The sequence below is a fragment of the Sphingopyxis sp. genome, from assembly GCF_965227415.1.
Lineage (GTDB): Bacteria > Pseudomonadota > Alphaproteobacteria > Sphingomonadales > Sphingomonadaceae > Sphingopyxis.
Genome location: NZ_OZ245749.1, coordinates 57,672 through 173,014 on the forward strand (window position 1 = coordinate 57,672; position 115,343 = coordinate 173,014).

Genomic DNA, 115,343 nt, shown 5'->3' on the forward strand with positions numbered 1-115,343 from the left:
TTTTCGACCACGCCGTCGCCCGCGACCAGAACGACGAGCGACTGGCTTGCCGACAGCGGCACGAACGCGACCTGCTTCAGCACGCGCTCGTGCTTGGGGACAAGGACGAGCCCGGCGCACGCCGACAGCCCCGACAGCGCCGAGGTCGCCTGCGCGAGCGCGCTTTCGATCGGGCCGCCTTCGACGAGGCTCGCCTCGATCTGCGCGCGGTCTTCGGCGCTGGGTTCGGCGACCTGCATCATCCCGTCGACGAACAGCCGCAGGCCCTGTTCGGTCGGCAGCCGGCCCGCGCTGGTGTGCGGGCTGGCGAGCAGGCCATATTCTTCCAGATCCTGCATCACGTTGCGGATCGACGCGGGCGACAGGTTGAGCGCCGCGAGCTTCGACAGCGTGCGCGACCCGACCGGCTGCCCGGTTTCGAGATACGCGTCGACGACCATGCGGAACACGTCGCGCGCGCGCGTGGTCAGTTCGGTGATCGGCGGAGTGGTCATGCGAAGGATTTAGGGATGGCGAGGGGTTGGGGCAAGCTTCCTCCAAATCGTCATCCCCGCGAAGGCGGGGATGACGGAAAGGGGGTGCAATAGACCGATCTTCTGCTTAGCCTCCGCAACCGGGGGAGAATGCCATGACCACACGCCCGCTTACCCAGGATGATCCGCTCGACGATTTCACGCATCGCCGCATCAACCTGCTCGGCCACGACCGGCTCGTCTATACGATGGGCAGCGGCCCCGCGGTGGTCGTGATGACCGAAATGCCCGGGATCAGCCCGCATGTCGCGCGTTTCGCGCGCTGGGTCCGCGATGCCGGTTTCACTGTCTATATGCCGCACATCTTCGGCAAGGACGGCGCCGTTCCGCGCATGCCCGGCGCGTTGTTCACGATCCTCGGCGGCTGCATCAGCCGTCAGTTCCGCGCGTTTCAGGCGAACGAAAGCTCGCCCGCGACGCAATGGCTGCGCGCGCTTGCGGCGCTCGCGCACCAGGAATGCGGCGGCAAGGGCGTCGGCGCGATCGGCATGTGCTTCACCGGCAATTTCGCGCTGTCGATGATGCTGGAGCCATCGGTGCTGGCACCGGTGCTGTCGCAGCCGTCGCTGCCGCTGAACGATGCGGCAGGGATGCACATTCACCCCGACGAGCTGGCCGCGGTGAAGGCGCGGATGGAGGCCGAGGACCTGACCGTCCTGGCCTATCGTTTCGAGGGCGACAAATATTGCCAGGCCGCGCGTTTCGCGGCTTATCAGGATGCGCTCGGCGACCGCTTCATCGGCCGCGTCCTCGCCGACGAGCATGCCAATCCCGACAGCCCGATGAAGAACCCGCACAGCGTCGTTACGATCCACCTGATCGATCGGGCCGGCCAGCCGACCGTGCAGGCGCGCGACGAAATCCTCGATTTCTTCCGTATGCGCTTGAGCGGCTGAAGGCGTCGGCCTAAGGGCGGCGCATTCATTATCGAAAGGAAACTCATGCGACCCTCCGGCCGCGCGCCCGACCAGATGCGCTCTATCGCGATCGAAACCGCCTTCACCATCCATGCCGAGGGCAGCGTCCTGGTCAGCTTTGGCAACACGAAGGTGCTGGTGACCGCCAGCGTCGAAGAGAAGGTGCCGCCGTTCCTGCGCGGCAAGGGGCAGGGCTGGGTGACCGCCGAATATGGCATGTTGCCCCGCGCGACGCACACGCGCGGCAGCCGCGAAGCGGCGAAGGGCAAGCAGTCGGGGCGCACGCAGGAAATCCAGCGGCTGATCGGCCGCAGCTTGCGGGCGGTCGTCGACATGAAGAAGCTGGGCGAGCGCCAGATCGTGATCGATTGCGACGTGATCCAGGCCGACGGCGGCACGCGCACTGCTTCGATCTCGGGCGCGTGGGTCGCGCTGCGCCTCGCGGTCGATGGACTGATCGCCTCGGGCGCGATCACCGAAGATCCGATCGAGGACAAGGTCGGCGCGATTTCGTGCGGCATCTACAAGGGCACGCCGGTGCTCGACCTCGACTATGACGAGGATTCGGTTGCCGAGGCCGACGGCAATTTCGTCCTGACCGGCCGCGGCCAGATCGTCGAAGTGCAGGCGAGCGCCGAGGGCGCGACCTATGACGAGGAAGGCCTGCTGCGCCTGCTGCGCCTCGCGCGCATCGGTTGCACCGAGATTTTCGCGGCGCAGGACAAGGCGACGGGGCGGTAAACTCCTTCGTCACGCCGGACCTGATCCGGCATCCATCCGGCCTCGCCGCAATGGACCCCGGATCAAGTCAGGGGTGACGAATAAAGGGAAAGATTCATCGCATGACCCGCAAACTGCAACCCGGCAAACTCGTCATCGCGAGCCACAATGCGGGCAAGGTGCGCGAAATCCGCGCCTTGCTCGAACCGTTCGGGATCGAACCGGTGTCGGCGGGCGATCTTGGCCTGCCCGAGCCTGAAGAGACGGGGACGACCTTCGCCGAGAATGCGCTGCTGAAGGCGCATGCGAGCGCGTCGGCCGCAGGACTGCCGGCGCTCGCCGACGACAGCGGCCTCGAAGTCGCGGCGCTCGGCGGGCGTCCCGGCGTCTACACCGCGGACTGGGCCGAGCGGCAGTCGTTTGAGGGCGCCCCGGGCCGCGACTGGTATATGGCGATGGGCAAGGTCGAAGGCCTGCTTGCCGAACAGGGGCCCGATGTCGACCGCAGCGCGCGCTTCGTCTGCACGCTCGCTCTGGCGTGGCCCGACGGCCATGCCGAGCTGTTCGAAGGTTTCGCCGACGGCAGCCTGACCTGGCCGCCGCGCGGGTTGCTGGGGTTCGGTTATGATCCAGTCTTCGTTCCGGCTGGTAAGCCGCTGACGTTTGCGGAAATCGACCCGGCGGAGAAGCATGCGATCAGCCACCGTGCCGATGCGTTCGCGAAGCTTGTGGCCGAAGTGTTCTGATATCTTCGTCACCCTGACTGATCGGGGCTCCATGGATTCCGGCTTTCGCCGGAATGACGAATGAGAGTAGAGGCGCCTGATGGCCGAACCGCTCGCCCTCTATGTCCATTGGCCGTTTTGCGTCAGCAAATGCCCCTATTGCGACTTCAACAGCCATGTGCGCGAGAGCGTCGATCAGGCGGTATGGCGCGAGGCGCTGGTCGCTGACTTGCGGTACGAGGCTGCGCTTTTGCCGGGCCGCCGCGTCGGGTCGATCTTTTTCGGCGGCGGCACGCCCAGCCTGATGCCGCCCGCGACCGTCGCGGCGGTGATTGCTGCTGCGGAAGCCGCATGGGGCCTGACCGGCGATGTCGAGATCACGCTGGAGGCGAACCCCAATTCGGTCGAGGTCGCGAATTTCGGCGATCTCGCCGCTGCGGGGGTCAATCGCGTGTCGATAGGCGTCCAGAGCTTTGATTCCGAAGTGCTTGAATTTCTTGGGCGCGCGCACAGCGAGGATGAGGCGCGGCGCGCGATCGCGACGGCGCAGGAACATTTCGCGCGGGTGAGTTTCGACCTGATCTATGCGCGCCCCGGCCAGTCGATGGCGGACTGGGAAGCCGAACTCGGCGATGCGCTCGCGTTCGGCACCGACCATCTTTCGCTCTACCAGCTGACCATCGAGCCCGGGACGCGCTTTGCGACACTCGCTGCGAAGGGCGAGCTGACGATCCCCGATGGAGATACTGCCGCTGACCTGTTCGATGCGACGCAGGCGATGACGCGCTCGGCTGGTTTGCCGCGCTATGAGGTGTCGAACCATGCGCGCATGGGGCAGGAAAGCCGCCACAATCTCGCTTACTGGCGCTATGCCGATTATGCCGGCGTCGGACCCGGCGCGCATGGCCGACGGCTCGGTCAGGCGACCGAGCGGCACAAGAAGCCCGAGAATTTCGTTTCGGCGGTGACACGTAACGGTCATGGGTTGAAGGTCGAAAGCGACCTGCCACCCGCGGAGCGCGCGACCGAGGCGATGCTGATGGGACTGCGGCTGACCGAAGGCATCGATCTGGCGCGGATCGAGGCGCGCAGCGGCCTGGCGCGTGAGGCCTTCGTCGATGCGGGGGCGGCGGCGCGGCTCGCGGGGCAGGGGCTGATGCGACAGGACGGCGACCGGCTGGCGGTGACCGACGACGGCATCCTTCTGCTCGACTCGATCCTTTCCGAGGTGGTGCGGACGGGCTAGATTGTCCCAAAGCCTTTCGCCCCGAGCTCGTCGAAGGGCCGTTCTTCCTTCTCGAGGCTGGAAGAAGAATGGGGCTTCGACAAGATCAGCCCGAATGGAATTGATGTTGGCTGACGGATTGATCCGCGACTGGGACGCTCATCTGGCGCACGAAAAGCGCCGGTCGGAGCATACGCGCCGCGCCTATATCGCGACGGCAGGGCGGTTCTGCGCCTTTCTGTCGCATCATCGCGGCGGCGCGGTCGATCCGCCGATGCTCCGGTCGCTGACCCCGAACGATTTGCGCTCCTATCTCGCCGACCGCCGCGCCGAGGGGCTCGGCAACGCTTCGGCGGCGCGCGAACTGTCGGCGCTGCGCGGCTTTCTGCGCTTTGTCGGCGGCTCGAACGCCAGCGTCCCGCAGATGCGCGGCCCGCGCGTCAAGAAGGGCCTGCCGCGCCCCGTCGCGCCTGCCGAGGCGCTTCAGCTTGCGCACGATGTCGAGGACAATGCGCGACAGGGTTGGGTGGGCGCGCGCGATTTTGCGCTGCTGCTGCTGCTCTATGGCGCAGGCTTGCGTATCGGCGAAGCGCTGGGCCTGACCGGCGCGGCGCTGCCGCTGGGTGAGACGTTGCGCGTCACGGGGAAGCGCAACAAGACGCGCATCGTCCCGATCCTGCCTGCCGTTGCGTCGGCGGTGTCCCGCTATGTCGAAGCCTGTCCCTGGCCGATCGCCAAGGAGACGCCGCTGTTCCTGGGCGCGCGCGGTGGGCCGCTCGCGCCCGGCGTGATCCGCGCGAGTGTGCGCTCGGCGCGGCGCGCGCTGGGTCTGCCCGAACGGACCACGCCGCACGCACTGCGGCACAGTTTTGCGACGCATCTGCTCGCAGGGGGCGCGGATCTTCGAAGCTTGCAGGAACTGCTCGGTCACGCGAGCCTCGCCTCGACGCAAGTCTATACCGCCGTCGATGCCGCGCATCTCCTCGACATCTATCGCAGCGCGCACCCGCGCGCTTGATTCCCGTCGTCTCGGCCTTCGCGGCGATGACGGGAGCGATTAGTCGCCCTTCGGCTTCCAGGTGAAAACCCGCCACAGATAGATCAGCACCAGCGATCCGACCGCGACCAGCGCCACCGGACCCACGAACGCGTCGAGGTTCGCGAAATTCCCGCCGAACCAGTGTCCCGCGCCCGCGAGCGCCGCGATCCAGATCGTCGACCCTGCTGCGGTCCATAGCAGGAACTTCGCCTGGTTCATCTTCACCATGCCGGCAGGCAGCGACACCATCGTCCGCGCCACCGGCATGAAGCGCGCGGCGAAAACAATCGCGGGGCCATATTTCAGGAAAAAGGCGTGCAGCCGTTCGACCTCGGTCCAATCCATCGTCAGCCAGCGGCCGTGGCGATCGATGAAGGGACGCAGGCGCTCATAGCCGATCCAGCGCCCGATCGCGTACCAGACCCAGTTTCCCGCCGTGGTTCCGGCGACGGCGACGGCGACCAGGGTCCAGAAATCGAACCGGCCCTTGGCAACGGCGATCCCGCCGAGCCCCATGATCACCTCGGACGGGATCGGCGGAAAGACATTCTCGAGGAACATCAGCACGAAGATGCCGACATAGCCCCAGCTCTGGATCAGATCGAGAATGAAGTCGGTCATAGGACAGGCAACGCCGGGTCGGGGCAAACCGATCCCAATCCGTCATTGCTTCGCTCCGCTCGCAAGGACGAAGAGGCGTTGATCAACCGATCCGTCGCAATATCGCGTCCCAGATCATGCCCGCCGTATCGCTGTTGTTGAAACGGTCGATCGCGACGATCCCGGTGGGCGAGGTGACGTTGATTTCGGTCAGCCATTCGCCGCCGATCACGTCGATCCCGACGAACAGCAGCCCGCGTTCTTTCAGCCGCGGGCCCAGGACGTCACAGATTTCCTTTTCGCGCGGGGTCAGCTCGGCTGCCTCGGCGTAGCCGCCGACCGCCAGGTTCGATCGGAATTCGCCTTCGCCCGGTTTGCGGTTGATCGCGCCCGCGACCTCGCCGTCGACAAGGACGATGCGCTTGTCGCCCTTGGCAACGCTCGGCAGGAACTGTTGCACCATGAACGGTTCGGGCCACACCTGTCCGAACAATTCGACCAGCGCGCCCAGATTGGCGCCGTCGGCGTCGACGCGGAACACGGCCTTGCCGCCGTTGCCGTGCAGCGGCTTGACCACGACCGCTCCATAGCGGGCCTGGAAATCCTTCACCGCGTCGAGGTCGCGCGTGACCATCGTCGGCGGCATATATTCGGGGAAATCGAGCACGAACACTTTCTCGGGCGCATTGCGGACCGAGACCGGGTCGTTGACGACCAGCGTTTGCCCCGCGAGCCGTTCGAGCAGCCAGGTGCCGGTCAGGTAGCCAAGGTCGAACGGCGGGTCCTGCCGCATCAGGATGACGTCGATGTCGCGGCCGAGGTCGAGCATCACCTGATCGCCGAATGTGTAATGATCGCCGGCCTCGCGCTGGGCGTTGACGATACGGTGCGCCTTGGTGGTCAGGCGTCCCGCCTCCCACGTCAGTCCGCGCACGTCGTAATGATAAATCTCGTATCCGCGTTCCAGCGCCTTCAGGATCAGGTAGAAACTGCTGTCGCCGTTGATGTTGATGCCATCCATCGGGTCCATTTGCACGGCTGCGCGCAGGGTCATATTCTTCTCCTTTGGCGCCGTCACGGCTGCCAGACGTGGACCAGATGGCGAGGCAATCGCTTCGGCGCAAGCAGCATCACGTCGATGCGGATATCGTCGGTCGGCCGCGCGAAGCGGGGAATCAGCATTTCCGCGGCGGCCGCGACGCGGCGCAGGCGATAGGCGTCGATCGCCAGATCGAGGTCCTCGGCGCGGTCGCGCCACTTCACCTCGATAAAGGCAAGGGTCTTCCCGCGCCGCGCAACCAGGTCGACTTCGCCCGCGGTTACCCGCATCCGCTCGCCCAGGATGCGCCAGCCATGGAGCCGCAGCCACCAGGCCGCGCGCCGCTCGGCCTTGCGTCCGCGCGCTTCGGCGGCGGCGCGCTTCAACCGGGATCTTTCAGCGTCAGGGCGCGCGCGTAAATCTCGTGCCGGTCGAGCCCATATTGCTTGGCGACGGCCTTCGCGGCCTGCGCGACCGGCCTGTCGGCCATCGCGGCGACGAGCGCCGCGTCGAGCGTCGCGTCGTCGGCCTCCTCGGGCGCGGCCTCGCCCGGCGGGCCGACGACAATCACGATCTCGCCCTTGGGCGGCGCATCGGCGTAGCGCGCGGCGAGCTCGCTCAACGTCCCCGTCACGCATTGCTCGTAAAGCTTGCTGATCTCGCGCGCGACCGCTGCCTCGCGATTGCCGAGCCCCTCGGCCAACGCGCCGAGCGCCGCTGCCAGTCGCGGCCCGCTTTCATAAAAGACCAGCGTGGCGCGCAGGCCCGCAAACTCGGCCAGCGTATCGGCGCGCGCCTTTGCCTTCGACGGCAGGAAACCCGCGAACAGGAAGCGGTCGCTCGGCAGCCCCGACAGCGTGATCGCGGCGATCGCGGCGCACGGGCCGGGCAGGGTGGTGACATGCCGCCCCGCGGCGCGGGCGTCGCGCACCAGCTTGTAGCCGGGGTCCGAAATCAGCGGCGTTCCCGCGTCCGACACCAGCACGACAACTTCCCCCGCCATGCGCGCAACCAGCATGGCGCGGGTGCGTTCGTCGCTATGGTCATGATAGGGGGTCATCGGAACGCGCAAACCCAGGTGTGACAACAGCTTCGCGGTCACGCGCGTATCCTCTGCGGCGATGACGTCGGCGGACGCAAGTGTCGTCGCAGCGCGCGCGCTGATGTCACCGAGGTTGCCGATAGGCGTCGCGACGATATAGAGTCCGGGTAAGGGAGAATTTGTGATGGTCGAATCCGGCATGGCGCTGAAAATGGCAGAAACTGCCGCCGAGCGCCAAGTGAATGCGTCGCCGCGGCGTCGAATCTTGCGTGGTATGGCGACGCTGGCGCTGGGCGGGTTGCTCGCGGCGTGCCAGATGGTGCCCAAAGCCAACGGCCCCGCGACCCCGCCACCCCCCGAAACGGCCGTCGACAATGTCGGGCCAGGCCTGCCGACCGACACCGATCGCCACCGCGTCGCGCTGCTCGTGCCGCAGACAGGCCCCAACGCCGACGTCGGAATGGCGATCGCCAACGCGACCACGCTGGCGCTGCTTGATTCGCGGACCGAAAAGGTCCGCATCACCACCTATGACACGGCGCTCGGTGCCGCGGCCGCCGCACGCCAGGCCGTCGCCGACGGCAACAAGCTGATCCTCGGCCCGCTGCTCAGCGAAGACGTCGCTGCGGTCGCGCCGGTCGCGCGCGAAGCAAAGGTGCCGGTGCTCAGCTTCTCGAACGACAGCAGCGTCGCGGGCAACGGCGTTTTCATCATGGGCTTCGTGCCCGGCCAGTCGGTCGAGCGCGTCGTCGCCTTTGCCCGCGCCAAGGGGCATCAACGGTTCGGCGCGCTTGTGCCCAAGACCGTTTATGGCGACCGTTCGGTCGCGGCCTTCCGCTCGGCGGTGACGGCTGCGGGCGGGACGCTGGTCGCCGTCGAAACCTATGATCGCAGCGCGACCGCGCTTCAGGGCGCGGCGCGCCGCCTCGCCAATGCCGGCGCGATGGATGCGGTACTGATCGCCGATTCGGGCGGCAATGCCGTTCGCGCCGTGCCGGTGATCAAGGGCACCGGCAGCAAGCAGATTCTGGGCACCGAATTGTGGAACACCGACGCGACGCTCGGCGCCAATCCCGCGATGCGCGGATCGTGGTTCGCCAGCGTGTCCGACGGCCTCTATGGCCAGCTTGCCACCAAATATCGCACGCGCTTCGGCAAGGCGCCGTACCGGCTTGCCAGCCTCGGCTATGATTCGGTGTTGCTGACGGTGCGCATCGCGCGCGACTGGAAGCCGGGAACCGTCTTTCCGGCGGCGCGCCTGCTGGCCGAGGACGGCTTTGGCGGCATCGACGGCATCTTCCGCTTCAACAACCGCGGCATCGCCATGCGTGCGCTCGAGGTCAGCGAAGTGGGGGCGGGCGGCTTTCGCGTGATCGACCCCGCGCCGACCAAATGGTGACCGGACCCGTGGCCTGACCGCCACAGTCGGGCGAAAAGCGTCATCTTTGTGCCACGGGTAGCCTTTACGACGCGCCCGCGTTCACTATATGAGCATGGCGTGCGCGAATTGCGTCGATTCCGCGCGCCTATACGCAACGACCAGGAGATACAGCTATACCACCGCCCACAATTCGCCGCCCGATGGCGCCTATGCCGCCCAAGAACGGCCCGCGATATAATGAATTCATCGCCTCCCCCAAAGTCCGCGTCATCGACGAGGAAGGCGAAAATCTGGGCGTAATGCTGACTGCTGAAGCGATCGAGCAGGCCGCATCGGTCGGCCTCGATCTGGTCGAAGTGTCTCCGAACGCCGATCCGCCGGTGTGCAAATTCCTCGACGTGGGCAAGTTCAAATACGAAGCCCAGAAAAAGGCGAACCTCGCTCGCAAGAGCCAGAAGACGCAGGAAATCAAAGAGATCAAGATGCGTCCGAATATCGACGATCATGATTTCGACGTGAAGATGCGCAAGGTGTTCGACTTCCTGGGCGAAGGCGACAAGGTCAAGATGACCATGCGCTTCCGCGGCCGCGAAATGAGCCACACGCAGCTTGGCCTCAACGTCCTTCAGCGCGTTGCCGAGCTGACCTCGGAAATTGCGAAGGTCGAAGCGCATCCGCGCACCGAAGGCCGCCAGATGCTGATGGTGATCGCGCCGAAATAGGCTTTTCCGGCGTTCAGCCGATACGGAAATTAAGGGCGGTCGTTCCGGCGGGACGGCCGCCCGCTTCGTATCGGCGCTCGACCATATGGACATGGCCGTCCGCCGCGATCGCGACGAGGGTCGAGGCGCGCGTTCCGTAGACATCGCCAAGCAGGAACAGCGCCGGATCGCTTTCGGCGGTCAGCGTATCGAGCAGGCCTTCGGGATCGGCGCCGGTTTCGGCAACCGCGGCCAGCGCAGCGCGCAGGCGTTCGGCGCGCGGGCACGGCTGATCGACCGGCTCGTTCGCGAGCGCATGGACGCCGGGTTGCAGCAAGGCGATCAGCGGCTGCGGCCGATTGGTCAGCAGCCGCGCGCCGGCATCGACCGCAAACAGGTTGAACGCATTGAACCTGTCGAGATCGGTCTCGGCCGGATCGGCGAAACGCCCGTCGCCGCGCAGCATGTCCACCACCAGCGCGCCGCGCGATTCCTTCGCCGGATCAGGCATCGCGCCGCGGACGTTGGTCACGACGACGACGCGCCCACTCGGTTGATGGACGCCCAGCCAGGTGCCGCCCGCCTGCAAGTCGCGCCCCGCGACAAGGCCGCTGCCGTCGTCCCACGCGGCAAGCGGAGCCGCAGGCCGCGCGTGGAACTCGTCGCGGTTCCCGATCAGAATCAGCGGCCAGTCGGGGTGGATCTGGCGGGCGAGAGCGACGACACACATGGCAGCGCATATCGCGACCCGGTCGCCGCTTGCCAAGCCCCTTGACTTCGGCGCTTGATTGAACAATCAATCAAGAAAGCTGGAGGCCGCATGAACGCCACCGACACGCGCAACCGCATCCTGATGACGGCGATGGAGCTCTTTTGGGAAAAGGGGTATCTGTCGACCTCGGTCTCCGACATCTTGTCGCGCAGCCAGGTCCATTCGGGCAGCCTCTATCATTTCTTTCCCGGCAAGCAGGACGTCCTGGTCGGCGTGCTCGAACTTTATTGCGACGGGATCGAAGAGATGCTGCTCGCGCCGAACTGGGAGGGCGTCGATGACCCGATCGAGCGTATCTTTGCGCTGCTCGCCGGCTACCGCACGCATCTGATCGTCACCGACTGCACCTATGGTTGCCCGATCGGCAGCCTCGCGCTCGAAATCCACGAGCCCGATCCGCAAGTGCGCGATCTGATGGCGGCAAACTTCAGCAACTGGTCCGCGGCGATCGTGGGCTGTTTCGATGCCGCCGCCGATCGCTTGCCAAAGCGCGCCGACCGCCAGGCGCTTGGCGAGTTTGTGCTGACGGTGATGGAGGGCGCGGTAATGCAGGCGCGGACCTATCGTGACATCGGCTATTTCGATCGCAATATCGCTGTATTACGTGACTATATCACGTCATTGCTGAGCACCGCAAAAACTGGTAGTTTCGCCTGATCTTTCTGGAGGGGGAGTGAATATGACCGAAGTGCGCAAAACGCCGTGGCACCTGTGGGTGGTCGGAGTGGTATCGCTTTTGTGGAACGCCGTCGGCGCGTTCGACTACACCATGACCAAGCTTCAGAATGCCGATTATCTGGCCGCCTTCACGCCCGAGCAGCAGGCCTGGTTCGCCAGCTTTCCGATCTGGGCGAACATCGGCTGGGCGCTCGGCGTGTGGGGCTCGCTGCTCGGATCGGCCCTCCTGCTGGCGCGCAGCCGCCACGCCGTGACGGCCTTCCTGATCTCGATCGTCGGCCTGGCGATCAGCTGTATCTACCAGTTCGGCATGCACTACGCCGATCTGACGCGGATGTTCGGAAGCTTCCCGCTGATTTTTACCGGGCTCATCTGGGCCATCCTGATCGCGCTGTTTCTCTATGCGCGCCGGCAGGCGGCCACCGGCGTCCTGCGCTGATGGAAAGGGGCGCCCCCGGGCGCCCCTCGGTCCTCACCGCGCACGGATGAAGGCGCGGATATCCTGCGACAATTTGTGGCGGTCTTCGTCGCGGATATACATCATGTGCCCCGCGCCATAATATTTATACGCGATGCGGTCCTGCGGAATGCCCGTTCGCGACAGCGCATATTCGGCGGCGAAAAAGGGCGTCGCGAAATCATAATAGCCCTGGCCGACGAACACGCGCAGCCCCGAATTCTCGCGCAGCGCTTGCCCGATGTACGGCGCGACGTTCAGATAAGCGTTGGTATCGCGCCCGCCGATCCGCCAGTCCCATTGCCCGCCGATGCCGCTGATCGACTGATATTCGCGGTCGGTCTTGAAACCCAGCGTGTCGCGGCTCCAGCTGTTGATCGCGGCGGTATAGCTCGCGTCGATGCCATAGAAGCTCGGGTCATTGTCGGGCTCTTCGCCCGCGCTGTCATAATCCTTGCCGGTATAGCGGCTGTCGAGGCGGCCGACGGTCAGCCCGCGGTCGCGGAGCAATTCCTTGTAGAACCGCGACGGCGTCACGCGCAGATCGGCGTTTTCGAGATAGGTTTCGGACAGGCCGGTGAAGCGCGCCAGATCGCGGCGGATCGCGGCGCGTTCCTCGCCCTGCAACTTCTGTCCCTTGAGCAACGCCGACGCATAGGGACCGATCGCCCATTGCCGCGCTTCCTCGGCAAAGGCTTCGGGCGACGCCGCGGTCGCCTTGCCATGATAGAGCGCGGTCGTCGCCATCGACGGCAGGTTGGTGATATAGCTCAGCTCGTTGCCCGGCGTGTCGGCCCCCGCGGCGAAATCGAGAACGGTCGAGATCAGGATGATGCCGTTCAGCCCGACGTCGTTATAGGTGTCGTTCATCAGCTCGTTCGCGACCGCGGCCGATCGCGTCGTGCCATAGCTTTCGCCGCCCAGAAACTTGGGGCTGTTCCAGCGGCCATTGTCGTTGAGCCAGAGCCGGATCACTTGTGCGACCAGCTTGGCGTCCTGCGTTACCCCGTAATAATCCTTGGGGTCGGCCTTGCCGATCAGGTGCGAAAAGCCCGTGCCCGGCGGATCGATGAACACGACGTCGGTGACGTCGAGCAGCGCGTCGGGATTGTCGACGAGCGGATAGGGCGGCGCGCCGTCATCGACGCCGGTGCCGGGGATCGCGACGCGCTTCGGCCCGAACGCCCCCATCATCAGCCACACGGTGCCCGACCCCGGACCGCCATTGAACAGGAAGGTGATCGGCCGGTTCGGGTCGCGCGGTTCCTTGACATAGGCGGTCGTGACCACCGCGACTTCGGGCACGCCATCCTTGTTCTTGATGATCGTCTCGCCGATCGTCGCGGCATAGCCGATCTTCTGTCCGCCAAAGGTGCCGGAGAGCCGGGTGGTATGAACCTGCGGCGTGATGTCCTCGGCCTTCTCGGCCTTCGCCTTGTCGGCGGCATCCTCGGCATAGGCGACCGACGGTATGGCGACGGCAAGCGCCAGCGCGATCAGCGACAGACCCGATTTCATGTCATTCTCCCCGGTTGCGGGGTGAACCCTAAGCAGCAGCGGGGGAGGCGGCAAGGGTGCTCGTCGGTCTCAGTAGGGCTTTGGTCGAAGCGTCGGTCAGGCGGCCGCGTAGATCGCGGGCCGGTAACGCGGCGGAGGGATGTCGAAACCCTTTTCGCGCGCTACTTCCAGCCAGCCATCGATAGCGTCCTGGACGTTCGCGATCGCTGCTTCGCGGGTATCGCCGTGCGCCGAGCAGGGGCGCAGATCGGGGACATCTGCAATCCAGCAGTTGTCCTCCACGGACCAGAACAGGTTGATATGGTAGTGTGGTTCGTTCACTCGCCGAGTTTTAGCCCATATTGCTCGACCAGTTCAAGCAATTCACGGACCTGATAGCGTTTGGCGTCCTTGCCATCGGGTTGAACGGGAAAGGGTCGCGGAATAGCTGAGTGTACGTACAGGCGGTGACTGCCGTTGGTCCTTACATGCTCGAAGCCCAATGCGTTTAGCAATGCTTCAAAATCCCGAAAGCTAATCGAGCGGTTCGCTGACTGAAGCAGTTGGACATAGAGCTTGGCAGGCTTGACCATCAGGGTTCAACTCGACCGAACGGTGCAAACTTTGTCATGGATCCGTCCGCCATCATTTCCGAAACTCGTCCAAGCGAAGCCATTCACTATCCGTCGGGCGCTTGGCGTACCAGAAGTTCCAACCGTTTACCTTTGTTCCTGAAATCGCTCCCGCAGCTTCGGATGGGCTCTGTCGCTTTACCCCATGGCGATCGATCCACACCTCGTTTTTGATTTCGGCGTGAAAAGTTGATCCCTTGTAGGTCGCGCGAAATTTAGTGCCCTCGGGAAAGAACACGTTGCCTATCCAGGATCCAGGCCCGGCGGGCGAGATTCCATCCTTAAGAACTGCCAAGATAGTGAATGGTTTTGGTAAAACCTGATCTTTCTGATCGGCTGTACCCGTAGAAATGTCCGCTAGGGTGAGGATTCTGCGAAGAACATGGGAATGAGTATCCGCCTCGGACCGCCAAAGCAGCGTCAAAGCCTTATAAACATCAAAATCGACATCGATCTGCACAATCTATCCTTTCTCAATAATCTACCGGAGAAAAAATAGATGCCAAGGATTGACTACCGCCCCCACTTCGTCTTGCTCGACTTCCCGAACCGCCCCTTGCGGGTGCCTGGCTTGCCTTCATTCGAACGGCCGACGCGCGGCGCGACCTGCTCGCCTGCCGGCAGGCCCAGCTCGTCGGCCTCCAGCTTGCGGATTTCGTCGCGGAGCCGCCCGGCTTCCTCGAACTCCAGGTCTGCGGCGGCGTCGCGCATCCTCTTTTCCAGATCCTGGATATAGGCGCGGAGATTGTGCCCGACCATGTGCGCCGGCTTGTCCTCGCCGATGTCGATCGTCACCTGATCCTTCGACGCGACATGCGCGATGATGTCGCCGATATTGCGCTTGATCGTCGTCGGGGTGATGCCGTGCTCGACATTATACTCGGTCTGCTTTTCGCGGCGGCGGTCGGTTTCGCGCATCGCGCGTTCCATGCTGCCGGTGATGCGGTCCGCGTAGAGAATGACGCGCCCGTCGACGTTGCGCGCCGCGCGGCCGATCGTCTGGACCAGGCTGGTTTCGCTGCGCAGAAACCCTTCCTTGTCGGCATCGAGGATCGCGACCAGCCCGCATTCGGGAATGTCGAGCCCTTCGCGCAGCAGGTTGATCCCGACGAGCACGTCGAACACGCCGAGCCGCAGGTCGCGGATGATCTCGATGCGCTCCAGCGTTTCGACGTCGGAGTGCATGTACCGAACCTTCAGCCCCGCTTCGTGGAGGAATTCGGTCAGATCCTCGGCCATTCGTTTGGTCAGCGTCGTCACCAGCGTGCGATAGCCCGCCGCAGCGGTCTTTTTCGCTTCGGCGATCAGGTCGTCGACCTGTTCCTCGACCGGCTTGATCTCGACCGGCGGGTCGATCAGTCCGGTGGGGCGGATCACCTGTTCGGCAAAGACGCCCTGCGTGCGGTCCATCTCCCACGTTCCCGGCGTCGCCGAGACGCTGACCGTCTGCGGGCGCATCAGGTCCCATTCGGCAAAGCGCAGCGGCCGGTTGTCGATACAGCTCGGCAAGCGAAAGCCATATTCGGCGAGCGTGATCTTGCGGCGATGATCGCCCTTCGACATCGCGCCGATCTGCGGAATCGTCTGGTGGCTTTCATCGACGAACAACAGGGCATTGTCGGGCAGATATTCGAACAGGGTGGGGGGCGGCTCGCCGGGCAGGCGGCCGGTCAGAAAGCGGCTGTAATTCTCGATCCCCGCGCAGCTGCCCGTCGCGGCGATCATTTCGAGGTCGAAATTGGTGCGCTGTTCCAGCCGCTGCGCTTCGAGCAGGCGGCCCTCGGCTTCGAGTTCCTTCAGCCGCTCGGCCAGTTCATGCTTGATCGCCTCCGACGCCTGTTTCAGCGTCGGCCCCGGGGTCACATAGTGGCTGTTCGCATAGACGCGGACATAGTTGAGGTTCGCGATCTTCTTGCCGGTCAGCGGGTCGAATTCGGTGATCTCTTCGATCTCGTCGCCGAAGAAACTGATGCGCCACGCCATATCCTCATAGTGCGAGGGGAATATTTCCAGGCTGTCGCCGCGAACGCGGAAATTGCCGCGAGCAAATGCCTGGTCGTTGCGTTTGTACTGGAGCGCGACGAGCTTGCGGATGATCTCGCGATTGTCGGCGACCTGGCCTTTCTTGAGGTCGAAGATCATCGCCGAATAGGTCTCGACCGACCCGATGCCATACAGGCACGACACCGATGCGACGATGATCACATCGTCGCGTTCGAGCAGCGCGCGCGTCGCCGAATGGCGCATGCGGTCGATCGCCTCGTTTACCGAGCTTTCCTTCTCGATATAGGTGTCCGACCGCGGCACATAGGCCTCGGGCTGGTAATAGTCGTAATAGCTGACGAAATATTCGACCGCATTGTTGGGGAAGAAGCTCTTGAATTCGCCATAGAGCTGCGCCGCGAGAATCTTGTTCGGGGCGAGGATCAGGGCAGGGCGCTGCAACTCGTCGATGACCTTCGCCATGGTGAAGGTCTTGCCCGATCCGGTGACGCCGAGCAGCACCTGGTCGCGCTCGCCATCGAGCGCCGTCGTGACCAGTTCCTTGATCGCGGTCGGCTGGTCGCCGGCTGGCTCATACTCGCTAACCAGTTCAAATCGTTTGCCGCCTTCGACCTTTTCGGGGCGCGAAGGTCTATGCGGAACATAGGCCTCGCTGGTGTCGATTTCGTCGAGCGATGTGCGAATCTGGATTGCCATTGGTGCCAATATGGTATCGATGGGGTGGGCGCACAATCGCAATGAATCACAAGAATATATCGGCAGTGAGTCACAGGAGACAGGGCATGAAAAACTTTATCGCAATCGCCGCGCTGGGCGTCGCCTTGGCGACCGCGGGCTGTAGCAAGGCCGAAAACGCCGGCGGCACCGTCAAGCGCGAAGCCGGCAACTGGAAAACCGACGTCAAGCTGGTGAAATTCGAAGTCCCCGGCATGCCGCCCGAAATGAAGGACGGCATGGCGAAGATGATGGAAGGCGCCAGCGGCATGGACCAGTGCTTCACGCAGGAGCAGGTCGACAAGGAAGATATCGCGTCCGAACTCGCCAAGGGTCCGGGTAACGGCGGCGAATGCACATGGACCAAAAAAGAAGTCAGCGGCGGCAAGATCGACGTCGCCGGCACCTGCAAGGCGAACGGCCAAACGGTCGACATGGCGATGGCCGGCACGATGGAAGCCAAGAAAACCGACGTGACGATCACGACCAAGGGCAAGATGCCGACCGGTCAGGGCGACATGGAAATGGTGCTGCAGATGACCAGCACCCACACCGGCCCCTGCAAGGAAGGCGCGGCGACGACCAAGAGCTGAGGCTCGCATCGCTGGGTAATCGGAAAGGGCGTCGGTGCAAACCGGCGCCCTTTCTTTTTGAGGGAGGAAGAGGATGCTCGGTTATATCACGATGGGAACCGACGATCTGGATCGTGCGCGCGAATTTTATTCGAACCTGCTCGGGACGATCGGTGCCAGCGAATTGATGCGTATGTCGGACACCGAAGCGAACGGCTTCACTCTGTACGGCCTCGGCTGGGGGCAACCCGGAATCGCAGTGACGCGGCCCTATGACGGCCAGCCGACCGATCGCGGCAACGGCCATATGGCGGCGATCGTCGTCGATGAACGCGCCAAGGTCGATGCGCTCCACGCCAAGGCCGTCGAACTCGGCGGCAGCTGCGAAGGCGCGCCGGGCGTGCGTGGTGACGAAGGCGAACAGGCATTTTACGCCAGCTATTTCCGCGATCCCGACGGCAACAAGCTGTGCGCCTTCCGCATCGGGCCGGCGTAAGTCGAAGTTGGGGGGCGCGCGAGAGACAGCGGACTTGCCGGACAGGGTGTAGGTGGGGCTACAATCCTGTCCGGCGAAGTCACTGTTTATGAGGGCGGCAGATGGATCGAAGTGTGCCAGGGACCAGCTCGCACCCTTCGGTCTGTCGACCTCAATCGTCCAACCCGGGCATATGCCCAACCCGGACCACGACCGCACAAGGCAGGTCGCGACGGTGGGACTTTCCCACGCTGTTCGGAAAGAGGACAGTTACATGGGGTCACGTCGCGGGGTGTAGCAGAACGGACACCCTTTCTTAACCAATGACCCCTGATTTTCAGGCGATTTTGCGCAGAGATGCCATTTTGTGATAAGGTCGCGGTCGCCTGTTACCGTTACTTGGTCGTAATATCGGTGGCCGTGCCCGTCGATTGGCGTATCTACCGCCCCGCCACGTCAGAGGGCATTAGAGGGTTGCATGGACCGCATTAGAGTGAGCGACACATCGGACACCGGCGAAACCGACCGGATTATTGCGGACGAGTTCGCACGACTCTTGGCGTCGCCGATGTTCACGCGCTCGCCGGTGTTGTCGCGGTTGCTGCAATTTCTGGTCGAACATCGCCTGCGCGGCGGCCGCAGTGCGCCCAAGGCCTATGCGATCGCGACCGAGGCGCTTGGCCGCAACGCCGATTTCGATCCCGCGGTCGACAGCTATCCGCGGGTCATGGTCGGACGGCTCAGGACATTGCTCGACCGCTATTATGCCGAAACCGCGTGGGTGCACCGGCTGCGCGTCCCGCAGGGCAGTTACGAGATCGTCGTCCAGCATCGCACGTCGCCGCCGGGGCGATCGGCGCCGGAGGCCGACGGCGATTCCGACGCCGATCCCGCCGAAGCGGCCGCGTCCGGAGAGGTGACGTCATCGCGTCACGTCGCGCTGGTGTCGCCGGCGAAAAAGCCGCGAACGCGATATTGGGTAACGGCGCTGTTGCTGGTCGCGCTGCTTGTTGCCGGCGGTTGGTGGCTCGCCAACAACCGCGAGCGCTTTTTCGGCAAGGCGCCCGTCGCGATCCCGCTTCTGGAAGTCAGCGCGCCGCTGGCAGGCGAAACGGCGCCCTCGCGCGCGCTCGCTCGCGGGCTCGATGGCCGCTTGCGCGACGGGCTGCGGCGTTTCGATCTGGTCGATCTGCGCAGCGCGCGGGCGCCCGCCAACAGCCCCGTGGCCGATCGCGCCGACTATCGCCTCGACGTGTCGATCGTGCGGCAGCTGGAGGGGGAGGTTGCCGAAGTCACGCTCGTGCTCAATCGCGTCGCCGACCAGCGCACCATCTGGTCGCAGCAGTTTCACCTCGAAGGCAAAGAGATGCCGGGCTTCGAGGCGGTCGATACGGCGATCGCGCAGATCGCCGGCGACTATGGCGTCATCGTTCGCGACCAGATCCAGCGCCAGCCCGACAATTTCGCGCCCGGCTTCGCCTGTCTCGCGCAGTTCAACCGGATGCGGCAGATGCGCAACGTGACCAACGCGCGCCAGATCGACGCGTGCTTGCGCGCGACGCTCGATCGCGATCCGAACGATCCCGTCGCGCTGAACGCCTTGTCGTTGCTGCGGTTCGGCGACTGGCAGCCGCTGCGCGGTACGCCGGGCGGCGTTGCCGCTTTTGCCGAGGCGCGCTCGCTTGCCGAACGCGCTTATGAGGATGGGTCGGAAACCGCGGCGGGACAGTTCGCCATGGCGCGCGCCAATTTCTACACCGGCAATTGCGCTGGCGGCGTCGCGATGGGCGACGCGGCGGCGCGGCTTAACCCCTATGACGCCGATATCGCGGGCTTCCTCGGCCTCTTCAAGCTCGCGTGCAACCAGCGCGAGGAAGGCACCGCGCTGTTGCAGCGCTCGCTCGATCTGGATTCGTCCTATCCGGGCGTCCCTGCCGTGACGCTGGCGTTCATCCGGTCGCAGGGCGGCGATCAGGATATGGCGATGGCAATTCTCGACCGCGTCCCGTCGGCGAGCGCCCGCGAACCGCAATTCCTGATGGTTCGGGCGATCGTGCTCGCGCGGCAGGGCAAAGTGGCCGAAGCCAGAGCGCTTTGGCAGCGGCTCGTCGCCTATACGAAGCAGCCCCCGGGCGCGCCGCCCGAAATGGTGCTGCGCCAGTTCATCATCACCCCAGCGGTGATCCAGCGGTCGTCCGCGGCGCTCCGCGAATCGGGTGTGGTTCCCGCGGCCTCGGCCCCGTCACGGGCACCCTGACGTCGCGAGTCCCTTGACGGGCTCGGCAACGACGGCGAGGTTCGCGCGATGGCACCTGGCTTTGCTCTTTTCCTGTTCACTTCGATAGCGCCGCCACCCGCGGCCGTCGCCGTGCATTTCGACCGCGACGGTCAGGTCGAGACGCGCGTGGTGGAGGGGCTCGCCGACCCCGGGAACGGCCGCGCGTTGACGCCCGACGATCCGGTGCGCGTCGCGTCGGTGTCGAAACTCGTCGTCGCGCTCGGCGTGATGCGGCTGGTCGAGGCGGGCACGCTCGACCTCGATCGCGACGTTTCGGACTATCTCGGCTGGACGTTGCGTCATCCCGCTTATCCCGACCGGCCCGTCACGCTGGCGCAATTGCTCGGCCATCGTTCGGGCCTGACCGACAATATCGATTATGCGCTGCCGCTGGATTCCGATCTCGAGGTCGAGCTGGCCCGGCGTGCGGCATGGGACGACGCCCGTCCGCCAGGCGGCGATTTCGCTTATGCCAATCTGAATCTCCCCGTCGTCGCTGCCGTGGTCGAGGGCGCGACCGGCGAGCGGTTCGATCAGGCGATGACGCGCCTCGTGTTCCGCCCGCTCGGCCTTGATGCCTGCTTCAACTGGCCGACGTGCAGCGACGCCGCGGTCGCCCGCGCCGTCGTTCTCCGCGATGCCGGCGGAGCGGTGGTACGCGACGATCTGCGCGGCAAGCGCCCCGACTGCCCGGTGGTCCCGGCGTCCGACGGCAGCTGCGATCTGCCGCGCTATCGTCTCGCGCATCATGGCGCGGGTTTCAGCCCGCAAGGCGGCTTGCGCATCTCGGCGAACGGCCTCGCGCGGATCGGCATCATGCTGCTTCGCCGCGGCGAGGCTTTCCTGAAGCCCGAAAGCCTCGCGCGGCTCGAGGCAATGGCCCCCGTCCATCCGACCAGCGGCGAGGGGACCGGCGGCTTTTTCTGTGAATATGGCGTCGCGATGCACAGCACGGGCGGTCCGGCGCTTGCCGACGCGGCGTGCCGCGACGACCTTTTCGGTGACGGTCGGCTGCGGCTCGGCCATTCGGGCGATGCCTATGGTTTGCGATCGGGATTATGGTTCGATCTTGAAGCAGGCGATGGCATTGCCTATTTCACTACCCAGGTGCCGGAGGGGCAGAAAGGGATACGGTCGGCCTATAGCAGTGCAGAGGAAGCTTTGGTCGACGCGGCGCACCGCCGATCGACCGATGCCAGCCCTCTTGCCAGCCCTGCCGCCGCGCACTAGGGCAATTTTCAACATTCACGACATAGTCAGAAAAAAGGAACTGTGCATGAGCGATTCGGCCGAAAAGGTTAAAAAGATCGTCGTCGAACACCTGGGCGTCGAAGCCGACAAGGTCACTGAAGAAGCAAGCTTCATCGACGATCTGGGCGCGGACAGCCTCGACATCGTCGAACTGGTGATGGCGTTCGAAGAAGAATTCGGTGTCGAGATTCCCGACGACGCGGCGGAAAAGATCGCCACCGTCAAGGACGCGATCGACTATATCGAAGCGAACAAGGGCTAATCGGCCCAGGTCCGGCATAGCCGGACGCGGCGGCGACGCCGCCCACGCGTTTCCGGCTTCCCGGTCCAGGGCTTATGCGCTGTGACCGGGAAGCTTTTTTCTTGGGACGCGTAGGTACAGACGATACGGTCGCCTGCGGGGGCAGGGCCGACGAAAGGAATGACTATGCGCCGGGTTGTGGTGACGGGTTTGGGTTTGGTGACGCCGCTGGGCGCCGATGTGGAAACCACCTGGAAAAATCTGATCGCCGGCAAATCGGGCGCGGGTCCGATCACCCATTTCGACGCCTCGGACCAGAAATGCACGATCGCGTGCGAGGTCAAGGGTCCCGACCATGAATATGGCTTCGATCCCGGCAAGCGCGTCGATCACAAGGTCCAGCGCCAGGTCGATCCCTTCATCATCTTCGGCATCGACGCCGCGGGTCAGGCGCTCGAAGACGCCGGCCTGACCGACCTGACCGAAGAGCAGAAGGTTCGTGCCGGCTGCTCGATCGGTTCGGGCATCGGCGGCCTGCCGGGCATTGAAAGCGAAAGCCTGCTGCTCGCTGAAAAAGGCCCTGGCCGCGTCAGCCCGCATTTCGTCCATGGCCGCCTGATCAACCTGATCTCGGGCCAGGTCAGCATCAAATATGGCCTCAAAGGTCCGAACCACGCCGTGGTCACCGCTTGCTCGACCGGCGCGCATTCGATCGGCGATGCGGCGCGGATGATCAAGGACGACGACGCCGACATCATGCTTGCGGGCGGCGCCGAGGCGACGATCTGCCCGATCGGCATCGCCGGCTTCGCACAGGCGCGCGCGCTCAATATGACCTATAACGACCGTCCCGAACAGGCGAGCCGTCCGTATGACAAGGACCGCGACGGCTTTGTGATGGGCGAGGGCGCGGGTGTGGTGGTGCTCGAGGAATATGAGCATGCCAAGGCGCGCGGCGCCAAAATCTATGCCGAAGTCGTCGGCTACGGCCTGTCGGGCGACGCCTATCACGTCACCGCGCCCGATCCCGAAATGGACGGGGCGTTCCGCTCGATGCAGGCGGCGCTCAAAAAGGCCGGCATGACCCCCAACGACATCGACTATATCAATGCGCACGGCACATCGACGATGGCCGACACGATCGAGCTTGGCGCAGTGAAACGCCTGTTCGGCGACGCGATGGACCATGTCTCGATGAGCTCGACGAAGTCGGCGATCGGCCATTTGCTCGGCGGCGCCGGTGCCGTCGAGACGATCTTCTGCATCCTTGCGATCCGCGACCAGATCGTCCCGCCGACGCTCAACCTCGACAATCCCGACGAAGGCACCGAAGGCGTCGACCTTGTCCCGAAGGTCGCGAAAAAGCGCAAGGTCCGCGCGGCGCTCAACAACAGCTTCGGCTTCGGCGGTACCAACGCCAGCCTGATCATCAAAGCGGTCGAGACCTGATTTTTCGTCGGCCCCGCGAGCGCGGGGATCCAGCGGCGGCTTTGAGGCCTATCCGGACGACGGCGGAATTCGCGCCTTCGCGGGAAAGACGGGAGTAGGAAGTTCGTGTTCCGCTGGCTGACGATCGCAATCCTGGCGCTTGCGCTCACCGCTTGCTCGGGCGGCGCGCCGCGCGACACTGTCGTCGTCATCCCGCCGGGTTCGAGCATCGCCAAAGCGGGCGAAATCCTCGAAAAGGCGGGGGCTGTCTCGTCGGCGTCGAGCTTTCGCAACCATGCGCGCTTCTTTGGCGGCGACGATCCGATCAAGCCCGGCGAATATGAAATCGAAAAGGGGATGGGCGCTGGTGCCATCCTGGGTCTGTTGCAATCGGGCAAGACGATCCAGCGTCTCGTGATGATTCCGCAGGGGATGCCATCGATCATGGTCTGGGACCGGTTGATGGCCGAGCCGCGGTTGAAGGGGGACATCCCCGTACCGGCCGAGGGCAGCATCCTGCCCGACAGCTATGCCTTCACGACCGGCGAGACGCGCGCTGCAGTGGTGAAGCGCATGCAGGCGGCGATGACCGGAGCATTCGACGAACTATGGGCGAAGCGCAGCCCGCGCACTGCGGCCAAGGACCGCAACGAGGCGATCACGCTTGCCTCGATCGTCGAAAAGGAAACCGGCGTGGCTGCCGAGCGGCGAACCGTCGCGGGCGTCTACACCAACCGTCTGGCGGTCGGCATGAAGCTTCAGGCCGACCCGACGATCATTTATCCGATCACGAAAGGCAAGCCGCTCGGCCGCCGCATCCTGCGCTCCGAAATCCTCGCGGTGAACGACTATAACACCTACAGCATGATCGGCCTGCCCAAGGGGCCGATCGCCAACCCCGGCAAGGCATCGATCGCCGCGGTGCTCGATCCCGAAGCGAACGACTATCTGTTTTTCGTCGCCAAGGGCGACGGCGGCCATGCGTTCGCGCGGACCCTGTCCGAACATAATGCCAATGTGCAGAAATGGTACCAGCTGAGGCGTGACCGGGGCGAGATAGAATAGGCCCCGCGCGGGCGACGAGGAGAGGTGAGATGACGGCCAAACTCTTCCTGCACGGTGTGCCCGACAGCCCCGCGATCTGGCGACCGCTGCTCGCGGCGCTCGCCCTCGGCGACACGCCGGTCGCGGTTCCGGCGCTGCCGGGCTTTACCGGCCCGCTCCCGGCCGGCTTTCCCGCCACCAAGGAAGCCTATGCCGACTGGGCCATCGCGCAGGCCGAGGCGCTGTTCGCCGTCTACGGCCCGATCGATATCGTCGGGCACGACTGGGGCGCGCTGATCGCGCAGCGCGCGGCGATGCTGCGTCCCGACCTGTTCCGCAGCTGGGCCGTCTCGAATGCCGTGATCGATCCCGACTATCGTGGCCACCGCATCGCGCGCATCTGGAACACGCCGATCCTCGGCGAAATCTTCATGGCGCTCAGCAAGCCGGCGGCGCTCGCCAAAGGACTGGCCGAACAAGGCATGCCCGTCGACATTGCCGAAGAAGAAGCCGCGCAATGGGCGAGCAAGGACAAGCGACGCGCGATCCTGAAACTCTATCGCTCGGCCAGGGGGCTCAGCTTCGAGCATGACTGGGCGCGCGACATCGGCAAGCTGCCCGCAAACGGCGCCTTGATCTGGGGCGAGGGCGATCCTTATGTCGAACTCTCGGTCGCGCAGCGCTTCGCCAAGCGCACCGCGACTCCGCTCACGGTGATCGAGGGGGCGGGGCATTGGGCCATCGCCGAGCGTCCCGCCGAGGTTGCGGCCGCGCTCCATGGCTTCTGGAATGCGCTCTAAGCGACGGAATTTGCGGAGTCATCGCCAGGGGCGATCATAGTGACCCATTTAATCGATTGGATTGCATAACCGATGTGGCGCAGGGACTCAGGCAACGAGACAGGGTGTCCCATGGACGGCGGCGAGCTCCCCGCAACCGCGCCGTCCTTCCCCTATCGCGCATGGTGACCCGGGCCTTCCCCCCTCCCTCCCGGGCCGCTGGCGCCGCGCCCATCATTCTCACTGGAACGATGGGTGCGGCAGACCAGCGCTTTTTCGATGCGCTGCGCGCCGCGCATTATCCGCCCGAACGCAATTATCTGGCGGCGCATATCACGCTTTTCCATCAGCTCCCGCCGTCGTGCCTCGGCGAACTCGAACGGCTGGTCGCGGCGATCGCAAAGGACACGCCAGCCCCGGACGCGGCGCTGCGCGAGGTCTATTCGCTCGGCCGCGGCGTCGCCTTCCGCATCGACAGCCCCGAACTGCTGGCGATCCGTGCGCGCATCGCCGATCATTTTCACGGCCTCCTGAGCGCGCAGGACCAGGGGACGCCGCGCCTCCACATCACGGTTCAGAACAAGGTGACGGGGCCGGAGTCGCGCGCGCTTGCCAACGAGCTGGCGCAAAGCTTTCAACCGCGGCCCTTGGCGATCACCGGACTCGCCGCGCATCATTATCTCGGCGGCCCATGGGAACCGGCCTTCACACGCCCGTTTCGCGCGCTTCGCCGATGAGGGCGCGGCCGTTGATATGGGAAAGTTTTGGTAGCGGAGGAGGGACTCGAACCCCCGACACGCGGATTATGATTCCGCTGCTCTAACCAGCTGAGCTACTCCGCCCCGAAAGGCCGCCGCGTGGGCGAGCCGCGCCTATAGGCAGGCTCTTGGGCGCGGTCAATATCCCACAATTGGCTAGCGCAAGATCGCCTGATAGCGGGCGTCGAGGTTGATCGCCTGTTGCTCGTCGGCCGCCGCGCGCTTGGGGTCGCCATATTTTCGCAGCAACACGCTGCGGTTGTAATAGGCGCGCGCCGACTTGGGCGCATAGCGCACCGCGGCGTCGAGATCGGCGATCGCGCGCTCGCTGTCGCCTTGGCGGTCATAGGCAAGGCCGCGGTTGAGATAGGCGGCCGACAGCCCCGGCGCGGCGGCGATCGCGGCGTCGAAGGCGTCGATCGCGCCATCCATATCGCCGTCCCACGCCTGTTTCAGACCGGCCGAAAGATGTGCGTCGGCCTGATCGCGAACGGCCTTTGCGGCCTTGTCGGCCAGCGTCTTGCACCGCGACAGCGTCCGGCTCGGATCGGCGACGGTGCAGGCGTTCCAGTCGCCGCGGCCCAAAGGCTTGCTCTTCGACAGGCGCGTCCCGGTAACGACGACGTCGCTCCCGCTGTCACGGACATTTTCGGAGGAGACGACCGACACGGCGACCGGCGTATCTTGCAGCGCTTCTTTCCGCATCTGTCCCTGCACCACGATCGGCGCCGATTGTTCGGCGCGCATGGCCGGAGGCGGCGGCGGCGGCGGCGGTGCGGGCGGCGATGCGTACCCCGCATCCAGGCGCTTGGCCTCCGGCGCAGCCGTGGCCGGAGCGGCGGGCGCGCGATCGGAACCCGCCACCGCGATTTGGGCCGGCGCCGTCGTGGTCGCGGCGCCGATCGCCGGTGCCTGGGGCGCCTCGTCCAAGGGGCGCGGCGCTTTTTCTGCCGCGCTGTCCGCAACCTGCCCCTTTGTCGGCGGTGGCAGCGGGACCGGACCCGTTCGCCACGCCAGCGGCAGGCCGACCGCGACGACCAGCGCCGCGGCTGCGAACAGGCCGGCTTGCGGGCGCTGCATCTGTTTCCACCATGGCGTGGTCGCGGGCCGCGGTGCGCGCGCAGGCAGCGCCTTGCCGTCGAAGCGCGCCATCGCTTCGCCGATCGCCGCCTCGCGGCGTTTCGGCGCGGGGGGTGGCGGGTCGGGCAGCAACGCCCTGATGTCGTCGTCGCCGATCATCGCCGCTTCCCGTGGGCCCGAAGAGGTCCGTCACGACGTCGGTCGACGGCAAGGGGGGGGGCTGAAAGGGAGGGAAGGGGCTTCGGCATGATCTGTCTTATACGCACAATTCGGCGGCGGTCGATACGGCGGCGCTTGCCTCGAAGCGCCGCCGCACCGTCCCGTTCGCGGCGATGTCGCCGCCGGGCCTCACTGGTCGAGTCTGGCCATCGCGCCCGCCGTCTTCGCGGCGCGGATCAGGTTGACCAGCTCCATGCGATAGCCAAAGTCGTCGCTACCGCGCGCGCCGCCGACGATCCGCAGCGCATCGTCATAGGTCATCGATCCGTTGTACCGCCCGCCGCGCAGCAACTCGGCGAAGGCGGCGACCCCCGCGGCAAAGCGGGCATCCTGCGGTGCATCGTCGAAACGCGCGAACTCCACGCTGCGGTTGATCGGCGTCGAAATCAGCTGGCTCGTGTCCGATTTCGGCAGCTTGTAGCGGATCTTCACAAAGCCATATTCGCCCGCGCGGCCGGCGTCCGCCATGCGCGGCGCCGGATCGGCATAGCGCAGATCGCCGATCGCGCGCGGTCCGCCGACGGGCGTGATCTCATAGATCGCGGTGACCGTCTGCCCCGACCCGACGTCGCCGGCGTCGACCTTGTCATTCTCGAAATCCTCGCGCTTCAACATCCGCGTTTCATATCCGACGAGGCGATATTCGGCGACGGTTGCGGGGTTGAACTCGACCTGGATCTTCACATCCTTGGCGATCGGGAACAGCGTCGACGTCGCTTCGTCGACCAGCGTTTTGCGCGCTTCGCTCAGCGTGTCGATATAGGCGGCGGCGCCATTGCCGTTCTGCGCGAGCGTCTGCATCAGCGCGTCGTTGTAATTGCCCATCCCGAACCCGAGCACCGACAGGAAGATGCCCTTGCCGCGCTCGCGCTCGATATAGCCCTTCAGTTCGTTCTGGTCGGTGATGCCGACGTTGAAATCGCCGTCGGTGGCCAGAATCACGCGATTGACCCCGCGCGGGTCGAGATTCTGTTCGGCCAGTGCATAGGCCTGGCGGATGCCTTCGGCGCCCGCGGTGCTGCCGCCCGCGCCGAGCTGGTCGAGCACCGCCAATATCTTGCCCTTCTGGCTCGCCGGTGTCGGCTCGAGCGCGGTGCCCGCGCTGCCCGCATAGGTGACGATCGAGACCCGGTCATTGCCGTCGAGCTGTTCGAGCAGCATCGCGAGCGACTGCTTGACCAGCGGCAGCTTGGCGGGATCGTTCATCGATCCCGACGTATCGACCAGAAAGACCAGATTCGCGCGCGGCCGCGTGGCGCGCCCGATCGCATAGCCCTTGATGCCGACGCGCACGAGTTTGCGGCCTTCGGTCCAGGGGCTCGGGAACACCGCGACATTGGTGCTGAACGGACGCTCGGCGCTTTGCGGCGCGGCATAGTCATAGGGGAAATAATTGACCAGCTCCTCGGTCCGCACCGCGGCGGGCTGGGGCAGGATATTGCGGTTCAGCGATGCGCGGACAAAGGAATAGGAGGCAGTGTCGACGTCGATCGAAAAGGTCGACACGGGTTCGTCGCGCGCGACCTTGAAGGCGTTCTGCTCGGTCGTCGTGAATTTGTCGCGGCCGACGTCCTGGTAAAAAGGCGTGGTCAGGTCGGCGCGCGGCATCGCGACGACGCTCCCGCGTACCATTTTGGCAAGCGCCGGCGGCGGGGGCGGCGGGGCAGGGGCAATGCGTTCGGAAGCGACGACCGAAATGGCGACGGGCGTATCCTGCCCATTTTCGGCGCGTCGCTGCCCGGTGACGACGATCTCGCCCAGCTCGGCCTTGTCCTTCAGTTCGGGCGTCTTGGCTGCCGAAGAGGGCGACGAAATGTCGGGCTGGTTCGATTGCGAGCAGGCCGTGACGAGCGTCATCGACAGCCCTGCGGTAAGCATCAGATGAAAACGGGACATACGAAGTCTCCCAGGTAACAGCGGCGCACAATCGCCCGCATGTTCCTGAGATGCGCCGGCGCCGGAAATCCTTGGCGGCCTCGCGATTTTTTTTTGAACAGCGCGGGCGATCAGTCGTCCGTCCCCGATACCGCGGCAAGCTGGCGGCGGACTTCGTGCATCCGCCACGACACCGTCGCTTCGGCAATGCCCAGGATTTGCGCGGCTTCGGCGTGCGTCAGCTGCTGTCCGGCGACCAGAATGGCGGTGTCGCGTAGATCGGGCTTCAGCCGCGCGATCGCGCTCTCGATCCAGATCGCGTCATAAAGGTCGCGTCCGTCGGGCGCGCGTTCCAGCCCCACCATCACGCTCAGCCGACCGGCGAAGCGCGTGAAGGCCGAGCGCCGCCGCCGAAAATCGCGGCAGGCGTTGAACACGATGCTGCACATCCAGGTGGTGAATTTCGCCTCGCCGCGGAACGCGGGCAGCTTCTCGACCAGGATGCAACAGACATCCTGCGCGATATCGTCGGCGTCGGCGCGCGATCCCGTCAATTGCCACGCGAGGCCGTGGATGCGGTCATAATGGCGTTGCAGGAGCGCGGCAAAGGCGTCGCGGTCACCGGCCATCGCCGCCGCTAAGATATCGGCATCATCGCGTTCCGCCATGCGTCAGCGCCGAATGCGCGGGGCGCGATCAAGGCTGGCGGAGGGCAGACGGGCCCTCTCCGGCCAGATGGTTCCCCCGCTTCGCGCCATTGCGAAGATTGTGCCTCAACTGGTGCGCGAAGGCCATCGCATAGTTTAGATCAGCGTCAGGGCGAAAGCCAAGGCGACGGCAAAGCTGGTCAGCGTCGCGAGCGCAACCGGGACCGTTGCCCGCCAGCCCATTTCAAGCAGCAGGTCGAGCCGCGTGCGCATCGCGGTCGCGGTCACCGCAAGCAGCAGCAGCGCCTTCGACCCGGTAAGCGCCCAGCCGCGCGCCGTCTCGGGGACCGAAAGGACGCTGTTCAGCGTGACGACCGCCAGAAATGCGACGATGAACCAGGGCAAGGCAAGGCGGCGCCAAAAGCGCGTGTCGCCGCTCTTTTCGGGCTTGAGCAACAGGCTGACCAGCGCGACGACGGGGGCGAGCAGCGCGACCCGCGCCAGCTTGACGATCGTCGCGCTCGCGCCTGCGGCATCCGAAAAGGCATAGCCGCCGCCGATCGCCTGCGCGACGTCGTGGATCGACGCGCCGATCAGGAAGCCGGCCTGCTTGTCGCCGAGCCCGAATTCGCCCGCCAGCAGCGGATAGATCGTCATCGCCAGCGCGCTGGCCAGCGAGATGCCGACCAGCGTCAGCGCGAATTGCGCCTGCGACAAGCGCTGCTTGCCGATCACGCCATACAGGGCGAGCGCCGCGCTCGCGCCGCAGATCGCCGTCGCGCCGCCCGCGAGCAGCCCCGCATAAGGCGATTGCCCCGCGATCCGCGCGCCGAGCAGGCCGGCACCCATGGTCAGCGCCATCACGACGAGCAGCGCGCCGAACGGGACCGGGCCAAGCACCGCGATCTGGGCAAAGGTCACCTGCAACCCGAGCACGACGATGCCGAGCCGCAGAAAGGTGCGCGACGCGAAGTCGAGCCCGCGATGCGTCGCGTCGTTCGCCGAGATGAAATTGAGCGACAGACCGACCAGCAGTCCGAGCAGGATGATCGGAAAACCATAATGATCGGACAGCCATGCCGCCGCCGCCGAGCCTGCGGCGCAGGCGGCAAGACCGGGAAACAGGCTGCCTTTCGGCGCCGTCCCTGCCGCAATCTGCGCAAGATGCAGTTCGCCGAACAGGTCGCCGCCGCTCGGCAGATTGTTCCAATGCGCATGGCGCATCGAAGTTCCGGAATCTCTGTCTAGCGTTGTCATAAAATCATGCCATAATCCGGGTGAGGGCAGCGACGCAAGGCCTCTCTTGCCGAAGGGTGGGCGAGACGCCTAAGCAGACAACGAAGGCCAGCAGGGGAAGCCGAGCCGTGAAGTCGAATTACCACACCGGGGCGGAGCGCAAGCGCGCATGACCCGGGCGACGATCAAGGATGTCTCGCGCGTCGCGGGCGTGTCGATCAAGACGGTCTCGCGTGTCCTCAACAAGGAACGCTATGTCAGCGACGACATGCGGCAAAAGGTCGAGGAAGCCGTCGCGCGCCTCAACTATCACCCCAGCCTCGCCGCGCGGACGCTCGCGGGCAAGCGGTCGTTCCAGATCGGGCTGATCCACGACAATCCCAGCCCCTATTATATCTTCAACATGCAGGCGGGGGTGGGGCAGCGGTGCCGCGAAGCCAATTTCCGCATGATCATCCAGCCGTGCGACGTGAATTCGCCGGGGTTGATCGACGACATCGGCGCGCTGATCGACCAGGCGCAGCTCGACGGCATCATCATGACGCCGCCGGTCACCGACGTCGGCACCGCGCTCGCCGAACTGTTCAGCCGCAAGATTCCGGTCGTGCGCGTCCAGCCGGGCACCGATTTGACCGCAACGTCGGCGGTTTACATCGACAACGTCCAGGCGGCCGACGACATGACCGCCTATCTGATTTCGCTCGGCCACCGCCGCATCGGTCTGGTCACCGGCCACGCCAATTATTTCGCGAGCGGCCAACGCCTGACCGGCTATCGGCAGGCGTTGCAGCGCGCGGGGATCGGCTTCGACGCGGCGCTGGTGTTTCCCGGCCAGTTCGATTTCCAGTCGGGTGCCGCCGCCGCCGAAGCCCTGCTTGCGCTCGACGAGCCGCCGACCGCGATCTTTGCGAGCAGCGACGAGATGGCCGCCGGCGTTCTCGCCGCCGCGCATCGTCTGGGGGTTTCGGTGCCCGATCGACTGTCGGTCGCGGGGTTCGACGACACCGACCTCGCGCAAGTCGTCTGGCCGTCGCTGACGACGATCCGCCAGCCGATCCGCGACCTCGGCTATGCCGCCGCCGACCTGCTGCTCGAATTCGGCGAAACGATCGAGCGGCGGCAATTGCCGCACGAATTGATCGTGCGCGGATCGACCGCGCCGCCGAAGGGCTGAAAAACGACCGAAAGACGACGTCCCTTTTGTCGTCATCCTGAACTTGATCCGGGATCCATGGGCTGCCGTTTCCTGCGACACGGCGCGAAAGGAGAGCTCCGGCCATGGATGCTGAAACAAGTTCAGCATGACGGGGGGCAAACGACCCATTGCAGACGATGTTGACGTGTTCCCCGGCGAAGGCGGGGGTCCAGAGCGTGCGCACGCAACGCCGGCTCTCGAACGCCCTGGGCCCCGCCTTCGCGGGGGAACACCATGGGTCGTCAGCTTCACGCTCTCGAGGGAAAGAGGCAACCGCAGCTAACGAGCGAAACTAACCGTCGCCCCCGCGAAGGCGGGGGCCGCTGTCGGTTTACGCAGCAGCGAAGGAATAGGTGGCTAGCGGCCCCCGCCTTCGCGGGGGAACGGCCGCTGCTTAACAGGTACAGACGTCGGCTTGGTCCAGGGTCGCGCTCTTTGCCGCCGTGAAGGAGACCCCGGATCAAGTCGGCAATTGTCCCAATGGGACCAGGGTGTTCCCCCGCGCAGGCGGGGGTCCAGCGTCTAAGCGAAGCGTCGAAGGGCGCCCTGCCGCGCGCGTCTGCCCTGACAGCTGGACCCCCGCCTTCGCGGGGGAGCACATATTGGCCCCATGGGACATATCCCGATCAAGCCTGCCCTGATCCTGTCGAACGGTCCGGGATGACGGAGCAAGAAAAGCCTTGTCCTTTTCGGTATGACAGCGTTATCTTATCGGTCAGACAAAAGAGACTCGGGGAGAGAGACGTGACGACAAGCGCCGACAAACGCCGCTGGCTGGTGGTCGGCCTCGTGTTCGTCGCGATCGTCCTCAACTATGTCGACCGTCAGATTCTCGCGCTGTTGAAGCCGACGCTCCAGCTCGAATTCGACTGGTCCGACCGCGATTACAGCCACATGGCCTCGGCCTTTCAGTTCGCTGCGGCGCTCGCGTTCCTAGGCACCGGCTGGTTCATCGACAAGGTCGGCCTGCGCTGGGGCTTCGCGATCGGCGTCGGGGTGTGGAGCCTCGCGGGCATGGCGCACGCCTTCGCCAGCACCGTCGAGGGCTTCGTGACCTCGCGCGCCGTCCTCGGCGCGGCGGAATCGATCGGCACCCCCGCCGCGGTGAAGACCGCCGCCACCTATTTCAACGCCAAGGAGCGAAGCTTTGTCCTCGGCCTTGGCGGCATCGCCCCGAACGTCGGTGCGATCCTGACGCCGCTGCTCATCCCGTTGATGGCGCTGATGTGGGGGTGGCAGTCGACCTTCCTGATCGCGGGCGGGCTCGGGCTGGTCTGGGTGGTCGTCTGGCTGGCCGTCCGCATTCCCGAACAGCCCAATGCCGCGCGCGACGCCGCGGCGCCGAAGATCGCCTGGGCCAGCCTGCTCCGCGACCGCCGCCAATGGGCGATCATTCTCGGCAAGGCGCTCACCGATCAGGTGTGGTGGTTTCTGCTCTTCTTCATGCCCGACCTGTTCCACCGTGTCTTTGGGCTGACGCAGGGTACACTCGGATTGCCCGTCGCTTTCGTCTATCTGATGGCGGCGCTCGGCGGCATCACCGGCGGTTTCCTGCCGTCGTACCTGATGGGTCGCCGCGGCTGGACGGTCAACGCGGCGCGCAAGACGACGATGCTGATCTATGCCTTGCTGATCCTGCCCGTGCCTTTGCTGGTCGGCGTCGACAGCGCCTGGGTCGCGGCGATGATCCTCGGCCTCGCGCTGTTCGCGCACCAGGGTTTCTCGACCAATATCTTCGGGCTCACCACCGACGTTTTCCCCGCGCGGATCGTCGGCTCGGCGATCGGGATCGGCGCCTTTGCCGGCAATCTGTCGGGCATGGCGATGATCGAGTTCGCGGGCTGGTCGCTCGATACGGGCAGGGGCTATCTGCCGATGATGCTCGTGTGCGCCTTCACCTATCTCGCCGCGCTCGCCGCGATTCACCTCATCCTGCCGCGCATCGTCGCGGTCGATGAAGAGGATGATGGCGAAGTGCAGGTGCTGGCGCATTGAACAATTGTCCGCGTCATTCCCGCTTTCGCGGGAATGACGATCGAAGAACCACCTGATCTGAAATCGATCTAACGAACCCGCTTCCCACTGACCGACTTATGGAGTATATGACAGCGATGTCAGATTTTCTACCCGCTCCCGCCAAGGTGACCGTCGCCGGTCATGAGGTTTCGCCGATCGCCTGGGGCATGTGGCGCTTCGCCGGTGCCGACCTCGCCACCGCCCGCGCGCGCGTCGATGCGGCGTTCGAGGCCGGGGTCACCCTGTTCGACACCGCCGACATCTACGGCTGCGACACGCCCGGCGGTTTCGGCTCGGCCGAGGCGCTGCTCGGCGACGTCTTTGCCGAAGCGCCGGGCCTTCGCGACAGGATGATACTCGCAACCAAGGGCGGCATCATCCTGGGCGTGCCTTATGACAGCAGCCCCGCCTATCTGACCTCGGCAATCGACATCTCGCTCCAGCGCCTGCGCACCGACCATGTCGAACTGTGGCAGATCCACCGCCCCGACCTGCTCACCCATCCGCAGGAAATGGCGCGCGGGCTCGAGGATGCGCATCGCGCGGGCAAGATCGGCGCGATCGGCGTCTCGAACTTCACGCCCGCGCAGACCGCGGCGCTTGCCAAATTCCTTCCCGTTCCGGTGGTCAGCCATCAGAGCGAATTTTCGCCGCTTCACCTGAACCCGCTCTTCGACGGCATCTTCGATCAGTCGATGGCAGAGGGCATGAGCTTCCTGGCCTGGTCGCCGCTCGGCGGCGGTCGGCTCGGCGATCCGGCGGACGAGCGCACGCGCGCAGTCGCCGGACTGCTCGATGCGAAAGCCGCCGAATATGGCGTCTCGCGCGCGGCCGCGACCTACAGCTGGGTCATGGCGCATCCCGCGCGCCCGATCCCGATCGTCGGCACGCAAAATCCGGATCGCATCAAGGACATTCCGCAGGCCTTCGCCCCGCGCTGGACGCGCGCCGAATGGTACGCGGTGCTGCAAACATCGATGGGGGAGAATCTGCCATGACCGACCGCTCGTGCGAAGTCAGCTGGTTTTCGGCGCTCTGCGACGACGACTATGAATTTCTCGGCGTGCCCGACCCGATGCTCAAATCGAGCTGGGAGCATTGCCGCGACATCGTGGTGCAGGCCGACAGCCTGGGCTTCGACAACATCCTGCTCCCCTCGGGCTATGCGCTCGGCATAGACACCACCGCCTTCGCGGCGGCGGTCGCGACGATGGTCAAGAATATCCGCTTGTTGATGGCCGTGCGCATCGGCGAAAGCTGGCCGCCGCAACTCGCGCGCCAGATCGCGACGATCGACCGCATCCTCGGCGGCCGCCTGACGATCAACATCATCTCCTCCGACATGCCGGGCGAGACGATGGACTCCGAACCGCGCTATCGCCGCACGGTCGAGGCGATGCATATCCTCAAGACCCTGCTCGATGGCGAGGCGCTCGACCATGACGGCGAGTTCTGGAAGCTGAAGCTCGAACCCGCGCGCGTCGGGACGGTGTCGGGCAAGGCGCCGCCGCTCTATTTCGGCGGTCTCTCGCCGGCCGCGCGCGACGCCGCCGCCAAGGGCTGCGACGTCTTCCTGATGTGGCCCGACCGAGAAGAGGTCGTTCGAGAAATCATAGCCGACATGACCACCCGCGCCGCCGCCTATGGCCGCACGCTGAAATTCGGCTACCGCGCGCACATGATCGTCCGCGACACCGAGGCCGAAGCCCGCACCGCCGCCGATCGCCTGCTCTCGAAGCTCGACGCCGCCAAGGGCGCCGAAATCAAGGCGAAGTCGCTCGATTCTCAGAGCTTCGGCGTCAATGCGCAGGTCGCCCTGCGCGAAGCCGCCTCCGATGACGGCTATGTCGAGGACAATCTGTGGACCGGCGTCGGCCGCGCCCGTTCGGGCTGCGGCGCTGCGATCGTCGGCGACCCCGACCAGGTGCTCGCCAAGCTGAACCGCTATCAGGACATGGGGATCGAGGCGTTCATTCTCTCGGGCTATCCGCACGCCGCCGAAGCCGACCTCTTCGCGCGCCACGTGCTACCTAAGATGACGCATGGGCCGCTGATACTCTAACCCGTCTAACTCGCCCTACCTCGTCACCCCGGACTTGATCCGGGTCCAAGAAGGCAAACGCCACCTTTTAAATCTGGACCCCGGATCAAGTCCGGGCTGACGATGATATGGGGTGGATACCCCGCCCCCCGCGTTTGAGACGTAGGAGAGAGGGACGGGGCGAGCGCGCTTAAGCACGGCGCGGCTTACCTGTTGATGAACAAAAGATTTTATCCAGCCCAGACCTGCGCATAAAGCATCGCCATCTCCTCTGCATCGGGCACCCGCGGATTGTTCGCGGGCGAGCCCGACGCCGAGGCCTGCGCGCACATCGTCGGCACCAGCGCGTCCCAGCGCGCCGCGTCGATGCCCCACGCCGCAGGCCCCGGTACCTCCAACTCACGGTTGAGCGCCGCCAGTTCGCCGAGCAGCCGCGCCACCGCCGACTGGTCGCCCTCGCGGTCGTCGGCCACTCCCATCGCGCGCGCGCAATCGGCATAGCGATGCAGCGCTGCGGGCGCCGACCAGGCGGTCACCGCGGGCAGCAGCATCGCGTTCGACAATCCGTGCGGGACATGGAAATGTGCGCCGATCGGCCGGCTCATCCCGTGCACCAGCGCGACCGAGCTGTTCGAGAAGGCGATCCCCGCCTGCGTCGCGCCCAGCATCATCGCCTCGCGCGCCGCCGCATCGTCGGGGTGCGCGCAAACGCGGCGCAAATTGGGCGCGATCGCGCGCATCGCGAGCAACGCCATGCCGTCGCTGAACGGGTTCGCACGCTTCGACACATAGGCCTCGATGGCGTGGGTCAAGGAATCGATTCCGGTATCGGCGGTCAGCCGTGTCGGCTTGGTGAAGGTCAGCTCATAATCCACCAGCGCCGCGACGGGCAGATAGGCGAGCCCTGGGCACAGCATCTTCTCGTCGGTCGTCTCGTCGGTGATGATCGTGAATCGCGTCGCCTCCGACCCCGTGCCTGCGGTCGTCGGGATTGCGATGACCGGCAGCCCCGGCGCGTCCTGCACATGCGGCGCCTTGTAATCCGCCATCGCTCCGCCGAACCTGCCGAGCAGCGCGATCGCCTTCGCACTGTCGAGCGGGCTCCCGCCGCCAAAGCCGACGACGCAGTCGTGATCGCCCTCGATCAGATATGCGACGCCTGCATCGATCGACGCCACCGTCGGATCGGGCACCGTATCGGCGAACACCCGCGCCGCGATTCCCGCCGCAGCCAGTCCGCCGGTCAACGCCGCCACGCGCCCGCTGCTCATCAGATAGGCGTCGGTGACGATCAGCGGCCGCGCCAAGCCCAGCGCCGTCAGCACGTCGGGCAAATCCTTCGACGCGCCGCCGCCGATGCGCAAGATACGGGGCAGGGCGATGCTTGCGATGCTCAACTCACCATCTCCTCGCGGATCGAACTCCGCGCCAGCCAGAACAGTCCCGACGCCACCGCGCCGAAAAGGACGAAGAGCATCAGCGACCAGCGCACGCCCTCGGCCGACCCTAGCCCCATCGGCCCGCTGATGAAATCGCTGACCGCACCGACGCCGAGCGGCCCCAGGCCCAGCCCGATCAGGTTGATGATGAACAGCAGCACCGCCGACGCGGTCGCGCGCGTCTGCGGCTGCACCAGCCCCTGCACCGCGGCATAGCCCGGGCCGTACCAGAGCGTGTTGAGCACGGGTGGAAAAGCGAACAGGATCAACGCGAAAACTGCCGAATCGGTGAGCAGCCCCGCGATATAGAAGGGGATCCCCATCAAGGTCGAAATCGCCGGGATCGACACATAGGCGCGCAGATCGCGCGCGCCATATTTGTCGGCGAGATAGCCGCCGAGCCACGTCCCCACCGCGCCCGTCAGTCCGAGCACGATGCCGAGTGCGACACCGAGAAATCCGGTGAGGCCAAGCCCGAACCCGTCGGCAATCACCGTCAGCTCGGCCGCATGGTTACGAAAGAAGAAGGGCGCGAGGAAGGCCGCGGCGCCATAGCCGATAAACGCCTTGATCGCGGCGGCGAAGGCGATCAGCCAGAACGTCCGCTTGCCCCTGATCTCGGCCATCGCGGTCTTGAAGTCGGGCCGCGATGCCTTCAGCGCGGCGAGGTCGACGTGAAGCTGCCGCCGCGGCTCGCGCAGCGTCGTCCACGCGATGAGCGCCATCAACAGGCCGGGCAGCCCCGCGAACAGGAATGCCGTCCGCCAGCCATAGGCATCGGCGATCAGTCCGCCGAGGGCGAGTCCGAGCAGCCCGCCGAGCGGCGTCCCGAGCGCATAGAAAGCAAGCGCCGAAGCGCGCTTCTCGCGCGGCGTATAATCGGTGATCAGCGAATGTGCCGGCGGCGTGCATCCCGCTTCGCCGATCCCGACCCCGACGCGGCAGGCGACAAGCTGAACGAAATTCTGCGCAAAACCGCACGCGAGCGTGAAGAGGCTCCACAACCCCGCCGCGACTGCGATGATCCGCGGCCGATGCCCTGTCTCGGCATAGCGCGCGATCGGGATGCCGAGCACGGTGTAGAAGAGCGCGAATGCAAGCCCCGTCATCACCCCCAGCTGCCAGTCGGCCAGATGCAGGTCATGCTTGATCGGCTCGGCCAGGATCGCGACGATCTGCCGGTCGAGGAAGTTCAGGATATAGATGACCAGCAGCACGCTCAGCGCATAGCGGCGGTATGCCTTTGATACCGGCGGAATGACCGGCGGGGTGGGGGCTTCGGTGGTCATCTCATCCTCTCACGATCTTTTTTCCTTGTCATCGATCGTCCGGTTCTCACCGGCGAAAGCCGGGGCCCGCGAAGGCGAGCACGGCCTTATAATTCTGGACACCGGCTTTCGCCGGAGAGCACAAAACTGCGCCTCGCGCGACGGCAATTGACTCCCTCTCCCGACACGATATGACAGCGTTGTCTGAAAAGGAAGCCAATGCCTGAATTGCTCGTTCTTCAATCGGTCTGGGGCCTCGACAAATGCCCCGGTTTCGACATCGAAAACTGCCTCGATGACGCCTTGCAACAGGTGGTCGCTGCGGGCTTCGACGGCGTTGGCGTCAACTTGGCGCGCACCGCACGCACCGACGGGGTCGCGCGCGTGATGAACCCGCTTGGCCTGGCGTGGGAGGGGCAGGTGCTCGTCCACGATGCCGACCAGCTCCGCCATTGGATCGGCGAGGCAGAGCGGCTCGGCGCGCATCATCTCAACGTTCAGATCGCTGGCCCGACCGCCGATTTCCGCGCCGCGCTGCGCCTGATCGACAGCCTCGTCGCCGCGGCGAAGGACGCGCCGCTGCCCGTCTGGTTCGAAACCCACCGCGGCCGCCTGACCAACGACCTGCTCTTCACGCTGCAATTGCTTGAGGAACGCCCCGGCTTTCCGCTGACCGCCGACCTGTCGCACTATCCCGTCGCCGGCGAAATGGAGCTGCCGCTCCGCGCCGAACAGCTCGCGGCGATCGAAACGATCCTGCAGGGCAGCCATAATTTCCACGGCCGCGTCTCGACGACGCATCAGGTGCAGGTGGCGCTCGACGCCCCGCAACATCGCGGCTGGCTCGACCAGCATGTTGCCTGGTGGCGCCGCGGCTTCGAGCTGTGGCTCGAACAGGCGCGCGAGGGCGACGCGCTGACCTTCATGTGCGAGCTCGGCCCGCCGCCCTACGCGATCACCGCGCCCGACGGCAGCGAACTGACGAACCGCTGGGACGAGGCACAGCGCATGCGCGATATCGTGCGCGGAGTGTGGAGCGAGGTCGCCGGGAGCGCCTGAGCGCATCACACCGCCACCGCATCGCGCCAGCGCGCAAACGCCGCATCGGCCTCGTCGCACGACACTTGCGGCACAAAGTCCGCATCGTACCGCGCCAGCCGTTTCAGATCACTTGTCCCGAACAGCCCCGCACCGATGCCCGCCGCCAGCGCCGCGCCATAGGCGCTCGCTTCGCGTACCGCATGGCGCCGCACCGGTCGTTGCAGCGCATCGGCCTGCAACTGCATCAACGTGTCGCTCGTCGACAGGCCGCCCGCCACGGGCAGCGCCTCGGGAACCGGCAGCGCCGCTGCGATGACGTCGGCAATCTCGCGAAAGCGAAACGCGATTCCTTGCAACGCTGCGCGCGCGACCTGTGCCGGCCCGTCGGCAAAGCTCAGCCCCGCGATCAGCCCGCGCGCCTCGAACTTGCCGTGCGGCGCCCCCATGCCGGCCAGCGAGGGCCGCACCACGACATTCCCGGCATCGGCGACCGATGCCGCCGCCGCCTCCATCGCCGCGGGCGACAAAAACAACCCCAGCCCGCCGCACATCCATTCGATCACCGAACCCGTGGTGATCACCATGCCCTCGACGCAGAAACGCGGCGCGCCGCCCGCAAAGGCCAGTGCCTCGGCGGGCATGCTGCTATGGATCGTCTCGGGCGCATCGCCGGTCCCCGCCATCAGCACCCCCGACGTGCCATAGGTCGCTTTCCAGTCGCCGCGCCCCAGCGCGCCATGCGCCACCATCGCCGCCGCCTGATCGGCGATCAGCGCGGTGATCGGGATCCGCGCGCCGAGCACCGCGGGATCGCTCTCCGCAATCGCGCCCCAGCTTTCGACCTGCGCGGGAAACAGGCCCGCGGGCAGCCGCTGGTGCGACAGCAGCGCCGCATCCCACCCGCTGCCCACCGCATAATCATAATATCCCGTCAGCCACGCCGCAGACGCATCGGTGACATGCGCACCGCTCAGCTTATGGATCAGCCAGCTATCAAGCGTTCCCCATTGCAGATCCTTGGGATCGCGCTCCGACAGCGCAATCGCCGCGGGCAGCTTTGCCGACGGCACCTGCGGCCAGCCGCTGAACCCCGCCGCGCGCAGCGCCTTATATTCGTCCATCCCGCGCAGATCGCTCCACACGAGCATCGGCGCGACCGGCTCGCCCGTCGCGCGGTCCCACAGGACGATGCTCGCGCGCTGCGTCGTCACGCCGATCGCCGCGACATCTCCGATGCTGCGCCCCGCCGCCGCCAGCGCGCCGTCGATCACCGCGCGGCAGATGTTCCAGACTGCACTGGCGTCCTGCTCGACCAAACCCGGCGCAGGGAAATGGCTCACGATCGGTCGTTTGTCGACGCCCAGCACATTGCCTGCCGGATCAACCAGCATCGCGCGGGCGCCCGTCGTACCCGCGTCGAGCGCAAGGAGGAGATGACCGTTCGTGCTCATCGAAAGCCCCTCTTCAGGGGAGGGGTTGGGGGTGGGGTCCATCGGCCTTGCGCGAGGTTTCGAGACCCCACCCCAACCCCTCCCCTGAAGGGGAGAGGCTTATCGGGTTCCCACCTAAGCATCGGGTATCAAATTGCCAGGGTTCATGATCCCCTCCGGATCGATACAATCCTTCAGCCGCCGCAGCAAAGCAACGCCGCTCTCGCCCAGATCATGATGCAGATACGGCTTGCGCAGCCGCCCCGCGCCATGATGGTGCGCGACCCCGCCGCCATGCTTCGCGGTCGCTTCCATGATCGCGCGCCAGCCGGCGAAATAGGCGGGCTCCATCTTCGCGCTGTCTTCAAACGTCGCGGCGAAGCTGAAGTAGAGATTGATCCCCGATCGATAGACATGGCTGCTGTGCGCCGACGCGTTGATCATGCCCGGAATGTCGTTCAGCGCGGCAATGCTGGCGTCATAGATCGCGCCGATCTCGCTCCACCGCCCCGAAATCTCGACCGTGTCGGCAACAAAGCCGCGCTCGAACATATCGCGCCAGCTCGGCACATGGTTGCGCTTTTCGATCCAGGTCTTTGCCGCCAGCGGATCGCCGGCCTCGAGGCCTGCGGCGCCCGCAATCTCGTGCATCGCCGCCAACTCGGCATCGACCCGCGCTTTCGGCCCCTCATGCACCATCAGCAGCATCGCCTTGCCGCCGCGCTCATGCTCGCGGAACAGCCGCCGCACTTCGCGCCCGTCATATTGGCGCATCACCGGCGGGCGCCAGTCGGCGCGCACGATATGCCGCTGCGCCTCGAACCCGGCACGCATGTCGTCAGCATAGAAAATGCTGTAATCGCGATGCGGCGCCTTCGCGCGCAGCGAAAAGGTCACCCCGGTGATCACCCCCATCGTCCCTTCGGCGCCCATCAGCAGATGCCGCAGGTCGGGCCCGGCGGCGGCGCGCACCGCCTTGCCCAGCGTCACAAGTTCGCCATTCGGCAGCACCGCCTCGATCGAATGGATGATGTCCTCGATATTGCCATAAGCGGTCGAAAATTGCCCCGACGCGCGCGTCGCGACCCAGCCGCCGACGCTGCTGATTGCGATCGATTGCGGCCAGTGGCCGATCGTCAGCCCGTGCGCCGCGACCGCTTCCTCGGCCTCCAGGCCGTTCAGCCCCGCATCGAAGCTCGCGAGCAAATCGTCGCTGTCGATGTACCGAATGAGGATCAGCGTGCAATAGGCACCCCCGTCGGGGGGTGATCGGCGTGTAAAAAGGACCCCTTCATCCCGAGGATTTAGGCGGCTGACTGGTTTGATCAGTTGGCGAGAACGGGATGTTGGTAGTGGAGACAGTGGTTCGGATTCGGCGTGAGCATGCGTCTGGGAAGGCGATCAAGGCGATCGCCCGTGATCTTCGGTTATCGCGCAAGGTGGTCCGGAAGGCGATCCGGTCGCCGGAGGCGGTGTTCAACTACCAGCGCACAGTCCAGCCTTTACCGCGGATTGGCCCCTATCAGGAACGGCTCGATGTGCTTCTCGAGGAGAACGAGGCGCGAGGTCGCCGCGACCGGCTGCGGATGACGCGTATCCATGATCTGCTTGCGCGCGAAGGGTTCGAAGGTTCTTATGATGCGGTGCGCCGCTATGCGGCGCGCTGGCGTGTGACGCGCCGGAAGGATGCGGGCGAAGGTGCTCCGGCCTTCATCCCGATGACCTTCCATCCTGGCGAGGCTTATCAGTTCGACTGGAGCCACGAGGATGTAGAGATCGCCGGCAAGCCGATGCGGGTAAAGGTTGCGCACGCTCGTCTCTGCGCATCGCGCACACCTTACGTCCGGGCCTATCCGCGTGAGAGCCAGGAGATGCTGTTCGATGCTCATGCTCGGGCGTTCGCTTTCTTCGGCGGCGTGCCCCGGCGCGGTATCTACGATAATATGAAGACGGCGGTGACGAGCGTGTTCGCCGGTAAGGAGCGCGTGTTCAACCGCCGCTTCCTGATCATGACCGATCATTACATGGTCGAGCCGACGGCCTGCTCACCAGCAGCGGGATGGGAGAAGGGCCAGGTTGAGCAGCAAGTCCAGACGATCCGGGGCCGCTTCTTCCAGCCGCGGCTTCGGTTCGCCAGCCTAGCCGAGCTCAACGGGTGGCTGGAGGCGGAGTGCCGACGCTGGGCCGAGCATCACGCCCATCCCGAGCGCAGCGACATCACCGTCGCCGAGGCGCTGGAGATGGAACGACCGGCCCTGCAGCCGATCCTGGCACCGTTCGACGGCTTCCATGAGAGCGAGCACGCCGTCACCGGAACCTGCCTCATCAGCTTTGATCGGAACCGCTACTCGGTCATGTCGACGGCCGCGCGCCGGACCGTGCAGGTGCGTGCCTATGCCGATCGTATCGTCATCCGTTGCGGCGAAGAGATCGTCGGGGAGCATGAGCGCCACTTCGGTCGGAACCGCACCATTTACGATCCTTGGCATTATCTGCCGGTCCTCGCGCACAAGCCCGGCGCGCTCCGTAATGGCGCGCCGTTCCAGGACTGGGATCTGCCGCCCGCGCTGCATCGATTACGGCGAAGGTTGGGCGTCGGGGACGAAGCAGATCGCAGGTTCGTGCGGGTCCTCTCGGCGGTGCTCACCGATGGTCTGGAGTTGGTCGAAGCTGCCACGCGCGAAGCGCTGGCGACCGGAACGGCCAGCGACGAGCTGATCCTCAACATCCTCTCGCGGCACAGCGAGCCGGCGACGCCCCATAGCATCGTCACCTCGGAAGACCGGATGCTGCGCCATCCTCCGGTTGCCGACTGCGCTCGCTATGATCTGCTGCGAGGCTATGATGCAGCGGCATGATATGATCGATACGATGCGTGGCCTTGGCCTCAAGGGTATGGCTGCGGCGTTCGACGAGGCCGTCACCACCGGCCTCCAACGCAAGCGCACCATTATGGAGATACTGACCGACCTGCTCCGCGCTGAAGCGACCCACCGGGATGCAGCCTCGATCCGTTATCGCATGACGGCGGCCAGGCTACCCGTGGTGAAGGATCTGGAGCGGTTCAGCTTCGACGGCACTCCGATCAATGAGGAGATGATCCGGTCCCTTCATGATGGCTCCTTCCTGCCATCCCGGCGCAATATCGTGCTTGTCGGCGGCACGGGGACGGGGAAGACCCACCTTGCCATCGCGATCACCGCCAATGTCGTGCGAAGAGGCGCTCGCGCCCGCTACTTCAACACCGTCGATCTGGTGACACGCCTCGAAGAGGAGACCCGGATCGGCAAGGGCGGGACCCTGGCGGCGCAGCTGTCGCGGCTCGACCTGATCGTGCTCGACGAGCTTGGATATCTGCCGTTCGCACGCTCGGGAGGGCAGTTGCTGTTCCACCTCATCAGCAAGCTTTATGAGCGCACCAGCGTCATCATCACCACGAACCTCGCGTTCGGCGAGTGGCCTACCGTCTTCGGCGATCCCAAGATGACCACGGCGCTGCTCGACCGCGTCACCCACCACTGCGATATCGTCGAGACGGGCAACGATAGCTGGCGCTTCAAAAACCGCAGCTGACCGCCACCTTCGCCGCCTTCAAAAATCTATCTTGCGCTGCGTGCGCCTCCGGTCGGGCTACGCCCGACCTCCGCCGCACGCAGCGCAAGGCTCACCTCAACAAACCCCCATCATATCCGCAAGGGGGTCCTTCTTCGACGCCGATCGGGGGTCCCGTTTGAACGCCGTTTGACAGTACCGAACGCGGTTCATACCGCTCATGTCGAGCAGGATGGCGTCGGGTGTGGGCTCTATCCCGCCGCACACCCCGCTGCCAAGCCCGAACGGGATCAGCGAGACGCGCTTCTCTGCGGCCAGCCGCACGATCTTCTGCACATCCTCGACCGATCCCGGCCGCACGACGCACCCCGGCGCCGGCACGGTTTCACCGCGCCAGTCGCGCAGATGCTTGACAGCCCACTGGTCATATCGGCGCGCATTCAGCGCATCGGCGTCGCTCGCGACGCGGTCGGCGCCGATCATGCTGGCAAGGGCTTCGGCAATCGAACTCATCTCACTCTCCCAAAAGCCTGCGGCTCTCATCGTTGATCTTGCGGCACTGCGCGATCTGCGCGGCCTTCATGGCGTCATTCCAGCCAAGCAGCGCGCCCATCGCCGCGGCAGCGGGGGCCAGCGCGGCCATGCCGGAGCCCTGATCGAACCAGGCGCGGGCGCTGCGACGGACCCAATAATCTTCCAGCGTTGCGGCGCCCTCGTGCGTCACCGCGCGCGCCGCCTCGGCGGCAACGTCGCCGCCCGCGATCAAAATCTCGTTCGCCTCGTCGCCATAGAGTCCCTCCAGCCGCTCGGCAGCGCGCAGATCGAGGCGGCTCAAACTGTCGCCCAGGCCTCGCGATCCTCCCGGAAGTGGTGCCTCGGCGGTCGAACAGGGCAGGGCGCTCGTGCCCAGCCGCTCGACGGCCAGATCGACCACGCGCTCGGCCATCGCGCGATAGGCGCTGAGTTTCCCGCCCGCGATCGAGACGAGTCCGCCCGGCGACGTCCAGATCTCGTCTTTCCGCGACACTTCATTGGCCTTCTTGCCCGGCTGCGCGATCAACGGGCGCACGCCTGACCACAAAGAGACGATCTCGTGATCGCGGATCGGATCAACGCTCAACGCCGCTTCCGTCGCGCGCAGCAGATAATCGATATCATCGCGCGTCGGCGCGGGCCAGTAATCGGCGCCGTCATGGAACACGTCGGTCGTGCCGATATAGGTGAAGGCCCCGCGCGGCACAGCGAAGATGCTGCGCTTGTCGGGCGCCCGAATGATGATGGTCGAATCGATCGGCAGCCGCTCGCGCGGCAGCACCAGGTGGATGCCGCGGCTCATCGACATCCTCGTGTCGCTCTCGCCCGCTTCCATCCCGCGAACCTTGTCGACCCACGCGCCTGCGGCATTCACGACCAGCTTCGCCCTGATGCGCGCGCTCAGCCCGTCGTCCAGCGACGATGTCGCGACCAGCCCGTCGCCCGTCAGGTCCGAAGCCGCCGCATGGTTGATCGTCACCGCACCCGAACCCTGCGCACTCCGCACATTGGCCAGCACCAGCCGCGCATCGTCGGTCAGAAACTCGGGATACAGCACCGCGCCGTTCAGCCCGCCCGTTCGCATCAACGGTTCGCGCTTCCGCAATTCCGCCAGTCCGATCACCTCATGCTTCTCGGCCTCGGGCACTCCGCCCAATTTCTCGAACGTCCACAGCCCCGTCCGCAGCTTCGCGGTCATTGCCATGTTCGTCGTCGGGATCAGGAACGGCGATAACCGCGTCAGGTGCGGCGCGATCCGTCGCAGGATCTGCCGCTCCGACGCCGCTTCCTTGACCAGCGCGATATCGCCCTGCGCCAGATAGCGGAGGCCGCCATGGATCATCTTCGACGATCGGCTGCTCGTCCCGCTCGCATAATCGCGTGCTTCGACCAGCGCGACCGACAGCCCGCGCATCGCCGCGTCGCGCGCGATCCCCGCGCCCGTGATCCCGCCGCCGATCACGGCAAGGTCGAAAGTCCGCGATTCCAGCTCGGCAAAGACCTGCGCACGGCGCCGCGCATCGAGTTGGGTGCTGCTCATGCGTTCACGCTAAGCGCATGACAGGGGCATTGGTATTGCAAAACAGGAATGATATGGTGCGCGCCATGAACCTCCGCCGTCTCCGCCATTTCGACACGCTCTATCGCCTCGCCAGCTACGCGCGCGCCGCCGACGAACTGGGTCTCACGCAATCGGCGCTGACGCGCTCGATTCAGAAGCTCGAGGAAGAATTGGGCGCCGCGTTGTTCGATCGCACCACCCATTATGTCCGCCCGACCAGCGACGCCGACCGGCTGATCCGCTCGGCGCGCGATGTCATTGCCGCTTCGGCCAACCTCGAACTCGAAGCCCGCGGCCTTGCACATCCGAACAGCGGCACGGTCGCGGTCGGTATAGGGCCGTATCCGCTGCAACCTTTGCTCACCGGCGCGATCGCGCGCTTCGCCGAAGCGCATCCCGGCGTCCGCGTCACCGTCACCGGCGGGCCGTCGGAGCAGCTTCTGGAAACCCTGGTCGATCGCCGCCTCGACCTTGTCGTCTGCAACCGCGCCAAGTTCGCATCCTCGGGCCACGCCGACGAAGTCCTGTGCATCCCGCTTCCACCCGAGCCGCTGATGCTTGTCTGTGCGCCCGATCATCCGCTTGCGACAGGCGAGGGCGACAGCGCCGATTTCCCCTGGGCGCTCCCGCGTCCCGCGCCGGGCAGCAATTTGCCGCGCGCGCTCCGCGCCCGCTATGCTGCGGGCCGGTTTCCCGATTATGAGCTCGATTCCACCGCCGCCTGCCTCGACATGGCGCGCAGCGGCCGCGCGATCACCGTCGTTCCGCGCGCGCTCGCGGCGCGCAGCGGCCTGCACAGCATCGCGCTGCCACCGTCCGAAGTTACCCGCGACGCGATCCATCTCCTCCGCAACCGCAGCCGCAGCGCGCTCGTCGCCGCGTTCGTTGCGGTGCTTAAGGACGTCGCTCAGGCCGAGGCGATCCCGGTGAACAGCGCCGCATCGGCCGACCCCGCGCGATAAAAGACCGGCGGCTGGCCGAACGGCGCCGCGACGGTCACATCGCTTCCGCCCGCAAAGCGCTTGCCCGACCAGACATGCACCCAATCGACCCCAGCGGGCAGATAGGTCGTCCACTCACTTTTCCCCGACGCGATGACCGGCGCGACGAGCAGATCGGGCCCGAGCAGATACGAGGTCTGGATCGCATAGGTCTCGGGATCGTCCTCGAAATGCAGGAACAGCGGCCGCTGCACTGGCAAACCCGTCTCGGAAGCCTCGTGCGACACCCGCCGCAGATAGGGCGCCAGATGCGCGTAAATCCGCGTCATCTTCGCAAAATGCGCGAGCAGTTCGGGATCGTCGTCATATTGCACATTCTGCCGCGGGCGGTTGCCCTCGTGCGTGCGGATCATCGACGTGAACGCCGACATCTCGGCCCAGCGCATCGCCAGTTCGGCGTCTCGCGTGGTGTCGAACAGGCTGGTATAGCCGCCGCAATCGCTATGATGATGCGCGTTGCCGAGCATGCCCGCAGACAAAGCGGCGCAGATTACCGTTCCGATCCCGTCGTGGCGGCTGAAATCGACGGCCTGGTCGCCCGCCCACAGCATCGGGCAATGACGCTGAACCCCGGCTGCGCCCGATCGCATGAACACCATCATCTCGCCCGTCTGCCCGCGTCCCGCGACGCCCTTGGCATTCACCTCGCCCCACAGCGCCGGCCAGCGATTGTGCGCGGTCATCCCGCTCTCGCCATTCGCCAGCCGCACATCGACCGGCAGATATTCGCCAAAGTCGGCCATCCAGCCCGACAGTCCGAAATCGATCATCTTATCGCCGATGATCGCGTCGGCGAACCATGCGGCGGCATCCGGATTGGTGAAGTCGACATGCCCGCAATCGAACTCGCCAAAGTCAATGATATAGGGCTCGTCCTTGTCGGGATGCATTACCATGAAGCCCTGCGCCGCGGCTTCGGCATAGAGCGGGCCGTCAACGGCCAGATAGGGGTTCACATAGCCGAGAAAACGAATGCCGCGCGCGCGAAGCTCCGCGATCCGCGCCGGCAAGTCGGGGTAACGCTCGGCGTTCCACTGCCAGTCCCAGAACAGCCGGTTGCCAAAGCTGGTGATCCGCAGCCCGACCCAATCTTCGCACCACAGCCCCGACACCGCGACCCCGGCATCCTCATAGGCCTGCAACCGCGCAAAGCTGTTGTCGCCGTCCTTGAGCCCGATGACCGCGCCCTTCAGCAGCCATTCGGGTAGCGGCGGCTGGCGTCCGAAGCGTCCCGACAGCGCCGATACCAGCTCGGTGAAATGCGGCCGCGCCCAATATTCGATCCGCGCCGGAATCTCCCAGACCTCGACCTCGTGATAATCCGCGGCGCGGAAATCGAACGCCGCATAGGCAAAGCTGTCGACATGCAGCGCATAGCGCCGCGAACTCACGAACGTCGGCTGCGGATAATTGGTGTGCGTCGGGCTGCCGCCGCCGCCCTTGCGGTGCGCCTCGACCTGCTGGAACAGCGGCGAAGCCGCCTCGCGCCCGACACCCGGCTCGCTCGACCAGAGCGGAAAATGCCGTCCGCGCAAATCGAAAAAGGAAAATTGCTCGCCGCCACCCCACACATGCTCGCCCGCTTCGGCCGGGACGCGCAGCCACAAACGGTTGAGCTTCGGATCGAGCGCGTTCAGCGCCATCACCGCATGGTCGCCGTCGCCGGACATTGTGGCCTCAAGAAGCCATGGGTGTCCCGCCGCCTCGGCAAAGCGCACGACATCGCCGTCCACCTCGGCATGGTGAAGCGCGACCCGCTCGATCACCTCTTGCGAAAGGTCGAAATGTCCCAGCTTCGCATGCACATGCGGAGCGCCGCGCCCGACAAAGAAACAGGGCGCGGTGTCGCTGTGCGCCAGGATCGTTCGATCACCGAGGCGAAGGGCAAAACCGGTTTCGAGCGCATCGAGCGCCATGGGGGAAGATCCTTTCACTACGACGCACTCATACGATCCTCCCTGTGGCGAAGCCAAGGGGAGGGGGACCGCTCGCAGAGCGAGGGGTGGAGCGGCCGCGACGTCGCGTCTTCGCTCGTTCGTCAGCCCGGCGGGCAGGCGTTTCCCCGCGGCTGGACCACAGGGAGGATAGAGACCCCCGCCGCCCTGGATAGCGACCCGCGGCGGGGGCAGGGGGGGTTAGAAATTCACCCGCCCGGTCACACCGAAATAGCGTTCGGCATCGCGCGGCGTGATCTGGCGCATGAACGAGGTTCCGTTCGGAATACGCTGCGTCACGAACTGCTTGTCGGTCAGGTTCTTGACGATGAACGACAGGCTGTATTTGTCGTCCGACGTGCTGAACCGGACCCCGGCATCCCAGACCGCATAGGCGCTCTGGAACGCATTGGGGTTCTGGTTGATGTCGAAATTGGTCTTGCTCTGATAGACCAGCGAACTGTTCAGATCGACGTTGAAGCCATCGACATTGAGCGGCAGGCGCCAGTCCATCGTCACCGTGCCCTTGTATTTCGGAGCGAAGGGCAGCGGCTTGCCGTTGATTGCGGCGGCGCAGGTGACCGCGGCGCCCGGCGGACAGATGAACGTGTTGATATGGGCATCGGTATAGTTGAAGCCGCCCGACAGCGAGAAATCGTCGGTGACGGCGGCGTTGAAGTCCATCTCGATACCGCGGGTCGACACCGAACCGGCGTTGGTCAGGCGAGTAACCACCTGGCCTGCGACGATGTCGAGGAAGTTCGCCTGATAATTGTCGTACTTCGCATAGAATGTCGCAAGGTTCAGCGTCAGGCGGCGATCGAACAACCGCATTTTCAGGCCCGCTTCATAGGCGTTCGACTTTTCGGGATCAATGCGGCCGGTGTCGCGCGCCAGCATGTTGAAGAAGATGTTGAGCGCCGGGCCCTTGTACCCGCGGGTGTAGGTTGCATAGGCGATCACATCGTCGGTCACATCAAATTGCAGTCCGGCATTGCCCGACCAGCCACTGTCCTTGATCGATCCCGCCGACGCAAACGCCGGATTGACGCCGGAAAAGGCGGCCAACGAGGTCGACCGGCGCGCGAAGTCATATTCGACCTTGTCGTTGGTATGGCGCAGGCCGATGATTCCGCGAAACGCATCGGTGAAATTCAGCGTTGCCTGGCCAAAGGCCGAATAGCTGGTCAGCTTCGTCGTGAAGTCGGCGTTGCCTTCGTTGGTCAGATAGGTCGACGACCCCGCGGCGCACGGCGTCAACCCGCCGACGGTCGGCAACGTCGATGCCGTACAGCTCGTCACCGTGCGGTTGAAGAAATCGACTTCCTTCGTGTGATAGTAATAAAGGCCCGCAACATATTCGAAAAATTGCGGATTTGAAGACGCGATGCGCAGTTCCTGAGTGAATTGGTCAAAGGTCAGGTCGCCACGATCGTGCGAGCGGACGTCGCCCGCCGCCGTGCCCGTGTTGACATATTTCGGCGAATCCGACCGGAAATCGCCGTCGCGTTGCTGGAAATTATACCAGTGGCGATAGGCGGTAATCGAGGTCAGCGTCGCGGCGCCCAGGTCGAGGTCGATCTGGCCCGACACGCCGCTGTTCTTGTCCTTCGTGTACGGGTCGAGGTCGTTGTCGATATCCTTGTTCTTGCCGTCGAGCGTCAGCGGCGCGAGCGACGGAATGAACACGGCATTGTTGAACGCCGAGGAAAAGACGGTGCCGATGCTGTCGGCAAAGCCATTGTCGCTGCCCTTCGAATAATCGGCGATCAGCGTGATTTTGAGTGCGTCGCTCGGCTCTGCGATCAGCTTGCCGCGGACGCCCCAATGCTCATACCCATTGACCTTGTGGTTGTTGAACACGTTGCGGCCATTGCCGTCATATTGCGACCAGAAACCCGTGACCGACGCGCGGACGCTGTCGCTGAGCGGGCCGCCGATGCTGCCGCGAATGCGATATTCATTGCCCTCGTACCAGGCGGCGTCGAGATAGCCGCCCAGCTCGTTGCCGGGCTCGCGGCTGATGATGTTGATCACGCCGGCGCTGGCATTCTTGCCGAACAGGCTGCCCTGCGGCCCACGCAGCACTTCGATGCGCTGGACGTCGAGGAAGTCCGACGTCTGCTGGCCGGTACGCGCATAGACGACGCCGTCAATGACGGTCGATACCGATGGTTCGACGCCTGCCGAAAAGCTGATCGTACCGACGCCGCGGATCGACAGGGCCGAATCCTTGTTGGTGTTGCCCTTGCGGAAGGTCAGCGTGGGGACGCGCTGGAACAATTGCTCGGCCGAATTGATGTTCGACCGTTCGAGCTGGTCGCCCGATACGACCGAGATCGCGACCGGCACGTCCTGCAGATTCTGTTCGCGCTTTTGCGCGGTGACGATGATGTCGGTCGACGCGAAGGGCGCGTCGGTGTCGGCTTCCTGCGCCATCGCCGGCACAGCCAGCGCCGCGACGGCGATCGCCGTCGATACGAGAAGAGCCAGTTTGAACGTCGATTTGATCACTTCATTCCTCCCCAATAGCCACAGCGGATCTGCGTCCGCTCAGGTGTCGAGTAGGAGGCGTGGCGACACCCCCTAATATCAACTTATTCAATTGACAATATGGTCAATCAGACAGCCTAGGAATGCGCGTCAAAATCATTGCAGTCCAATCGAGAAATGTCGGGCAGTTATGTCCAAATGCTATGACCTGAACGGCCCGCGAGTTTCGGCCGGTAGCGGCCATTCTCTATCATCGTCACCCCGCTCCATCGTCGTCATCCCGGACTTGATCCGGGATCGATGAGCGCCACGGCAGCCATGGACCCCGGATCAAGCCTGTCCTGAGCCTGTCGAAGGGTCCGGGGTGACGAAGGAGGAGACGATCGCTTTTTACCCCGCTTCGGCCTCAGCTTGCTGGTCCGAGCGGAACCCTGACAACGACCCATTGCGCACGATGTTGATGTGTTCCCCGGCGAAGGCCGGGGTACAGAGCGAGGTCGCGCAACATCGGCTCGCCAACGCCCGGCCGGCCGAAAGCCGCGCCGCGGCTGGGCACCCAAGGTAAACATTCGTTAACCGTCACCGAAGCGACATCAACGCGTGCGACATGGGCGGCGCACCGGGGAAAGCAACGCGCGCCTCTCCCGATAGCATTTACCAGGGATTGGAGAACTCAGGAAGCGACCGGCTTTTTTGAGAGCCCTTTTCAACGTCGTCCAAGGAGTCGTTCTGTATGAAGAAGCTTTTTCTCGTAGCCGCTGCCGTCATGACTTTCGGGGCCGGCTCGGCGCACGCCGCCGAAGTCGTCAGCAATCCGAACAGCGGGTCGAGCGTTGGACCGCTTTGTGGCTGGCCGTATCAGGGCGGCGGCTGCCAGACCGTCTTCATCGGGGAGAGCTTTGCTGCTTCAACGACCGGCAGCCTGACCAACCTTCAGTTCACGCTCCTCGGCGGGTCAACGCTGACGTCGGTGCAAGCCATACTCTATGCTTTGGACGGCCCGCTCGCCACGACATTCAACCCGGGCGCAGAGATCTGGCGCAGCAACGCCGTCGCCGGCACGTCGGGCCTGTTCGATTTCAATCCGACGGGCGTCAATCTGACCGCGGGCAAGAACTATGTCGCCTTCCTCAGCACCTACTACACAAACGGCACGGGCCAGGCGAACGTGTCGTCCTGCAACCCGTTTGGTGGTGGCGCCTGTGCAGTCTCGAATGCCAACCCGAATTTGGGCAGGGCGATCACCGGGCGGGCTCTGGGCGCCAATCTCGACGAGCTGACTTTTGCTCAGGTCGTCAACGGATCGCAGGATTTGACCTTTTCGGCGACCATTTCTGCGGTCCCGGAACCGGCTACCTGGGCGATGATGCTGGTGGGATTTGGCGCTGTCGGTGGAGCGATGCGCTCGGCCAAGCGCAAACGGAAGCTCACGTTCTCCCCCGCCTGAACGCGACCCCCAACCTGGCGCCGCCGACCGCAAGGTCGGCGGCGTTTTGTTGTCGGGCGGTCTCCGCCTTCCACTGCAAAAACGGACATCAGGCTTCAGCGCGACCTACCGCGAAGAAACCACCCGATTCACATGCGCGAGGCACGCTTCGGTTTCGCGCGCCACGTCGGCATTCAGCCACGCGACAATCTCGGGCGTCGGGCCGATGTCGGGCTCCAGCAACGCAAAATCCAGATAGACGGGCGGGGCGATCGGCCGGATCGCGACGCCCAGCCGGTGGAACAGCGGCGCGCTGAACGGCTCGGCGATCGACACGCCAAGCCCAGCCTCGACGAACGCGTATAAGATCTGCGAATGCTGGGTCTCCAGCCGCCGCGACACCGGGATGCCCGACGTCTCCAGCGCTGCATCGATGCCATTCCACAGCGCGTCGGCCTCGTGCATCGGCCCGATGAACTCTTCACCCGCGAGGTCTCCGACCGCCAGGTGGGGCCGCGTCGCAAGCGGGTGGTTTGCGGGCAGGATGCACACATATTCGGCGCGCGCGAGCAGCGTCGACCTTATGCCCTCGCGCCCTTGCGCATCGACTCCGATCCCAAGATCCGCCTGTCCCAGGAACACGCGCTCCTCGATCGCGCGCTGGCCGAGCGATTCCACCGTGATCTTGATGTCGGGATACAGGATACGAAAGCGCGCGATCACCGCGGGCAATATCGCCATCGCGATCGCCGCCAGCGCTGCGATCCGTACCGTTCCCACCGGATGCGCGCGAATGCGCCGTGCGGCCTGGTCGAGCAGGTCGAGCCCCGCATAGCTTCGTCTTACCGCTTCATACAGCGCCTGCGCCTGCGCGGTGGGATGAACCCGTGCGCCGCGCCGGTCGAACAGCCGGAACCCGACCGCGCGCTCCATGTCGGCGATCAACCGGCTCACCGACGGCTGGCTGATGTTGAGCATCGATGCAGCGGCGGTAATTCCCCCGCTCATCATGACGGCGCGGAACGCCTCGACCTGTCTCATTCGCATGAGCCATAGTATAGACGTATGACCGTGCGATGCAATTCGATTGGATGCGATGGCCGAGGTTACGCTACGATGCACGTTAAGAAACATCCGGGAGAGTGAAGATGGATTATACGGCCCAACGCGAACAGTTCGCGACCGAAGGCTATGCAGTATTCGAACGAATCCTCGAAGGCCCGCTGCTCGACCTGCTGCGCGAGGAATGCGGCCGCGTCATCGAACGCGAAGACGCGCGTCTTGATGGCCTGGGCGTCGAAGTCGACGGCATCAGCCACAAGGGAAAGCGCTATTTCGCCGGTGAATGCCAGCGCCAGCAGCCTGACCTGCGCAACATGCTGTTCAGTGAGACGATGGCCGAAATCTGCCGCGCAACGCTCGGCGACGACGCCTATTTCTTCTATGACCAATATGTCGTGAAGGGCGCCAGCGAAGGCATGCCGTTCAGCTGGCACCAGGATTCGGGCTATGTCGTAGGCAACGGCGGCCCCGTCGATCACAAGCCGTATCTCACTTGCTGGTGCACGCTCGACGACACCACGATCGCAAACGGCACGGTGCGCATCATGCCCTTCTCGCAGGCGCCCGAAACACGCGAAGGCATTGTCCCGCACATCCGCCAGCCGGGCAGCAACGACCTGGTCGGCTATACCGGCGACAGCGAAGGCGTCACGCTCGAGGTTCCAGCGGGCAGTGTCGTCGCTTTCTCCAGCCTCGCGCTCCATGCGACCGGATCGAATTCGACCCCGAAGATGCGCCGCGTCTATCTCGCGCAATATTCGCCCGAACCGATCCTCAATCCCGGCACCAACCACTTGCGCCGCAATGCCATCGCTTTTCTGCGCGGCGGCAGCCAGGTGACCTTCAACTGAGGCAGGCAATCAAGGGGAAAGAGTCATGATCGATCGTCCCGTTTCCGCGCGCCGTCCGCGCATCGTCGCGCTCGGCGGCAACGCCACGGCAGGCGGTTCGGCCGAACGCCTGCTGCGCCATGCGCTCGCGCGCTGCTCTGCCGCGGGGGCCGAAACGATGCTGTTTGCGGGCGATGCGATCGATCTGCCGCTCTATGCCCCGCACCACAATGATCGCTGCGCGAAGGCGGAGGCGCTGATCGCGGCGCTACGCGAAGCCGACGGAATCATCGTCGCCTCGCCAGCCTATCACGGCACGGTGTCGGGCGTGGTCAAGAATGCGCTCGATTATGCGCAGGACCTCGCCGCCGACGCACAGCCTTATTTCGACGGCCGCGCCGTGGGTCTCGTCGCCGTCGCTGGTGGATGGCAGGCGGCGGGAAGTACGCTCGCGACTTTACGCTCGATCACGCACGCGCTGCGCGGCTGGCCGACGCCGATGGCTGTCACCGCGAACAGCAGCCAGCCGCTTTTCGACCCCGACGGACTGCTCACCGATCAAGGCATCGCGATGCAGATAGATATCATGACGCAGCAAGTGCTGATGTTCGCGCGGATGAAGGCTGGCTATGCGCCCGCGCGCGACGCCGAAATGGCCTAGGGTTGCCGCCTTAGCCCGGCGCGGCGAGTTTCTGCGCGCGGATATCCTTTTTCAGCACCTTGCCGACTTTGGAACGCGGCAAGTCGTCCCAGATCTCAAGCTCCTTTGGCGCGTTGACGCTGCCGATCGCCGCTTTGACGTGCGCGATAATGTCTTCCGGAGCGGCCCTTTGCCCCGCACGTAGCTGAACGACGGCGCAGACGCGTTCGCCCCATTTATCGTCGGGCAATCCGAAAACCGCGCCATCCTGTACGGCCGGATGACCCAGCAGCGCCGCCTCGACTTCGGCCGAATAGACGTTGAAGCCGCCGGTGATGATCATGTCCTTGGCGCGATCGACGATGAACAGGAAATTGTCGGCGTCGAGATACCCGATGTCGCCGGTGCGATGCCAGCCGTTTGCTGTTGCCTCGGCGGTTGCCGCCGGGTTTTTGTAATAGCCGTCCATGACGAGCGATCCGCGGACGACGATCTCGCCGCGCTCGCCTTGCGGCATGTCCTTGCCGTCGGTGCCGAGGATCGCGACCTGGACGAGCGGGCCTGGTCGGCCTGCCGACGACAAGCGCTGGCGCGCCACCGATCCGTCGGGATTGAAATGATCCTTGGGCGCCATCATCGAGATCATCATCGGCGCCTCGGTCTGGCCGAACAGCTGGGCCATCACGGGGCCGAGTTTCTCGATCGCCTCTTCGAGCCGCGTCGGCGATATGGGCGCGGCGCCGTACCAGAAACATTGCATGGCCGATAAGTCTGTCGCCGCGAGCGCAGGGTGGTCGATCAGCATATAGATCAGCGTCGGCGGCAGAAAGGTGTGCGTCGCGCGGTGGTGCGAGGCGAGCGCCAGAAATTCGCCGATGTCGGGATAGGGCATGATCACGATCTCGCCGCCATGCGCCATGATCGGAAAGGCGAGCACCCCGGCGGCGTGGGTCAGCGGCGCCATCGCGAGATAGACTGGCCGCCCTTCGAACGGATAACCCATCAGCGTAAGCGCAGTCATCGCCTCGAGGTTGCGGTTGGTCAGCATCACCCCCTTGGGATGGCCCGTCGTGCCTCCGGTCCCGGGGATCATCGCCAGGTCGCTGACGGGCGCTGCCTGAAACGGGGTGTCGGGTACGTCCGCAAGCCACTGGTCGAGCGACGGCGCGAACGGCTGTTCGCCGTCGAGGCAGACAATCAGCTCGAGCTTGGGGAGTTGCTGGCGCAGCGCATCGACCAGTTCGGCGAATTTGCTGTGGAAGAACAGCGCCGCGCAGTCGAAATTGTCGAGGACATACGCATTCTCGGCAGCCTCGTTGCGCGGATTGATCGGGCACCAGACCGCTGCGGCGCGCGAAATGGCGAAGACGCACGCGAAGGCAACGGGATCATTCCCCGACAATATCGCGACATGCTTGCCGGGCGTAATCCCCGATGCGTCGAGGCCGCGCGCCACGCGGTGCGTCAGCGCCTGCACCTCGGCATAGGACAGGCTGCTGCCGTCCATCGTCAGGCACGGCGCGTCGGCGCCGAGCGACGCTCCCTTGTCGAGCCAGTCGACCAGCCGCATCAGTCGTCAACCGTGACGATCGGTTTCAATACCAGCCCGAACTGGCGCAATGTGCCCAGGATTTCGTGATGGCCGAACGCCTGGCATGCCGATGCGAACCCGACCCGGCGTGGGGGTTGCTGAAGCAGGTTCATCGCCGCCCACGCCTGCATCAATCCCGTCTGCTTATAATTGCAATTGCCGTGGATCAGCACATGCGCGCGGCCGAGCGGGCCCGAGGCATAGACCGAATCGATGCTGGTATTGAGCCGCGGATTTTCGCGCGGCGGCATGTCGCCCTGAACCGATTCCGCCATTTTTGCGAGCGCCGCTTCCTGCTCCTTGAACGGCAAGGGCTTGATATCGGTGTCGATCATCTTGGTCATGTTGACGACGTTGTCCATGACCTCGCGTGCGAAAACCCCGCCATAGACTTTCACGGTCGAAACGCGCGGATCCTGCTTGAACCAGATCGGGTGCGAAGTCCCGCCCCACGGCAAGGTCAGCGCGGTGGCGTGTTGGCCGGGAACCTGACATTCGGTCGCGGTCAGCGTCGGCCATTGGACATACTGATTGTTCTCGAGATAATACCAGTCGGCCTTCAGGATCGTGAAGATCGTCTGGACCGACGCGTATGTCGGGAAACCTCTCCACAGCACCAGCATATCGAGCGTATCGAGCCCGGGCATCGTCTCGAGCGCGATGTTCGCGGCGATCTCGCCCGTCGTGTACATCTGCGCCACGCAGGGAGACAGCAACAGGCCCTTCTTCGCGAAAGCCTCGCCCCATTTTTCCTGCGCGAGCAGCATCCAGTCCTGTTCGCCGGTGGTGTCGAGATAATGGACACCCGCGGCGAGGCACGCCTCGACGGCTTCGGGGCCATATTTGATGAACGGGCCGACCATGTTGCACACGACCTGGGCGCCCTTGAACAGCTTGGTCAGCGCCGCGACATTATGCTCGACCTCGACGACTTCATAATCGGCGGTCTCGATGCCGGGAACCTTGTCCATCACGTCCTGGACGCGCTTCTTGTCGCGGCCAGCGGCGATGAACGGAATGCCCAGTTCGCGCAGATACTCGCAGACGAGGCGGCCCGTATAGCCCGAGGCGCCATAGACGATGACGGGTTTCTTGCTCATGATATGTCGTCCTGTTTTGAGGGATTTCGGATCAGACCGCGGTGTAACCGCCGTCGACGATCAACTCGCTGCCGCACATGTACGCCGCGTCGTCGCTGGCAAGGAAAAGCAGCGGACGCGCGATCTCGCGCGTCGTCGCCATTCGGCCGAACGGGATTGCGCCGACCGTCGCCGTCGCAAAATCGGCAGCGGCGTCGCCGAGACTGCCGACCGCATCTGCGACCAGCTTGGTCTCGCAATAGCCGGGGTGGAGCGAGTTGATCCGCACGGGCCAGCCTTTGCGCGCGCAGTCGACTGCCACCGCTTTGGTGAGCATCGCGACCCCCGCTTTGCTCGCATTATAGGCGGGGAACAGGGGTTCAGCGACGTTCGCAGCGATCGAGGCGACATTGACGATAACGCCGCCCTTTGCCTTCATGGCCTCGATGCCGGCGCGGACGCCGAGGAAGACGCTCTCCAGATTGACCGCCATCAGCCGCTGCCATTCGGTCAGGCTGGTATCGACGACCGATTTCAGAAAGCCCATGCCGGCATTGTTGACGAGAATGTCGAGCTTGCCTTCGCGCGCTACGATGTCGGCGATCAGCGCATCCCACTCGGCCTCATCCGCAACATCCTGACGGCGGGCCTCGGCTTTCAGCCCCTCGGCGCGGATCGCCGCAGCGGCGCTTTCCGCTTCGTCCAGGTCGATATCGGTGATCGTCACCGACGCGCCTTCGCGGGCAAATTCCTGGGCGGCGGCGAGACCGATACCCCGCGCCGCGCCGGTGATCAGGACGCTTTTTCCGGTGAAACGCATCATGGGATGCTCCTCGAATTGGGTCTGCAACAAATCGGGGACGGCGGGCTAGGGAGGGGGGCGCCCGCCGATCCCCTTGGCGCAAGTGATCAGAACTTGGCTGTCACTTCGACGCCATAGGTGCGCGGCGTGCCGCGGTTCAGATAGTCGAGCCCGAAAATGTCGATGTTGAGCCCATAGCTATAGTAGAATTTGTTGGTCAGATTCTTGACCCACAGGCTTGCGGCATAATTTCCATGCTCGAAGGTGAGGCGGCTGTTGACCAGCCAATAGCCTGGATTGCCACAGGTGATCGCGGGACCGGCGGGGCGGATGTTGCCGGGGACGCCGGGACGATCGCACGGGTTCTGGCCATAATCGCCGAACGGGTCGAAATAATATTTCCCCGTGTAAGCCGCATCCCCGCGCAGCGTCAGCTTGTTGTCGCCGCTGTCGATGACGTCCCAGTCGAACCCGGCCGAGAAAGTCGTCCGCGGCGCGTTGGGGAAGGGATTGCCGTTGACGTTGCGCGTCGGGCTCGACGGATCGGTCGGGTCCAGCACATTGCCCTTATACTTGCTGCGCAGCAGGCTCATCGACGCATCGAGGCGCAGGCTGTCGGCGGCCTGGATCGTCAGCTCGGCCTCGCCGCCGTACAGACGACCATTCGCACTGCGCGTAAAGGTCGTCGCGCCGATGACTTGCGTCACCTGGTGGTTTTTATAGTCATAGTAGAAGCCAGCGAGATTGAGCTGCACGCGGCGGTCGAAGAAGCGCATCTTCAGCCCGCCTTCATAGGCGTTGATCTGCTCGGGCTGGATATAATAGACCTGATTGGTGCCCTGATACGCAAGGCCGTTGAAGCTTCCGCTGCGATAACCGCGGCTGTAGTTGAGATAACCCATCATATCGTCGGCGAAGTCATAGCTGAGGTTGACGCGGCCGGTCAGGCGGTTCGCCTTTTCCTTCTGCTCGAGGGCCGGTGCGCTGGCATTGTAGGGGAAGGTGTAAGGAATGGTGCTGGCGCGGATCGTTCCGCCTAGGTCGTACAGCACCGTGCGGCCGTTCAGATATTTGACCTTGTCCATCGTGTAACGCAGGCCGACGCTCAATGTCAGCGCATCGGTAATGTCATAGCTGCCGTCGAAATAGATCGCGGCCGACGGGCGCTTGATCGTATAGCTTTGTTCGCCGCTGATCGGCCCGAAGGGCGGCGCACCTGCCGCGCGACACGCTGCCGAAATGGCCCCGCCGAAGCCGCCGCCACCCGAATTATTCACCTGGATATCGGTTAGCAGCGCGATCAGCGAGCGCGCGTCGAGAAAGCCGTTGGGGTTGCCCGTCGGTACCGCCGAGCAATTGGCGGGGTTGGTGGGGTCGAGCGCCGGATTGACCGCGAACGCAGGCACGAATGCCGCTGCTTGCGGCGCCGACACCGGGGCGTTGAAGAAGCTGTTGGGTACGCCCGCGCCTTGCAGGATCGGTTTCAGCACGCCGAAGAAATCGATCTCGTTGCGCGTATCGATCTTGTCGACGCCATAATAGAGTCCGGCGACGAGGTTGAGCCGGTCGCCTTTGTAGTTGAAGCGCAAATCCTGGTTGAAATTCTTGCTGACCGAATTGTAGCGGAGCGCACAGACGCTGTTCGGCGACCCATCGCAGTCGAAGGGTGAGTTGCGATATTTGCCGGTGTCATACCCGGTGATCGATGTCATCGAGATGGTGTCGCTGAGGTCGACCGCGACGTTGAGCGCGAAGCCGTTCGATGAGGTGAAATAGCGCCCGCCGGTGTCGGCAGCGACCTCGTTCTTGCCAAGCGGCGCGCCACCGTTCTGTGCCGGATCGAAGCGCGAATAGCCGAGGACATCGCGGTCGCCTGCAAGCTGTCCAAGGGCATAGGGGTTCGGCGCGAGCGGATTGTCGCGCGCGAAATAGCCTTTCAGGTTGATATCGACGGTATCCGACGGCTTCCAGCGGAGCGATACGCGGCCCGCGACGGTATTGGTCGTACCGACATGGCGATCCTGCACCGGATTATATTGCCAGCCGTCGCCCTTCGCGAAGGTGCCGGCGAAGCGGATACCCAACTTGTCGGGGATCAGCGTCGCTTCGATTGCGCCTTCGGCGGTTTTGGTGTCGTAATTGCCATAGCCGAGGGTGATCGTGCCAGTGCTCGCGCCGAGCTGGGGCTTGTTGCTGAAGAAGCTGATCGCGCCGCCGGTGGTGTTGCGGCCATAGAGCGTGCCTTGCGGCCCACGCAGCACCTCGACGCGCTCCAGATCATAAAGCTGCTGGCCGTGGCTGGCGCGGAAGCTTTGATAGACCTCGTCGACATAGACGCCGACCGGCGACGCGGTCGAGGCCGAAAACTCATTGGCAACCGATACGCCGCGCAGCGAGAAGTTCGGCTGCGTGCGGCCATAAGGCGTGGTGATCTGAAGGCTGGGGACAAAGCCCTGCAAGTCCGAGGTTTCGCTGATTCCGCGCGATTCCAGCTCTTCGCCTGCGAGTGCCGACACCGCCACCGGGACGTCCTGCAGATTCTGCGCGCGCTTCTGAGCGGTGACGACGATTTCGGCAATGCCGCCGCTCGTCGCCTCTTCGGCCGGAGCCGCGTCCTGCGCCAAGGCAGCGCCTGGCCATCCCATCAGCATGGTGGTGGACAGGCAGGTTGCCAGAAAAGCTCGGTTGGTCATGCTTTCTCTCCCACGGCTGGCCCGTTCTTTGCGGGGCCTTCGGTAAAAGAGAGGCTATGGTGCGCGGAGCTGTCGCGACAGACCGAGCGGCGGGGGGAGCGATGGGGGGGTAGGATGACGCCGCTTGCCGCGGCAACCGCAAGGCTCTAGCCTCTGGCATATCAAATGGAGGGCAGGGAATGACCGTCCAATCGGGATCGAGGATCGACGCGCGGCCGCATTTGCGGGCTGTCCCCAGACATGGCATGCCCGCGGTGCCCCCGAAATTTGCGCCTCCGCGTTTTCCGCCCGATCTGGTCGGGCTCGATCCATCCGGCTGTCTCGCCCAGCTCGCCAGTCACGAGCTTGCGCTCGTCTGCGCTCCTGTTGGCTACGGCAAGACCGCCTGGAGCGCAGCGCTGTTTGCCGAGGCGCGCGCGTCGGGTTGGCATGCGGCATGGCTGTCGGTTGACGAGGACGACGAGAAGGCGGACTTCGCGGACCAGTTGGCCGAGACGGTCCGCAGCGCGCGGCGCGGTGAGGCCGATGCCGCCATGCCCGGGTCCGACGTCCGAACGCAAGTAGCCAGGATTGCCGCGCAAATCGACGCCGATGACATGCCGTTCCTCCTCGTTCTCGACGACGCTGATCGCCTGTCCGCATCGGGCATCGATCTCATCGACCGCCTTTTGCGCCATCCACCTGCACAGCTGCGGCTGGTCCTTGCGGGCCGTACGCGCGTTCGCGTTGCTCTTGGCGATATCGAAGGCCGCGGCATGATGATGCGTGTTGGCGCGAAGGAACTGGCGATTGCAGATGAAGAGGCGGCTCGCTTCGCTGGAAATGATAAAACGCGCGTCTTTCAGCTTCTCGAGGGCTGGCCGGCGGGGCTGCGCCTTTCGGCGCGGTCGGTATGCCTGGATGCGCTGATCGATCAGCTTGACGCTTATCTTGCGCCGATGATCGCCGCTCTCTCGGTCGAAGAGCGGATATTCTTGCAGCGTCTCGCCTCAGTGTCGCGATTCAATGCCGAGCTTGGGCGATTGCTTAGCGGCGACAAGGATGCCGACGCACGGATTGGTGCGCTCACGGCGAAGGGCATCTTCATTGAACCCGTTGCTCAACAGCCCGGATGGCACCGGCTGCACCCCGCCTTTCGCGCCATCCTTCAGCGGCGGCTAGCGGTAGAGGAGCCGGAAGCGCCGGAACAGCTTCATCGCGCCGCGGCGCGCTATCTTGCGTCGCTGGACATGATCGCCGATGCCGCCGAGCAAGCACTGGCGGGCGAGGATTTTGACCGGGCTGCTACGCTGATTGCCAAAGTCGCGATGCCGATGATCGAACGCGGCGATCTTCGCCAACTCGCGGCCTGGCTGGACGCCTTGCCGTCAACCGATGTGCCAGCGCTGCTCCGCGCGCGCGCATGGGTGTTGATGCTCACCGCCAGCGACAAGACGGCTGCGGCGATTGTTGCGCTCGATACCAGCGGCGATGCGAACGAGGCGCGAGCGATCGATCTTGTTCGTCGCGCCTATCTCGACGATGCGATGGCGGATGTGGTCGAGACCTGCGACCAGATACTCGCCGCTCCCGACGGCGTGTCCGATCTGGCGGCCGCGATGGTGCGTGCCGTGCTGGCGCAGGGCGCACTAAAGCGTGGCCTTTTCGGCCTGGTGCACGAGGTCGTGCGCCCGCTGCTGCTTCGCGGCGCAAAACAGCCGTTCGGCCTGCCGCTTGCTTTGGCTACCTGCACGCGCGCCTCGCTTGCACGTGCGCAGGGGCAATTGACCGAGGCGGAGCGCGTCTTGCGCGACGGGCGCCCTGCATCGGCGAACGGCCTGGCCGCAGCGCTTATCGACGCCGCATTGGCGCGCTGTTGCTACGAACGCGACGACTTTACGGCCGCGGCAACCTTGGCACAGCGTGCCTTGCCGTTGCTGGACGCCAGCCCTTTTCAGGACGCGCAGATTCATGCCTATCTGGTCGCGATCCGCGTCGCGGTCGTTACCGACGAGCCCGGAAAGGCCGCGTCGCTGATCGATCGCGCCGAACTGGTGGCGTTCGAACGCGGCTGGTCGCCGCTCAAGGCAATGTGCGTTGTCGAGCGGGCGCGGTTGCGGTTGCCGCCGACGATCGATCCCGAAGCCGTTCTGGCGATCGGCGACGAGGAAGCAGCGATCCGCGATCCATTGTCGGTCCAGGGCCGTGCTTTCGCCTTGCTGGCCGAGATGCGGGCCTATGAAGCGATTGCAAGCGGCGACCGCCCGCGCCTGACGATGGTCGCCGATCATCTCCTGCTGCTGGCCTCGGCGGCGGATGATGCCGAACTTCGCGCTTCGGCGACCCTGTTCAACATCTTGCCGCAGCTCAGCGGCCGCTGCGATAAAATGGTTGAGCTCGAAACCGTTCGCTTCCTCAATCACGCCGCCAGCAGCGGTTTTCGGCGGACGATTGTTGATGTGCTCGATGTGACCGGCGTGCGCGCGGTGCAGAATTTCTGCAGCGAAGCCTATTCGTCGGGATCGTTCCTGGCGCTGCTGAAGCTCGCCGAGCCGTCGCGCCGCAATCCGGCGCTGGAGGGCGGTCCCGGTGTGGCGCCAGGCGAAGCCTTTTCTTTCCTGACCGAACGCGAGATCGAGATTTTGAGCGCGCTCAATGCCGGGGAATCGAACAAGGAGATCGCCCGGTCGCTGCAACTCGCGCCCGAGACCGTGAAATGGCATCTCAAGAATGTGATGCGCAAGCTGCGGGCGGGGAGCCGTGAAGAAGCGGTCGCGAATGCTGCGACGTTGGGCCTCAAGCTGATTGAAATACACTGAGCGGGGTTTGGACGGGCTCAGTTTTTGCAAAGGGGCTGAGGCCGAGCCACGATTCGATGCTGTCGGCAAGGTCATCGTCGCCGGTCAGGATCAGGCGGCGGGCGGCGATCGCATCGGTTACGGTGTCATATCCCATCCAGATCGCCGTCATCGTGCGCAGATCGGTCGAAGCGTAGAGATTGACGTCGGCGCCCGGATCGACCGAGCAAAGCTCCGTCTCGATCCCCGGTTCGACGACGAGCCACCAGGATCGACGGTCGGCAGGCAGGTCGGAGTAGCGGAACTGCACGACGGCTTTGCGGTCGGGCATCGGGTCAAGGATAAGGCCTCGGCGCATGTCCCACATGAGCAATTGCACGTCGAGCTTTTCGAGCGACAATTCGCCGTCGATCCATCGCTTTCCCCAGACGCCGAATGCTTCGACGACCGGTGCCAGTTCCTGTCCGGCGCGCGTCAGCCGATATTCGAACACGCCCGATTCCAGCGCCACCGGCGTGCGGTGGACAACGCCAGCGCTTTCCAGATCCTTGAGCCGTTGCGACAGAAGAGCCGGTGACATGCGGGGAACGCCACGGCGCAAGTCATTGAACCGCGTCGATCCAGCGGCGAGCTCGCGCACCAGAACGATCGTCCAGCGCGTGCAGAGTACCTCCGCCGCCATCGCAACCGGACAGAATTGGCCATAGCTGGTGTTCGCCATGATAGAATCCCTTTGGCGAACCTATATCAAAGGAGTCGCAGGGAAGGCGAGTTCAGTTTCTGTATCGGGGGTGATTCAGTTCCTGAACTATGCCCCGCCTGTCCAAGCCGCCATTGGCCGTCACCAGCAAGGGAACTTATGGAGATGAACATGTTGGTAGCAGCTGAAAAGAAGACCCCTCAATATTGGTATGACGTCGCCGACAGGATCGCGGCGCAGATCGGCAAGACGGCCGGAGCGCACGATCGCGACGGCAGCTTCGTTGGCGAGAATTACGCTCTGCTTCGCGAAGCCGGGCTGATCGGCGCCGCTGTACCCATCGCTCTCGGCGGCGACGGCGTCGACTATCGAACGCTCTGCGGCGTCGTCCGCCGCCTTGCCAAGGCGTGTGGTTCGACGGCGCTCGCGTTCTCGATGCATTGCCATCTGGTCGCGGCAGCGGTGTGGCGTTGGGAAAAGCAGCAGGCGCCGACCGATGGCCTGCTCCGCCGCGTCGCGGCCGAAAATCTGGTGCTCGTGTCGAGCGGTGGTTCGGACTGGCTCGCGAGTGCCGGAACCGCGACCCTGGTGGACGGCGGCTTTCGCATCGATGCGCGCAAGATCTTTTCCAGTGGCTCGCCCGCAGGCGACTTGTTGATGACGAGCGCAGTCTATGACGACCCCGAGGCCGGGGCGACGGTCCTGCACTTCGGCGTGTCGCTCAAGGCGGCGGGCGTGACGATCCTCGACACCTGGGACGCGATGGGCATGCGCGGAACGGGTTCGAACGACGTCGAATTGAACGGCGTGTTCCTTGCTGACGCGGCCGTGTCGGGACGGCGGCCGCAAGGCAAATGGCATCCGCTCTTCCACATCATCAGCATGATCGCCTTTCCGCTTATTTATTCGGCCTACGTCGGGGTCGCTGAGGCGGCGCGCGACGCGGCGCTGGATGCGGCAAAGCGGAGGCCGGCCAACGCGAGCCTGATCGGGCTGGCGGGCGAGATGCAGAATGTTTTCTGGACGGCCGAAACTGCGCTCGATGCGATGATCGCCGCGGCGGAGATGGCACAGCCAGGTCCCGCAACGACCAGCAGCGTCATGACCGGTCGCACGGTTGTGGGGCGCGCGGCGATCCGCACGGTCGAGCTGGCGATGGAAGCCGCTGGCGGCGGCGCCTTCTATAAAAGCTCGCCGATCGAGCGCGCTTTCCGCGATGTCCAGGGCGCGCGCTTTCATCCGTTGCAGGAACCGGCGCAGAAGGAACTGAGCGGCCGCCTCGCGCTTGGTCTCGACATCGACGGCTAGGCCTCAAGCTGGCCGGGCTGCATGGAGTGCAGCCCGGCCACTTGCATAAAGGACGCCAACGCTCGACATAGAGCCTCATGGATTGGGCGTTCGACAATAGTTTCCACGACAGCATGGAGGGCTTTTACGCCCCGGCCGAGGCTGCAAAGCCTTCGGCGCCGAAGCTGCTGATCTTCAACCACGCGCTCGCGGGGCGCCTCGGCATCGCTGTTGGCGACGCTACCGAAGAACAGCTCGCCCGCATCTTTTCGGGCGAGGAGATGCCCGGCGGGGCAACCCCCCTTGCTCTCGCCTATGCCGGGCATCAGTTCGGCCATTTCTCGCCGCAGCTTGGCGATGGCCGCGCGCTCCTGCTCGGCGAAGTCGTCGCACCCGATGGCGCGCGTTTTGACATCCAGCTCAAGGGATCGGGGCCGACACCCTTTTCGCGCAATGGCGACGGCAGGGCAGCGATCGGCCCGGTGCTGCGCGAATATCTGATGTCGGAGGCGATGGCGGCGCTTGGCGTTCCCACCACCCGATCGCTCGCTGCCGTTGCGACCGGCGATCGTGTCCAGCGGGAACACGCGCATCCGGGAGCGGTTCTGACCCGCGTCGCGAGCAGCCACGTCCGCGTCGGCACCTTCCAGTTTTTTGCCGCGCATTTCGGCGCCGACCATGTCGTGCAATTGTCCGACTATGTCATCCGGCGCCATTTCCCTGACCTTGTCGACACGAACAATCCGCATCTCGCCTTGCTCAACCGTGTCATCGGCCTGCAATGCGAGCTCGTCGCGCAGTGGTTGGGGGTAGGCTTCGTCCATGGCGTGATGAATACCGACAATGTCGCGGTGAGCGGCGAGACGATCGACTACGGACCGTGCGCTTTCATGGATCGCTTTTCTGTGAACACGGTGTTCAGTTCGATCGATGCGAACGGGCGCTATGCCTATGGCCGTCAGCCGCAGATCTTGCACTGGAACATGGCGCGCTTTGCCGAAGCGCTGTTGCCCGCAATTCACGCGGTCGATCCCACTGACGTCGAAGCGGCAAAAGATATCATCAACGAAATTCCCGAGCGCTTCCGCACGGCGTGGCACGCACATATTCGCCGAAAACTCGGACTTAAGGACATCGCCGACGACGCCACGCTGATCGACAATCTGTTCGACGCGCTTGAAGGGCATGGCGTCGATTTCACGTCCTTTTTCCGTGCTCTCGCCATGCTGCTGCGCGGCGACGGGTCTATGCTCGAACGGTTGCTGCCGGCGCCTGACGCGATGGCCCCGTGGATCGGCGATTGGTGGGAGCATATCGAGCGCGAAGAGCTCGGCCCGCTCGAGATCGCCGACGCGATGGATGCAGTGAACCCCGTCTATATTCCGCGCAACCATCTGGTGGAAGCAGCGCTCGGCGCGGCCGAGGCGGGTGATCTTGCGCCATGGCTCGAATTGCTGGAAGTGGTACGGCACCCCTATATGCCGCGACCGGCCTGGGCGTTGTTTGCAGGGCCTGCGCCAATCGAATTCGGACCCTATAAGACTTTCTGCGGCACCTGATCGGTTGAGCCGCTCGGGCCTGCCTGCTAGGGACCGCGCCGCACGATCAGAGGATAAATCTTTGCCCGCAATCAAAATCACCGTCGTCGGTACCGGCTATGTTGGAATTTCGAACGCCGTCCTGCTGGCGCAGCGCAACGACGTTGTCGCGCTCGACATCGATACCCGCAAGGTCGAGCAGATCAACGCCAGAACGTCGCCGATCGCGGATCCCGAGATCGAGGAGTATCTGGCGAACAGGCCGCTTAACCTCGTGGCGACGACCGACCGTGACGCCGCCTATGCGGGGGCCGATTTCGTCATTGTCGCCACGCCGACCGACTATGATCCCGAAAGCAATTATTTCAACACGACCACCGTCGAAAAGGTGATCGCTGACGCGCTGAAATTCGCGCCACAGGCGCTGATCGTCATCAAATCAACGATTCCTGTCGGTTTTACCGAACGGATGCGCGCCGAGACGGGGTCTGATTCCATCGTCTTTTCGCCCGAATTTCTGCGTGAAGGGCGCGCGCTCCACGACAATCTCTATCCGTCGCGGATCATCGTCGGAAACACCCACCCGCGAGCGGCCGAGTTCGCACGGCTCCTGCTCGAAGGGTCGCTGAAACCCGATGCGGCGGTCCTGCAGACAGGCAATACCGAGGCCGAGGCGATCAAGCTCTTCGCGAACACCTATCTTGCGATGCGCGTCGCCTTCTTCAACGAACTCGACACCTACGCCGCCGCGCACGGCGTGGATTCGCGGCAGGTGATCGAAGGGGTGTGTCTCGATCCGCGGATCGGCAGTTTCTATAATAATCCTTCGTTTGGCTATGGGGGCTATTGCCTGCCGAAAGACACGAAGCAGATGTTGGCAAACTATAAGGAAGTGCCGCAGAATCTGATCGCCGCGATCGTGTCGTCCAATACGACGCGCAAAGACTTCATCGCGTCGGAGATTATCAAGCGCGGCCCGCGGGTCGTCGGCATTCACCGGCTTGCGATGAAGGCGGGATCGGACAATTTCCGCGCGAGCAGCATCCTGGGCATCATGAAGCGCGTCAAGGCGAAGGGGATCGAAGTCATCGTCTATGAACCGCTGATCGAAGAGGATTATCTTTTCAATTCGCGCGTCGTCCGCGACCTCGCCGCCTTCAAGGCGGAAGCCGACGTGATTATCGTCAATCGCATGTCGGACGAACTCAACGACGTGGCGGACAAGGTGTACAGCCGGGACCTGTTCGGCGCCGACAGTTGAGCGCACCGGGGGAAGCCGGCCCGGAAATCTGGACGATATTAAAGCCTTGATAGGGAACCGCACTGGTCGACGCCCGTTGGTGGGTGACTAGGGTCCTGACCGTAGCAACGAGAAGGGATAGTCGGCCGCATGGCGTCGTTTCGGGACTGGCGTGTCACAGAAACGGGTTGCGCCGCTCCATCGCGCCAGCCAGAAGCTCCAGCGGCTGCCGACTGATGCATCATCCTGACCCATATTGTGCCGTGCAGCGGCGCCCCTGGTCGCTTCGCCGGCTCCTGACCCTTTCTGCGTCCTTTGTTTGCGTCGGCTGGGCTGCGAGCGCCGCCGCGGAGCAGATCGAGCCGCCGCAGGTTGTGCCGACGGTCGAAAATACGAGCGTAACCGACGTCACCGCGCCGACGCCACCGCCAGAAGGCGCGCAGCTTCCCCAGGTTGCTCCGATCATTTCGGACGAGGAGTTTAAGGAAGCGATTCCGCCGATCAGCGCCGACGATGATCCCGAACTCGACAAGCCGCTCGAATCGATGGCTGAATTCGAGCAGCGCCAGGCCGAAGCGGCCAAAGCCGCGGCGGCGAAGGCCGGCGGCACGGCAGCGACGGCCGACTCGACGACGGTGGCCGATGTGCCGGTCGTTGACGGCACACCGGTCCCGGCGCTGGCCGATGGCGATGCGTTTGAAGCGATCGGTGATGCAGCGATCAGCGACATAGAGCTCGCTGCACCGCTGCCGCCGCTCGAAGATTTCAACGTCACACCAGTCGAGTTCGCCGAGCCCGAAGATCCCGGCGAAACCCGAGCTATCCCCTATACGGTTCAGGTGAACGGCCTCGCCGCGCCCGACGACAGCACTGACGTCGATCTTGCCGATCTGTTCGGCGACCTGTCGGCGCTTTACGACGGCGACGGCAAGGCCGACAATATTGCGATGGTGCGGGCGCGGCTGACCGCCGATGCCGAACTGATGCAGCGCATTCTCGCCTCCGAAGGCTATTACGACGCTGTAGTCGAGACGCGGCTCGATCGCGGTGATCGCGGCGACCGCGATCCGGCGAACAGCACGCAGGCAAGTGCGACGGCAGCGAACACGCCGCGCCAGCCGGTTACCGCCGTGATCGATGTGAAGCCCGGTGTCCGTTACAAATTTTCCGATATCGTCCTCGACGCTGCGCCAACGATTCCGCCTATGCTGATCGCGGACAATTTCCCGCTTGCGATCGGCGAACCGATTGTGGCGCAGCGTGTTCAGGGTGCCGAGGCGGCGATCGCCTTGAAACTGCCCGAGGAAGGCTATGCTTTCGCGACCGTGGGCCAGCGCGACATCTTGCTCGACGGCGCGACGGGGGATGGCGCCTACACGCTACCTATCGACGTTGGCCCACGCGGGCGCTTTGGCGGGATCGAGACGACCGGCAAACTCGCGTTCGACGAGAAGCACGTCGGTGTGCTCGCTCGCTTCAAGCGCGGCGAGATCTATGACAGCCGCAAGGCCGATGATCTGCGGCAGGCTCTCGTTGCCACGGGCCTCTTTTCGGCGGTTTCGGTCGAGCCGCAGAAGACGGGCGAAAGTGCCGGCGACGACACCGAATATGTGACGATGCTGGTGACGCAGGAGGCGGGGCCGCCGCGCACAATCGCTGCGACTGCGGGCTATGGAACCGGCGAAGGCTTGCGGCTCGAAGCCAGCTGGACGCATCGCAACCTCTTCCCGCCCGAAGGCGCCCTGATCGGGCGCGCAGTCATCGGAACGCAGGAACAAAGCATCGGTGCCACTTTGCGCCGCTCGAACGCAGGACGGCGCGACCGTACGTTCGAACTGGTGACTGAGGCGGCGCGGACCAATTACAACGCGTTCGAGGCGATCACCGGCCGCGTGGCGATAAAGATGAGCTATGACTCGACGCCGATCTGGCAGAAAAAGCTGACCTATGCTTTCGGTGCCGAGCTCCTGGCGTCGAGCGAGGACGACTATGATTTCACGCTGGGCGCCCGGAATCGCGATTTTTATACCATTTTCGGCTTGCTCGGGCAGGTCGGGTTCGACCGCACCGATAGTCTGCTCGATCCGACGAAGGGTTTTCGCGTCACTGCGCGCGTTCAGCCCGAAGGCTCGCTCGCAGGGCGCTTCTCGCCCTATGCCCGCGGCCAGATCGATGTCAGCGGCTATTATCCGGTCGCCGACAATATCGTCCTCGCGGGGCGGGTGCGCGTCGGCTCGATCCTTGGCGCCGCGCGCGAGCGGCTCGCGCCTTCGCGGCGCTTCTACGCTGGTGGCGGTGGCTCGGTGCGCGGCTTCGGCTATCAGGAACTCGGTCCGAAGGATCCTAACAACGACCCGATCGGCGGACGCAGCCTGAACGAAGCGGCGTTCGAGGGGCGCTATCGTTTCGGTAATTTCGGCATCGTCGGTTTCGTCGACGCGGGACAGGTGTATCGCGGCTCGACCCCGACCTTCGATAATCTGCGCTTTGGCGCGGGCATCGGCGGGCGTTTCTACACCAATTTTGGTCCGATGCGGCTCGACCTTGCAACACCGATCAATCGGCAACCGGGCGAAGCGCGGGTCAGCGTCTATGTCTCGATCGGGCAGGCTTTCTGATGGCCGACGAGGGAGCCATCGTGACTGAAGGCGAGCCGAGGGCGACAAAGTCGGCCTGGCCGATGCGGGCGGTGAAGTGGGTCGGCATTTTGCTGCTGAGCCTCATCGCGCTTGTCGCGCTTTTTCTGATCGGGCTCAACAGCGACGCCGGACGACGCTTCGTCGCCAACCAGGTCGAGAAATACGAGTTCAAGAACGGGATGAAGATCGGCATCGGCCGGCTCGACGGCTCGCTCTATGGCCAGATGGTCATTCGCGATTTTACGCTATCCGATCCAAAGGGCGTTTTCCTCCGTTCGCCCGAATTGCGCGTTGACTGGCGACCGCTCGCTTATCTGTCGAACCATGTCGATGTTCGCTCGGCGACTGCACAGACGCTGGTGATGGAGAAGATTCCGGCATTCAGCCCCGTTCCCGACATCGGCCAACCCCTACTGCCGGATATCGATATCGACGTCGCGAAGGTTCAGGTCGACCGCTTCATCTTTGAACCAGCGGTCACGGGTGTACGGCAGGTCGCGACACTGACCGGCAAGGTGGCGATTGCCGATCGCCGCGCGCTGGTCACCGCCGATGCGCGGACGATCAGCGGCGGAGGCGGGCAGGGCGATACGCTGAAGCTGCTGCTCGACGCGGTACCCGACAAGAACCGGCTCGCGATGACGCTTGATATGACCGCCCCCAAAGGCGGCGTTCTCGCGGCGCTTGGCGGGTTCGAGGAGCCGCTGACAGCAAAACTCGACGGGCGCGGCGACTGGACGGCGTGGAACGGCAATCTCACCGCGAACCTCGGCGCCAGCCCGCTCGCGCGGCTCGCGCTGACCGCGCGCGAGGGCACTTTTGGGCTGAAGGGAACGACGCAGGCTTCGCGCTTGCTCGCCGATGGGCCTGTCGCCGGCATTTTGGGCACCCAGACCTCGGTCGACCTCACCGCACGGCTGAGGGATCGCAAGGCCGATCTCGACGGCCGGTTTGCGTCGGATGCCGCGCAGCTCGGCGTCAGCGGTAGAATCGACCTGGGCAACAGCCGCTATGAAGGGCTGAAGCTGGCCCTCAACGTCCTGCGACCGAACGCCATTGCGCCGGCGGTGCGCGCCAATGGCCTCCGCGCGACGGCGCAACTCGATGGCGCCTTTGCGATGCCAACGGTGGATTATCGGGCGAATGCGAACAGCCTCGCTGTCAACGATATTGTCGTCGAGACGCTCAGCCTTGCTGGCAAGGCGCGCGTCGATGCCGACCACATCGTCATTCCGGTTGTGGGCCGCGCCGCGCGTATCCGCGGCCTTGATACCGTTGCCGGGGGAACGCTGACGCAAGTGCGGCTCGACGGTGATCTGGCCTATGCCAGCGGCCGCATCCTCAGCGACAATCTTCGCCTTCGGTCACCGCGGATCGACGCCAAGGTCATCATGATCGCCGACCTGAACAAGGGCTTCTACACCGGCGCGATCGACGGGCGGATCAACGATTACCGGATCGAAAGCGTCGGCATCTTCGACATCGACACCGATGCCGATCTGAAAACCGCGCCGCGCGGCGGCTTCGAAATCGTCGGCCGCGTCCGCGCGCGCTCGACAAGGCTGTTCAATTCTGGGGTGCGCGATTTCCTCGGTGGCAATGCGACGGCGTCGGGTGACGTGCGCTATGGCACCGACGGGCTCATCCGCTTCGCCAACCTCCGCATGACCGCGCCCCGGCTGCGCGTGACCGGCGGGCAGGGCAGCTATGCTCCGAATGGACAGATCAATCTGACCGCACGGGCGCATTCGACCGATTATGGCCCCGTTGGCGTCCGGCTTGCCGGGACGATCAGCGATCCGCGCGCGGTCGTCACCGCCGATCGGCCGGGGCTTGGTATCGGGCTCGCCAATCTGGTGGCAAAGATCAATGGTGCGCCGAACGGCTATCGCCTCGCAGCGACTGGCGAAACCGATTATGGACCGCTTTCGGCCGATGTGCTGCTGCTGACGGCTTCGGGCCCACTCACCATCGATATCGAGCGCGGCGACTTGTCGGGAATCGGTTTCCACGGCCAGCTGGTGAAAAGCAATGCCGGGCCGTTCGTCGGCCAGCTCGACGCATCGGGACAGGGCCTCGGCGGGATCGTCCGCCTCAGCGCGACCGGACAATATCAAGCGGCTGCGATCAACGTGCGCGCGAACAATGTCGTTCTGCCGGGCGCGGCGAAGCTGGCGGTCGGTTCGGCGATCGTCGATGCCGACGTCGTCCTCTATGACCAGCCGCATATCGTCGCCGACATCCAGCTCGCCGACACGCGGATCCGCACCTATGACATTGCCGTCGGGCGCGTGAAGATCGACTACCGCAACGGCAGCGGGAAGGCACAGGCGCTGGTCGAGGGATCGAGCGGCGTGCCGTTCCGGATTGCCGCCAACGCAGACCTGACGCCGCAGTTGTGGCGTGCGTCGGTGCAGGGCCGCGCGACCGGCGTCAATTTCCGCACGACGACGCCCGCGCGGATCATCCCCGGCCGCGACGGCTATGAACTTCTGCCGACCACTGTCGACCTTGGCCGTGGCAGCAGCGCGCGCGTCGCGGGGCGTTTCGGCAATGGCATCATGATCCAGAGCCGCCTCGACCGCGCGAACATGGCGCTGATCAATTCCATCTATCCGGGCCTCGGCCTGGGTGGCCGCGCAACAGGCAGCATCGACTTCGAGCAAGCGAACCCCGACGCGTTCCCGCGTGCGGATGCCCGACTGACGATCAACGGATTTACGCGCACCACCGCAGCGTCGGTCAGCCAGCCGGTCGACGTCAATTTCGCGGGCAAGCTGCTCAGCGATGGCGGCGAAGCACGCGCGGTCATCCGCAAGCGTGGCACGGTGATCGGCAGGATGCAGGCGTCGCTGCGCCCGCTGGGCCCCGGCGCCGGCGACTGGACGACGCGGCTCAGCGCCGCTCCGCTCGGCGGCGGCGTGCGCTACAACGGACCTGCCGACACGCTCTATTCCTTTTTCGGTCCCGCCGATCAGGGCGTGTCGGGACCGATCGCGGTCGCAGCCGATTTCAGCTGCCGTGTCAGCGACCCGTGTTTGCAGGGCGTCGTGCGCGGCAATGGCATGACCTATGAAAATCAGACTTACGGCACGCGGCTCACCAATATCGTGGTCAACGGGCGCTTCACTGGTAATCGGCTAGAGATCGACGACCTGACGGCCACCGCTGGCGACGGCAGCGTGAAAGCGAAAGGCTATATCAGCCTTGCTCAGGCAGACGGATATCCGATGAATATCTCAGCCACGCTCGACAATGCGCGGCTGGCTCGGAGCGAAAATATCGCTGCGCGCGCGACGGGGACCCTGACGCTGGAAAAGGTGGCGGGGCAGACCGCGCTGCTCTCGGGAGATCTTCGCCTCCCCGAAACGCGCTACCGCATCGTCCGCGAAGGCGCCGCGAGCGTGCCCGTGCTCACCGGCGTGCGCCGCAAGCCTCCGACCGGGCGCCGCCGGATCAGCGGCGACGGACTTGCAGCGGTCGGCGGCAGCCTGTTCGACCTCCTCCGCCTCAACATCCACCTGCGTGCGCCCGACGAAATCTATGTCAGCGGCATGGGCCTCGAATCCGAATGGCAGGCCGATGTTACGTTGACCGGCACGACGCAGGCGCCGCGCGTCAGCGGCGAGATCGAACTCGTGCGAGGGACTCTCGGGTTCGCCGGTCGCTCGTTCGAGCTGGAAGAGGGCAGGGTGAGCTTTCCAACCGGCGATGCCTTCGACCCGACGTTGCGCTTGCTCGCCTCCGAAACGATCGAGACGGTGACGGTGAACATCAACGTGTCGGGCCGTGCGCAGAATCCGCAAATCAGTTTCTCGAGCGTTCCCGGCCTGCCGCAGGACGAGATCGTCTCGCGTATCCTGTTCGGCGATTCCATTACCTCGCTATCGCCGCTCCAGGCGGTCCAGCTGGCCGCGTCGCTTAACACGCTGCGCAGCGGGGGCGGAGGGCTGAGCCCGCTCGGCGCTCTCCAGTCGGCGACCGGAATCGACCGTCTGCGCATTCTGGGTCCCGACGATACGATCGGGCGCGGCACGGCGCTCGCGGCGGGGCAATATATTTCAAAGGACATTTACCTCGAGGTTATCACCGACGCGCGCGGCTACACCGCGACGCAGCTCGAGATCAGCCTGACGCCGGCGCTGTCGATCCTCAGCCAGACCGGCGCGGCGGGCGGGCAGTCGAACCTCAGCGTCCGCTACCGCAAGGATTATTGATGCGCCGCTTGGCTCTTCTGCTGCCGCTGCTTCTCGCCGCCTGCCACAAAGAGCCGAGTTTCGACGAGCGCTATGACAAGGCCGCAAACGAGATCGAGGCACGTGCAAAGGCGATGGACGCCGATATCGCCGAATCCGAAAAGGCGGTGGCGGCTTCGGACTTGTCAGAGCCGGAGAAGCCCGCTAATCCGCCGGCGTCATCTGGGGAGTAGCCAGCCGTCCGTTCAGGACGGGCCATCGCGTCAACATACTCGGTCGAGAGATCGTGGTGCGGTGGAAGCGGGAGACCGCTTGGGCGAGACCAATGGCATCGAACCTTCCGTCCGGGCTGGGTGGCAGGGGTCGATGTCCGTTGGAATTGCCTGCCGCCCGGCCCCGGAGTATTTGATCCCATGGAAGCCATTCTCACGTCGACCGCGGTCGTCGCACTCGCCGAGATCGGCGACAAGACACAGCTGCTCGCGATCCTGCTCGCGACGCGCTTTCACCGGCCTGCGCCGATCATCCTCGGCATTTTGGTGGCGACGCTCGCCAATCACGCGCTTGCGGCGCTGCTCGGTGCTCAGGCGGCCGCCTTCCTCGACAGCCCGGTCTTCCGCTATGCGATCGGCTTGTCGTTCGTGGCGATGGCGGCCTGGACCCTGATCCCCGACAAGTTTGAAGACGACGATGCGCCGAAGCCGCGCTTCGGGGCGTTTCTGACGACGCTGATCGCGTTCTTCCTGGTCGAAATGGGCGACAAGACCCAGGTCGCGACGATCGCGCTCGGCGCGCAATATCACAATGTCCTCGCGGTCACGACGGGAACGACGCTGGGCATGATGATCGCGAATGTGCCGGCGGTATTCCTTGGCAAAGAGCTGCTCAGGCGCGTCGACCTCAAGAAGGTGCGTATGGTCGCCGCGGCGCTCTTCCTGGTGATCGGCCTGTGGGTGCTCGTGCAGACCGCGGGCTGGTTCGGCTGACCTCTTCGTCACCCCGGACTTGATCCGGGGGGCGATGACGCCGATGCCGAATAGATGCCGGATCAAGCAAGTTCGGCACGACGGACGAAAACCGACGATTATTCGGCCTCGGTACTCAGCCCCAACTCGGGAATTCCGATCGACCGCCTGCCGCCGAAGTCCGACCGCACGACGACCGCGCCCTGCTTTTCCATATATTCGACGAGCCGCCGGATGCGCCCAGGCGAGCGCGTGCCATAGGCGCGGCCAAGCGCCTCGTCGTCGGGACAGGGGATGCCCTCCATCGCGGCGCGGGCGATGCAGACGAAAGGTGCAAGCATATCGTCGGGAAGGCGGCTTGCGGCGTCGAGCAACTCGCGCCATTTCTCGTCCGCCGGATCGAAAATGCCGCCTTTCGCGAGCGCAAAGCGCCTGCGGAATTGCGGAAGGTCGAGCGGCACGCGCGCGAGCCGCTGCATCCGGCAGCGCACCGAGAAATCCTGATAGAGGAATGCTTCGGGATGAAAGGCGGCGTCCGGATCGGCGAGCATATCGTCGAGCGCCGAGACGATCGCGGGCTCGGTATCGGGCGCCTCGACGTCGGGCGCGGAAAGATCGTTGTCACCAACGTCGGCCCTGTCGGCTCCGCCGGCGTCCTGTTCGGCGAAGCGTCGCAGCAATTCGTCCGGCGCGAGGGGCTTTGGCGCTGGGGCGGGGATCGGCGGTGCCTGCGTTTCCAACTCGGCGAACAGCATCGTGCGCATGTCCTGCCGTTCGGCGCTCGGCAGCGGCAGCAGGTTGTGCGTTCCGGCGCGTGTCGCAGTCTGCGTGGATCCGATTTTCACGGCGACCGGCCGCCGCGAAATCGCGGGACCCAGCCCCAGGAAATGTCCGCGTTCGAGGTCGCGGATCGCTTCGGCCTGTCGCCGCTCCATGCCAAGCAGATCGGCAGCGCGCGCCATATCGATGTCGAGGAAGGTCCGCCCCATCAGGAAATTGCTTGCCTCGGCGGCGACATTTTTCGCGAGCTTGGCGAGCCGCTGCGTCGCGATTGCGCCCGCCAACCCCCGTTTGCGCCCGCGGCACATCAAATTTGTCATCGCGGCGAGGCTTGCGCGGCGGATCGTGTCGGACACGTCGCCCGACGCGCTCGGCGCAAACATCTGCGCCTCGTCGACGACGACCAGCGCCGGAAACCAATGTTCACGCGGTGCATCGAACAGCGCGTTCAGGAAGACGGCCGCACAGCTCATCTGCGCCTCGATATCGAGGGTGTCGAGCGCGACGATCACCGAGGCGCGATGTTCGCGGATGCGAGCGCCCATCGCGGCAATCTCGCGCTCGCTATAATCGCCGGCGTTGACGACGATATGGCTGTATCGGTCGGCAAGCGTGACGAAATCGCCCTCGGGATCGATCACGATCTGCTGAACGAGTCCTGCGCTTTCTTCGAGCAGGCGGCGAAGCAGATGCGACTTGCCCGACCCCGAATTGCCCTGGACAAGCAGGCGCGTCGCTAGAAGCTCCTGCACATTGACGTGAACGGCTGCCCCCCGGTCGTCGGTCCCAATTTCGATGCTGCTGTTCACTACGCCCGCACCTATCGGGGCGTATGATTCGGAGCAACCGGCGATGCTTGGACGGCGAAGAAATTCGGCAGCGCAGGCGGACCGGGCTTAGGGTAAATCCACGACCTGATTGATATTGAGGATCGGCTCGGCGTCGATCGCAGCGAAATCATGCGCTTCGGCCCAGGCGCGGACGGCTCTTGGATGATCACCCGCAAGCCAGGCTTCGAGGCTCTCGCCAAGGCGTGTCGGCCAGATGCCGATGACCGGACAGGACGTCACATAGGCACCGTCGACCAGCACGAGCCGTTCGAGCAGGCTGCTGGGCACCTCGGGCGTGTCGCAGGGCAACGACAAAATGTGGGTGAAGCCCGACGCCTCTGCCGCCTGCATTGCGCCCGCAAGGCCGCCGAGCGGGCCCAGCCCGGACTTCGGCCGATCGGCGACGCCGGTAAGGGCAGGATGGTCGCGCCCCGATACGAAAATGGCCTCGCAATGGGGTTCGAGTGCCGCGATCGACCAATCGATAAGCGTCCGCCCGCGATAGAGCGCGTCCGCCTTGTCGCTCCCGAACCGCGCCGATCGGCCGCCCGCAAGGACGACGCCCGCAATCCGCTTTGCCGCGTCAGTCAATCGTTCGTGCCAGTTCGCGGTTCCACCAAAGCGCGACGAGCGTGCAGATCGCGCCCGACAACAGATAGCCGCCCGCTGCTAGCAGCCCGAACTCGCTCGACAGCCACAGTGCCACCATGGGCGCGAAGCCCGCGCCGAACAGCCACGCAAGATCGGTAGTCAGCGCCGATCCGGTATAGCGGTGACGCGGCGAGAAGTTCGATGACAGCGCGCCCGAAGACTGGCCGAATGAGAGCCCGAGGATCAGAAAGCCGAGGATCATGAACACCGCTTCGCCGACTTCGCCAGCGGCCAGTAGCTGCGGTGCAAAGCCGCTGAAGACCGCGATCGCCGCGGCGGTGGCGCCGAGCAGCGTGCGCCGCCCGACCCGGTCGGCAAGATAGCCAGAAGCGATGATCGCGAGTACCCCCACCATCGCGGCGATGGCTTCGATCATCAGGAAACGAACCGGCGTTTCTTCGGTGAACAGGAACACCCACGACAGCGGAAACACCGTCACCATGTGGAACATCGCAAAGCTCGCAAGTGGCGCGAACGCGCCCATGATGATGATGCGCCATTCCAACCGTAACGTTTCGGTCAGCGGTGCGGGTTCAAGGTCACGGTCTTCGAACAGCCGGGCATATTCGGGCGTCACCACGATGCGCAGGCGTGCGAACAGCGCGACAACGTTGATCGCAAAGGCTACGAAAAAGGGATAGCGCCAGCCCCAGTCGAGGAAATCGGCGGCGGGCAGCGCGGCGATCAGGAACATGAAGAGCAGGCTTGCGACGATCAGGCCGAGCGGCGCTCCGAGTTGCGGGATCATCGCGTACCAGCCGCGTTTGCCTTCGGGCGCGTTGATTGCGAGCAGCGAGGCCAGACCGTCCCAAGAACCGCCGAGCGCGACGCCCTGACCCATGCGGAACAGCGCGAGCAACAGTGCGGCCCCGATACCTGCCGACTCATAGCTTGGCAGGAAGGCGATTGCCGCCGTCGATCCTCCCAGAAGAAACAGCGCGATCGTCAGCTTTGCGCCGCGGCCATAGGCGCGGTCGATCGTCGAGAAAATCATCGTGCCGACGGGCCGCGCGGCGAACGCGAGCGCGAAAATCGCGAAAGACCAAAGCGTTCCCTGAAGCGGGTCCAGGTGCGGGAATACCAGTTTCGGGAACACCAGCACCGACGCGATCGCATAAACGAAAAAGTCGAAAAACTCCGACGTCCGCCCTATGATCACCCCGATTGCAATTTCGGCGGGAGCGATAGGGTGGCCGTCGTCGTGCAGGGCGCGGGCATCGCGTTCGGCTTCGGTGGCGGCAGTTTCGGCAGACATGGTACAGATCCTGCTTCTGGCACCGCACAGGCGGTACGAGTCGATCATAGGGCAAAAGCGCCCGTTGTGAAATCGCCCCTGCGCGATCGCGCAGGCCAAGTGGATTGGACAAAATGTCCTATGTGCACTGCAACAAAGGAGGCCTAGGCGCGCATCATGCCAACGAAGCTCTCTCCTGTTACGGCCCGATTCCGGCTCTTGCGGATGCTGGGTGCGCTGCCGCTGCTCGCGAGTTGCAACATGGTCGTGCTCGACCCCGCGGGCGATGTCGCGCGCCAGCAGGGCGACCTGATCGTCATCTCGACCGTGCTGATGCTGCTGATCATCGTACCCGTCATGGCGCTGACGATCTTCTTCGCCTGGCGTTATCGCGCCGCCAACAAGGACGCGACGTACAAGCCCGACTGGGATCATTCGACGCAGCTCGAGCTCGTCATCTGGTCGGCGCCGCTGCTGATCATCATCTGTCTCGGCGCGGTGACCTGGGTCGCGACGCATTTGCTCGATCCCTATCGTCCGCTCGCGCGCACGGGGCCGGGGCAGGCAATTGCCGCGAACGTGAAGCCGCTCGAGGTCAACGTCGTCGCGCTCGATTGGAAATGGCTGTTCATCTACCCCGAACAGGGCGTGGCGACAGTGAACGAGCTAGCTCTGCCGGTGAACCGCCCGGTCCGTTTTCGCATCTCCTCCTCGTCGGTCATGAACAGCTTCTACGTCCCCGCGCTTGCAGGCCAGATTTATGCGATGCCCGGGATGGAGACAAAGCTTCACGGCGTGTTCGACAAGACCGGGGAATTCGAGGGCTTTTCGGCCAATTATTCGGGCTGGGGCTTTTCGCAGATGCGGTTCAAGGTGAAGAGCCTGCCCGCGGGCGAGTTCGACACCTGGGTCGCGGCGACGAAAGCCGCGAGCGAAGGCGATCTCGACCGACTGGCGTATCTCAAACTTGAAAAGCCGAGCCAGAAGGAGCCGGTGCGCCGCTTTGCCGCGACCGACCCGCAGCTGTTCGACGCGGTCGTCAACATGTGCGTCGAGCCCGGCAAGATGTGCATGCACGACATGATGGCGATCGACGCGAAGGGCGGCGCGGGCATTGCCGGGATCGGAAACGTCCGCGACGTCACCTATGACAAGCATGCGGCGCGCGGCACGACCGGCACGGTCGGCTGGAGCGTCCGCTATGTCGCTGCATTGTGCAGCGCTGCGATGGCTTCGGCCGATCGTCCCGACGCGAAGCCGGTGAACCCGGCGCCGCTGAAAGGCGAAGGCCTGCCGCACCCGAACCAGGCGCCCAAGCGCACCGCGCTTGTTGGCGCTGCCACCCGTCCGATCTCCTGACCGCAGGCGAAACCCGCATGATCACTCCGCATCCCGCTCCCGAGACCGGTCCGTTCCTTGGCAAATTGTCGCTCGAAGCGCTGCCGCTGCACGAGCCGATCCTGGTCGTCACCTTCGCCGTCGTCCTTCTCGGCGGCATCGCCGTCCTTGCCGCGATCACCAAATATCGCCTGTGGGGCTATCTCTGGACCGAGTGGTTCACGACCGTCGACCACAAGCGGATCGGGATCATGTACATGATCCTCGGCCTGGTGATGTTCCTGCGCGGCTTTGCCGACGCGATCATGATGCGGCTGCAACAGGCGATGGCCTTCAACGGCTCCGAAGGCTATCTGACGCCGCACCATTACGACCAGGTGTTCACCGCGCACGGCGTCATCATGATCTTCTTCGTGGCGATGCCGTTCATCACCGGCCTGATGAACTATATCGTGCCGCTGCAGATCGGCGCGCGCGACGTCAGTTTTCCCTTCCTCAACAATTTCAGCTTCTGGATGACGACCTCGGGCGCGGTGCTGACGATGATCTCGCTCTTTGTCGGCGAATATGCGCAGACCGGCTGGCTTGCCTATCCGCCTTTGTCGGGCATCGCCTACAGCCCCAATGTCGGCGTCGATTATTATATCTGGGGCCTTCAGATAGCCGGTGTCGGCACGACATTGTCGGGGATCAACCTGATCGTCACGATCCTGAAGCTGCGCGCGCCGGGCATGGGGCTGATGAAGATGCCGATCTTCACCTGGACGAGCCTTTGCTCGAACATCCTGATCGTCGCGAGCTTCCCGATCCTGACCGCGACGCTCGCGCTGCTGACGCTCGATCGTTACGCAGGCACCAACTTCTTCACCAACGACCTCGGCGGTTCGCCGATGATGTATGTGAACCTGATCTGGATCTGGGGACACCCCGAGGTCTATATTCTCGTCCTGCCCCTGTTCGGCGTCTATTCGGAGGTCACCTCGACCTTTTCGGGCAAGAAGCTCTTTGGCTATACCTCGATGGTCTATGCGACGGTGGTCATCACCATCCTGTCGTACATCGTCTGGCTGCACCATTTCTTCACCATGGGATCGGGGGCCAGCGTCAACAGCTTCTTCGGTATCACGACGATGGTGATCTCGATCCCGACCGGGGCCAAGCTCTTCAACTGGCTTTTCACCATGTACCGCGGCCGCATCCGGTTCGAGCTGCCGATGATGTGGACGGTCGCCTTCATGCTGACCTTTGTGGTCGGGGGGATGACCGGGGTCTTGCTGGCGGTGCCGCCCGCCGACTTCGTGCTGCACAATTCGCTCTTCCTGATCGCGCATTTCCACAATGTGATCATCGGCGGCGTGCTGTTCGGCCTGTTCGCGGCGATCAATTACTGGTGGCCCAAGGCCTTCGGTTTCAAGCTCGACGTCTTCTGGGGCAAGGTCAGCTTCTGGTGCTGGGTCGTCGGTTTCTGGTTGGCGTTCATGCCGCTCTATATCCTCGGCCTGATGGGCGTGACGCGGCGTATGCGCGTGTTCGACGATCCAAGCCTGCAGATCTGGTTCGTCATTGCCGCGATCGGCGCCGCCGTCATCGCGATGGGCATCGCCGCGATGCTGATCCAGTTCGCCGTGAGCATCTGGAAGCGCAAGGAACTGGTCGACGAAAGCGGCGATCCGTGGGGCGGGCGTACCCTCGAATGGGCAACCAGCTCGCCGCCGCCCGACTATAATTTCGCTTTCACGCCGGTGATCCACGATCTCGACGCGTGGTACGACATGAAAAAGCGCGGGCATCAGCGCCCGGTCGGCGGCTTCCGCGACATTCACATGCCGAGCAATACCGGCGCGGGGATCATCCTTGGGGGGTTCGCGCTGGTGATGGGTTTCGCTCTCATCTGGCACATCTGGTGGCTCGCCGCGCTGAGCTTCGCGGCGATGATCGTCGGCGCGATCGTCCACACCTTCAACTACAAGCGCGATTTCGACATTCCGGCGGCGACGGTTTCCGCGGTCGAGGACGCCCGAACCCGCCAGCTGGCGGCCGGAGGCTGATGCGATGAGCGCCAAGACCATCACCGCCGCTCCGATCTCCGCTGACGATCCCGTCCAGTTCTACGACCTCGACGAGCATGCCCATGCCGAAGGGCACAGCACGATGCTGGGCTTCTGGATCTATTTGATGAGCGACTGCCTCATCTTCGCGATCCTCTTCGCCTGCTTCGCCGTGCTCGGCGGCAATTATGCCGCGGGACCGGCCCCGAAGGATTTGTTCGACCTGCCGCTGGTCGCGCTCAACACCGCGATGCTGCTCTTCTCGTCGATCACTTATGGCTTTGCGGTGCTTCAGATGCAGCAGGGCAGGGTCCGTGGGACGCAGCTGTGGCTTGCGATCACCGGGATGTTCGGGCTCGCTTTTCTGGGTATCGAGCTTTACGAATTCCACCATCTGATCGAGATCGGCGCGACGCCGCAGCGCAGCGCTTTCCTGTCGAGCTTCTTCACGCTCGTCGGCACGCACGGGCTCCACGTCACCTTCGGGATCGTCTGGCTGATCACCCTGATGGTTCAGCTTGGCAAGCACGGGTTGATTGCGGCCAACAAACGCCGCGTCATGTGCCTCAGCATGTTCTGGCACTTTCTCGACGTCGTCTGGATCGGCGTCTTCACGATTGTCTATTTGATGGGAGTGCTGCGATGAGCGCCGATCCCCGGCACGCAACGGGCGAGCATCACGAGATCGAGATGCCGCACGCGTCAATGCGCGACTATGTCATCGGCTTCCTCCTGTCGGTGATCCTCACCGCCATCCCCTTCTGGCTGGTGATCGAACGGCCGTTCGGCGCTGGCGCGACGGCGGCAATCATCATGGTATTCGCGATGATCCAGATCGTCGTTCATATGGTCTTTTTCCTCCATATGACTCCCAAGGCAGAGGGCGGCTGGTCGCTGACCTCGCTCGTCTTCACCATCATCGTCGTGGTGATCATGCTCGCGGGATCGCTGTGGGTGATGCATCATCTGAACACCAACATGATGCCGTCGATGCACGACACGAGCCAGCTGCCGTGATCCGGACCCGCCGCGCGGCCTTTGCCGCCGCGGCCGTGGTTGCAGCGGCATGCCTCGCGGCGCTTGGCGTCTGGCAGCTCGAACGGCGCGCCTGGAAGCACGAGTTGATCGCGGCGGTCGATGCGCGCACGCATGCCGCATCTGTCGCCGCGCCTGGCCCCGCGAGTTGGCCGGAAATCAGCGCCGGGAAAGATGCCTATCGCCGTGTGAACGCGGTCGGCAGTTTCGACCATGACCGCGAGACGCTGGTACAGGCGGTGACCGGGCTCGGCGCCGGTTATTGGGTGCTGACCCCACTCGAGACCAAGGATTTCACCGTGCTGGTCAATCGCGGGTTCGTGCCCGCGGACAAGCGCGATCCCAGCAGCCGGACGCCCTATACAGGCACCGCGGCCGTGACGGGATTGCTGCGCGTGACGGAGCCCGACGGCGCTTTTCTCCGCTCGAACGATATCGCGGCTGGCCGCTGGTATTCGCGCGACGTCATCGCGATCGCGAAGGCACGACGGCTGGGCAAGGTGGCCCCCTATTTTATCGATGCCGATAATTCGCCGAATCCCGGCGGCTATCCCGTTGGCGGGCTGACGGTGGTGCAGTTCAACGACAATCACATGGTCTATGCGCTGACCTGGTTCGGTCTTTGCGCGCTCAGCCTGTTTTTTGCGTGGCGGCTCTGGCATATGCGGGAGGAATGACCAGCCCGACGATCCTGCCGAGTGCGCCTGCCGAGGCCAATGCCGGGCGGCGCAACATGACGCTGTTGATCCAGTTGCGCTGGCTCGCGGTTGGCGGCCAGCTTGCGACGATCGGCGTCGTCACCGGAGTGATGGGCATCAAGCTCCCGCTCGCACCTTTGATTGCCGCGGTTGCGATGCTGATCGCGATCAATGTCGCCAGCCTGGCGTTGCTGCGTCGCGGCCGGACGGTCACCAATGCCGAACTGACTGCGGCATTGCTGTTCGATGTCGGCGCCCTTGGCTGGCAGCTTTATCACAGCGGCGGGATCGCGAACCCCTTTGCCTCGCTCTTCCTGCTGCAAGTCGTTATCGGTGCCATCCTGCTGACGCCCGCATCGTCATGGGGTATCGTCGTCGCGGCGCTGATTGCAATCGGCGTGCTGGCGATCGACCCGACACCACTGGTACTTCCCGAACCCTATTCTGCCGATCCGATGGGTATGTATCTGCAAGGCAGCCTTGTCTGCTTCCTGCTTATCGCAATTTTGCTCGTCGCTTTCGTGACGCGGATCAGCCGCAACCTGCGCCAGCGCGACGCTGCACTCGCCGCCACGCGTCAGCGCGCGGCGGAGGAGGATCATATCGTGCGCATGGGGCTGCTCGCATCGGGTGCAGCGCACGAGCTCGGGACGCCGCTCTCGACGCTATCGGTCCTGATCGGCGACTGGAAAGCGGCGCCGACGCTGGCGAAGGAAAGCGAGCTTCAGGAGGATCTTGCGGAGATGGATGCCGCTGTCCGGCGTTGCAAAGCGATCGTGAGCGGCATTTTGATGTCGGCGGGGGAAGCGCGCGGCGAAGCGCCGCAGCTCACGACGATGCGCGCCTTCCTCACCGAGCTGGTCGATGAAGCGCGGGCCGGTCGCATGCCTGCGACGGTCGAGTTCAACGACCTGTTCGGTCCCGATGTCGCGATTGTGTCCGACCCGGCGCTGCGCCAGGTGATCGGCAATGTCATGGACAATGCGTCCGAAGTGTCGCCCGACTGGATCGCCGTCACGGCCTCGCGCGATGCCGATATGGCGGTGATCGAAATTTCGGATCGCGGCCCGGGTTTCAGCGACGAGATGATCGGCCGCTTTGGCCAGCCGTACAGCTCGACCAAAGGACGGCCGGGCGGGGGATTGGGGCTGTTCCTGCTCGTCAACGTGCTGCGCAAGCTTGGCGGCAGCGCCAGCGTCGCCAATCGCGATGCGGGTGGCGCTGCGGTCCGCATCACCCTGCCGCTTGCATTGCTCGCCGCGGAAGGAGAGGCGGCATGAGCGAGCGGCGGCAATTGCTGATCGTCGAGGACGATGACGTCTTTGCCCGCACGCTCAAGCGTTCGTTCGAACGGCGCGACTACGACGTCCGCGTTGCAGCCAGCCCTGAACAGGCCGAGGAACTGCTGGGCGATTGGCGGCCCGGCTATGCGGTCGTCGATCTGAAACTTGGCAATGCGTCGGGGCTCGCCTGCGTCCAGAGGCTGCGCGCGGCGGACGCCGCAATGCGGATCGTCGTGCTCACCGGCTTCGCGAGCATCGCGACCGCTGTCGAGGCGATCAAGCTTGGTGCGTCCTATTATCTTGCAAAGCCGTCGAACACCGACGACATCGAGGCCGCGTTCGAGCGCGCCGAGGGCAATATCGAAGCGCCGCTCGCTGCACGCCCCTCGTCGATCAAGACCGTCGAATGGGAGCATATTCATCAGACGCTCGTCGAGGCCAATTTCAACATTTCGGAGGCGGCTCGCCGACTGGGCATGCACCGCCGTACGCTCGCGCGGAAGCTCGAGAAACGGCAGGTGAAATGATGCGCCGGCTCGCGCGCTTCGATCTCAACCTGCTGCAAGTCTTCGACGCCATTTACGTGAAAGGCGGAGTGTCGGCGGCTGCGCGCCATCTGAACCTGTCGCAGCCGGCGATCAGCCATTCCCTCACGAAACTCCGCGATGCGTTCGACGATCCGCTGTTCGTGCGGCAGGGCAACCGGCTGGTGCCGACGCCTGCCGCCCGCGCGATCGCGGGGCCGGTGCGCGAAGCGCTGCGCGGCCTCGATGCCGCGCTCGATGCTGCGGTCTTTTTCGATCCCGCCCAGTCGACGCGCGAGTTTCGCATCGGGGTGCGGCTGTCGGGCGAGATGCCGCGATTCTCGTCGCTCGTGGCGCGGGTACGCAGCGAGGCGCCGCATGTTGCGCTCGCCAGCGTGACCTTCCGCCGCCGCGATCTGGTGATGGCGCTCGCGAACGCCGACCTCGACCTTGCGCTCGATGTTTCGCTTCCCGCCAACGACCGCCTCAGCCGTCACTATCTCGGGACCGAGCCGCTGGTCGTCGTCGCACGCCAAGGCCATCCGCGCGTCGATGGCGCGATCGATCTCGATACCTACCTCGCGCTCGATCACGTCGTCGCGACTGCGCGCCCCTATGGTCCGGGGATCGAGGATATGGCGCTCGATCGTATGGGGCGTACCCGTCGGGTGGCGGTTCGTTGCCAGCACGCGATTACCGCGTGGCAGATCATTGCCACGTCGGATATGCTCTTTGCGCTGCCGCGGTCGCACGCCGCGGTTCTCGACGCGGTCTGGCCGATGCAGTTGGTCGAGCTGCCCCTGCCGATCGAGCCGGGAGGCAGCTATCTCTATTGGCATCAGGCGGCAGAGGCCGATCCCGGTCTGGCGTGGCTACGGGCGATCATCGTCGATGAGCTGACCCGCATCGCTTGACTATTCAATTTGCGAATACCGAATATTCGCTCCTATCATTTTCTTCGATGGCTTGGCGCAGCTAGTTTCGCGCCAGATCCAGCGGAGAATTAGCATGACCGAAATCGAGCTTCAGGCCGAACTCAACGACCTTCGCATGTCGAAGGAAGCGCAGCCGCTCTTCGAGGCGGTGAAGCGCCACATCGCAGAGAATGTGGACCCGATTACCGAGGAGTTTTTCCGCTTGGGCGATAACCGCGCCGATCGGTGGAGCTGGGCGCCGGGGCAGCTCGACCTGCTCGAAGGCGCCAAGAACAAGGCGAAGGCCGCTGGCCTGTGGAATTTCTTCCTTCCGCACGGCGACACCGGCACGCCGCTCAGCAATCTCGACTATGCCTATATTGCTGCCGAACTCGGCAAGTCGCCGCTCGCGTCGGAATCGCTGAACTGTTCGGCGCCCGATACCGGCAATATGGAAGTGCTCGAAATGGTCGGCACGCCGGCGCAGAAAGAGCGTTGGCTGAAGCCGCTGCTCAACGGTGAAATCCGGTCGGCCTATGTGATGACCGAGCCTGGCGTCGCTTCATCCGACGCGAGCAACCTTGAAACCACCGCGGTGCTCGACGGCGACGAATGGGTGATCAACGGAGAAAAATATTTCATCAGCGGCGCCGGCGATCCGCGCTGCAAGATCCTGATCTGCATGCTCAAGACCAACCCCGAAGCCGCGCGCAAAGGCCAGCATTCGCAGATACTGGTGCCGATGGACACGCCGGGGGTGAAGGTGCTGGGTCCGATGCGCGTCTTTGGCGCCGACCATGCGCCGCAGGGTCATATGCATATGCGTTTTGAAAATGTCCGCGTGCCGCGAGAGAATATTCTGCTTGGCGAGGGCCGCGGGTTCGAAATTTCGCAGCTGCGCCTCGGACCGGGCCGCATCCATCACTGCATGCGCACGATCGGAAAGGCAGAGGTCGCGCTCGACCTGATGGTGAAGCGCGGCAATTCGCGCGTCGCTTTCGGCAAGCCGCTATCGCAACTCGGCAAGAATCTGGAAGTCATCGCGCGTGCGCGCTGCGAGATCGAGGCGATGCGCCTGATCGTGCTCAAGGCCGCAAAGGCGATGGACCTGATGGGCAATCGCGAGGCGCGTGTCTGGGTCAGCATGGCGAAAGCGATGATTCCCGAAAAGGTCTGTCAGATCATCGATCAGGCGATCCAGATCCACGGCGCAACGGGCATTTCGCACTGGACCCCGCTCGCCGAACTCTATGCCGACGTGCGTCATCTGCGCTTCGCCGACGGTCCCGACGAGGTGCATTACATGGTCGTCGGGCGCGAAGAACTCGGGCGGCATTGAGCCGCCCGAAACGCCGGTCAGAAGCTCTTGGGTAGCTTCAGGACGTGCGTCGCGACATGGCTCAATATCAGGTTCGTGCTGATCGGCGCGACCTGATAGAGCCGCGTTTCGCGGAATTTGCGTTCGATGTCATATTCCTCGGCAAAGCCGAAGCCGCCATGCGTCTGGATGCACATGTCGGCGGCATACCAGCTGGCCTCCGAAGCGAGCATCTTCGACATGTTCGCTTCGGTTCCGCAGGGCTCGCCCGCTTCGAACATCGCCGCCGCCTGATCGACCATCGCGGCGGCGGCGGAGATCTGCACATGCGCGCGCGCGATCGGGAACTGGATGCCCTGATTTTCCCCGATCGGGCGCCCGAACACCTCGCGCTCGGACGCATAGGATGATGCGCGATCGATGAAAAAGCGTCCGTCGCCGATGCATTCGCTGGCGATCAGAATGCGCTCGGCGTTCATCCCGTCGAGTATATATTTGAAGCCCTTGCCCTCTTCTCCGACCAAATTCGCCGCAGGAACGCGGAGATCATCGAAGAAAAGCTCCGTAGTAGCATGATTAAGCATCGTCCGGATCGGGCGGATGGTCAGGCCGTTGCCGACTGCCTCGCGCATATCGACGAGCAGCACGCTCATCCCGTCGGACGATTTCGCGACCTCGTCGCGCGGCGTCGTCCGGACGAGCAGAACCATCAAATCGCTGTGTTCAGCGCGGCTGATCCAGATCTTTTGTCCATTCACGACATAGTCGTCGCCATCGCGCCGCGCGAAGGTCTTGATCCGTGTCGTGTCGGTGCCGCTCGTTGGTTCGGTGACGCCGAACGCCTGAAGGCGCATGTCACCGCTCGCGATTCCGGGAAGGTAGCGCTGTTTCTGTTCGGGCGAGCCATGTTTCAGGATGGTGCCCATCGTGTACATCTGCGCGTGGCAGGCGCCGCCGTTGCACCCCGAACGATGGATTTCCTCGAGAATTGCCGTGGCGGCGGAGAGGCCGAGCCCGGCGCCGCCAAATTCCTCGGGGACCAGAACCGACAGAAATCCGGCTTCGGTCAGCGTGCGAACGAATTCGGTGGGATACGTACGGTCGCGGTCGAGGCCCTGCCAATAGGAACCTGGAAATTCGGCGCAGAGGCGGCGGACGGATTCGCGGATTTCGGGATGCGATGGCTCGGGCATGGGGCTCCTGTCCTATCGTCGAACTTCGATGTGCCATTGCCCTTAGCGGCGCTGCGCGGCGCGGCAAGCGGCAATCCTGCCGCAATGCGCGGAATTTTTCCCGTCAGCCGGCGGCGCGGTACCGGGCGGCGGCTGCCATTTGCGGGCACACTAGTTTTTCCGCTCGGCATAGCGGCTGAGGTAGGCTTGGGGCTGCGGCAAGTGATAGGTTCGTGCCATGGCCAACGAACAGCCCCATCCCGCCATCCAAATCGAAGGCGGCGCGATCCGCGGCCACGCTTGCGGCTCGGTCCTGCGTTTTCTTGGGATTCCCTACGCCGCACCGCCGCGGCGCTTTGAGCTGCCACGGCCGCCGCTGGCGTGGGAAGGCGTGCGTGACATGGATGATCGGGGGCCGGCGGCGCCGCACCGGATCAGGCCCTTTCCCGCGATCGATGTGTCGCCGCTTATCGGTGACGGGAGCGACGGGAGCGATGGCGACTATCTCAGGCTCAATGTCTGGACGCCCCGCGACGCCCAGGCTGCACCCGTGATGGTCTTCATCCACGGCGGCGGCTTCGTGGCGGGCAGCAAGGACGCGGCCGTCCATGACGGGATGGCTTTCGCGGCGTCGGGCGTAGTCTGTGTCGCGATCAATTATCGCATGGGGATCGACGGCTTTCTGCCGATTCCGGGAGTGCCCACCAATTTGGGGCTGCGCGACATGATTTTTGCGCTGGACTGGATTCAGCGCAATATTGCCGCCTTTGGCGGCGATCCTGCGAATGTCACCGTGTTCGGGGAGAGCGCGGGGGCGATGGCGATCGCCGACCTGGTCACGTCGCCACTCGCCAAGGGGCTGTTCGCGCGGGCGATCATCCAGAGCGGCCATGGCGCGATGGTGCGCGAGATCGATGTGGCGCAGCGGCTGGTGCGGAAGTTGGCGAAGGTGCTGCGTATAGTGCCCGATGCCGACGGATTTCTACCGGTATCCAACAGCGACATGATGGACGCGATCGAGAAGGTGGCCAAGCCATGGGCGATCGACCTGCGCGACCGGGATGGGCGCGAACCGGTGTACGGGATCAGCCGTTTCATTCCGGTCTATGGCGATGATGTGCTGCCCGACAAGCCGATCGATGCGCTGCGCAAAGGCGCGGGGCGCGATGTCGAAGTTGTCATCGGCACCAATGCCGAAGAGATGAACCTCTATTTCGTCCCGACCGGCGTACGCCGGAAGATCGGCGGGCTGCTCGCGCGCTGGCTGCTCGGGCGGTCGCATCCCGACGCAAGGGGCGTGCTGAAAGCCTATGGATACAAGCAAAAGGGCGTGCGGCCGGGCGAGGCGATGACCGACGCGATGAACGATCTCGTCTTTCGCTGGCCGGCACGGCAATATGCCGCCGCGCATCAGGGCAAGACGTGGATGTACGAGTTCGACTGGCGCTCGCCCGCGTGCGACGGCGCGCTGGGTGCGTGCCACGGGATCGAAATGCCGTTCGTGTTCAAGACGCTGCCGAGCGTCACCGGGCCACGCGGGCTGGCGGGAATGGATCCGCCTCAGGCGCTCGCCGACCATGTCCACGACCTGTGGGCGGGTTTCGCGACGAGCGGGTCGATGCCGTGGCCAGAATATGGCGCCGACGCGATGGTGTATCAGATGACGCGCGGCGAGGCGGTTCACGAACCCGCGATGCCTGCCGCTGCTTTCGTGCCGGAGTAGCGGATGTATATCGAAAAGCTGCGCCTCGACGGGCGCACCGCTTTTGTCACGGGCGGGGCGCAGGGAATCGGCCTTGCGAGCGCGGAGGCGCTGGCCGAGGCCGGCGCGCGCGTGACGATCGCGGACAGGGACGAACAAGCGCTCGACCGCGCGATCGCCGCGCTGGCCGTCAAAGGCCATTCCGCTTTTGCACAGCCGCTCGACGTGACAGACAGCCTCGCGGTCGATGCCGCGGCAGCGGCGATGGCCGTGCGCGACGGACGGATCGACATTCTCGTCAACAATGCCGGCATCGCGCGCAGCGAGACCGCGGCCGAGGCTGTCGCCGACGAGCATTGGCTGAATGTGCTCGACGTCAATCTGAACGGCAGTTTCTGGTGCGCGCGCGCCTTCGGACGGCACATGCTGGCGGCGGGGCAGGGGAGCATCGTCAACGTCGGGTCGATGTCTGGCTTCATCGTCAACCGACCGCAGCCGCAAAGCTATTATAATGCGTCGAAGGCCGCGGTGCACCAGCTGACCAAGAGCCTCGCCGCCGAATGGGCGGGCCGCGGCGTGCGGGTCAATGCGGTCGCTCCAACCTATATCGCGACCCCGCTCAATGCCTTTGCCGACAAGCAGGGCGAGATGTATCGCCGCTGGATCGACGGGACGCCGCAAGCGCGGCTCGGCGAACCCGAAGAGGTTGCGGCGGTCATCCTGTTCCTGGCGTCCGACATGGCGAGCCTGATGACCGGCAGCATCGTACTGGCCGACGGCGGGTATAGTTGCTGGTGAGGCTGGCCCAGTGGGCAAAAGCGGAATGTCACAGTCTCTTCTTTCGTCACCCCGGATTGGATCCACGGTCGACAGCTACCGTCGCGCTGATGGATCCCGGATCAAGTCCGGGATGACGATAAGGAAATTTCGATCTTTAGGCGCGCTGCAAAGCCCGTCTGCCGATCGGCACAATCGTCGACCTTTCATATAGGTCGCAAAGCTGTCAGATAGGTCTCTGCAGGGCGGCACTGACCGCCTCTTTTGGGGATGTCTGATGACCAAGCTGAATTTTGCCGTTTCCACGACCGTGCTCGCCGCCCTGCTGGCGGCCGCGCCTGCCCATGCGCAAGACGCCGCGACGGCGCCTGCCACCACCGAAGGCGAGAGTGACGGCACCATCGTCGTCACGGCGCGCAAGCGCGAAGAAACGCTGAACGATATCCCGATCGCGGCGACAGCGATCAGCGGCGACACGCTCGTCGCGCGAGGGCTCAATTCGGTGCGCGAAGCGGCGGTGCTCTCGCCGGGTCTCAACATCAACAGCGACGGCGCGGGACGCGCCTTCGTTTCGATCCGCGGCGTCGGCGTGACGCTCGTCCAGTCGGTACAGCCGGGCGTCGGCCTGTTCATCGATGGCATCTATCAGCCGAACACCTCGTATCTGAACAATCCGCTGGTCGACGTCGACCGTATCGAGGTGCTGCGCGGCCCACAGGGAACGCTGTACGGCAAGAACACGATGGGCGGCGCGATCAACGTGATCACGCGTGCGCCGAGCAACGATCTGGAAGTGCGTGCCAACGCCAGCTATGCCGGGCCCGACAACAGCTGGATGGTGTCGGGTTCGGTGTCGGGGCCGATCGTCAAGGACAAGGTGGCGATCCGGGTCGCAGCAGCGCACCGTCAGCAGGACGGCTTCCTCAAAAATACGGTGATCGGCGGCAATGCCAATCCGTTCAACACCGACTCGCTCAACGCGACAGTGCGGATCACACCGTCGGACGGCTTCACGCTGACGGTCAAAGGCTATTACGACTGGGTCGATGGCGTGAACGTCCCCTATTCGCGGGTGACCGGCCCGCGCGACTATTCGCGTGACGTTCAGTTCAACACGATCAACGCCGTCTCGTTCAGATATCGGGGCGTGAATGCCCGCGCCGAAGCCGATCTCGGTGGCGGATCGAAGCTCAGCGTCATCGGCGCCTATGACATGCGCAACGGCTTCACGCCCGACGGGGAAGGCGACTTCGGCCCCACCGACACGGTGCGCTCGGTCGGCCGCGACGCCCTGCGCACGATGACGATGGAAACGCGCCTCGACAGCGAATGGTCGGACAGTTTCTCGACTCTCGTCGGCGTCTTCTACAGCAACGAAATGACCAGAGTGAAAGCGCGCGACACGATCTCGCTGGTCCACCCGATCCTTGGCCCCGTCAGCATCCTGCGCATGACGACGGCGAAGAATGTCGGCGATACCTATGCAGCGTTCGGTACGGTGTTCTGGAAGCCAAACCTCGACTGGGAAGTCTCGGCGGGCGTGCGCTACGATCATGAGGACCGCGTTTCGAACGGCTCGGTCGTCAGCACGACGACGACCGTTCTCGGCGCCGCGACCGCTGGCGGGCTTGTACCGACCGCGAAGCTCAAATCCGACGAATGGCAGCCGAAGCTGTCGATCACGCGCAAGTGGACGCCCGACCTGATGACCTATGTGTCGGTCGCGCGCGGCTATCGCGGTGGCGGTTTCAACGCGCCGACGGCGCCGACGCGGACGTACAAGGGCGACTCGGCATGGACATATGAAGCCGGCGCCAAATATTCGGCGCCGGGGATGAGCCTGTCGGGCACCGTCTTCTATAGCGATTACAAGGATTATATCGGCCTCAACTCGATCGCTCCGGCGGCGGGCGGCGGGCTTGTCACCGTCGACCTCAACACCGGTGACGTCGAAAGCTATGGCATCGAACTCGAAGCGATGGTCCGCCCCGTCCAGGCGTGGACGCTGCGCGGCGGCTTCACCTGGATGCACGCCCGCATCACCGACGACAGCGCGTATACCGCGACCACGGGCCGCCTGTTGTCGTCCGACCGGCTGACCTTCCAGCCCGACTGGACCGCCAGCTTTTCGAGCGATTATCGGATAGAAACCGGCGGCGACAGCGACATCACGCTGAGCGCGGGCCTGGTCGGCAAGGGCAAGCGGCTCGCGGCAACGCTCAACCAGACGACGCCGACGTTCCTCGACAGCTATTGGCTGACCAATGCGTCGATCGCCTATCGCACCGGCCCGGTCGAGGTGGCGCTGTTCGCGAACAATATTTTCAACACCGACTATTTCGAAAGCTACATCGAAAAGACGACGCTGGCGCTTGCGGGGCTTCCGGCCTCCGACCTTGGCATCACCGGTGACCGGCGCCGCTATGGCGTCCGTGCAAGCCTGAAGTTCTGATCATGTCGGGGATGGCGAGCCATTGGCAACGCAAGCCGCTTCCCGCGGATTTGGTGGGGGCGCTGGAGCAACGGTTTGGGGACCGTTTCCAGCGCGGAGCGGCGGTGCTCGGGCAACATGGATCAAGCGAGTCCCATTTCGCACCGGTGCTGCCCGACGCCGTCGTCTTTGCCCAGTCGACCGACGATGTGGTTGCGCTCGTGACGCTCTGCTCGGCGGCTGATATCCCGATCGTCCCCTTTGGCGCGGGTACGTCGATCGAGGGCAATGCGCTGGCGATCCACGGCGGCATTTCGCTCGACATGACCCTGATGGATCGCGTCGTGGCCGTGAATGCCGAGGATTTCGATTGCGTCGTCCAGTCCGGTGTCCGCCGCGAGGAACTGAATGTTCATTTGCGCGATCAGGGATTGTTTTTTCCGATCGACCCCGGCGCCAATGCCACGATCGGCGGCATGGCCTCGACGCGCGCGTCAGGCACCAACGCGGTACGGTATGGCACCATGAAGGATGCCGTGCTGAGCCTGGAAGTGGTGACGCCGCAGGGCAAGGTGATCCGCACCGCGCGGCGCGCCCGCAAGTCGGCGGCGGGTTATGATCTGACGCGGCTGTATGTCGGATCCGAAGGCACGCTGGGCATCATTACCGAAGTCACGCTGCGCCTCCATCCGGTCCCCGACACCATCTCGGCCGCGGTGTGCAGTTTCGACACTTTGGGCGGCGCGGTCGATACGGTAGTGCAGGCGATACAGTGCGCGGTGCCGCTCGCGCGCGTGGAAATCCTCGACACGAAGCAGATGATCGCGGTCAATCGCTGGTCGAAGCTCGACTATCCCGAAGCGCCGACGTTGTTCTTTGAATTCCACGGCAGCGCGGCGAATGTCGCCGAGCAGGTCGAAACGGTGAAGGCGCTGGCCGAGGCGAACGGCGGCAGCGCGTTCAACTGGTCGAACCTGCCAGAGGAGCGCACCAAATTGTGGCGCGCCCGGCACGAGGCCTATTATGCCGCAGTCAACATGCGCGCTGGCGCGATCGGTTGGGCGACCGACGTGTGCGTGCCGATCAGCCGCCTGGCCGAATGCATCGCCGAGACACATGTCGACCTCGACACGTCGAGCGTCCCGGCGACGATCCTGGGGCATGTCGGCGACGGCAATTTCCATGTGATCTTCTCGATCGATCCCGACGCGCCCGACGAAATGGCCGAAGTCGAGGCGATCAACGCGCGGATCGTCGAGCGTGCGCTCGCGATGGATGGCACCTGCACCGGCGAACATGGCATCGGCATCGGCAAGCAGGATTGGCTCGTCGCCGAGCTCGGCGAAGCGGTCGAGCAGATGCGGATGATCAAACGCGCGCTCGATCCGCAAAATTTGCTCAACCCCGGCAAGATCTTTACGCTGTGATGGCGACGCAGGCCAAAACGCTCGCTTCGCCCGCCGCGCGCCTGACCGCGCCTGCGACTTTCGTCCCGCTGTTGCTGCTCGCGCTGGTGACGACGATGGGCTTCACCGCGCTCGGCAGCTTCGGCACGATCCAGGAAAGCGCAAAGGCCGAACTGGGCCTCAGCGACGATGCGCTCGCGCTGATCCAGGGGCTTGGCGCGGCTGTGCCGATGGTGCTGTTTTCGATCCCGATCGGTGTCCTCGTCGATCGTCGCAATCGCGTGCGGCTGACGATCGGGCTGGCGATGCTGTGGACGCTCGGCACCTTGCTCACCGCCTTCGCGCCAAGCGCGGGATTGCTGACCGCAGCGCGGATGCTCGTCGGCATCGGATCGACCGGATCGCTCACCGCCGCGCTGTCGCTGTGCGCCGATTATTGTGCGCCCGATCAGCGCGGCCGCGCGATGCTGATCGTCAATCTGGGCAAGGCGCTGGGCGTAGCGCTCGGCTTTGCGCTGACCGGCTGGCTGTTCGGCCTGCTCGCCGACTTTAGCGCGCCCGGCTGGCTCGCCGCGATGGCGCCCTGGCGCAGCGCGCATGTGCTTCTGGCTGCGATCAGCGCGTTGTGCCTGTTGCCGCTGCTGTTCCTGCGCGAACCCGAACGGCGCGAGGTTGAGGCCAGCCCCGACGCGCCGTTCCGCATCGTTGTCGCCGAGCTATGGGCCCGCCGCGCCTTTCTGGGTCCGCTCTTCGCGGGGCAGGTCGCGGTCGTCATGGCCGATGTGGCCGCAACCGTGTGGGTCGCGCCGGTGCTGTCGCGTGACTTCGCGCTCCAGCCACAGCAGTTCGCAGGCTGGGTTGGCGCGCTGATGTTCGGCACGGGCGTTGCAGGCGCGGTGCTCGGCGGTATTTCGGCCGACATCGGACAGAAAAGCCGCCGCCGCGGCGGCATCCTGCTGGGCGCTGTGATCGCCGCGGGGATCGGGGTGCCAGCCGCGCTGTTTCCGCTGATGCCCAGCGTGACCGGGCTTGCGGTCGCGCTTGGCGTCCTGTCGATGTGCGGCGCGGTGACCGGTCTTGTTGTGTCGGTCGCGCTGACCGTGCTGCTTCCCAACGAGTTGCGCGGCCTGTGCATCGGCGCCTTCATCGCGGTTGCCGGGTTGATCGGTTTCGGCCTGGCACCGTGGGTGGTGACGCGCGTAAGTGCCCTGATGGGCGGCGAAGCAATGCTGGCCGAAGCGCTGGCGCTGGTGGGGGTGATCGTCAGCGCGCTGTCCTTCCTTGCTTTCCTTCTCGCGATGCGGCGCGCTCCGGAACCTATCAGATAGGTCTTGCGAAAGCTGTAAGATAGGTGTAGGCGGGGTTCAGGGAGAATTGCCATGCCGTCCAAGCATCCTGTCATCGTGTCGCCCGAAATGACCACCTTCATCGGCCGCGGCGCGTGTGACCGCATGCTGTTGCCGCCCGACGCGCTGTTGCTCGGCTTTGGCGACGTCGGGGAGCCGGTGGTGCGAACGCTGGCGTTTCGCGAACTGGAAGGCGAAGAGCATCTGCTCGTCTTCGCGGTGTCGCGCAGCGCATGCCGCCGCCTGTTCGGCGACCTGCCTGACCCTGACGCGCGCTGGTACCTGCCATCGGATCTGCGCGCGCTCGGCCAGTCGATCGTCGCGCCCGATTGCGACGCCGCCGCGACCGACACGCTGCGGCTGGCGCGTAGCATCGAATTGCTCTGCCAGTTTTTTGCCGCGTTGCGAGCCGGCGATCTCGTCGCGGTCGAAGGCCAGCCGAGCCTGACCGAGAGCGACATTGCGCGGATCGCGGCGGCGCGGCGGATCGTCGACACGCGCTGGCACGAGAAATGGACGATCGACGATATTGCAAAAAGCTGCGGGCTCAATCGCGACAAGCTGACGCGCGGGTTTCGCGAGCTCTATCAATGTGGCGTCGCCGAGGCACTGAGCGAGCGGCGGCTGCGTCAGGCGCGGCAGATGCTGGCAGCGAGCGACCTGCCGGTGGGCAGCATCGGTTATCGCTGCGGCTATCTCAACAACGCCAGCTTCACGCGCGCCTTCTCGCGCCGCTTTGGCATGGCGCCGACCGCGATGCGCCGCGTGGGCGTGGCCGCATGAGCGGAATGATCGACCTCGGCGCGCGCGGCTCGCTGGTCGACCGGGCGGTCGAATCGGTGCGCGACTTCATCCGCGCCAACGATCTGAAGGTCGGCGATACGCTGCCGGGCGAGGGCAGCTTTGCAACGCAACTCGGCGTCAGCCGGCCTGTGATGCGCGAAGCGTTCGGCGCGCTCGCCGCGCTCCGCCTCGTCGACGTCGGCAACGGGCGCAAGCCACGCGTCGGCGCGATCGACGGGTCGGTGATGGCGGCGTCGATGGGGCACGCTGTAAACACCGCGCAAGTGTCGCTCGCCGACGTGTGGGACGTGCGCCGCACGCTCGAACTGCGCACCGCCGAACTGGCGGCGGTCAACCGCAGCGACGACCAGGCGCGCGCGATCCTGACGGCCGCGCACGGCCTGTCGGTCGGGCATGACGAAGCCGCGCGCACCGCCGCCGACACCGCCTTTCACCAGACGATCGCAGAGGCGAGCGGCAATCAGCTGTTCCACCAGATCGTGCGCTCGTTCGAGCAATTGATGGCCGTCGCCATCCCGCGCGCCTGGGCAGGGCGCACGACGCATCACGAGCGCGACGAGACGCTGGCGCTCCACCGCGAGGTCGCCGAGGCGATCGCGGCGCGCGACCCCGTGCGCGCGCGGGCTGCGATGGAAAGCCACTTCAACAATTCGATCGGCGAGATGCTGAAGGACCAGTTCTGACGCGAGCCGATTAACGCCCGGCCTAACTCGAGAAAAAGCGCAGCACCTCTTCCTTGAACTCGAGCGTCAGCCGCGACGGGCGCGATACGTTCGACACTGCGAAGGCATATTCGTGCAGGATCGGCGGGTCGAAGCGTCGCGCGACGAGCGGCGCGTGCAGATAGGGTTTGACCAGCAGCTCGTTCAAAATCGCCATCCCATTGCCTTTCGCCGCCAGCGCGCAGGCGGAGCCGTGGGTGTGCGTTTCGATCGCGACGCTGGGCCGCAGCCCGAACGCGGCGAAGGCGGCATCGACCTGTGCCCGCCAATGGCGTCCGGCGCCGAGCAGGATCAACGGATGGTTGCCGATTGCCGCGGGCGTGATGGTGTCGAGCGCGGCAAGCGGATGGTCGTCGCGCATCACGCACACCGAACCGCTCGACACGATCTGGTCGGCCGCGATATCGCTTTCGTCGGTCGGCAGCTTGACGAAGCCGCAGTCGACATAGCGCATCGCGATCATCGATCGCGCGGTTTCGACGCTGCGCGAATCGATACTGAACTCGACCCCCGGAAAGCGCTCGCGGAATTGCGACACGATGTCGGGGAGCACCCCTTCGGCAAAGCTCGGCGGCGCGACGATCCGCACCGTTCCTGCCGAATATCCGGCGATATCGCGGACCAGGCTGTTGAACCGGTCGAGGCTGGAAAGCGTCAACTCGACCTCCTGGATCAGCTTGGTGCCATCAGCGGTAGGAACCAGCTTGCCGCGGTCGCGATAGAAAAGGTCGAAACCGACATTCGCCTCCAATTGCGCGATCAGTCGGCTGACCGCGGGCTGCGACAGCGACAATTGTTTGCCCGCCGCGGTGGCCGAGCCGGTTCGCATGATCTCCGCAAAGACGCGCAGCGCGCGAAAGCTGACATCCTTGTCGGGCTCGACGCCCGCCGGTGCCGGCGGTTTCGGCATGTCAGGCCGTTTCCGTCGCCGCGATGACGGGCAACAGGATGCGCGAGGATTGTCCTGGCCCGAAATACACGCTGTTTTGCGCCGGGCGCGGCGGCTCGCCGTCGACCCGCCAGTCGCTGTTCGGATTGATGTCGAAATGCGGAAAATTGCTGCCGGCGATTTCAATGCGGATCCGGTGCCCCGCACAGAAGCGGTTGCTCATCGGAAAGGACGCAATCTTCACCGGATAGACCTTTCCGTTTTCCATCGGTTCGGTCGCCTCGAACGAGTTCCGGAACCGCAGCCGCAAGATGCCGTGCGCGATGTTGAGCGCATAGCCATCGGGATAGTCCGCGTTCGGCGGGTAAACATCAACGACTTTGATCGTGATATCGGTATCAACCGCGTCCGAGCTGACGAACAGCTCCGCCACCACCTGCCCGGTGAGTTCGACATCGGCGTCGAGCGTAGCGGTGTCGAAGACAAGGACGTCGGGACGTTCGGCGATGGAAGGATAGGGCGGTTTCGATCCGAAGAAGTCCGGACCTTCGCGCTGGTCGAAGCCGCCGGCTTCCATCACCGGCGCGCCCGATGCGATCGCGCCGCCGATCGTCGGCACCGGATGATGCGGATCGTGGGTGAAGTTGCGGCTGCCGGGCACGCTCGCGGGGTCGTGCTTAAGTTCGCCGTCGCTGCCGAGATAAAGCGTCGTCAGCTGCGTTCCGGGAAGCGGCCAGGTCGCTGCGGCGCGCCAGCTTCCCCCATGGTCCAGGCGACCGCTGGGGAGACGGCGCCCCGAACCGCCGCCCATGGTAAAGAGATAGACGGCGTCGGGCAGAGGATCGGCCGGCGCGCCCTTCAGATGGTGGTCGAACCAGCGCCGCCGCAAGCCGACATAATCGCCAAAAACGTCGTCGAGTGTCGATGCGGCGCCGAAATCGACGTCTCCCGCATAGGTCAGCGATCGTTTGCCGTGCGTCCAGGGCCCCATGATCAGCTTCACCGGGCCGCGCTTGCGCGCCGCAAGACCGGTGAAATTCTCGATCGCGGTGAGGGCATAGGGGTCGTACCAGCTCGACATATGGACCATCGGCACGTCGGCGAATTCGTCGTACCAGCCGCGCGCATAGATGCCGCGCTGCTTCCAGAAGTCGGAAAGCCGTTCTTCCTTCCATTGTTCGAGGATGAAGGATTCATATTCGGGCGCGGCGCTGATCGGCGAGTGGCCGGGCGCCCATTTGTCGACGCCGATCCAGTCGCGGATGTCGACGGCCTCAAGCGCTTCGCGCCGCGCGGCGTCCTCCATCGTCTCGCGCGCCAGCAGAGCGTGTTTCAGCGCCCAGGTCAGCTGCTTGAGTTCATAGGCCCCGCCCTGCCGAATGCCGCTGTGATAGGCGCTCGAAAAGCCGCCCGAGTCGAGGAACATCGCCGCGAGTCCCGGCGGATTCAGGCTGGCAAGCGCGGCCTGGACATGCGCGCCATAGGACAGCCCCAATGTCGCGATCGCGCCGTTGCACCAGGGCTGCGTGCGGATCCAGGCGAGCGTGTCGGCGCCGTCTTCGGCCTCCGACATATATTTGCGAAAGACGCCTTCGGACCCATATCGGCCGCGGCAATCCTGGAGGACGAAGGCATAGCCGTGCGATGCAAAGATGCGCGCGATGTCGGGTTTCGAGAGCGGGGTTTCGTTTGCGACCGAAAAGTCGGCGTGGTTCGTACCCGCTTTGTCATAGGGCGTGCGTTCGAGGAGGACCGGCAAGGCCGACGCATCGCCGGAAAGATAGATGTCGGTCGCCAGGCGAACGCCGTCGCGCATCGGCACCATGACGTCGCGAAGAATCCGGATGTCCATCGTTTCGATCACCGCGCAGGCATCGCATAGGTCGAGGGCGCGCCGGGTCCGACGGGCCAGTCGAAGCCGGTCCACAGCCCGACGAGGCAGAGACCGGTCAGGCCGATGGCGATCGAGAAGGGCAGCATCATCGCGATCAGCGACCCGACGCCGAAATCCTTGCGCCAGCGCTGTGCGAGGACCAGCACTAGCACGAAATTCGACGCGACGGGCGTTACGATATTGAAGATCGAATCTCCCATTCGATACGCGGCGGTGGTCATTTCGGGCGATACGCCCAGAAGCATCAACATCGGCACGACGATCGGCGCCATCGCACTCCATTTCGCCGACGCCGACCCGATGACGAGGTCGAAGACCGACGACATCAAGAGGAGCAGGATCAGCATGACTGGCGTCGCGAGATGTTGCGCGCGCAGCCAGTCGGCTCCGTTGATCGCCATCACCGGGCCAAGGTTCGACCAGGCGAACATCGCGATGAAATGCGCGGCGAAAAACGAAATGACGAGGAAGGGGGTCATCGTCGCAAGCCCTTCGGTCATCATCTTGACGACGTCGCGATGTGATCCGATCGATCCGACCGCCGCGCCATAGACCCAGCCGCAGACGAGAAAGAGCAGCATGAAGCCCGCGACGAGCGAGGCGTAAAAGGGCTCGAGCCGCGCGGGGCCGGATGCGGCGGTGTCGACCAGCGGGGTATAGCCCGGCCAGAAGGTGAAGGCCGCGAACACAAGCGCAATGATCAGCGCGGCGAAGCCGGCGCGGCGAAGCCCTCTCCGCTGGTCGGCGGGATCGGCGTCGTCCTGGCTTTCGCCTTCGGGAAGCGTGCCGGTCCATTTCCCCAGCCGTGGTTCGACTATCCGGTCGTTCACATACCAGGTGACGGGGATCAGGATCACGCCGAGCGCGGCGGTGAAATACCAGTTGCCGAGCGGATTGAGCATATGATCGGGAACGAGCAGCGCCGTCGCCGATTTGGTGATGCCCAGCATCAGCACGTCGAACTGACCCGGCAACAGATTGGCGGCGAAGGCGCCCGAAATGCCGGCATAGGCGATCGCGATTCCCGACAGCGGATGGCGTCCCGCCGCGGCGAAGATGATCGCCGACAGCGGGATCAGCACGACGTAGGCAGCGTCGGCGGCCTGATGCGACAAAAGCCCGATCAGGAAGATGGCAGGGCTGAGGAAGCGGTTCGAAACGCCGCGCATCGCGCGCGCCATCAGCGCGGTGAACAGGCCCGAGCGTTCGGCGACCGCTGCACCGAGCATGACGACGAGGATCAGCCCGAGCGGCGGGAAATTTGCCATCGTTTCAGGCATGTCGGTCAGCAGCTTGCCGACATTCTCCGCCGAGAGCAGGCTTTTGGCGGTCAGGGTCTCACCGGTGACGGGATTGACGGCGCTCCACCCCAGCAGTGCGGCAGCGACCGACGCCGCGACGAGCAGGGCGATCAACCCCAGGAAGATGAAGACCGGGTCGGGCAGGGCATTTCCCCAGCGCTCCACCCGGTCGAGCCACCTGCGCGTCTTGCTGTCCGCTGACATGGTCGAGCCGCCCCGCATTCTGGTCCAGGGATGGCCGCGCCGAGCCCGGCGCGGCCGATCCGGTTACATCTTCACCGAGAAACTGGCGTAAAGGAAGCGGCCACGCGCATCATAGGTGTAGATGTCGTAATTGATGGGCGCGTTGGCGTAGGAAGCGGGCGGCGCCTTGTCGAAGAGATTGTTGACGCCCAGACTGAAGCGCGCGGCATCGCCGTCGATGTTGAAGCCGATTTCGAGGTCGGTGTAGATGATCGAGCGCGTCCGGTCGTTCTTGACCGTATTCACCGCATCGGTCGTCGGGCCGATATAGCGCGCGCGCAAGGTCGCATCGACCAGGTCGCCGGTCCAGCCGAGCGACGCCTGGCCTTTCCAGCGCGGGTAGGTCGCGCGCGGCGTATCGCCGCGCCCTGCGCGTTCGTCGACGATCGGCGCGCCGCCCGCGGGGTTGGGCGCCGTGGTCTTGAACGAATGGAGATAGGAGGTGTCGACCACCGCCGAAATACGGCCGATGCCCGTGTTGAAGTCATAGCGCAGCGTCGCATCGACCCCGTCGGTCGTGATCGAGTTGAGGTTCTGAGCCCCCTGCAGCAATTCGAGGATCGCGCCGGTCCCGGTGTCGCGGTTCACCAGGTCGCAGAACACGCCGCCGCGCAGTGCGCACAGCTGAAGGATCTGGGTCGGCGTTTGCGCCGCGATCGCGTTGTTGATCTTGATCTTGTAATAATCGACCGTCAGCGACAGGCCGCGCACCCCGCTGGGCGTGACCGAGACGCCGGCGCTGAAGGTGTCGGCGGTTTCGGGCTTCAGATTGCTGTTGCCGCTGATGACCCCCGGAATCAGGCCGTTGAGGTTGAAGTTCGCCTGATTATAGCCAGTCGGAACGCCCGCGCAGCCGGGCAGGCCGGGATTGGCGGATGCGCCGCCATTACAGGGGTCGGCACCCTGAAAGCTCGTCTGGCGGGCGCCCTGATACAGCTCGAGGATGGACGGGGCGCGGAAGCCTTGCGAATAAGTGCCGCGGAACAGAATATCCTCGATCGGACGATAGCCGACACCGACTTTCAACGTCGCCTTGTTGCCGACAGTCGAATAGTCCGAATAGCGGCCGGCCAGGCTGAGCTCGAGGCTTTCGGCGAAAGGCTGGTCGCGGAAGATCGGCACGTTGAGTTCGGCATAGGCTTCGTGAAGGTCGTAGCTGCCGACGGTCGGAGTGCGCGTCTGTCCCGTCGTCTTCGTATAGAGCGCCGGATTCAGGAAGGTCGGCGGTGCGTTCACGATCGGATCGGGCGCGTCGAAGCCGCGGTTCTGGCGATATTCGTAGCCGACCGCGAGAGCGACCGGGCCCGCGGGCAGATCGAACAGATTGCCAGTGACATTGAACGCCGCATTGTAGAGTTCGGTGCGGTTATACTCGCGCGTCGTAAAGCGGATATAGGCTGCCTGTGCGGGCGTCATCGGCGCGAAAAGGTTGATCGGCACGCAGCCGGCATTCGCGGCGCAGGTGGCGGGCGAGCCGAGGCCGAGGAACAGATTGTCGTAATTGATGCCGTTTTCGGCGACCGTGTCGATGCTGTTCTTCGAATAGGACCCGAAGACGTCCCAGCGCCATTCGCCGCCGCCGATCTGGAAGGTTCCATCGACGCCGACCGAGAAGCGGATCGTCTCGACATCCTGCACATTGTTGCGGTTGCCGACGTCGGTCATCACCTTGCGGATGCGCCACGCGCTGTTCGCGGCAAAGCCCAGCGCATTGCCAGCGGGCACGCCGTTCGCGGTGCCGAACGGATTGAACGCCTGATTGTTGGGGATCGCAAAGCCGCGCACGGTCCCGGCGCTGCCGCCGATGTCGAGCAGGACCGGCGAGAAGAGCTGGTTCGACTTGCGCCGGTTATAGACGCCCTCGAGCTTGATCGTGACGTCGTCGGTCAGTTCATAGTCGAAGCGGCCGTACACGCCGTAGCGCTCCGACGGGCCCGCCGAATAAATGCCCTGCGCCTGCGTATTATAGAAGTCGCCGGGCAAGGCGCCGAGGTGGAACGCGTTGTCGGCGAGGTTACCGGCGCCGATCGTCGCGCCATTGTTCAGTACGATCGGGTTCGTTGCGTTCGCGAAGCCTGCGGGCGTCCCGAAATAGCCGTTCGCCGCCAGACCCGGCAGGATGAATAGCCCATTGGGGTTCGTGCCCACCGCCGTCACCGGAACGAGCGTTTGCGTGGTCAGCGCGCGGGCGTCGGTGCGGATCGCGCGCGATTTGAAATAGCTGCCCGACAGGATGACGGAGGCCCGGTCCCACGTCTTGCCGACGGTCAGCTTCGCCGACAGCTCGCTTCCGTCGCCATGGCTGGTGATGCCGGCGCGCACCGAGCCGCGCAGCCCGTCGAACGGCTGCACCGTCTTGATATTGACGACGCCCGCAATCGCATCGGCGCCATAGATGGCGGAGGCGCCATCCTTCAAAATCTCGATGCCGTCGATCATGCCCTGCGGCAGCGTGTTGAGATCGACAAAGTCGCGGAAACCGCGCTGGCCGACGCCGTCGACCCAGCGATGTCCGTCGACGAGAACGAGGACGCGGTTGCCGCTGCCCTCGGCTCCGCCCAGATAGCGCAGATTGATCGAGCTGGCGCCATAGGAGGTGCCCTGCGTGCCATTGGAATTGAGGCTGACGCCCGCCGATGGCAGTTTCTGCAGCAGGTCGCCGATCGACGAGGTTCCCGACTTGGTGATATCTTCCGACGTCAGCGTCAGGATCGGCCCGACCGAGGCGGCGTCCTTTCGCCCGATGCGCGAACCCGTCACGATGATGTCGCCGCCGGAGTCAGCATCCGTGGCATCCGGCGCCACTTCGTCAGCGCCGGCTGCCTGGGCGTAGGCCAGTGCGGGCCAGGCGAAGGCGCTCAGGCTGATGCCGGCGGCGGCGGCCAATCTGGCGAGCTGGCAGCGCCGGGCGAAGCGAGCGGATGCGATAGTCATGTCAGGTCCCCCATTTTCGATTCGGTCCCTGGCTTAGGGGCAAGTCGGCCACCGAAAAATATTATGACAGGCTTGGATGCATCCATAACAAAAGCGCATGACGTTGCCCGCCATCTCGCAATCTTATTATATGATGCGAAAGGGAGGGACAAAGATTGGCCTATTTGCTCGCGCCTACGCGTCGCCGATTGCTGGGAGCAGGAATTTCGGTCGCATTTCTTCCGATAGCCACGGCGGGCGGCGACCGCCCCTTGCGCGTCAGCCTGCTCGGTCAGGCGCTGATCAAGAAGGATTTGCGAACGATCGGATGGCAGGGGCTCGGCGAATTCCGGCGTCTGTTGAGCGCCAGCGACGCTGTCTTCACCGACCTCGAGACCGTGATCGCCGGGCCGCTCGCTGGACAATCGACGCGCCCCGCCGACAGCGAAGTCCTTCACGTCGGCGATGCGTCGGTCATCGATTGCCTCCGCGCGATCGGCGTCAATATCGTCGCGACCTCCAATAACCACGCCTGGGATCTCGATACCGGAGGCATCCTGTCGACGATCGACGCGCTGCGCGAGCGCAAAATGGCCTTTGCAGGCACGGGCCGCGACTTGGCCGAGGCGAGCGCGCCGGGTCTGTTGCAGGGGTATGCGAAGGTCGCGCTCGTCGCAGCGGCGGCCGGGGCGATCCGCGATGGCGCCGCCGCGACCGCCGACCGCGCGGGCGTCAACGAATTGCGGCGCGACGCCGATGGCGCGTTGAACGCGGTCGATATCGAGCGCTATCTCGCGGCGATCCGCCTGGCGGCGGGCAGCGGCGCGACGGTGATTGCCTATCTGCACAGCCATTATTGGGAGCCGCGCAAGTCCGACACCCCCGAATGGCAGCGCGACCTCGCGCGCCGCGCGATCGAGGCGGGAGCGGTTACCTTCGCTGCGCATGGCGTCCCCGAAATGCAGGGCATCGAATATTACCGCGGCGCGCCGCTGTTCCACGGGCTTGGCTCTTTCGTCTTCCAGTCCGAAAAGCCCGACGGCGCTTACGGTGCCGAAGCGTGGCAATCGATCATTGCCCATCTCGAAATTCGCGCGGGCAATGTCGCGGCGGTCAAGCTGACGCCCGTGCAGCTTGACGCGAAGGGAGTTATGGTCGGCGGATCGCAGGTCAGGGGAACCCCCCATATTGCGCGAGGCGCCAACGCGCGCATCATTCTCGATCGGGTCGAGGCACTCACCCGATCCTTCGGCAACGCAGCCCTTCCAGCCCCGGCGAATTAGCCTCGGCTCACCGCCCGAAAGATTTTCTTCATCGCAAAACGGCGTCGCGGCGGTTGACGAAACCAATATCAATCTTTTAAGTTGAGATTGTCACTCGGAGCTGGTCGAGACGGGTGACGGGCTCTCCCGCTCTCTTCTTCGACCCGCGGCTTTTGAACGGGAAAGCAGCTTGCTCCGCGTTACCAACGGCTAAAGCGCGTGATGCTCGGGCGACATCGCCAGGCATTGCGTTCCCCCTGAAGGGGTATTGCGATGCGTATGTGTAGCACCAGACTTTAAACGATCGCCGATCCTGCGCGTGGGGTAGCGGACCGACCGCACCCCGCTCCGCGCAGCGGCGCCTCCCATAGCTCCTGTCGCTTCTCTCCTCACGCGAGGCGTTGCGGCCGAACGTCCGGCGCGTCTGCGCCGGCGCGGGAACGATCATGCCTTTGCTGACCCAATCCGACCTGTCGGATCTGGCTCGCTATCCTGCGTCCCTGCGCAGCGCCGCCCGTGCGCTGTGGGGCGACGGGCTGGCGTCCGCCCGATCCGACGCGCCGCGCCGCGCCATCATTCATCACACAAAAAAGGGGGCGGGATCGCCGCCCGGGGACCCATTATAATGACCAAATTCTCTCCCGATGATCGCTTGAAGCTTTTGCTCGGCGCCGCGTTGCTGGTTCCAGCGACGCCTGCCTTTGCCGCGGAAACGGCCGCCGACGACGCGAGCGCAGCCGCCGAGGCGGCGGTTCCTGTCGGTATCGACGATGGCGACTATGCCAACGAAATCATCGTATCGGCGCGCCGCCGCGACGAAAGCGCGCAGGACGTTCCGATCGCGCTGTCGGTCATCGGGTCCGAAGCGCTGGAGGCGACGGGCAATTATACGCTGACCCAAGTGCAGCAGATCGTTCCCAGCCTGCAGGTATTCAGCTTCAACCCGCGCAACACCAATATCAACATCCGCGGCCTCGGCAGCAATGTCGCGCTGACCAACGACGGGCTTGAAAACGGCGTCGGCTTCTATATCGACAATGTCTATTATGGCCGCGTCGGCCAGACCCAGTTCGACCTGGTCGACTTGCAGCAGATCGAGGTGTTGCGCGGGCCACAAGGGACGCTGTTCGGCAAGAACACGACCTCGGGCGCCATCAACATCTCATCGCGTCGGCCGAGCTTCGACCCCGAATTTTCGGGCGAGGCGAGCGTCGGCGATTATGGCTATTACCAGCTGCGCGGATCGGCGTCGGGCGGGCTGATCGACGACCTGCTCGCGGTGCGCCTGAGCGGTTCGGTGACCGAGCGGCGCGGTTTGCTCTACAACACGACCCAGAACGAACGCGCCCAGGACTATTCGAACTGGAGCGTGCGCGGGCAATTGCTGTTCACGCCGAGCGCCGATCTCGAGGTCAAGATCATCGGCGATTTCTCTCGGCAGAAGCAGAACCACGTCCTCAACGTCTTCGCCGGCTATTTCGGCACTTATGACAATGGGGTCGTCATTCCGAACAATTTCGCGGCGCGCGCGGCGCGCTTTCCGACCTACAGCTTCCCGACGATCGATCCCTTCGCGCGGCGCGGCGAAGCGAACAGCCATTATCAGTCGAACATGGACGGCTATGGCGTATCGGGGCAGGTCGATTGGGACATTGGTGCTGCCAAGCTGACGTCGATCACCGCCTATCGCTGGTGGGACTGGAACCCTTCGAACGACGGCGATTCGACGTCGCTGCCCGTGATCACCAAGGCGCAACAAGCGAACCGCCAGCGTCAGTTCAGCCAGGAAGTCCGTCTCGCCTCCGACAGCGACGGCCCGATCAACTATGTCGTGGGCGCCTATTATTTCTGGCAGGTCATCCGCGGCAAAGGGGCGACCGCATACGGTCCCGCCGCGGGCCTGTGGAACCTGCCGACCGTGCCGGTGGCGGTCAGCAACGCGGCGCTCAACGGCTTCGAAGCCAATTCGACCTCCGACCCGCGCACGCGCAGCTATGCCCTGTTCGGCCAGCTCGACTGGAAATTCACCGATCAGCTGACGCTGACCGCGGGCCTGCGCTTCACGCACGAGAAAAAGGACGGGTCGTTCAACCAGTTCCATGTCGCGGGGATCGACCTGTCGACGCTTCCTGCGGCGACGGCCGCCGCGGCGCTCGCCATCCGCAACCAGTTCAATCCGCTGACCAGCTATTCGACCGCCTTTACCGACAACAGCCTGTCTGGCCTCGCAACATTGTCGTGGCAGTTCAGCGACGATGCGCTCGCCTATGCGACCTTCTCGCGCGGCAACAAATCGGGCGGGCTCAACCTGACCGCGCTGCCGGCCGGTATCGATCCCGACGTCGCCCCGGAAAAGGTCGACAGCTATGAGCTGGGCGTCAAGTCGCAATGGCTCGACCGCCGCGTGACGCTCAACGTGGCGGGGTTTTGGACGGAGATCAGCGACTATCAGACCGCGATCATCGAACAGGTACCGAATACCGTCAATTTCCGGCAGTATATTGCCAACATCCCCAAGGTGCGATCGCGTGGTTTCGAAAGCGACCTGACCTTCGCGCCCAGCAAGCGCGCGAGTTTCTATGCCTCGGTCGCCTATGCCGACACGACGTACAGCGACTATCCGAATGCGCCGCAAGCGCCGGAGCGGCTCTACCTCGGTTCGATCCAGGACCTGACCGGCAAACAGCTGCCGGGGGTACCGAAATTCACCTATACGCTGGGCGGCGATGTTTCCGCGCCGCTCGGCAATCTGGGCGGGCGCGACCTGTCGCTGTATGCCCATGCCGATTATTCGCACCGCTCGACGTTCAACACCTCGTCGAGCGACAGCCGCTACGCCGATGTTCCGGCCTATGGCATCGCCAACGCGCGGATCGGCTTCAAGACCGACGACGGCTTGCTCGACGTGTCGATCTGGGCGCGTAATCTGTTCGACAAGGATTATTTCCAGACGCTGTCGCCGGCCGTCACCGGCCTCGTTACCGCGCTGATCGGCGAACCGCGCACGATCGGCGCGACGCTGCGGACGAAGCTCTGATGAACAGCGCCCCCCCCCCGACCGCGGGCCAGCTCGCGCGCTTCTCTGCGGTCGCGGTGCCGCTCGCCGCCGCTGGATTGCCGCTGGGTGTCTATCTGCCGGCGATTTACGCCCGCGACTATGGCCTGTCGTTGACCGTGATCGGCGTCATCTTCCTGCTTGGCCGGCTATGGGATGCAATCGCCGATCCAGTGATGGGATCGCTCAGCGACCGCACCCGCAGCCGCTATGGTCGTCGCAAGCCGTGGATCGCGGCGGGTGGGGTAGTGTTCGGGCTTTCGTCGATCTTCCTCTTTTTCCCACCCTTCGGGGTGACGCCGCTGTCGCTCGGGATCGTCCTGTTCTTTTTCTATCTCGGCTGGACCGCGGTGCAGATCCCGTTTCAGGCCTGGTCGGGCGAAGTGTCGGGCGACTATCACCAGCGCACGCGCATCGCGACTTATCAGACCGTCGTGACGTCGAGTGCTTTGTTGTTGACGCTGATTTTGCCGACGATCTCCGACCAGCTGCACCCCGGCGACGGGCGTCTGCAGCTGTCGCTGATGGGCGGACTGGTGCTGCTCTCGATCGTCCCGGCGCTGGTCCTGACGCTGACGGCGCTCCGCGAACCGCCGCTGCCGCCGATCCCGGTGAGCAAGCCCAGCCTCAAGGAAACGATCCGCGCGATCATTGGCGAGCCGCTGCTCCTTCGCGTCCTCGCCTCCGATTTCGCGGTGACGCTGGCGCAGAACATCCGCGCCGCGCTGATCGTCTTTTTCGTCACCTTTTACATGGGCCGACCCGAATGGGCGGGCGGTCTGTTCCTGTTCCAGTTCGTCTTCGGGATTTTCGCCGGACCGATCTGGCTGAAGATCGGGCGCCGCTATGGCAAGCATCGCACCGCGGTGGCAGGCGAGCTGGTGCAGGTCGCAGTGAACCTGTCGCTGTTGCTCGTCACCCCCGACACCTTCCCGTTACTGCTCGCGTTGACGCTGGCGCAGGGACTCGCGCAGGGGTCGGGCAATCTGATGCTGCGCGCGATCGTCGCCGACGTCGCCGACAAGCACCGCCTCGACAGCGGCGAGGATCGCACGGGGCTTTATTATTCGGTGTTCAGTCTTGCCGGGAAGACCGCGACGGCGGTCGCGGTCGGTGTCGCGCTGCCGCTCGTCAGCTGGCTCGGTTTCGATCCCAAGGGCGCGAACAGCCCTGCGGCGCTGAGCGGATTGCTGGTCGTCTTCGCGCTCGGCCCCGCCATCGCCCACGCCTTTTCCGCTGCCCTGATCGCGCGCTTCCCGCTCGACGAGGCCGCGCATGCCGAAATTCGCCGACAGCTCGATCCGGGGCCGCCCGACTATGCGTTCGCCGAATAACCCCCGCCGTCCAACCGCTTAGGAGAATGATCATGACGGACCTTCACAACAGCTACGCCAATGCCCGCGACAAAAGTATCGACCTCGACGTCACCCCGGTGACCGGCACCATCGGTGCCATCGTCAACAACGTGCAATTGTCGGGGGATCTGCCTGCGGCCACCGTACAGGCGATCCAGGCCGCGCTGGTACGGCACAAGGTGCTGTTCTTTCGCGACCAGCAGCATCTGATCGACGCCGAGCATGAAGATTTCGCCGCATTGCTCGGCGACCCGATCGCGCACCCGACGGTGCCGGTTGCCGAAGGGTCGCGCTATCTGCTCGAACTCGACAGCCGCGAGGGCTATGCCGCGTCGAGCTGGCACACCGATGTGACCTTCGTCGATGCGTATCCCAAAGCGTCGATCCTGCGCGCGCTGACGATCCCCGAGGCGGGCGGCGACACGCAATGGGCGAACGGCGAGACCGCCTATGAAGGTCTGCCCGAAGTGCTGCGTCAGCTTGTCAACACGCTGTGGGCGACGCACACCAACCTTTACGACTATGCTTCGATCCTGCAGTCGGCGCCCGACAACGACACGGCGCGCGAACGGATCAAGGAGCATCGCAATGTCTTTGCCTCGACGGTCTATGAAACCGAGCATCCGGTGGTGCGCGTGCATCCGGTGAGCGGCCAGCGCAGCCTGCTGCTCGGCCATTTCGTCAAGCAGTTCGTCGGGTTGAACGCTACCGACAGCGCGCGGCTGTTCCAGACGCTGCAGGACCATATCACCAAGCCCGAGAATGTCGTTCGCTGGCGCTGGCGCGAGGGCGACGTGGCGATCTGGGACAATCAGGCGACCCAGCACCGCGCGACCGCCGATTTCGGGCTGCAGCGCCGGACGCTGCGCCGCGCGACGATCGCGGGCGAGATTCCGGTCGCGATCGACGGACGCAAGAGCCGCACCGTTCGCAAGGACAAGGCGGTTCAATACGAACCCGCCTGACGAGATCGGCCGGCGCTTATGGCTCTCCCGATCCTTCCTGTGACTGCGCCGGTCCTGTCTGCGGCGCGCCCGGGTTTCATTCGCCCGGGCGCGCCGACCTTTTGATTGCAAAGGGATTTTCCGAATGTTTCGCTTCGCCTCAATGCTCGCTCTTGTCGTCGTGGCCGCGTCTGTACCGGCGCAGGCCAAGGAGCGGCGGCCGAACCTTCTCGTCATCGTCGCCGACGATCTGGGCTATTCGGACCTCGGCGCGTTCGGCGGCGAAATCCGGACCCCCAATCTCGACAAGCTGGCGCTTCAGGGCATTCGTCTTGCGGGCTTTCACACCGCACCGACCTGTTCGCCAACGCGTTCGATGCTGCTGTCGGGAACCGACAATCATCTGGCCGGCCTCGGCACGATGGCGGAGATGATCCGTCCGAACCAAAAGGGCAAGCCGGGTTACGAAGGCTATTTGCGCAGCGACGTCGCGACGCTGGCCGAGCGTCTCGGCGCCAATGGCTATCGCACGGTGCTGTCGGGCAAATGGCATCTGGGGCTGACGCCGCAGCAGGATCCGCACGCGCGCGGCTTTCAGCGCAGCTTTGCGCTGCTGCAGGGCGGGCACAATCATTTCGGCACCGACGCCGATCCCTCAGCCGACCCCGCCACGCGCGGCGTTGCCACCTATCGCGAAGACGGCAAGGCGGTCGCGCGGCTGCCGTCCGATTTCTATTCGAGCGACTATTTTGCGACCCGCCTGATTGGCTTTCTCGGCGAACGGCACGGGAAGGCGAGGGGGGAGCAGCCCTTCTTTGCGTATCTCGCCTTTACCGCGCCGCACTGGCCGCTGCAGGCGCCGCCCGAGGATATTGCGCGCTATAAAGGCCGCTATGACGAGGGGTTCGACGTGTTGCGCGAGCGGCGGTTGGCGCGGCAGCGAGC

Annotated in this window: 95 protein-coding genes, 1 tRNA gene and 1 riboswitch (2 of these 97 cut by a window edge); of the genes, 58 read left to right on the forward strand and 38 right to left on the reverse strand. The window is 64.6% G+C overall.

Annotated elements, in window-relative coordinates; all coding sequences use genetic code 11:
• Positions 1 to 494 carry the start of a heat-inducible transcriptional repressor HrcA gene (gene hrcA, locus ACO055_RS00340; protein WP_422060635.1) on the reverse strand. The gene continues 550 nt to the left of window position 1, outside the view, so only the first 494 of its 1,044 coding nucleotides appear in the window; it begins with the start codon at positions 492 to 494; the stop codon falls past the left edge of the window.
• 134 nt (positions 495 to 628) lie between these two features.
• On the opposite strand from hrcA, the gene ACO055_RS00345 reads away from it, so the two are divergent.
• The 5 genes from ACO055_RS00345 (at position 629) to ACO055_RS00365 (ending at position 5,138) form a co-directional block, all read left to right on the forward strand.
• Entirely contained in the window at positions 629 to 1,429 is an 801-nt protein-coding gene (locus ACO055_RS00345) for a dienelactone hydrolase family protein (RefSeq protein ID WP_422060636.1), read from the forward strand.
• Between the two features lie 45 nt (positions 1,430 to 1,474).
• Complete coding sequence (gene rph / locus ACO055_RS00350; protein ID WP_422060637.1) at positions 1,475 to 2,191, forward strand: ribonuclease PH; 717 nt, start codon at positions 1,475 to 1,477, stop codon at positions 2,189 to 2,191.
• Positions 2,192 to 2,292: 101 nt separating this feature from the next.
• Positions 2,293 to 2,916, forward strand: coding sequence for an RdgB/HAM1 family non-canonical purine NTP pyrophosphatase (gene rdgB, locus ACO055_RS00355; RefSeq protein ID WP_422060638.1), 624 nt, complete (start codon positions 2,293 to 2,295; stop codon positions 2,914 to 2,916).
• Positions 2,917 to 2,995: 79 nt separating this feature from the next.
• A complete protein-coding gene (gene hemW / locus ACO055_RS00360) occupies positions 2,996 to 4,141 on the forward strand; it encodes a radical SAM family heme chaperone HemW (protein ID WP_422060639.1) in 1,146 nt (381 codons plus the stop codon).
• A gap of 103 nt (positions 4,142 to 4,244) precedes the next feature.
• Complete coding sequence (locus tag ACO055_RS00365; RefSeq protein WP_422062501.1) at positions 4,245 to 5,138, forward strand: tyrosine recombinase XerC; 894 nt, start codon at positions 4,245 to 4,247, stop codon at positions 5,136 to 5,138.
• Positions 5,139 to 5,177: 39 nt separating this feature from the next.
• Here the strand turns inward: ACO055_RS00365 and ACO055_RS00370 are convergent, their stop codons facing one another.
• The 4 genes from ACO055_RS00370 to rsmI all read right to left on the reverse strand — a co-directional run bounded on the left by ACO055_RS00370 (position 5,178) and on the right by rsmI (position 8,041).
• Entirely contained in the window at positions 5,178 to 5,780 is a 603-nt protein-coding gene (locus tag ACO055_RS00370; RefSeq protein WP_422060640.1) for a DedA family protein, read from the reverse strand.
• Between the two features lie 82 nt (positions 5,781 to 5,862).
• Entirely contained in the window at positions 5,863 to 6,813 is a 951-nt protein-coding gene (gene gshB, locus ACO055_RS00375) for a glutathione synthase (RefSeq protein WP_422060641.1), read from the reverse strand.
• 20 nt (positions 6,814 to 6,833) lie between these two features.
• Complete coding sequence (locus ACO055_RS00380) at positions 6,834 to 7,184, reverse strand: YraN family protein (RefSeq protein ID WP_422060642.1); 351 nt, start codon at positions 7,182 to 7,184, stop codon at positions 6,834 to 6,836.
• Positions 7,181 to 8,041: a 16S rRNA (cytidine(1402)-2'-O)-methyltransferase gene (gene rsmI, locus ACO055_RS00385; protein WP_422060643.1), complete on the reverse strand. Its 861-nt coding sequence runs from the start codon at positions 8,039 to 8,041 to the stop codon at positions 7,181 to 7,183. Before rsmI ends, ACO055_RS00380 begins: the two co-directional genes overlap by 4 nt.
• Positions 8,042 to 8,114: 73 nt before the next feature.
• On the opposite strand from rsmI, the gene ACO055_RS00390 reads away from it, so the two are divergent.
• Both ACO055_RS00390 and infC read left to right on the forward strand, forming a co-directional pair.
• Positions 8,115 to 9,239 carry a penicillin-binding protein activator gene (locus tag ACO055_RS00390; RefSeq protein WP_422062502.1) on the forward strand — a complete coding sequence of 375 codons (1,125 nt, stop codon included), beginning with the start codon at positions 8,115 to 8,117 and terminating at the stop codon, positions 9,237 to 9,239.
• 182 nt (positions 9,240 to 9,421) lie between these two features.
• A complete protein-coding gene (gene infC / locus ACO055_RS00395) occupies positions 9,422 to 9,943 on the forward strand; it encodes a translation initiation factor IF-3 (protein ID WP_422060644.1) in 522 nt (173 codons plus the stop codon).
• Positions 9,944 to 9,956: 13 nt separating this feature from the next.
• Here infC and ACO055_RS00400 read toward each other — a convergent pair whose 3' ends face one another.
• The gene (locus ACO055_RS00400) at positions 9,957 to 10,652 is read right to left on the reverse strand and encodes an NRDE family protein (RefSeq protein WP_422060645.1); all 696 of its coding nucleotides are present in this window, start codon (positions 10,650 to 10,652) and stop codon (positions 9,957 to 9,959) included.
• A gap of 90 nt (positions 10,653 to 10,742) precedes the next feature.
• Here ACO055_RS00400 and ACO055_RS00405 point away from each other — a divergent pair, with 90 nt between their 5' ends.
• Positions 10,743 to 11,351 (forward strand): TetR/AcrR family transcriptional regulator, encoded by a 609-nt coding sequence (locus ACO055_RS00405; protein WP_422060646.1) that lies wholly within the window; start codon positions 10,743 to 10,745, stop codon positions 11,349 to 11,351.
• 22 nt (positions 11,352 to 11,373) lie between these two features.
• Positions 11,374 to 11,811, forward strand: a complete 438-nt coding sequence (locus ACO055_RS00410) for a hypothetical protein (RefSeq protein WP_422060647.1) — start codon at positions 11,374 to 11,376, stop codon at positions 11,809 to 11,811.
• 33 nt (positions 11,812 to 11,844) lie between these two features.
• Here the strand turns inward: ACO055_RS00410 and ACO055_RS00415 are convergent, their stop codons facing one another.
• From ACO055_RS00415 to uvrB, 5 genes are all read right to left on the reverse strand, one after another.
• A complete protein-coding gene (locus ACO055_RS00415) occupies positions 11,845 to 13,347 on the reverse strand; it encodes a S10 family peptidase (protein WP_422060649.1) in 1,503 nt (500 codons plus the stop codon).
• Positions 13,348 to 13,443: 96 nt separating this feature from the next.
• Positions 13,444 to 13,668 carry a type II toxin-antitoxin system HicB family antitoxin gene (locus tag ACO055_RS00420; RefSeq protein WP_422060650.1) on the reverse strand — a complete coding sequence of 75 codons (225 nt, stop codon included), beginning with the start codon at positions 13,666 to 13,668 and terminating at the stop codon, positions 13,444 to 13,446.
• Positions 13,665 to 13,919, reverse strand: a complete 255-nt coding sequence (locus tag ACO055_RS00425; protein WP_422060651.1) for a type II toxin-antitoxin system HicA family toxin — start codon at positions 13,917 to 13,919, stop codon at positions 13,665 to 13,667. The genes ACO055_RS00420 and ACO055_RS00425 overlap by 4 nt, the downstream gene beginning before the upstream one ends.
• 52 nt (positions 13,920 to 13,971) lie before the next feature.
• On the reverse strand, positions 13,972 to 14,418 hold the full coding sequence (locus ACO055_RS00430) for a hypothetical protein (RefSeq protein WP_422060652.1): 447 nt from the start codon (positions 14,416 to 14,418) through the stop codon (positions 13,972 to 13,974).
• A 53-nt stretch (positions 14,419 to 14,471) separates the two neighbouring features.
• The gene (gene uvrB, locus ACO055_RS00435; protein WP_422060653.1) at positions 14,472 to 16,658 is read right to left on the reverse strand and encodes an excinuclease ABC subunit UvrB; all 2,187 of its coding nucleotides are present in this window, start codon (positions 16,656 to 16,658) and stop codon (positions 14,472 to 14,474) included.
• A gap of 86 nt (positions 16,659 to 16,744) precedes the next feature.
• Between uvrB and ACO055_RS00440 the strand changes: the two genes are divergently transcribed.
• The 9 genes from ACO055_RS00440 (at position 16,745) to ACO055_RS00480 (ending at position 25,481) form a co-directional block, all read left to right on the forward strand.
• Positions 16,745 to 17,269 carry a DUF3617 domain-containing protein gene (locus ACO055_RS00440; protein WP_422060654.1) on the forward strand — a complete coding sequence of 175 codons (525 nt, stop codon included), beginning with the start codon at positions 16,745 to 16,747 and terminating at the stop codon, positions 17,267 to 17,269.
• Positions 17,270 to 17,342: 73 nt separating this feature from the next.
• The gene (locus ACO055_RS00445; RefSeq protein WP_422060655.1) at positions 17,343 to 17,744 is read left to right on the forward strand and encodes a VOC family protein; all 402 of its coding nucleotides are present in this window, start codon (positions 17,343 to 17,345) and stop codon (positions 17,742 to 17,744) included.
• Positions 17,745 to 18,216: 472 nt separating this feature from the next.
• Positions 18,217 to 19,980: a tetratricopeptide repeat protein gene (locus ACO055_RS00450; RefSeq protein WP_422060656.1), complete on the forward strand. Its 1,764-nt coding sequence runs from the start codon at positions 18,217 to 18,219 to the stop codon at positions 19,978 to 19,980.
• 48 nt (positions 19,981 to 20,028) lie between these two features.
• Positions 20,029 to 21,231 carry a serine hydrolase domain-containing protein gene (locus tag ACO055_RS00455; protein ID WP_422060657.1) on the forward strand — a complete coding sequence of 401 codons (1,203 nt, stop codon included), beginning with the start codon at positions 20,029 to 20,031 and terminating at the stop codon, positions 21,229 to 21,231.
• A gap of 46 nt (positions 21,232 to 21,277) precedes the next feature.
• The gene (locus ACO055_RS00460) at positions 21,278 to 21,514 is read left to right on the forward strand and encodes an acyl carrier protein (protein WP_003039428.1); all 237 of its coding nucleotides are present in this window, start codon (positions 21,278 to 21,280) and stop codon (positions 21,512 to 21,514) included.
• Between the two features lie 165 nt (positions 21,515 to 21,679).
• Positions 21,680 to 22,942, forward strand: a complete 1,263-nt coding sequence (gene fabF, locus ACO055_RS00465; protein WP_422060658.1) for a beta-ketoacyl-ACP synthase II — start codon at positions 21,680 to 21,682, stop codon at positions 22,940 to 22,942.
• A 105-nt stretch (positions 22,943 to 23,047) separates the two neighbouring features.
• Complete coding sequence (gene mltG / locus ACO055_RS00470) at positions 23,048 to 23,986, forward strand: endolytic transglycosylase MltG (RefSeq protein ID WP_422060659.1); 939 nt, start codon at positions 23,048 to 23,050, stop codon at positions 23,984 to 23,986.
• Positions 23,987 to 24,015: 29 nt separating this feature from the next.
• Positions 24,016 to 24,765, forward strand: a complete 750-nt coding sequence (locus tag ACO055_RS00475; protein ID WP_422060660.1) for an alpha/beta fold hydrolase — start codon at positions 24,016 to 24,018, stop codon at positions 24,763 to 24,765.
• A 230-nt stretch (positions 24,766 to 24,995) separates the two neighbouring features.
• Positions 24,996 to 25,481 carry a 2'-5' RNA ligase family protein gene (locus tag ACO055_RS00480; RefSeq protein WP_422060661.1) on the forward strand — a complete coding sequence of 162 codons (486 nt, stop codon included), beginning with the start codon at positions 24,996 to 24,998 and terminating at the stop codon, positions 25,479 to 25,481.
• Positions 25,482 to 25,509: 28 nt separating this feature from the next.
• On the opposite strand, the gene ACO055_RS00485 is transcribed toward ACO055_RS00480, so the two are convergent.
• The 5 genes from ACO055_RS00485 to ACO055_RS00505 form a co-directional block, all read right to left on the reverse strand.
• Positions 25,510 to 25,586: transfer RNA gene (locus ACO055_RS00485), tRNA-Met, on the reverse strand.
• A 72-nt stretch (positions 25,587 to 25,658) separates the two neighbouring features.
• The gene (locus tag ACO055_RS00490) at positions 25,659 to 26,741 is read right to left on the reverse strand and encodes a tetratricopeptide repeat protein (protein ID WP_422060662.1); all 1,083 of its coding nucleotides are present in this window, start codon (positions 26,739 to 26,741) and stop codon (positions 25,659 to 25,661) included.
• Between the two features lie 189 nt (positions 26,742 to 26,930).
• On the reverse strand, positions 26,931 to 28,697 hold the full coding sequence (locus ACO055_RS00495) for a YfbK domain-containing protein (protein WP_422060663.1): 1,767 nt from the start codon (positions 28,695 to 28,697) through the stop codon (positions 26,931 to 26,933).
• 110 nt (positions 28,698 to 28,807) lie between these two features.
• On the reverse strand, positions 28,808 to 29,344 hold the full coding sequence (locus ACO055_RS00500) for an RNA polymerase sigma factor (RefSeq protein ID WP_422060664.1): 537 nt from the start codon (positions 29,342 to 29,344) through the stop codon (positions 28,808 to 28,810).
• Positions 29,345 to 29,479: 135 nt separating this feature from the next.
• Positions 29,480 to 30,547 carry a YeiH family protein gene (locus tag ACO055_RS00505; protein WP_422060665.1) on the reverse strand — a complete coding sequence of 356 codons (1,068 nt, stop codon included), beginning with the start codon at positions 30,545 to 30,547 and terminating at the stop codon, positions 29,480 to 29,482.
• Positions 30,548 to 30,728: 181 nt separating this feature from the next.
• Here ACO055_RS00505 and ACO055_RS00510 point away from each other — a divergent pair, with 181 nt between their 5' ends.
• The 4 genes from ACO055_RS00510 to ACO055_RS00525 all read left to right on the forward strand — a co-directional run bounded on the left by ACO055_RS00510 (position 30,729) and on the right by ACO055_RS00525 (position 35,832).
• Positions 30,729 to 31,733 (forward strand): LacI family DNA-binding transcriptional regulator, encoded by a 1,005-nt coding sequence (locus tag ACO055_RS00510; protein ID WP_422060666.1) that lies wholly within the window; start codon positions 30,729 to 30,731, stop codon positions 31,731 to 31,733.
• Between the two features lie 765 nt (positions 31,734 to 32,498).
• Complete coding sequence (locus ACO055_RS00515) at positions 32,499 to 33,749, forward strand: MFS transporter (protein ID WP_422060667.1); 1,251 nt, start codon at positions 32,499 to 32,501, stop codon at positions 33,747 to 33,749.
• Between the two features lie 116 nt (positions 33,750 to 33,865).
• Complete coding sequence (locus tag ACO055_RS00520) at positions 33,866 to 34,768, forward strand: aldo/keto reductase (protein WP_422062503.1); 903 nt, start codon at positions 33,866 to 33,868, stop codon at positions 34,766 to 34,768.
• Complete coding sequence (locus tag ACO055_RS00525; protein ID WP_422060668.1) at positions 34,765 to 35,832, forward strand: LLM class flavin-dependent oxidoreductase; 1,068 nt, start codon at positions 34,765 to 34,767, stop codon at positions 35,830 to 35,832. Before ACO055_RS00520 ends, ACO055_RS00525 begins: the two co-directional genes overlap by 4 nt.
• Positions 35,833 to 36,041: 209 nt before the next feature.
• On the opposite strand, the gene ACO055_RS00530 is transcribed toward ACO055_RS00525, so the two are convergent.
• Both ACO055_RS00530 and ACO055_RS00535 read right to left on the reverse strand, forming a co-directional pair.
• On the reverse strand, positions 36,042 to 37,208 hold the full coding sequence (locus ACO055_RS00530; RefSeq protein WP_422060669.1) for an iron-containing alcohol dehydrogenase: 1,167 nt from the start codon (positions 37,206 to 37,208) through the stop codon (positions 36,042 to 36,044).
• The gene (locus tag ACO055_RS00535) at positions 37,205 to 38,539 is read right to left on the reverse strand and encodes a spinster family MFS transporter (RefSeq protein ID WP_422060670.1); all 1,335 of its coding nucleotides are present in this window, start codon (positions 38,537 to 38,539) and stop codon (positions 37,205 to 37,207) included. The genes ACO055_RS00530 and ACO055_RS00535 overlap by 4 nt, the downstream gene beginning before the upstream one ends.
• A gap of 198 nt (positions 38,540 to 38,737) precedes the next feature.
• On the opposite strand from ACO055_RS00535, the gene ACO055_RS00540 reads away from it, so the two are divergent.
• Positions 38,738 to 39,577: a sugar phosphate isomerase/epimerase family protein gene (locus ACO055_RS00540; protein WP_422060671.1), complete on the forward strand. Its 840-nt coding sequence runs from the start codon at positions 38,738 to 38,740 to the stop codon at positions 39,575 to 39,577.
• A 5-nt stretch (positions 39,578 to 39,582) separates the two neighbouring features.
• Here ACO055_RS00540 and ACO055_RS00545 read toward each other — a convergent pair whose 3' ends face one another.
• Together ACO055_RS00545 and ACO055_RS00550 are read right to left on the reverse strand one after the other, a co-directional pair.
• Positions 39,583 to 41,010 carry an FGGY family carbohydrate kinase gene (locus ACO055_RS00545; RefSeq protein WP_422060672.1) on the reverse strand — a complete coding sequence of 476 codons (1,428 nt, stop codon included), beginning with the start codon at positions 41,008 to 41,010 and terminating at the stop codon, positions 39,583 to 39,585.
• 114 nt (positions 41,011 to 41,124) lie between these two features.
• Positions 41,125 to 42,195, reverse strand: coding sequence for an FAD-binding oxidoreductase (locus ACO055_RS00550; protein WP_422060673.1), 1,071 nt, complete (start codon positions 42,193 to 42,195; stop codon positions 41,125 to 41,127).
• Between the two features lie 137 nt (positions 42,196 to 42,332).
• On the opposite strand from ACO055_RS00550, the gene istA reads away from it, so the two are divergent.
• Positions 42,333 to 43,847: an IS21 family transposase gene (gene istA, locus ACO055_RS00555; RefSeq protein WP_422059577.1), complete on the forward strand. Its 1,515-nt coding sequence runs from the start codon at positions 42,333 to 42,335 to the stop codon at positions 43,845 to 43,847.
• Positions 43,834 to 44,562 carry an IS21-like element helper ATPase IstB gene (istB, locus tag ACO055_RS00560; RefSeq protein ID WP_095385564.1) on the forward strand — a complete coding sequence of 243 codons (729 nt, stop codon included), beginning with the start codon at positions 43,834 to 43,836 and terminating at the stop codon, positions 44,560 to 44,562. The genes istA and istB overlap by 14 nt, the downstream gene beginning before the upstream one ends.
• A gap of 96 nt (positions 44,563 to 44,658) precedes the next feature.
• Here the strand turns inward: istB and ACO055_RS00565 are convergent, their stop codons facing one another.
• Together ACO055_RS00565 and ACO055_RS00570 are read right to left on the reverse strand one after the other, a co-directional pair.
• Positions 44,659 to 45,054, reverse strand: coding sequence for an FAD-binding oxidoreductase (locus ACO055_RS00565; protein WP_422060674.1), 396 nt, complete (start codon positions 45,052 to 45,054; stop codon positions 44,659 to 44,661).
• A 1-nt stretch (position 45,055) separates the two neighbouring features.
• Positions 45,056 to 46,615 (reverse strand): glycerol-3-phosphate dehydrogenase/oxidase, encoded by a 1,560-nt coding sequence (locus tag ACO055_RS00570; protein ID WP_422060675.1) that lies wholly within the window; start codon positions 46,613 to 46,615, stop codon positions 45,056 to 45,058.
• 65 nt (positions 46,616 to 46,680) lie between these two features.
• Between ACO055_RS00570 and ACO055_RS00575 the strand changes: the two genes are divergently transcribed.
• On the forward strand, positions 46,681 to 47,598 hold the full coding sequence (locus ACO055_RS00575; RefSeq protein WP_422060676.1) for a LysR family transcriptional regulator: 918 nt from the start codon (positions 46,681 to 46,683) through the stop codon (positions 47,596 to 47,598).
• Here the strand turns inward: ACO055_RS00575 and ACO055_RS00580 are convergent.
• Both ACO055_RS00580 and ACO055_RS00585 read right to left on the reverse strand, forming a co-directional pair.
• Positions 47,544 to 49,553: an alpha-glucosidase gene (locus tag ACO055_RS00580; RefSeq protein ID WP_422060677.1), complete on the reverse strand. Its 2,010-nt coding sequence runs from the start codon at positions 49,551 to 49,553 to the stop codon at positions 47,544 to 47,546. The two genes, ACO055_RS00575 and ACO055_RS00580, sit on opposite strands and share 55 nt — an antisense overlap.
• Before the next feature lie 219 nt (positions 49,554 to 49,772).
• Entirely contained in the window at positions 49,773 to 52,085 is a 2,313-nt protein-coding gene (locus ACO055_RS00585; protein ID WP_422060678.1) for a TonB-dependent receptor, read from the reverse strand.
• A gap of 712 nt (positions 52,086 to 52,797) precedes the next feature.
• Between ACO055_RS00585 and ACO055_RS00590 the strand changes: the two genes are divergently transcribed.
• Entirely contained in the window at positions 52,798 to 53,511 is a 714-nt protein-coding gene (locus tag ACO055_RS00590) for a PEPxxWA-CTERM sorting domain-containing protein (RefSeq protein ID WP_422060679.1), read from the forward strand.
• Positions 53,512 to 53,616: 105 nt separating this feature from the next.
• Here the strand turns inward: ACO055_RS00590 and ACO055_RS00595 are convergent, their stop codons facing one another.
• Positions 53,617 to 54,537, reverse strand: coding sequence for a LysR substrate-binding domain-containing protein (locus tag ACO055_RS00595; RefSeq protein ID WP_422060680.1), 921 nt, complete (start codon positions 54,535 to 54,537; stop codon positions 53,617 to 53,619).
• Positions 54,538 to 54,638: 101 nt separating this feature from the next.
• Here ACO055_RS00595 and ACO055_RS00600 point away from each other — a divergent pair, with 101 nt between their 5' ends.
• Entirely contained in the window at positions 54,639 to 55,403 is a 765-nt protein-coding gene (locus tag ACO055_RS00600) for a phytanoyl-CoA dioxygenase family protein (protein ID WP_422060681.1), read from the forward strand.
• A 25-nt stretch (positions 55,404 to 55,428) separates the two neighbouring features.
• Entirely contained in the window at positions 55,429 to 56,043 is a 615-nt protein-coding gene (locus ACO055_RS00605; RefSeq protein WP_422060682.1) for an NADPH-dependent FMN reductase, read from the forward strand.
• A 10-nt stretch (positions 56,044 to 56,053) separates the two neighbouring features.
• On the opposite strand, the gene ACO055_RS00610 is transcribed toward ACO055_RS00605, so the two are convergent.
• From ACO055_RS00610 to ACO055_RS00625, 4 genes are all read right to left on the reverse strand, one after another.
• Positions 56,054 to 57,592, reverse strand: a complete 1,539-nt coding sequence (locus ACO055_RS00610) for an acyl-CoA synthetase (RefSeq protein ID WP_422060683.1) — start codon at positions 57,590 to 57,592, stop codon at positions 56,054 to 56,056.
• Positions 57,592 to 58,713 (reverse strand): DUF5938 domain-containing protein, encoded by a 1,122-nt coding sequence (locus ACO055_RS00615; protein ID WP_422060684.1) that lies wholly within the window; start codon positions 58,711 to 58,713, stop codon positions 57,592 to 57,594. The genes ACO055_RS00610 and ACO055_RS00615 overlap by 1 nt, the downstream gene beginning before the upstream one ends.
• 31 nt (positions 58,714 to 58,744) lie before the next feature.
• A complete protein-coding gene (locus tag ACO055_RS00620; RefSeq protein ID WP_422060685.1) occupies positions 58,745 to 59,515 on the reverse strand; it encodes a glucose 1-dehydrogenase in 771 nt (256 codons plus the stop codon).
• 86 nt (positions 59,516 to 59,601) lie between these two features.
• Positions 59,602 to 62,187, reverse strand: coding sequence for a TonB-dependent receptor (locus ACO055_RS00625; protein WP_422060686.1), 2,586 nt, complete (start codon positions 62,185 to 62,187; stop codon positions 59,602 to 59,604).
• Positions 62,188 to 62,432: 245 nt separating this feature from the next.
• Between ACO055_RS00625 and ACO055_RS00630 the strand changes: the two genes are divergently transcribed.
• Positions 62,433 to 64,985, forward strand: a complete 2,553-nt coding sequence (locus ACO055_RS00630) for a LuxR C-terminal-related transcriptional regulator (protein ID WP_422060687.1) — start codon at positions 62,433 to 62,435, stop codon at positions 64,983 to 64,985.
• On the opposite strand, the gene ACO055_RS00635 is transcribed toward ACO055_RS00630, so the two are convergent.
• Entirely contained in the window at positions 64,963 to 65,685 is a 723-nt protein-coding gene (locus ACO055_RS00635) for a winged helix-turn-helix transcriptional regulator (protein ID WP_422060688.1), read from the reverse strand. The two genes, ACO055_RS00630 and ACO055_RS00635, sit on opposite strands and share 23 nt — an antisense overlap.
• A gap of 150 nt (positions 65,686 to 65,835) precedes the next feature.
• On the opposite strand from ACO055_RS00635, the gene ACO055_RS00640 reads away from it, so the two are divergent.
• From ACO055_RS00640 to ACO055_RS00670, 7 genes are all read left to right on the forward strand, one after another.
• A complete protein-coding gene (locus ACO055_RS00640; protein ID WP_422060689.1) occupies positions 65,836 to 66,972 on the forward strand; it encodes an acyl-CoA dehydrogenase family protein in 1,137 nt (378 codons plus the stop codon).
• A 77-nt stretch (positions 66,973 to 67,049) separates the two neighbouring features.
• Entirely contained in the window at positions 67,050 to 68,510 is a 1,461-nt protein-coding gene (locus ACO055_RS00645) for a protein adenylyltransferase SelO (RefSeq protein WP_422060690.1), read from the forward strand.
• Between the two features lie 70 nt (positions 68,511 to 68,580).
• On the forward strand, positions 68,581 to 69,750 hold the full coding sequence (locus ACO055_RS00650) for a nucleotide sugar dehydrogenase (RefSeq protein WP_422062504.1): 1,170 nt from the start codon (positions 68,581 to 68,583) through the stop codon (positions 69,748 to 69,750).
• 215 nt (positions 69,751 to 69,965) lie between these two features.
• Positions 69,966 to 72,347: an autotransporter assembly complex protein TamA gene (locus ACO055_RS00655; protein WP_422060691.1), complete on the forward strand. Its 2,382-nt coding sequence runs from the start codon at positions 69,966 to 69,968 to the stop codon at positions 72,345 to 72,347.
• Positions 72,347 to 76,585 (forward strand): translocation/assembly module TamB domain-containing protein, encoded by a 4,239-nt coding sequence (locus ACO055_RS00660; RefSeq protein WP_422060692.1) that lies wholly within the window; start codon positions 72,347 to 72,349, stop codon positions 76,583 to 76,585. Before ACO055_RS00655 ends, ACO055_RS00660 begins: the two co-directional genes overlap by 1 nt.
• Positions 76,585 to 76,797: a hypothetical protein gene (locus ACO055_RS00665; protein ID WP_422060693.1), complete on the forward strand. Its 213-nt coding sequence runs from the start codon at positions 76,585 to 76,587 to the stop codon at positions 76,795 to 76,797. Before ACO055_RS00660 ends, ACO055_RS00665 begins: the two co-directional genes overlap by 1 nt.
• Positions 76,774 to 76,956, forward strand: a riboswitch (yybP-ykoY riboswitch). It overlaps the preceding gene by 24 nt.
• A gap of 21 nt (positions 76,957 to 76,977) precedes the next feature.
• The gene (locus ACO055_RS00670; protein WP_422060694.1) at positions 76,978 to 77,550 is read left to right on the forward strand and encodes a TMEM165/GDT1 family protein; all 573 of its coding nucleotides are present in this window, start codon (positions 76,978 to 76,980) and stop codon (positions 77,548 to 77,550) included.
• Positions 77,551 to 77,648: 98 nt separating this feature from the next.
• Here ACO055_RS00670 and ACO055_RS00675 read toward each other — a convergent pair whose 3' ends face one another.
• The 3 genes from ACO055_RS00675 to ACO055_RS00685 all read right to left on the reverse strand — a co-directional run bounded on the left by ACO055_RS00675 (position 77,649) and on the right by ACO055_RS00685 (position 81,045).
• Complete coding sequence (locus ACO055_RS00675; RefSeq protein ID WP_422060695.1) at positions 77,649 to 79,118, reverse strand: helicase HerA domain-containing protein; 1,470 nt, start codon at positions 79,116 to 79,118, stop codon at positions 77,649 to 77,651.
• Positions 79,119 to 79,205: 87 nt separating this feature from the next.
• Positions 79,206 to 79,730 (reverse strand): molybdenum cofactor guanylyltransferase, encoded by a 525-nt coding sequence (mobA, locus tag ACO055_RS00680; protein WP_422060696.1) that lies wholly within the window; start codon positions 79,728 to 79,730, stop codon positions 79,206 to 79,208.
• A complete protein-coding gene (locus tag ACO055_RS00685; protein WP_422060697.1) occupies positions 79,723 to 81,045 on the reverse strand; it encodes an MFS transporter in 1,323 nt (440 codons plus the stop codon). The genes mobA and ACO055_RS00685 overlap by 8 nt, the downstream gene beginning before the upstream one ends.
• A 204-nt stretch (positions 81,046 to 81,249) precedes the next feature.
• Between ACO055_RS00685 and cyoA the strand changes: the two genes are divergently transcribed.
• The 9 genes from cyoA (at position 81,250) to ACO055_RS00730 (ending at position 90,203) form a co-directional block, all read left to right on the forward strand.
• Positions 81,250 to 82,383, forward strand: a complete 1,134-nt coding sequence (gene cyoA / locus ACO055_RS00690; protein ID WP_422060698.1) for a ubiquinol oxidase subunit II — start codon at positions 81,250 to 81,252, stop codon at positions 82,381 to 82,383.
• Between the two features lie 17 nt (positions 82,384 to 82,400).
• Entirely contained in the window at positions 82,401 to 84,410 is a 2,010-nt protein-coding gene (gene cyoB, locus ACO055_RS00695; protein ID WP_422060699.1) for a cytochrome o ubiquinol oxidase subunit I, read from the forward strand.
• Positions 84,411 to 84,414: 4 nt separating this feature from the next.
• Complete coding sequence (gene cyoC / locus ACO055_RS00700; RefSeq protein ID WP_422060700.1) at positions 84,415 to 85,056, forward strand: cytochrome o ubiquinol oxidase subunit III; 642 nt, start codon at positions 84,415 to 84,417, stop codon at positions 85,054 to 85,056.
• Positions 85,053 to 85,427 (forward strand): cytochrome o ubiquinol oxidase subunit IV, encoded by a 375-nt coding sequence (gene cyoD, locus ACO055_RS00705; protein ID WP_422060701.1) that lies wholly within the window; start codon positions 85,053 to 85,055, stop codon positions 85,425 to 85,427. Before cyoC ends, cyoD begins: the two co-directional genes overlap by 4 nt.
• On the forward strand, positions 85,424 to 86,122 hold the full coding sequence (locus ACO055_RS00710) for an SURF1 family protein (protein ID WP_422060702.1): 699 nt from the start codon (positions 85,424 to 85,426) through the stop codon (positions 86,120 to 86,122). The genes cyoD and ACO055_RS00710 overlap by 4 nt, the downstream gene beginning before the upstream one ends.
• Entirely contained in the window at positions 86,119 to 87,423 is a 1,305-nt protein-coding gene (locus ACO055_RS00715; RefSeq protein WP_422062384.1) for an ATP-binding protein, read from the forward strand. Before ACO055_RS00710 ends, ACO055_RS00715 begins: the two co-directional genes overlap by 4 nt.
• Complete coding sequence (locus ACO055_RS00720) at positions 87,420 to 87,953, forward strand: response regulator transcription factor (RefSeq protein WP_422060703.1); 534 nt, start codon at positions 87,420 to 87,422, stop codon at positions 87,951 to 87,953. Before ACO055_RS00715 ends, ACO055_RS00720 begins: the two co-directional genes overlap by 4 nt.
• On the forward strand, positions 87,950 to 88,864 hold the full coding sequence (locus ACO055_RS00725) for a LysR family transcriptional regulator (RefSeq protein WP_422060704.1): 915 nt from the start codon (positions 87,950 to 87,952) through the stop codon (positions 88,862 to 88,864). Before ACO055_RS00720 ends, ACO055_RS00725 begins: the two co-directional genes overlap by 4 nt.
• Positions 88,865 to 88,958: 94 nt before the next feature.
• On the forward strand, positions 88,959 to 90,203 hold the full coding sequence (locus ACO055_RS00730; protein WP_422060705.1) for an acyl-CoA dehydrogenase family protein: 1,245 nt from the start codon (positions 88,959 to 88,961) through the stop codon (positions 90,201 to 90,203).
• Between the two features lie 17 nt (positions 90,204 to 90,220).
• On the opposite strand, the gene ACO055_RS00735 is transcribed toward ACO055_RS00730, so the two are convergent.
• Entirely contained in the window at positions 90,221 to 91,375 is a 1,155-nt protein-coding gene (locus tag ACO055_RS00735) for an acyl-CoA dehydrogenase family protein (RefSeq protein ID WP_422060706.1), read from the reverse strand.
• Between the two features lie 217 nt (positions 91,376 to 91,592).
• Between ACO055_RS00735 and ACO055_RS00740 the strand changes: the two genes are divergently transcribed.
• The 7 genes from ACO055_RS00740 (at position 91,593) to ACO055_RS00770 (ending at position 100,503) form a co-directional block, all read left to right on the forward strand.
• Positions 91,593 to 93,077, forward strand: a complete 1,485-nt coding sequence (locus tag ACO055_RS00740; RefSeq protein ID WP_422060707.1) for a carboxylesterase/lipase family protein — start codon at positions 91,593 to 91,595, stop codon at positions 93,075 to 93,077.
• 3 nt (positions 93,078 to 93,080) lie between these two features.
• Positions 93,081 to 93,854, forward strand: coding sequence for an SDR family NAD(P)-dependent oxidoreductase (locus ACO055_RS00745; RefSeq protein WP_422060708.1), 774 nt, complete (start codon positions 93,081 to 93,083; stop codon positions 93,852 to 93,854).
• Positions 93,855 to 94,110: 256 nt separating this feature from the next.
• The gene (locus ACO055_RS00750) at positions 94,111 to 96,285 is read left to right on the forward strand and encodes a TonB-dependent receptor (protein WP_422060709.1); all 2,175 of its coding nucleotides are present in this window, start codon (positions 94,111 to 94,113) and stop codon (positions 96,283 to 96,285) included.
• 2 nt (positions 96,286 to 96,287) lie between these two features.
• On the forward strand, positions 96,288 to 97,691 hold the full coding sequence (locus ACO055_RS00755; RefSeq protein WP_422060710.1) for an FAD-binding oxidoreductase: 1,404 nt from the start codon (positions 96,288 to 96,290) through the stop codon (positions 97,689 to 97,691).
• The gene (locus ACO055_RS00760; protein ID WP_422060711.1) at positions 97,691 to 98,998 is read left to right on the forward strand and encodes an MFS transporter; all 1,308 of its coding nucleotides are present in this window, start codon (positions 97,691 to 97,693) and stop codon (positions 98,996 to 98,998) included. The genes ACO055_RS00755 and ACO055_RS00760 overlap by 1 nt, the downstream gene beginning before the upstream one ends.
• Positions 98,999 to 99,049: 51 nt before the next feature.
• Positions 99,050 to 99,799 carry a helix-turn-helix transcriptional regulator gene (locus tag ACO055_RS00765; protein ID WP_422060712.1) on the forward strand — a complete coding sequence of 250 codons (750 nt, stop codon included), beginning with the start codon at positions 99,050 to 99,052 and terminating at the stop codon, positions 99,797 to 99,799.
• On the forward strand, positions 99,796 to 100,503 hold the full coding sequence (locus tag ACO055_RS00770; protein ID WP_422060713.1) for a FadR/GntR family transcriptional regulator: 708 nt from the start codon (positions 99,796 to 99,798) through the stop codon (positions 100,501 to 100,503). The genes ACO055_RS00765 and ACO055_RS00770 overlap by 4 nt, the downstream gene beginning before the upstream one ends.
• 22 nt (positions 100,504 to 100,525) lie before the next feature.
• Here ACO055_RS00770 and ACO055_RS00775 read toward each other — a convergent pair whose 3' ends face one another.
• The 4 genes from ACO055_RS00775 to ACO055_RS00790 all read right to left on the reverse strand — a co-directional run bounded on the left by ACO055_RS00775 (position 100,526) and on the right by ACO055_RS00790 (position 107,803).
• Positions 100,526 to 101,452: a LysR family transcriptional regulator gene (locus ACO055_RS00775; protein WP_422060714.1), complete on the reverse strand. Its 927-nt coding sequence runs from the start codon at positions 101,450 to 101,452 to the stop codon at positions 100,526 to 100,528.
• A 1-nt stretch (position 101,453) separates the two neighbouring features.
• Entirely contained in the window at positions 101,454 to 103,283 is a 1,830-nt protein-coding gene (locus ACO055_RS00780) for a CocE/NonD family hydrolase (RefSeq protein WP_422060715.1), read from the reverse strand.
• 8 nt (positions 103,284 to 103,291) lie between these two features.
• Entirely contained in the window at positions 103,292 to 104,830 is a 1,539-nt protein-coding gene (locus ACO055_RS00785) for an AbgT family transporter (protein ID WP_422060716.1), read from the reverse strand.
• Positions 104,831 to 104,893: 63 nt separating this feature from the next.
• Entirely contained in the window at positions 104,894 to 107,803 is a 2,910-nt protein-coding gene (locus tag ACO055_RS00790) for a TonB-dependent receptor (RefSeq protein WP_422060717.1), read from the reverse strand.
• Positions 107,804 to 107,958: 155 nt separating this feature from the next.
• Here ACO055_RS00790 and ACO055_RS00795 point away from each other — a divergent pair, with 155 nt between their 5' ends.
• From ACO055_RS00795 to ACO055_RS00815, 5 genes are all read left to right on the forward strand, one after another.
• On the forward strand, positions 107,959 to 109,065 hold the full coding sequence (locus ACO055_RS00795; RefSeq protein ID WP_422060718.1) for a CapA family protein: 1,107 nt from the start codon (positions 107,959 to 107,961) through the stop codon (positions 109,063 to 109,065).
• Positions 109,066 to 109,669: 604 nt separating this feature from the next.
• Positions 109,670 to 112,081 carry a TonB-dependent receptor gene (locus ACO055_RS00800; RefSeq protein WP_422060719.1) on the forward strand — a complete coding sequence of 804 codons (2,412 nt, stop codon included), beginning with the start codon at positions 109,670 to 109,672 and terminating at the stop codon, positions 112,079 to 112,081.
• A complete protein-coding gene (locus tag ACO055_RS00805; RefSeq protein WP_422060720.1) occupies positions 112,081 to 113,433 on the forward strand; it encodes an MFS transporter in 1,353 nt (450 codons plus the stop codon). Before ACO055_RS00800 ends, ACO055_RS00805 begins: the two co-directional genes overlap by 1 nt.
• 32 nt (positions 113,434 to 113,465) lie before the next feature.
• The gene (locus ACO055_RS00810) at positions 113,466 to 114,419 is read left to right on the forward strand and encodes a TauD/TfdA dioxygenase family protein (protein ID WP_422060721.1); all 954 of its coding nucleotides are present in this window, start codon (positions 113,466 to 113,468) and stop codon (positions 114,417 to 114,419) included.
• Between the two features lie 142 nt (positions 114,420 to 114,561).
• A protein-coding gene (locus ACO055_RS00815) for an arylsulfatase (RefSeq protein WP_422060722.1) crosses the window boundary here: on the forward strand, positions 114,562 to 115,343 show its 5' portion. The gene runs 856 nt beyond the window's last position; the window shows 782 of its 1,638 coding nt (coding positions 1-782); the start codon lies at positions 114,562 to 114,564; its stop codon lies off the right edge, out of view.

Coding starts and splice junctions, on each gene's coding strand:
- ACO055_RS00665 (WP_422060693.1), top strand. CDS start 76,585: ATGCGCCGCTTGGCTCTTCTGCTGCCGCTGCTTCTCGCCGCCTGCCAC.
- ACO055_RS00645 (WP_422060690.1), top strand. CDS start 67,050: ATGGATTGGGCGTTCGACAATAGTTTCCACGACAGCATGGAGGGCTTT.
- ACO055_RS00425 (WP_422060651.1), bottom strand. CDS start 13,919: ATGGTCAAGCCTGCCAAGCTCTATGTCCAACTGCTTCAGTCAGCGAAC.
- istB (WP_095385564.1), top strand. CDS start 43,834: ATGCAGCGGCATGATATGATCGATACGATGCGTGGCCTTGGCCTCAAG.
- ACO055_RS00610 (WP_422060683.1), bottom strand. CDS start 57,592: ATGCGGCTGGTCGACTGGCTCGACAAGGGAGCGTCGCTCGGCGCCGAC.
- cyoA (WP_422060698.1), top strand. CDS start 81,250: ATGCTGGGTGCGCTGCCGCTGCTCGCGAGTTGCAACATGGTCGTGCTC.
- istA (WP_422059577.1), top strand. CDS start 42,333: ATGTTGGTAGTGGAGACAGTGGTTCGGATTCGGCGTGAGCATGCGTCT.
- ACO055_RS00590 (WP_422060679.1), top strand. CDS start 52,798: ATGAAGAAGCTTTTTCTCGTAGCCGCTGCCGTCATGACTTTCGGGGCC.
- ACO055_RS00370 (WP_422060640.1), bottom strand. CDS start 5,780: ATGACCGACTTCATTCTCGATCTGATCCAGAGCTGGGGCTATGTCGGC.
- ACO055_RS00600 (WP_422060681.1), top strand. CDS start 54,639: ATGGATTATACGGCCCAACGCGAACAGTTCGCGACCGAAGGCTATGCA.
- ACO055_RS00765 (WP_422060712.1), top strand. CDS start 99,050: ATGCCGTCCAAGCATCCTGTCATCGTGTCGCCCGAAATGACCACCTTC.
- rsmI (WP_422060643.1), bottom strand. CDS start 8,041: ATGCCGGATTCGACCATCACAAATTCTCCCTTACCCGGACTCTATATC.
- ACO055_RS00545 (WP_422060672.1), bottom strand. CDS start 41,010: ATGAGCACGAACGGTCATCTCCTCCTTGCGCTCGACGCGGGTACGACG.
- ACO055_RS00535 (WP_422060670.1), bottom strand. CDS start 38,539: ATGACCACCGAAGCCCCCACCCCGCCGGTCATTCCGCCGGTATCAAAG.
- ACO055_RS00785 (WP_422060716.1), bottom strand. CDS start 104,830: ATGTCAGCGGACAGCAAGACGCGCAGGTGGCTCGACCGGGTGGAGCGC.
- ACO055_RS00400 (WP_422060645.1), bottom strand. CDS start 10,652: ATGTGTGTCGTCGCTCTCGCCCGCCAGATCCACCCCGACTGGCCGCTG.
- fabF (WP_422060658.1), top strand. CDS start 21,680: ATGCGCCGGGTTGTGGTGACGGGTTTGGGTTTGGTGACGCCGCTGGGC.
- ACO055_RS00620 (WP_422060685.1), bottom strand. CDS start 59,515: ATGATGCGTTTCACCGGAAAAAGCGTCCTGATCACCGGCGCGGCGCGG.
- ACO055_RS00630 (WP_422060687.1), top strand. CDS start 62,433: ATGCCCGCGGTGCCCCCGAAATTTGCGCCTCCGCGTTTTCCGCCCGAT.
- ACO055_RS00735 (WP_422060706.1), bottom strand. CDS start 91,375: ATGCCCGAGCCATCGCATCCCGAAATCCGCGAATCCGTCCGCCGCCTC.
- cyoB (WP_422060699.1), top strand. CDS start 82,401: ATGATCACTCCGCATCCCGCTCCCGAGACCGGTCCGTTCCTTGGCAAA.
- ACO055_RS00565 (WP_422060674.1), bottom strand. CDS start 45,054: ATGAGTTCGATTGCCGAAGCCCTTGCCAGCATGATCGGCGCCGACCGC.
- ACO055_RS00525 (WP_422060668.1), top strand. CDS start 34,765: ATGACCGACCGCTCGTGCGAAGTCAGCTGGTTTTCGGCGCTCTGCGAC.
- ACO055_RS00725 (WP_422060704.1), top strand. CDS start 87,950: ATGATGCGCCGGCTCGCGCGCTTCGATCTCAACCTGCTGCAAGTCTTC.
- ACO055_RS00745 (WP_422060708.1), top strand. CDS start 93,081: ATGTATATCGAAAAGCTGCGCCTCGACGGGCGCACCGCTTTTGTCACG.
- ACO055_RS00405 (WP_422060646.1), top strand. CDS start 10,743: ATGAACGCCACCGACACGCGCAACCGCATCCTGATGACGGCGATGGAG.
- infC (WP_422060644.1), top strand. CDS start 9,422: ATGGCGCCTATGCCGCCCAAGAACGGCCCGCGATATAATGAATTCATC.
- ACO055_RS00810 (WP_422060721.1), top strand. CDS start 113,466: ATGACGGACCTTCACAACAGCTACGCCAATGCCCGCGACAAAAGTATC.
- gshB (WP_422060641.1), bottom strand. CDS start 6,813: ATGACCCTGCGCGCAGCCGTGCAAATGGACCCGATGGATGGCATCAAC.
- ACO055_RS00440 (WP_422060654.1), top strand. CDS start 16,745: ATGAAAAACTTTATCGCAATCGCCGCGCTGGGCGTCGCCTTGGCGACC.
- ACO055_RS00570 (WP_422060675.1), bottom strand. CDS start 46,615: ATGAGCAGCACCCAACTCGATGCGCGGCGCCGTGCGCAGGTCTTTGCC.
- ACO055_RS00755 (WP_422060710.1), top strand. CDS start 96,288: ATGTCGGGGATGGCGAGCCATTGGCAACGCAAGCCGCTTCCCGCGGAT.
- ACO055_RS00660 (WP_422060692.1), top strand. CDS start 72,347: ATGGCCGACGAGGGAGCCATCGTGACTGAAGGCGAGCCGAGGGCGACA.
- ACO055_RS00500 (WP_422060664.1), bottom strand. CDS start 29,344: ATGGCGGAACGCGATGATGCCGATATCTTAGCGGCGGCGATGGCCGGT.
- ACO055_RS00455 (WP_422060657.1), top strand. CDS start 20,029: ATGGCACCTGGCTTTGCTCTTTTCCTGTTCACTTCGATAGCGCCGCCA.
- ACO055_RS00520 (WP_422062503.1), top strand. CDS start 33,866: ATGTCAGATTTTCTACCCGCTCCCGCCAAGGTGACCGTCGCCGGTCAT.
- ACO055_RS00770 (WP_422060713.1), top strand. CDS start 99,796: ATGAGCGGAATGATCGACCTCGGCGCGCGCGGCTCGCTGGTCGACCGG.
- ACO055_RS00580 (WP_422060677.1), bottom strand. CDS start 49,553: ATGGCGCTCGATGCGCTCGAAACCGGTTTTGCCCTTCGCCTCGGTGAT.
- ACO055_RS00345 (WP_422060636.1), top strand. CDS start 629: ATGACCACACGCCCGCTTACCCAGGATGATCCGCTCGACGATTTCACG.
- ACO055_RS00635 (WP_422060688.1), bottom strand. CDS start 65,685: ATGGCGAACACCAGCTATGGCCAATTCTGTCCGGTTGCGATGGCGGCG.
- ACO055_RS00780 (WP_422060715.1), bottom strand. CDS start 103,283: ATGGACATCCGGATTCTTCGCGACGTCATGGTGCCGATGCGCGACGGC.
- ACO055_RS00445 (WP_422060655.1), top strand. CDS start 17,343: ATGCTCGGTTATATCACGATGGGAACCGACGATCTGGATCGTGCGCGC.
- ACO055_RS00685 (WP_422060697.1), bottom strand. CDS start 81,045: ATGTCTGCCGAAACTGCCGCCACCGAAGCCGAACGCGATGCCCGCGCC.
- rdgB (WP_422060638.1), top strand. CDS start 2,293: ATGACCCGCAAACTGCAACCCGGCAAACTCGTCATCGCGAGCCACAAT.
- ACO055_RS00595 (WP_422060680.1), bottom strand. CDS start 54,537: ATGCGAATGAGACAGGTCGAGGCGTTCCGCGCCGTCATGATGAGCGGG.
- ACO055_RS00670 (WP_422060694.1), top strand. CDS start 76,978: ATGGAAGCCATTCTCACGTCGACCGCGGTCGTCGCACTCGCCGAGATC.
- uvrB (WP_422060653.1), bottom strand. CDS start 16,658: ATGGCAATCCAGATTCGCACATCGCTCGACGAAATCGACACCAGCGAG.
- ACO055_RS00800 (WP_422060719.1), top strand. CDS start 109,670: ATGACCAAATTCTCTCCCGATGATCGCTTGAAGCTTTTGCTCGGCGCC.
- ACO055_RS00775 (WP_422060714.1), bottom strand. CDS start 101,452: ATGCCGAAACCGCCGGCACCGGCGGGCGTCGAGCCCGACAAGGATGTC.
- ACO055_RS00715 (WP_422062384.1), top strand. CDS start 86,119: ATGACCAGCCCGACGATCCTGCCGAGTGCGCCTGCCGAGGCCAATGCC.
- cyoC (WP_422060700.1), top strand. CDS start 84,415: ATGAGCGCCAAGACCATCACCGCCGCTCCGATCTCCGCTGACGATCCC.
- ACO055_RS00640 (WP_422060689.1), top strand. CDS start 65,836: ATGTTGGTAGCAGCTGAAAAGAAGACCCCTCAATATTGGTATGACGTC.
- ACO055_RS00625 (WP_422060686.1), bottom strand. CDS start 62,187: ATGACCAACCGAGCTTTTCTGGCAACCTGCCTGTCCACCACCATGCTG.
- ACO055_RS00505 (WP_422060665.1), bottom strand. CDS start 30,547: ATGCGCCATGCGCATTGGAACAATCTGCCGAGCGGCGGCGACCTGTTC.
- ACO055_RS00740 (WP_422060707.1), top strand. CDS start 91,593: ATGGCCAACGAACAGCCCCATCCCGCCATCCAAATCGAAGGCGGCGCG.
- ACO055_RS00460 (WP_003039428.1), top strand. CDS start 21,278: ATGAGCGATTCGGCCGAAAAGGTTAAAAAGATCGTCGTCGAACACCTG.
- ACO055_RS00730 (WP_422060705.1), top strand. CDS start 88,959: ATGACCGAAATCGAGCTTCAGGCCGAACTCAACGACCTTCGCATGTCG.
- rph (WP_422060637.1), top strand. CDS start 1,475: ATGCGACCCTCCGGCCGCGCGCCCGACCAGATGCGCTCTATCGCGATC.
- ACO055_RS00510 (WP_422060666.1), top strand. CDS start 30,729: ATGACCCGGGCGACGATCAAGGATGTCTCGCGCGTCGCGGGCGTGTCG.
- ACO055_RS00495 (WP_422060663.1), bottom strand. CDS start 28,697: ATGTCCCGTTTTCATCTGATGCTTACCGCAGGGCTGTCGATGACGCTC.
- ACO055_RS00390 (WP_422062502.1), top strand. CDS start 8,115: ATGGCGACGCTGGCGCTGGGCGGGTTGCTCGCGGCGTGCCAGATGGTG.
- ACO055_RS00365 (WP_422062501.1), top strand. CDS start 4,245: ATGTTGGCTGACGGATTGATCCGCGACTGGGACGCTCATCTGGCGCAC.
- ACO055_RS00475 (WP_422060660.1), top strand. CDS start 24,016: ATGACGGCCAAACTCTTCCTGCACGGTGTGCCCGACAGCCCCGCGATC.
- ACO055_RS00720 (WP_422060703.1), top strand. CDS start 87,420: ATGAGCGAGCGGCGGCAATTGCTGATCGTCGAGGACGATGACGTCTTT.
- ACO055_RS00480 (WP_422060661.1), top strand. CDS start 24,996: ATGGGTGCGGCAGACCAGCGCTTTTTCGATGCGCTGCGCGCCGCGCAT.
- ACO055_RS00605 (WP_422060682.1), top strand. CDS start 55,429: ATGATCGATCGTCCCGTTTCCGCGCGCCGTCCGCGCATCGTCGCGCTC.
- ACO055_RS00410 (WP_422060647.1), top strand. CDS start 11,374: ATGACCGAAGTGCGCAAAACGCCGTGGCACCTGTGGGTGGTCGGAGTG.
- ACO055_RS00760 (WP_422060711.1), top strand. CDS start 97,691: ATGGCGACGCAGGCCAAAACGCTCGCTTCGCCCGCCGCGCGCCTGACC.
- ACO055_RS00540 (WP_422060671.1), top strand. CDS start 38,738: ATGCCTGAATTGCTCGTTCTTCAATCGGTCTGGGGCCTCGACAAATGC.
- ACO055_RS00575 (WP_422060676.1), top strand. CDS start 46,681: ATGAACCTCCGCCGTCTCCGCCATTTCGACACGCTCTATCGCCTCGCC.
- ACO055_RS00490 (WP_422060662.1), bottom strand. CDS start 26,741: ATGATCGGCGACGACGACATCAGGGCGTTGCTGCCCGACCCGCCACCC.
- hemW (WP_422060639.1), top strand. CDS start 2,996: ATGGCCGAACCGCTCGCCCTCTATGTCCATTGGCCGTTTTGCGTCAGC.
- cyoD (WP_422060701.1), top strand. CDS start 85,053: ATGAGCGCCGATCCCCGGCACGCAACGGGCGAGCATCACGAGATCGAG.
- ACO055_RS00415 (WP_422060649.1), bottom strand. CDS start 13,347: ATGAAATCGGGTCTGTCGCTGATCGCGCTGGCGCTTGCCGTCGCCATA.
- ACO055_RS00790 (WP_422060717.1), bottom strand. CDS start 107,803: ATGACTATCGCATCCGCTCGCTTCGCCCGGCGCTGCCAGCTCGCCAGA.
- ACO055_RS00750 (WP_422060709.1), top strand. CDS start 94,111: ATGACCAAGCTGAATTTTGCCGTTTCCACGACCGTGCTCGCCGCCCTG.
- ACO055_RS00655 (WP_422060691.1), top strand. CDS start 69,966: ATGCATCATCCTGACCCATATTGTGCCGTGCAGCGGCGCCCCTGGTCG.
- ACO055_RS00805 (WP_422060720.1), top strand. CDS start 112,081: ATGAACAGCGCCCCCCCCCCGACCGCGGGCCAGCTCGCGCGCTTCTCT.
- ACO055_RS00615 (WP_422060684.1), bottom strand. CDS start 58,713: ATGAGCAAGAAACCCGTCATCGTCTATGGCGCCTCGGGCTATACGGGC.